Origin of the sequence: Acetatifactor aquisgranensis (assembly GCF_943193215.1) — a bacterium.
In the GTDB taxonomy this organism is placed as follows: domain Bacteria; phylum Bacillota; class Clostridia; order Lachnospirales; family Lachnospiraceae; genus Acetatifactor; species Acetatifactor aquisgranensis.
In genome coordinates, this window is sequence record NZ_CALPDH010000003.1 from 173,014 (window position 1) to 285,480 (window position 112,467).

Annotated in this window: 118 protein-coding genes and 1 pseudogene (1 of these 119 only partly in view); 106 read left to right on the forward strand and 13 right to left on the reverse strand. The window is 51.8% G+C overall.

From position 1 onward, the window contains the following. The 7 genes from NFS35_RS03790 to NFS35_RS03820 all read left to right on the forward strand — a co-directional run. Nucleotides 1-45: the 3' end of a chemotaxis protein CheW gene (locus NFS35_RS03790; RefSeq protein ID WP_330639993.1), read on the forward strand. The gene continues 495 nt to the left of window position 1, outside the view; the window shows 45 of its 540 coding nt (coding positions 496-540); the start codon falls outside the window, past its left edge; its stop codon occupies nt 43-45. A gap of 14 nt (nt 46-59) precedes the next feature. After that, a complete protein-coding gene (locus NFS35_RS03795; protein WP_251205817.1) occupies nt 60-1,412 on the forward strand; it encodes a methyl-accepting chemotaxis protein in 1,353 nt (450 codons plus the stop codon). 20 nt (nt 1,413-1,432) lie between these two features. Next, entirely contained in the window at nt 1,433-1,786 is a 354-nt protein-coding gene (locus NFS35_RS03800) for an Hpt domain-containing protein (RefSeq protein WP_251205818.1), read from the forward strand. A gap of 170 nt (nt 1,787-1,956) precedes the next feature. After that, nucleotides 1,957-4,068 carry a glycogen debranching protein gene (locus NFS35_RS03805; protein WP_251205819.1) on the forward strand — a complete coding sequence of 704 codons (2,112 nt, stop codon included), beginning with the start codon at nt 1,957-1,959 and terminating at the stop codon, nt 4,066-4,068. 99 nt (nt 4,069-4,167) lie between these two features. Further along, nucleotides 4,168-5,871, forward strand: coding sequence for a S8 family peptidase (locus NFS35_RS03810; protein ID WP_251205820.1), 1,704 nt, complete (start codon nt 4,168-4,170; stop codon nt 5,869-5,871). Between the two features lie 236 nt (nt 5,872-6,107). Continuing rightward, nucleotides 6,108-7,154, forward strand: coding sequence for an alpha/beta hydrolase (locus NFS35_RS03815; protein WP_251205821.1), 1,047 nt, complete (start codon nt 6,108-6,110; stop codon nt 7,152-7,154). A gap of 90 nt (nt 7,155-7,244) precedes the next feature. Then, nucleotides 7,245-8,525 (forward strand): SH3 domain-containing protein, encoded by a 1,281-nt coding sequence (locus tag NFS35_RS03820; RefSeq protein ID WP_251205822.1) that lies wholly within the window; start codon nt 7,245-7,247, stop codon nt 8,523-8,525. Nucleotides 8,526-8,532: 7 nt separating this feature from the next. On the opposite strand, the gene NFS35_RS03825 is transcribed toward NFS35_RS03820, so the two are convergent. Continuing rightward, nucleotides 8,533-9,756 (reverse strand): ROK family protein, encoded by a 1,224-nt coding sequence (locus tag NFS35_RS03825; RefSeq protein WP_251205823.1) that lies wholly within the window; start codon nt 9,754-9,756, stop codon nt 8,533-8,535. A gap of 327 nt (nt 9,757-10,083) precedes the next feature. On the opposite strand from NFS35_RS03825, the gene NFS35_RS03830 reads away from it, so the two are divergent. Beyond that, complete coding sequence (locus tag NFS35_RS03830; RefSeq protein ID WP_251205824.1) at nt 10,084-11,085, forward strand: ROK family protein; 1,002 nt, start codon at nt 10,084-10,086, stop codon at nt 11,083-11,085. A gap of 3 nt (nt 11,086-11,088) precedes the next feature. Beyond that, entirely contained in the window at nt 11,089-11,727 is a 639-nt protein-coding gene (locus tag NFS35_RS03835) for a D-sedoheptulose-7-phosphate isomerase (protein WP_251205825.1), read from the forward strand. Nucleotides 11,728-11,808: 81 nt separating this feature from the next. Here NFS35_RS03835 and NFS35_RS03840 read toward each other — a convergent pair whose 3' ends face one another. Then, the gene (locus tag NFS35_RS03840) at nt 11,809-12,675 is read right to left on the reverse strand and encodes an EamA family transporter (protein ID WP_251205826.1); all 867 of its coding nucleotides are present in this window, start codon (nt 12,673-12,675) and stop codon (nt 11,809-11,811) included. 119 nt (nt 12,676-12,794) lie between these two features. On the opposite strand from NFS35_RS03840, the gene NFS35_RS03845 reads away from it, so the two are divergent. The 6 genes from NFS35_RS03845 to guaA all read left to right on the forward strand — a co-directional run bounded on the left by NFS35_RS03845 (nt 12,795) and on the right by guaA (nt 20,088). Then, nucleotides 12,795-13,565, forward strand: coding sequence for an extracellular solute-binding protein (locus NFS35_RS03845; protein WP_251205827.1), 771 nt, complete (start codon nt 12,795-12,797; stop codon nt 13,563-13,565). A 44-nt stretch (nt 13,566-13,609) separates the two neighbouring features. After that, a complete protein-coding gene (locus tag NFS35_RS03850) occupies nt 13,610-13,999 on the forward strand; it encodes a type 2 periplasmic-binding domain-containing protein (protein WP_251205828.1) in 390 nt (129 codons plus the stop codon). 116 nt (nt 14,000-14,115) lie between these two features. Beyond that, the gene (locus tag NFS35_RS03855) at nt 14,116-16,125 is read left to right on the forward strand and encodes a beta-galactosidase (protein ID WP_251205829.1); all 2,010 of its coding nucleotides are present in this window, start codon (nt 14,116-14,118) and stop codon (nt 16,123-16,125) included. Between the two features lie 20 nt (nt 16,126-16,145). Beyond that, on the forward strand, nt 16,146-17,078 hold the full coding sequence (locus tag NFS35_RS03860) for a glycoside hydrolase family 43 protein (RefSeq protein ID WP_251205830.1): 933 nt from the start codon (nt 16,146-16,148) through the stop codon (nt 17,076-17,078). 127 nt (nt 17,079-17,205) lie between these two features. Then, complete coding sequence (locus tag NFS35_RS03865) at nt 17,206-18,063, forward strand: polysaccharide deacetylase family protein (RefSeq protein ID WP_251205831.1); 858 nt, start codon at nt 17,206-17,208, stop codon at nt 18,061-18,063. Nucleotides 18,064-18,543: 480 nt separating this feature from the next. Beyond that, the gene (guaA, locus tag NFS35_RS03870) at nt 18,544-20,088 is read left to right on the forward strand and encodes a glutamine-hydrolyzing GMP synthase (RefSeq protein ID WP_251205832.1); all 1,545 of its coding nucleotides are present in this window, start codon (nt 18,544-18,546) and stop codon (nt 20,086-20,088) included. Between the two features lie 497 nt (nt 20,089-20,585). Here the strand turns inward: guaA and NFS35_RS03875 are convergent, their stop codons facing one another. The 7 genes from NFS35_RS03875 to NFS35_RS03905 all read right to left on the reverse strand — a co-directional run bounded on the left by NFS35_RS03875 (nt 20,586) and on the right by NFS35_RS03905 (nt 26,305). After that, on the reverse strand, nt 20,586-21,692 hold the full coding sequence (locus tag NFS35_RS03875) for a site-specific integrase (RefSeq protein WP_251205833.1): 1,107 nt from the start codon (nt 21,690-21,692) through the stop codon (nt 20,586-20,588). A gap of 179 nt (nt 21,693-21,871) precedes the next feature. After that, nucleotides 21,872-22,471 (reverse strand): hypothetical protein, encoded by a 600-nt coding sequence (locus NFS35_RS03880; protein WP_330639999.1) that lies wholly within the window; start codon nt 22,469-22,471, stop codon nt 21,872-21,874. Next, the gene (locus tag NFS35_RS03885) at nt 22,468-22,821 is read right to left on the reverse strand and encodes an STAS-like domain-containing protein (protein WP_251205834.1); all 354 of its coding nucleotides are present in this window, start codon (nt 22,819-22,821) and stop codon (nt 22,468-22,470) included. The genes NFS35_RS03880 and NFS35_RS03885 overlap by 4 nt, the downstream gene beginning before the upstream one ends. Beyond that, complete coding sequence (locus NFS35_RS03890; RefSeq protein WP_251205835.1) at nt 22,818-23,678, reverse strand: ATP-binding protein; 861 nt, start codon at nt 23,676-23,678, stop codon at nt 22,818-22,820. The genes NFS35_RS03885 and NFS35_RS03890 overlap by 4 nt, the downstream gene beginning before the upstream one ends. A 214-nt stretch (nt 23,679-23,892) precedes the next feature. Beyond that, a complete protein-coding gene (locus NFS35_RS03895) occupies nt 23,893-25,221 on the reverse strand; it encodes a DUF4041 domain-containing protein (RefSeq protein WP_251205836.1) in 1,329 nt (442 codons plus the stop codon). Between the two features lie 53 nt (nt 25,222-25,274). Next, nucleotides 25,275-25,652 carry a helix-turn-helix domain-containing protein gene (locus NFS35_RS03900; RefSeq protein WP_251205837.1) on the reverse strand — a complete coding sequence of 126 codons (378 nt, stop codon included), beginning with the start codon at nt 25,650-25,652 and terminating at the stop codon, nt 25,275-25,277. Between the two features lie 185 nt (nt 25,653-25,837). Further along, nucleotides 25,838-26,305 carry a helix-turn-helix domain-containing protein gene (locus NFS35_RS03905; protein ID WP_251205838.1) on the reverse strand — a complete coding sequence of 156 codons (468 nt, stop codon included), beginning with the start codon at nt 26,303-26,305 and terminating at the stop codon, nt 25,838-25,840. A 257-nt stretch (nt 26,306-26,562) separates the two neighbouring features. On the opposite strand from NFS35_RS03905, the gene NFS35_RS03910 reads away from it, so the two are divergent. The 58 genes from NFS35_RS03910 to NFS35_RS04195 all read left to right on the forward strand — a co-directional run bounded on the left by NFS35_RS03910 (nt 26,563) and on the right by NFS35_RS04195 (nt 75,257). Further along, nucleotides 26,563-26,715, forward strand: a complete 153-nt coding sequence (locus NFS35_RS03910; protein WP_251205839.1) for a helix-turn-helix domain-containing protein — start codon at nt 26,563-26,565, stop codon at nt 26,713-26,715. Between the two features lie 50 nt (nt 26,716-26,765). Beyond that, a complete protein-coding gene (locus NFS35_RS03915; protein WP_251205840.1) occupies nt 26,766-27,251 on the forward strand; it encodes a helix-turn-helix domain-containing protein in 486 nt (161 codons plus the stop codon). Then, on the forward strand, nt 27,178-27,657 hold the full coding sequence (locus NFS35_RS03920) for a helix-turn-helix domain-containing protein (RefSeq protein ID WP_251205841.1): 480 nt from the start codon (nt 27,178-27,180) through the stop codon (nt 27,655-27,657). The genes NFS35_RS03915 and NFS35_RS03920 overlap by 74 nt, the downstream gene beginning before the upstream one ends. Before the next feature lie 10 nt (nt 27,658-27,667). Further along, nucleotides 27,668-27,931 (forward strand): hypothetical protein, encoded by a 264-nt coding sequence (locus NFS35_RS03925; RefSeq protein ID WP_251205842.1) that lies wholly within the window; start codon nt 27,668-27,670, stop codon nt 27,929-27,931. A 1-nt stretch (nt 27,932) separates the two neighbouring features. After that, a complete protein-coding gene (locus tag NFS35_RS03930) occupies nt 27,933-28,109 on the forward strand; it encodes a hypothetical protein (protein ID WP_251205843.1) in 177 nt (58 codons plus the stop codon). Continuing rightward, nucleotides 28,106-28,528, forward strand: a complete 423-nt coding sequence (locus tag NFS35_RS03935) for a hypothetical protein (protein ID WP_251205844.1) — start codon at nt 28,106-28,108, stop codon at nt 28,526-28,528. Before NFS35_RS03930 ends, NFS35_RS03935 begins: the two co-directional genes overlap by 4 nt. A 139-nt stretch (nt 28,529-28,667) precedes the next feature. Further along, nucleotides 28,668-29,675 (forward strand): hypothetical protein, encoded by a 1,008-nt coding sequence (locus NFS35_RS03940; protein WP_251205845.1) that lies wholly within the window; start codon nt 28,668-28,670, stop codon nt 29,673-29,675. After that, complete coding sequence (locus tag NFS35_RS03945; protein WP_251205846.1) at nt 29,672-30,124, forward strand: DUF3846 domain-containing protein; 453 nt, start codon at nt 29,672-29,674, stop codon at nt 30,122-30,124. The genes NFS35_RS03940 and NFS35_RS03945 overlap by 4 nt, the downstream gene beginning before the upstream one ends. Continuing rightward, the gene (locus tag NFS35_RS03950; protein WP_251205847.1) at nt 30,096-33,953 is read left to right on the forward strand and encodes an AAA family ATPase; all 3,858 of its coding nucleotides are present in this window, start codon (nt 30,096-30,098) and stop codon (nt 33,951-33,953) included. The genes NFS35_RS03945 and NFS35_RS03950 overlap by 29 nt, the downstream gene beginning before the upstream one ends. A 28-nt stretch (nt 33,954-33,981) precedes the next feature. Beyond that, nucleotides 33,982-34,956 carry a phage replisome organizer N-terminal domain-containing protein gene (locus NFS35_RS03955; protein ID WP_251205848.1) on the forward strand — a complete coding sequence of 325 codons (975 nt, stop codon included), beginning with the start codon at nt 33,982-33,984 and terminating at the stop codon, nt 34,954-34,956. Nucleotides 34,957-35,045: 89 nt separating this feature from the next. Beyond that, nucleotides 35,046-35,966 (forward strand): PcfK-like family protein, encoded by a 921-nt coding sequence (locus tag NFS35_RS03960; protein WP_251205849.1) that lies wholly within the window; start codon nt 35,046-35,048, stop codon nt 35,964-35,966. Nucleotides 35,967-35,979: 13 nt separating this feature from the next. Further along, nucleotides 35,980-38,067: a PcfJ domain-containing protein gene (locus tag NFS35_RS03965; RefSeq protein ID WP_251205850.1), complete on the forward strand. Its 2,088-nt coding sequence runs from the start codon at nt 35,980-35,982 to the stop codon at nt 38,065-38,067. Further along, entirely contained in the window at nt 38,064-38,255 is a 192-nt protein-coding gene (locus NFS35_RS03970) for a hypothetical protein (protein ID WP_251205851.1), read from the forward strand. Before NFS35_RS03965 ends, NFS35_RS03970 begins: the two co-directional genes overlap by 4 nt. Further along, nucleotides 38,248-38,505, forward strand: a complete 258-nt coding sequence (locus NFS35_RS03975; protein ID WP_251205852.1) for a hypothetical protein — start codon at nt 38,248-38,250, stop codon at nt 38,503-38,505. The genes NFS35_RS03970 and NFS35_RS03975 overlap by 8 nt, the downstream gene beginning before the upstream one ends. Beyond that, nucleotides 38,477-39,502, forward strand: a complete 1,026-nt coding sequence (locus NFS35_RS03980; protein ID WP_251205853.1) for a DUF5131 family protein — start codon at nt 38,477-38,479, stop codon at nt 39,500-39,502. Before NFS35_RS03975 ends, NFS35_RS03980 begins: the two co-directional genes overlap by 29 nt. Further along, nucleotides 39,477-39,881 carry a hypothetical protein gene (locus NFS35_RS03985; protein ID WP_251205854.1) on the forward strand — a complete coding sequence of 135 codons (405 nt, stop codon included), beginning with the start codon at nt 39,477-39,479 and terminating at the stop codon, nt 39,879-39,881. Before NFS35_RS03980 ends, NFS35_RS03985 begins: the two co-directional genes overlap by 26 nt. After that, nucleotides 39,874-40,434 (forward strand): Holliday junction resolvase RecU, encoded by a 561-nt coding sequence (locus NFS35_RS03990; protein WP_251205855.1) that lies wholly within the window; start codon nt 39,874-39,876, stop codon nt 40,432-40,434. The genes NFS35_RS03985 and NFS35_RS03990 overlap by 8 nt, the downstream gene beginning before the upstream one ends. Continuing rightward, on the forward strand, nt 40,388-41,437 hold the full coding sequence (locus tag NFS35_RS03995; RefSeq protein WP_251205856.1) for a DNA polymerase III subunit beta: 1,050 nt from the start codon (nt 40,388-40,390) through the stop codon (nt 41,435-41,437). Before NFS35_RS03990 ends, NFS35_RS03995 begins: the two co-directional genes overlap by 47 nt. 88 nt (nt 41,438-41,525) lie before the next feature. Further along, the gene (locus NFS35_RS04000) at nt 41,526-42,380 is read left to right on the forward strand and encodes a DNA adenine methylase (protein WP_251205857.1); all 855 of its coding nucleotides are present in this window, start codon (nt 41,526-41,528) and stop codon (nt 42,378-42,380) included. 48 nt (nt 42,381-42,428) lie between these two features. Beyond that, nucleotides 42,429-42,629, forward strand: coding sequence for a hypothetical protein (locus NFS35_RS04005; RefSeq protein WP_251205858.1), 201 nt, complete (start codon nt 42,429-42,431; stop codon nt 42,627-42,629). Nucleotides 42,630-42,639: 10 nt separating this feature from the next. Beyond that, nucleotides 42,640-43,866, forward strand: a complete 1,227-nt coding sequence (locus NFS35_RS04010) for a hypothetical protein (RefSeq protein WP_251205859.1) — start codon at nt 42,640-42,642, stop codon at nt 43,864-43,866. Between the two features lie 392 nt (nt 43,867-44,258). Continuing rightward, nucleotides 44,259-44,558, forward strand: coding sequence for a hypothetical protein (locus tag NFS35_RS04015; RefSeq protein ID WP_251205860.1), 300 nt, complete (start codon nt 44,259-44,261; stop codon nt 44,556-44,558). Next, nucleotides 44,551-45,306 (forward strand): hypothetical protein, encoded by a 756-nt coding sequence (locus NFS35_RS04020; protein WP_251205861.1) that lies wholly within the window; start codon nt 44,551-44,553, stop codon nt 45,304-45,306. The genes NFS35_RS04015 and NFS35_RS04020 overlap by 8 nt, the downstream gene beginning before the upstream one ends. After that, nucleotides 45,303-45,668: an HNH endonuclease gene (locus tag NFS35_RS04025; RefSeq protein WP_251205862.1), complete on the forward strand. Its 366-nt coding sequence runs from the start codon at nt 45,303-45,305 to the stop codon at nt 45,666-45,668. Before NFS35_RS04020 ends, NFS35_RS04025 begins: the two co-directional genes overlap by 4 nt. A 1-nt stretch (nt 45,669) precedes the next feature. Next, nucleotides 45,670-46,101, forward strand: a complete 432-nt coding sequence (locus NFS35_RS04030) for a hypothetical protein (RefSeq protein WP_251205863.1) — start codon at nt 45,670-45,672, stop codon at nt 46,099-46,101. A 42-nt stretch (nt 46,102-46,143) separates the two neighbouring features. Continuing rightward, nucleotides 46,144-46,524, forward strand: a complete 381-nt coding sequence (locus tag NFS35_RS04035) for a hypothetical protein (RefSeq protein ID WP_251205864.1) — start codon at nt 46,144-46,146, stop codon at nt 46,522-46,524. Between the two features lie 223 nt (nt 46,525-46,747). Further along, entirely contained in the window at nt 46,748-46,957 is a 210-nt protein-coding gene (locus NFS35_RS04040; protein ID WP_251205865.1) for a DUF6011 domain-containing protein, read from the forward strand. Between the two features lie 91 nt (nt 46,958-47,048). Further along, nucleotides 47,049-47,789, forward strand: a complete 741-nt coding sequence (locus NFS35_RS04045; protein ID WP_251205866.1) for a hypothetical protein — start codon at nt 47,049-47,051, stop codon at nt 47,787-47,789. 198 nt (nt 47,790-47,987) lie between these two features. Continuing rightward, complete coding sequence (locus tag NFS35_RS04050; RefSeq protein WP_251205867.1) at nt 47,988-49,373, forward strand: sodium:solute symporter family transporter; 1,386 nt, start codon at nt 47,988-47,990, stop codon at nt 49,371-49,373. Next, a complete protein-coding gene (locus tag NFS35_RS04055; RefSeq protein ID WP_251205868.1) occupies nt 49,366-50,151 on the forward strand; it encodes a phosphoadenosine phosphosulfate reductase domain-containing protein in 786 nt (261 codons plus the stop codon). Before NFS35_RS04050 ends, NFS35_RS04055 begins: the two co-directional genes overlap by 8 nt. A gap of 125 nt (nt 50,152-50,276) precedes the next feature. Beyond that, nucleotides 50,277-50,903 (forward strand): ParB/Srx family N-terminal domain-containing protein, encoded by a 627-nt coding sequence (locus tag NFS35_RS04060; RefSeq protein WP_251205869.1) that lies wholly within the window; start codon nt 50,277-50,279, stop codon nt 50,901-50,903. Continuing rightward, entirely contained in the window at nt 50,894-52,042 is a 1,149-nt protein-coding gene (locus NFS35_RS04065) for a phosphoadenosine phosphosulfate reductase domain-containing protein (RefSeq protein ID WP_251205870.1), read from the forward strand. The genes NFS35_RS04060 and NFS35_RS04065 overlap by 10 nt, the downstream gene beginning before the upstream one ends. Continuing rightward, nucleotides 52,035-52,556, forward strand: a complete 522-nt coding sequence (locus NFS35_RS04070; protein ID WP_251205871.1) for a ParB N-terminal domain-containing protein — start codon at nt 52,035-52,037, stop codon at nt 52,554-52,556. Before NFS35_RS04065 ends, NFS35_RS04070 begins: the two co-directional genes overlap by 8 nt. 97 nt (nt 52,557-52,653) lie before the next feature. Continuing rightward, complete coding sequence (locus NFS35_RS04075; RefSeq protein WP_251205872.1) at nt 52,654-53,001, forward strand: phage terminase small subunit-related protein; 348 nt, start codon at nt 52,654-52,656, stop codon at nt 52,999-53,001. Then, nucleotides 52,998-53,441 carry a hypothetical protein gene (locus NFS35_RS04080; RefSeq protein WP_251205873.1) on the forward strand — a complete coding sequence of 148 codons (444 nt, stop codon included), beginning with the start codon at nt 52,998-53,000 and terminating at the stop codon, nt 53,439-53,441. Before NFS35_RS04075 ends, NFS35_RS04080 begins: the two co-directional genes overlap by 4 nt. Further along, on the forward strand, nt 53,431-54,909 hold the full coding sequence (locus NFS35_RS04085) for a terminase B (RefSeq protein WP_251205874.1): 1,479 nt from the start codon (nt 53,431-53,433) through the stop codon (nt 54,907-54,909). The genes NFS35_RS04080 and NFS35_RS04085 overlap by 11 nt, the downstream gene beginning before the upstream one ends. After that, nucleotides 54,909-56,603, forward strand: coding sequence for a phage portal protein (locus tag NFS35_RS04090; protein ID WP_251205875.1), 1,695 nt, complete (start codon nt 54,909-54,911; stop codon nt 56,601-56,603). Before NFS35_RS04085 ends, NFS35_RS04090 begins: the two co-directional genes overlap by 1 nt. Continuing rightward, on the forward strand, nt 56,575-58,272 hold the full coding sequence (locus NFS35_RS04095; RefSeq protein WP_251205876.1) for an EndoU domain-containing protein: 1,698 nt from the start codon (nt 56,575-56,577) through the stop codon (nt 58,270-58,272). Before NFS35_RS04090 ends, NFS35_RS04095 begins: the two co-directional genes overlap by 29 nt. Further along, the gene (locus NFS35_RS04100) at nt 58,259-58,594 is read left to right on the forward strand and encodes a hypothetical protein (RefSeq protein ID WP_251205877.1); all 336 of its coding nucleotides are present in this window, start codon (nt 58,259-58,261) and stop codon (nt 58,592-58,594) included. The genes NFS35_RS04095 and NFS35_RS04100 overlap by 14 nt, the downstream gene beginning before the upstream one ends. A gap of 90 nt (nt 58,595-58,684) precedes the next feature. Further along, nucleotides 58,685-59,992 (forward strand): XkdF-like putative serine protease domain-containing protein, encoded by a 1,308-nt coding sequence (locus tag NFS35_RS04105; protein WP_251205878.1) that lies wholly within the window; start codon nt 58,685-58,687, stop codon nt 59,990-59,992. Between the two features lie 23 nt (nt 59,993-60,015). Next, nucleotides 60,016-61,080: a hypothetical protein gene (locus NFS35_RS04110; RefSeq protein ID WP_251205879.1), complete on the forward strand. Its 1,065-nt coding sequence runs from the start codon at nt 60,016-60,018 to the stop codon at nt 61,078-61,080. Between the two features lie 13 nt (nt 61,081-61,093). Continuing rightward, on the forward strand, nt 61,094-61,429 hold the full coding sequence (locus NFS35_RS04115; RefSeq protein WP_251205880.1) for a hypothetical protein: 336 nt from the start codon (nt 61,094-61,096) through the stop codon (nt 61,427-61,429). 8 nt (nt 61,430-61,437) lie between these two features. Then, nucleotides 61,438-61,830: a DUF3199 family protein gene (locus NFS35_RS04120; RefSeq protein ID WP_251205881.1), complete on the forward strand. Its 393-nt coding sequence runs from the start codon at nt 61,438-61,440 to the stop codon at nt 61,828-61,830. A gap of 10 nt (nt 61,831-61,840) precedes the next feature. Next, nucleotides 61,841-62,203: a DUF3599 family protein gene (locus NFS35_RS04125; RefSeq protein ID WP_251205882.1), complete on the forward strand. Its 363-nt coding sequence runs from the start codon at nt 61,841-61,843 to the stop codon at nt 62,201-62,203. Further along, complete coding sequence (locus NFS35_RS04130; RefSeq protein ID WP_251205883.1) at nt 62,203-62,733, forward strand: HK97 gp10 family phage protein; 531 nt, start codon at nt 62,203-62,205, stop codon at nt 62,731-62,733. Before NFS35_RS04125 ends, NFS35_RS04130 begins: the two co-directional genes overlap by 1 nt. Nucleotides 62,734-62,749: 16 nt before the next feature. Further along, a complete protein-coding gene (locus NFS35_RS04135; protein ID WP_251205884.1) occupies nt 62,750-63,205 on the forward strand; it encodes a hypothetical protein in 456 nt (151 codons plus the stop codon). A 1-nt stretch (nt 63,206) separates the two neighbouring features. After that, nucleotides 63,207-63,446: a hypothetical protein gene (locus tag NFS35_RS04140; protein ID WP_251205885.1), complete on the forward strand. Its 240-nt coding sequence runs from the start codon at nt 63,207-63,209 to the stop codon at nt 63,444-63,446. Beyond that, a complete protein-coding gene (locus NFS35_RS04145) occupies nt 63,446-64,819 on the forward strand; it encodes a phage tail sheath subtilisin-like domain-containing protein (RefSeq protein WP_251205886.1) in 1,374 nt (457 codons plus the stop codon). The genes NFS35_RS04140 and NFS35_RS04145 overlap by 1 nt, the downstream gene beginning before the upstream one ends. Nucleotides 64,820-64,837: 18 nt before the next feature. Continuing rightward, complete coding sequence (locus NFS35_RS04150) at nt 64,838-65,266, forward strand: phage tail tube protein (protein ID WP_103241045.1); 429 nt, start codon at nt 64,838-64,840, stop codon at nt 65,264-65,266. A gap of 139 nt (nt 65,267-65,405) precedes the next feature. Next, nucleotides 65,406-65,879 carry a phage tail assembly chaperone gene (locus tag NFS35_RS04155; RefSeq protein WP_251205887.1) on the forward strand — a complete coding sequence of 158 codons (474 nt, stop codon included), beginning with the start codon at nt 65,406-65,408 and terminating at the stop codon, nt 65,877-65,879. Between the two features lie 187 nt (nt 65,880-66,066). Continuing rightward, entirely contained in the window at nt 66,067-69,633 is a 3,567-nt protein-coding gene (locus NFS35_RS04160; RefSeq protein WP_251205888.1) for a phage tail tape measure protein, read from the forward strand. Further along, nucleotides 69,623-70,288, forward strand: coding sequence for a LysM peptidoglycan-binding domain-containing protein (locus NFS35_RS04165; RefSeq protein WP_103241042.1), 666 nt, complete (start codon nt 69,623-69,625; stop codon nt 70,286-70,288). The genes NFS35_RS04160 and NFS35_RS04165 overlap by 11 nt, the downstream gene beginning before the upstream one ends. 13 nt (nt 70,289-70,301) lie before the next feature. Further along, the gene (locus NFS35_RS04170; protein ID WP_251205889.1) at nt 70,302-71,282 is read left to right on the forward strand and encodes an XkdQ/YqbQ family protein; all 981 of its coding nucleotides are present in this window, start codon (nt 70,302-70,304) and stop codon (nt 71,280-71,282) included. 8 nt (nt 71,283-71,290) lie between these two features. Beyond that, complete coding sequence (locus tag NFS35_RS04175; protein WP_251205890.1) at nt 71,291-71,710, forward strand: DUF2577 family protein; 420 nt, start codon at nt 71,291-71,293, stop codon at nt 71,708-71,710. After that, the gene (locus tag NFS35_RS04180; protein WP_251205891.1) at nt 71,707-72,135 is read left to right on the forward strand and encodes a DUF2634 domain-containing protein; all 429 of its coding nucleotides are present in this window, start codon (nt 71,707-71,709) and stop codon (nt 72,133-72,135) included. Before NFS35_RS04175 ends, NFS35_RS04180 begins: the two co-directional genes overlap by 4 nt. Further along, entirely contained in the window at nt 72,136-73,224 is a 1,089-nt protein-coding gene (locus NFS35_RS04185; protein ID WP_251205892.1) for a baseplate J/gp47 family protein, read from the forward strand. A gap of 11 nt (nt 73,225-73,235) precedes the next feature. Beyond that, nucleotides 73,236-73,796, forward strand: coding sequence for a putative phage tail protein (locus NFS35_RS04190; RefSeq protein ID WP_251205893.1), 561 nt, complete (start codon nt 73,236-73,238; stop codon nt 73,794-73,796). A gap of 9 nt (nt 73,797-73,805) precedes the next feature. Then, nucleotides 73,806-75,257, forward strand: a complete 1,452-nt coding sequence (locus NFS35_RS04195) for a hypothetical protein (protein WP_251205894.1) — start codon at nt 73,806-73,808, stop codon at nt 75,255-75,257. Here NFS35_RS04195 and NFS35_RS04200 read toward each other — a convergent pair. After that, nucleotides 75,254-75,667 (reverse strand): hypothetical protein, encoded by a 414-nt coding sequence (locus NFS35_RS04200; RefSeq protein WP_251205895.1) that lies wholly within the window; start codon nt 75,665-75,667, stop codon nt 75,254-75,256. The two genes, NFS35_RS04195 and NFS35_RS04200, sit on opposite strands and share 4 nt — an antisense overlap. Nucleotides 75,668-75,729: 62 nt before the next feature. Here NFS35_RS04200 and NFS35_RS29595 point away from each other — a divergent pair, with 62 nt between their 5' ends. The 7 genes from NFS35_RS29595 (at nt 75,730) to NFS35_RS04235 (ending at nt 80,982) form a co-directional block, all read left to right on the forward strand. Continuing rightward, nucleotides 75,730-75,822 carry a putative holin-like toxin gene (locus NFS35_RS29595; RefSeq protein ID WP_300773042.1) on the forward strand — a complete coding sequence of 31 codons (93 nt, stop codon included), beginning with the start codon at nt 75,730-75,732 and terminating at the stop codon, nt 75,820-75,822. A gap of 158 nt (nt 75,823-75,980) precedes the next feature. Further along, nucleotides 75,981-76,970 carry a site-specific tyrosine recombinase/integron integrase gene (gene xerA, locus NFS35_RS04205; protein WP_251205896.1) on the forward strand — a complete coding sequence of 330 codons (990 nt, stop codon included), beginning with the start codon at nt 75,981-75,983 and terminating at the stop codon, nt 76,968-76,970. Between the two features lie 869 nt (nt 76,971-77,839). Then, nucleotides 77,840-78,070 carry a hypothetical protein gene (locus NFS35_RS04210; protein WP_251205897.1) on the forward strand — a complete coding sequence of 77 codons (231 nt, stop codon included), beginning with the start codon at nt 77,840-77,842 and terminating at the stop codon, nt 78,068-78,070. 43 nt (nt 78,071-78,113) lie between these two features. Beyond that, the gene (locus tag NFS35_RS04215) at nt 78,114-78,434 is read left to right on the forward strand and encodes a serine/threonine protein kinase (RefSeq protein WP_103241029.1); all 321 of its coding nucleotides are present in this window, start codon (nt 78,114-78,116) and stop codon (nt 78,432-78,434) included. A gap of 22 nt (nt 78,435-78,456) precedes the next feature. Continuing rightward, on the forward strand, nt 78,457-78,780 hold the full coding sequence (locus NFS35_RS04220) for a hypothetical protein (protein ID WP_251205898.1): 324 nt from the start codon (nt 78,457-78,459) through the stop codon (nt 78,778-78,780). 59 nt (nt 78,781-78,839) lie between these two features. Then, nucleotides 78,840-80,600: a glucosaminidase domain-containing protein gene (locus NFS35_RS04230; RefSeq protein ID WP_330640012.1), complete on the forward strand. Its 1,761-nt coding sequence runs from the start codon at nt 78,840-78,842 to the stop codon at nt 80,598-80,600. Nucleotides 80,601-80,718: 118 nt separating this feature from the next. Then, complete coding sequence (locus NFS35_RS04235) at nt 80,719-80,982, forward strand: helix-turn-helix domain-containing protein (RefSeq protein WP_103241027.1); 264 nt, start codon at nt 80,719-80,721, stop codon at nt 80,980-80,982. 67 nt (nt 80,983-81,049) lie between these two features. Here the strand turns inward: NFS35_RS04235 and NFS35_RS04240 are convergent, their stop codons facing one another. Both NFS35_RS04240 and NFS35_RS04245 read right to left on the reverse strand, forming a co-directional pair. Further along, a complete protein-coding gene (locus tag NFS35_RS04240; protein ID WP_251205899.1) occupies nt 81,050-81,493 on the reverse strand; it encodes a gamma-glutamylcyclotransferase family protein in 444 nt (147 codons plus the stop codon). A gap of 44 nt (nt 81,494-81,537) precedes the next feature. Next, the gene (locus NFS35_RS04245; RefSeq protein ID WP_251205900.1) at nt 81,538-82,461 is read right to left on the reverse strand and encodes an amidoligase family protein; all 924 of its coding nucleotides are present in this window, start codon (nt 82,459-82,461) and stop codon (nt 81,538-81,540) included. A gap of 176 nt (nt 82,462-82,637) precedes the next feature. Here NFS35_RS04245 and NFS35_RS04250 point away from each other — a divergent pair, with 176 nt between their 5' ends. The 3 genes from NFS35_RS04250 (at nt 82,638) to NFS35_RS04260 (ending at nt 86,936) form a co-directional block, all read left to right on the forward strand. Beyond that, nucleotides 82,638-82,844, forward strand: a complete 207-nt coding sequence (locus NFS35_RS04250; protein ID WP_242982529.1) for a helix-turn-helix domain-containing protein — start codon at nt 82,638-82,640, stop codon at nt 82,842-82,844. Then, nucleotides 82,828-83,301: a GIY-YIG nuclease family protein gene (locus NFS35_RS04255; protein ID WP_251205901.1), complete on the forward strand. Its 474-nt coding sequence runs from the start codon at nt 82,828-82,830 to the stop codon at nt 83,299-83,301. Before NFS35_RS04250 ends, NFS35_RS04255 begins: the two co-directional genes overlap by 17 nt. 407 nt (nt 83,302-83,708) lie before the next feature. Further along, entirely contained in the window at nt 83,709-86,936 is a 3,228-nt protein-coding gene (locus NFS35_RS04260) for a type 1 glutamine amidotransferase family protein (protein ID WP_251205902.1), read from the forward strand. A 62-nt stretch (nt 86,937-86,998) separates the two neighbouring features. On the opposite strand, the gene NFS35_RS04265 is transcribed toward NFS35_RS04260, so the two are convergent. Then, nucleotides 86,999-87,811, reverse strand: coding sequence for a ThuA domain-containing protein (locus tag NFS35_RS04265; RefSeq protein WP_251205903.1), 813 nt, complete (start codon nt 87,809-87,811; stop codon nt 86,999-87,001). 279 nt (nt 87,812-88,090) lie between these two features. Between NFS35_RS04265 and NFS35_RS04270 the strand changes: the two genes are divergently transcribed. From NFS35_RS04270 to NFS35_RS29600, 23 genes and pseudogenes are all read left to right on the forward strand, one after another. Continuing rightward, nucleotides 88,091-88,543 carry a GNAT family N-acetyltransferase gene (locus NFS35_RS04270; RefSeq protein ID WP_251205904.1) on the forward strand — a complete coding sequence of 151 codons (453 nt, stop codon included), beginning with the start codon at nt 88,091-88,093 and terminating at the stop codon, nt 88,541-88,543. A 57-nt stretch (nt 88,544-88,600) separates the two neighbouring features. After that, nucleotides 88,601-89,311: an FAD-dependent thymidylate synthase gene (locus NFS35_RS04275; RefSeq protein ID WP_251205905.1), complete on the forward strand. Its 711-nt coding sequence runs from the start codon at nt 88,601-88,603 to the stop codon at nt 89,309-89,311. 66 nt (nt 89,312-89,377) lie between these two features. Beyond that, nucleotides 89,378-89,674 carry a flagellar biosynthesis anti-sigma factor FlgM gene (flgM, locus tag NFS35_RS04280; protein WP_251205906.1) on the forward strand — a complete coding sequence of 99 codons (297 nt, stop codon included), beginning with the start codon at nt 89,378-89,380 and terminating at the stop codon, nt 89,672-89,674. Between the two features lie 8 nt (nt 89,675-89,682). Further along, nucleotides 89,683-90,201 (forward strand): flagellar protein FlgN, encoded by a 519-nt coding sequence (locus tag NFS35_RS04285; RefSeq protein ID WP_251205907.1) that lies wholly within the window; start codon nt 89,683-89,685, stop codon nt 90,199-90,201. 39 nt (nt 90,202-90,240) lie between these two features. Further along, nucleotides 90,241-92,052 carry a flagellar hook-associated protein FlgK gene (gene flgK / locus NFS35_RS04290; protein ID WP_251205908.1) on the forward strand — a complete coding sequence of 604 codons (1,812 nt, stop codon included), beginning with the start codon at nt 90,241-90,243 and terminating at the stop codon, nt 92,050-92,052. Between the two features lie 33 nt (nt 92,053-92,085). Next, a complete protein-coding gene (gene flgK, locus NFS35_RS04295) occupies nt 92,086-94,095 on the forward strand; it encodes a flagellar hook-associated protein FlgK (protein WP_251205909.1) in 2,010 nt (669 codons plus the stop codon). A 56-nt stretch (nt 94,096-94,151) separates the two neighbouring features. Beyond that, complete coding sequence (locus tag NFS35_RS04300; protein ID WP_251205910.1) at nt 94,152-95,822, forward strand: flagellin N-terminal helical domain-containing protein; 1,671 nt, start codon at nt 94,152-94,154, stop codon at nt 95,820-95,822. Between the two features lie 143 nt (nt 95,823-95,965). Then, entirely contained in the window at nt 95,966-96,424 is a 459-nt protein-coding gene (fliW, locus tag NFS35_RS04305; protein ID WP_251205911.1) for a flagellar assembly protein FliW, read from the forward strand. Nucleotide 96,425: 1 nt separating this feature from the next. After that, the gene (gene csrA / locus NFS35_RS04310) at nt 96,426-96,644 is read left to right on the forward strand and encodes a carbon storage regulator CsrA (protein WP_251205912.1); all 219 of its coding nucleotides are present in this window, start codon (nt 96,426-96,428) and stop codon (nt 96,642-96,644) included. 296 nt (nt 96,645-96,940) lie between these two features. Then, on the forward strand, nt 96,941-97,375 hold the full coding sequence (locus NFS35_RS04315) for a flagellar protein FlaG (RefSeq protein ID WP_251205913.1): 435 nt from the start codon (nt 96,941-96,943) through the stop codon (nt 97,373-97,375). Between the two features lie 197 nt (nt 97,376-97,572). Further along, nucleotides 97,573-99,759 carry a flagellar filament capping protein FliD gene (gene fliD, locus NFS35_RS04320; RefSeq protein WP_251205914.1) on the forward strand — a complete coding sequence of 729 codons (2,187 nt, stop codon included), beginning with the start codon at nt 97,573-97,575 and terminating at the stop codon, nt 99,757-99,759. Between the two features lie 133 nt (nt 99,760-99,892). Then, nucleotides 99,893-100,267 carry a flagellar export chaperone FliS gene (fliS, locus tag NFS35_RS04325; protein ID WP_251205915.1) on the forward strand — a complete coding sequence of 125 codons (375 nt, stop codon included), beginning with the start codon at nt 99,893-99,895 and terminating at the stop codon, nt 100,265-100,267. A gap of 5 nt (nt 100,268-100,272) precedes the next feature. Continuing rightward, nucleotides 100,273-100,749 (forward strand): flagellar export chaperone FlgN, encoded by a 477-nt coding sequence (gene flgN, locus NFS35_RS04330; protein WP_251205916.1) that lies wholly within the window; start codon nt 100,273-100,275, stop codon nt 100,747-100,749. A gap of 106 nt (nt 100,750-100,855) precedes the next feature. Continuing rightward, nucleotides 100,856-101,128, forward strand: coding sequence for a hypothetical protein (locus NFS35_RS04335; protein WP_251205917.1), 273 nt, complete (start codon nt 100,856-100,858; stop codon nt 101,126-101,128). Between the two features lie 125 nt (nt 101,129-101,253). Beyond that, the gene (locus NFS35_RS04340; protein WP_251205934.1) at nt 101,254-102,498 is read left to right on the forward strand and encodes a flagellin N-terminal helical domain-containing protein; all 1,245 of its coding nucleotides are present in this window, start codon (nt 101,254-101,256) and stop codon (nt 102,496-102,498) included. A 1,094-nt stretch (nt 102,499-103,592) separates the two neighbouring features. Next, nucleotides 103,593-104,876: a flagellin N-terminal helical domain-containing protein gene (locus NFS35_RS04345; protein ID WP_251205918.1), complete on the forward strand. Its 1,284-nt coding sequence runs from the start codon at nt 103,593-103,595 to the stop codon at nt 104,874-104,876. Nucleotides 104,877-105,401: 525 nt separating this feature from the next. Beyond that, nucleotides 105,402-106,322, forward strand: a complete 921-nt coding sequence (locus NFS35_RS04350) for a hypothetical protein (protein WP_251205919.1) — start codon at nt 105,402-105,404, stop codon at nt 106,320-106,322. 110 nt (nt 106,323-106,432) lie between these two features. Further along, entirely contained in the window at nt 106,433-106,726 is a 294-nt protein-coding gene (locus tag NFS35_RS04355) for a hypothetical protein (protein ID WP_251205920.1), read from the forward strand. A 43-nt stretch (nt 106,727-106,769) separates the two neighbouring features. Continuing rightward, a complete protein-coding gene (locus tag NFS35_RS04360) occupies nt 106,770-107,063 on the forward strand; it encodes a hypothetical protein (RefSeq protein WP_251205921.1) in 294 nt (97 codons plus the stop codon). Between the two features lie 237 nt (nt 107,064-107,300). Further along, on the forward strand, nt 107,301-108,545 hold the full coding sequence (locus NFS35_RS04365) for a flagellin N-terminal helical domain-containing protein (protein WP_251205922.1): 1,245 nt from the start codon (nt 107,301-107,303) through the stop codon (nt 108,543-108,545). Between the two features lie 514 nt (nt 108,546-109,059). Next, nucleotides 109,060-110,280, forward strand: coding sequence for a flagellin N-terminal helical domain-containing protein (locus NFS35_RS04370; protein WP_251205923.1), 1,221 nt, complete (start codon nt 109,060-109,062; stop codon nt 110,278-110,280). A gap of 93 nt (nt 110,281-110,373) precedes the next feature. After that, nucleotides 110,374-111,261, forward strand: a complete 888-nt coding sequence (locus tag NFS35_RS04375) for an alpha-1,2-fucosyltransferase (protein WP_251205924.1) — start codon at nt 110,374-110,376, stop codon at nt 111,259-111,261. A gap of 301 nt (nt 111,262-111,562) precedes the next feature. Next, nucleotides 111,563-111,979 (forward strand): annotated as a pseudogene (locus NFS35_RS29600) (flagellin N-terminal helical domain-containing protein); the annotation flags it as partial. Nucleotides 111,980-112,467 lie beyond the last annotated feature (488 nt).

A 112,467-nucleotide genomic window follows, 5' to 3' on the forward strand; every position in this document is an offset into this window, starting at 1 on the left:
GATTCATCGGATGCAGAACAGAATAAGAAAATTGAGGAAGAGTGAAAGGAGTGAATGACATGAAGAACTTGAAAATGAAGACAAAATTAATTATAGGGTTTCTTATCCCTATCATCCTTACTTTGCTGAACATCATCATCGGTGACCTGTCCACCAAGGCGGCGGTGCGGATTACGGATCCTGTAGCACAGGAGCGTTATGTGACCAACGCGGCTATCTTCACCGCAGCCATCGCAGTGGTGTCCGTGGGAATCACGGTGTTCGTAGCGCTGGCGCTGATTAAGGTCATCGAGAAGTCTGTGGCGCAGCTGTCCGATGCGGCGAAGGAGATCGCCAAGGGCCGCGTGGATATCAAGATGGTCAAATACAACAACGATGAGTTCGGCGAGCTGGTAGACGAGTATACCAAGGTAATCGACAATATCAAGTATCAGGCCCAGGTGGCTGAGGAAGTGGCCGGCGGAAATTTGACCATCACGGTCAATCCCAGTTCCGCAGAGGATGTGCTGGGACACTCCCTGAAGAAGCTGGTGGAGGACAACCATAATGCCCTGAGCAATATCAGCGACGCGGGATCCCAGGTCACGATCAGCTCCTCCCAGGTGGCAAGCGCCAGCCAGGCACTGGCCCAGGGCTCCACGGAGCAGGCAAGCGCCATTGAAGAGATTACGGCTTCTATCGACGAAATCGCGGAGAAGACGAAACAGAACGCGGAGCAGGCGAATTCCGCAGCGACTCTGGTGGTGCACGCGATAGAGGATGTAAAGCGGGGCAATGTGCAGATGCAGGATACCATAGCGGCCATGCAGGATATCAACAGGTCTTCCGAGAATATCTCTAAGATTATCAAGACCATTGAGGATATCGCGTTCCAGACCAACATCCTTGCGCTGAACGCGGCTGTTGAGGCGGCAAGGGCAGGCGAGGCCGGCAAGGGCTTTGCGGTAGTGGCAGAAGAGGTCAGAAGCCTTGCGGCCAAGAGCGCCGAGGCTGCCAGCGAGACATCGGCTCTGATTGAGGATTCCATCGAGAAGGTGAACTCCGGATCCAAAATCGTGGATGAGACTGCCAAGGCAATGGAAGAAATCACAAAGGTGGTTCAGGAGAGCGAAATCATCATCAATGGCATCGCGGAATCTTCCAATTACCAGGCGACGGCAGTTGCGCAGATTGAACAGGCTATCACGCAGGTATCCCAGGTGGTGCAGACCAACTCCGCTACCAGCGAGGAATGTGCGGCGGCCAGCGAAGAATTGTCCAACCAGGCTTCCAGGATGCGCGAGATGCTTTCCATGTACCATCTGAGCAATGAAAGCGTAAGCAATCCTTCCTTTAAGAGCTCTGCTTCCTATGCTTCTTCTGCATCCAATGAGCAGGTGATTTCTCTGGGCGACGACTTTGGAAAGTATTAATAGAAAATGAGGTGCATTGAATGAATCTGTTAGAAGAGCTGAGGGCTTTGGGAGTGGACGTGGATGACGGGCTGAAGCGTCTGATGGGGAATGAAAAGCTTTACAGAAGGCTGTTGGGTTCTTTCGTGAAGATGATCGGAACCCAGGCAGTGGATCCGGATTTTGATGAGAATGATTACACGGAGGCTCTGGAGAAAGCCCATTCCATCAAGGGGACAGCCGGAAACCTGTCGCTTACCCCTATTTATGAGTCTTACAGCGAAATTTTGAATCTGCTGCGGTCCGGCAAACCGGCGGAAGCGAAAGCTGTCCTTGCAAAGGTATTGCCCATTCAGCAGGAAATCATTTCCTGTATTGAGAACAATATGGAATAGGAATGAATGTGAGAGCAGTGCTGCGGGAATCATTTCTGCAGCACTGTTTTTCACCTCGCAGTGAAAGGCATGGCATGGGAATCATCGATAGATTACGCGGCAGGATAAATCCTGCCGCAAAAGAGAAAATACGGATAGAGGTAAAAGAGGAAGGATTGGAAGGAGATAGTATGGAAGCTGTGCATCAAAAGCCCCAGCGAGGCATGAAGCTGCAGCCCCTGGATGAAATCAATGGATTCATGGTCCGGCCGGGATTCTACAACAGGGACGGCGCCACGGCAGCGTCAAACGGCGTCAGTTTTACGATTCATTCCCGGGGAGCGACGAAGTGTACTTTGCTGCTATTCCGCCCCCAGGAGGCAGAACCCTATGCAAGGCTGGAGTATCCGGAGTCCTATCATATCGGGAATACCTACTCGATGCTGGTATTTGGGATTAACATCGAGGAATTTGAATATGCGTTCCAGCTGGACGGCCCCTATGACAAGGCAAAGGGAAAACTTTTTGATAAGGAAAAGGTGCTGCTGGATCCTTATGCCAGAGCTGTGACCGGTCAGCGGAAATGGGGAGAGCGTCCGGAGAACGGAAAGAATTTTGAATACCATGCCAGGGTGGTGGAGAACAACTTTGACTGGGGAAAAATCATGCATCTGGAGACACCCCTGGAAGACCTGGTCATCTATGAGATGCATGTGAGGGGATTTACAAAGGATTCCTCCTCGGGGGTAACGGCGCCGGGGACCTATGAGGGGCTGCGCCAGAAGATTCCCTATCTGAAGAATCTGGGCGTGAATGCCGTGGAGCTGATGCCCATCTTTGAGTTTGATGAGATGGAGGATGCCAGGGTGGTGGACGGCGTACAGCTCTACAATTACTGGGGCTATAACACGGTCTGTTTTTTTGCGCCGAATACGAGTTATACCTCGGAGGTGGAGCACAATCATGAGGGGGACGAGCTGAAACAGCTGATTTATGAGCTGAAAGAAAACGGAATCGAAGTCATTCTGGATGTGGTGTTCAACCACACGGCGGAGGGAAATGACGACGGCCCCTGCTTCTCCTTTAAGGGAATCGACAATGATGTATACTATATCCTGACGCCGGACGGACATTACTATAATTTCAGCGGTTGCGGAAACGCGCTGAACAGCAACCACCCCATGACCAGGAGATTTATTATCGATTGCCTGAGGTATTGGGTGACGGAATACCGTGTAGACGGATTCCGCTTCGATTTGGCTTCTATACTGACCCGCGACCAGAAAGGCGAGCCCATGGCAGAGCCGCCGATCATCCAGGAGATTGCCTATGATTCCATTCTGGGCAAGGTGAAGCTCATAGCGGAGGCCTGGGACGCGGTGGGCCTCTATCAGGTAGGGAGCTTCCCGGCTTTCCGCAGATGGTCGGAATGGAACGGCAGATACAGGGATGATATGCGGAGATTCCTGAAAGGAGACGGCGGCATGGCCGGAACGGCAATCACGCGGATTACCGGTTCCCGGGATATGTACGATCCCATGAAGCGGGGGGAGAGCGCGTCGGTGAATTTCCTGACCTGCCATGATGGCTTTACCCTGTATGATTTATATTCCTACAATGTCAAGCACAATGAGAAGAACGGCTGGGACAATACGGACGGGGACAACAACGGGAACAGCTGGAACTGCGGCGTGGAGGGTGAGACAGACGATCCGGAGATAGAGTCGCTTCGCCGCCGGATGGTGAAGAATGCTTTCGCCACACTGATGTGCAGCAGAGGCCCGGCCATGTTCTATGCCGGGGATGAGTTCTGCAATACCCAGTTCGGGAACAATAATGCATACTGTCAGGACAACCGTATTTCCTGGCTGGACTGGAACAGGCTGGAGGAATATGGGGAGATACATGACTTCTTTCGATATATGATAGCGTTCCGAAAGGAGCATGCCGTGGTGCGGAAGTCCATGGGGAATGCGGCCTGCGGTTTCCCGGAAATCAGCCTCCACAATGGCTATCCATGGAACGGAAGGACGGATTACAACTGCAGGCTGATCGGGATCATGTATGCGGGCAGGGACGAGACAGATTCGAAAGACGACATCGTCTTCTATGGGATGAACGCTTACTGGGATCCGCTGGACATGCAGCTGCCGAATCTGCCCGAGGGGATGCGCTGGAAAATCTGCGTCAATACTTTCGCGGAATACGCGGACGGAAAAGATATTGGGGCTGAGACGAATTTACAGTACGACAGCATGCTGAAAATCCCGCCCCGGACAGTGGTGGTGCTGGTGGCCGAATAGAACAGAGATTCCGCAGCCTGCATCTGCAGGGGCAAATATCCGCAGACCGCATAGAATATAGGGAACGATATTGCCCCTTGCGCGGAGGAGAACCCGGGTATGGACTGTAGAGACAGGATTCTCTCTAATAACTACTATGATGTCATCATTGATTTCCCGATAGATGAACTGCAGTATGACTATTTTGATCTGTGCAGTGTCAATGTAGATGAGCTCTATAACATTGTATACATCAATCAGGAGAATATCCGAAATGTCAGCAATTACATTTTCGACTATAAAAGCGTGCCGAAGCTGTATGGCCTGATGCAGGAGGAGTTTAACGGTCAGGATTTCGACCCCAACAGCCTGATTGTCAGCGGGATCACGCAGGCCCAGAGGGCGCCTCTGAGCCTGACGGGCCGGGGTACCGTGGTCTGTGTCATCGACACGGGGATAGACTATACCAATGAGGTGTTCCGGGACAGCCAGGGGAACAGCCGGATTCTGGCGATTTGGGACCAGACGGATCAGAGCGGTGCGCCGCCGGAGGGCTTTTACTACGGTTCCGTGTATACGAGAGAGGACATCAACCGGGCACTGCAGTCGGAAGACCCGTACAGCATTGTGCCCAGCCGGGATGAAATCGGGCATGGAAGCGCGCTGGCGAGTGTGGCGGCGGGCAGCAGGCTGGGGAACGGGCTGGGCTATATCGGGGCCGCACCGGATGCGGACATAGTTGTAGTGAAACTGAAGCAGGCCAAGCGGTATCTCAGGGATTTCTATATGATACCGGCCGGGGTACCGGCCTATGAGGAGACGGATATCATGCTGGGGGCCCGGTATGCGGACAGCTTCGTGGAACAGTTCAGCCGGCCCGTGGTAATCTGCCTGGGGCTGGGCACCAGCTACGGCGACCATGAGGGCAATGGGCCTCTGCCGCGCTATCTGGATGCCATAGCGGCAAAGCGCAGCCGGGCGGTGGTGGTCTGCGGCGGGAACGAAGGGAATGCGGGGCACCATTTTCAAGGAAAGCTGGATTCCCGGATGAAGACAGTGCCGGTGGAAATCAGGGTATCGGACAATGCGGAGGGGTTTGTCATGGAGCTGTGGGGGAATGTGCCGGACATCTTCACCATATCCGTGCGCTCTCCCGGCGGGGAGACCATTCCCGCCATCCGGCTGGGAATCCAGGGCAGCATCACGTACAGCTTTATCTATGAGAGGACCCGGATTACGATTGCCGGTTTCCTGGTGGAACCCGGCTCCGGGGAGGAACTGGTGCTGCTGCGGGTAGCGCTGCCCACGCCCGGCATCTGGACGTTCCAGGTGGAGGCAGTGGGAAATACCTATAACGGAAGCTTTCATCTGTGGCTGCCTATTACACAGTTCATGAATTCATCGGCCTATTTTCTGGAGGCATCGCCCTATGTCACCCTGACAGAGCCTGCCATGGCGGGCTTTTGTATCGGCGTGTCCGCCTACAATGCTGCCAACAACAGCTTTTTCATTGAATCCGGACGGGGCTTTACCAGGAATAATACGGTGAAGCCTGATTTCGCCGCGCCCGGAGTGAACGTATCCACTATTCGGGGCAGGGAGACGGGCAGCAGCTTTGCCGCCGCTATCACAGCCGGCGCGGTGGCGCAGTTTTTGCAGTGGGCTGTGGTGGAGGGGAATGATCCTATTGTGTCCAGCAGGGAGATTAAGAACTACTTTATCAGGGGGGCTTCGAGGAGCCCTGATTTGACTTATCCCAACAGGGAATGGGGGTATGGGCGGCTGAACGTTGTGGGGACTTTTGACGCGTTGATTGGGGTGTGAGCGGAAACAATTAGATAATGTTCATTTCTGGAATGAGATCCATATCTAAAATCGGAAAACTCTTTACTATTTAAAGATTTTTGTGATTTAGATATGGATTTTTTGCATACCATGTTATAATTTTATCAAACCTATATTACGTTGAATCTGGCGATACGGCCATATTGAAAAACAGCGATGGAAATGATAAAATAAAGATAATTAATTGATGGATTTTTGAAAGAGGAGGAGATTGCATGAACAAAGAAGTGGTTATACTGAATGAGGAGCGGAATGTTTCCCTGACAGTCTATTTGCTGGAGGAGAGCGAGGCAATCTCTGCGATTAGGAAGCGTCCCCTGGTGCTGGTGCTGCCCGGCGGGAGCTATCAGTTCTGTTCGGACAGAGAGGCGGATCCGGTGGCTTTTCCGTATCTAAAGGCAGGCTACCACGCGGCGATTCTGCGCTATTCGGTGTCGGAGCATGCCGGTTGGCCCAATCCGCTGGAGGACTATGAGCAGTCCATGGAGTTCCTGAAAGCAAAGGCTCAGGAATGGAATATCTACGCGGATAAGATTGCCGTAATCGGTTTTTCGGCAGGCGGGCATCTGGCGGCAGCGGCGGCTACCATGGCGAAGAACCGCCCGGCGGCAGCGATTCTGGGCTACGCGGTGGCCGGAGAGGTGGTAAAGGGCTGTTCCCCCACGGCGCCGGATACCATCAGCGAAGTGGATGAGCAGACCCCGCCATGTTTCCTGTTCCACACCAGGAATGACAATGTGGTGCCTGTGATGAATTCCATCAAGTTCATGGAGGCTCTGGCAGAGCACGACATCACCTTTGAGAGCCACATCTACGCCTATGGCCCCCATGGCTTCAGCACATGCGACACCAGCGTCCAGGGGGTGTCCACCCATATCAGCAAAAGGGTGCCGAACTGGGTGGCGGATTCCATCGGATGGCTCAGGGAAGTGTTTGGGGAGTTCGACGACAGGCAGGACGGGCTTCTGGAGCCGGAGGTGAAGCCCAGACTTTCCGCGGATGGGGAGCCTTTTCTCTCCCTTGACTGCACTATGGGCCGCATTCAGAGGAATCCGGAGAGCGCGGGGATTCGGGAGGCAGTGATGGCGCTGGTGAGGGATGCCGCGCCGGATAATCCCACGCTCCGGGAAGGCGGGATGCCTGCTGAGATGGAGAAGATGGTGAATATGATGCGCATCCGGGACGTGCTGGAATTCGTGCAGACAGGTGAGGAGGCGCTGAGGGAGCTGGACGCGCGGCTGAGACAGATTCCCAATATCTGAAGCGGCAGGGATGCTTGTTGACGCCGGAAAGCAGGTATGTGGACCGGCAGTGTTGGTGCCGCTCAATGGGCGGTGGAATGGAGTTTCATCATGAAATTAAAGGACTGGGATGACGAGGAAGAAAAAGCGGTGAAGCCGGAAAAAGGCAGAGGCGGGAAAGAGAAACAGGATTTCGGAGATTCGGACTCTGAAGATATGGATTTCGGGAAACCGGACACAGGGGCGGGACAGGGGCTCCGCAGGCGTTCCGGCGGATCGGAGGAGGGCAGAGGCCGGAGCGACAGGAACCAGGAGGACAGCGATACAGAGGAGCTGGCTCCGCTGCCCGGCTGGGCGAAAGCGCTGATTTTTACAGGCCTGGCGGTGCTGGCCGCCATCATCTGCGCCGCTCTGTGGCATTTCGTCCATCCGGACAAGCCGGAGGAAGGGAACCAGGGCATGATGGCGGATGCGCAGGAATCATCGGGGGAGGGCCAAAACCCGGATTCGGCGGCTAAAACGGAAAGGGGAAGCAGGGCCGGCGCATCGTCAGAAGCTGCAGCGGAACCCACGGCAGAGCCGGCGGGGAGTCCCGCATCAAAGGCTCCCAGAGAATCTGAGAAAGAGCCGGACGCGGAAAACCAGACAGCATCCGGCCCGAATGCCGGGCAGACGGAGCCCTCCGGCACACAGTCGCCGCAGACACCAGAGGCACCAGAGGCATCAGGGACACCAGAGGCACCACAGGTACCAGAGGCACCACAGGTACCACAGGTACCACAGGCACCACAGGTGCCTGGACAATCTGAAACTCCCGAAAGCCAGCCTTCTTCCACGGCACAGCCCCAGGGCGAGAGGCAGGAGCCGCACGCTGGAAATACGAATATGACATTTGTGTCAGTACAGGAGTCCGTGACGCCGAAAGACGCGGTCAACCTGCGCACGGCGCCTGACACCACAGACGATGGAAATATCGCAGTAAAGATTCAGAACGGAGAGGCCCTTGCCAGAATCGGCATCAACAACGACACGGGCTGGTCCCGCATTGACTACAATGGTCAGACACTGTACGCGGTAAGCCAGTATCTGACCACTGATCTGAATTATAAACCGCCGGTTGTGCCCGCTGACCCTGACAGAGTCATCACCGCAGGGGGCAGTGTCATCATCTTCGAGAACTGTGACGACTGGATCACGCCCAAGGAATATGTGAACCTGAGGACGGAACCCAGCACGGTCCAGGAGGACGCCACGGTCAGCTGCCAGCTGAACTATGGAGAGAAAGCGCACCGCACCGGCTACAGCGCAGATTTCGGCTGGTCCAGGGTAGAATACAATGGGCAGGTCCTCTATGTTGTCACCAGTTTTGTAAACGTGATTCCGGCGGAATGAAGCCCCTTTAAGAATTCACGATGTTCAGCTCCCCGTTGAAAATCTTGTCCGTCACTACGGCGATTGAGCCGATCAGGGGAGCCTGACCGCCAAAGGAGGACTTCACGATTTCGATGATGTGTCCGGTGTTGGACTGGGGGCCGCTGTTGAGCTTGGTGGTAAGGGTATCTTCTACCACGGTGGTCTCCACGGGGGAGTCATAACCCACGATGATATGGCTTACATCCAGAAGATGGATGGCATTGCGCACCGCGTAAGCGAGATAGCCGCAGAACTCATCCAATGCTGCCATGGCCAGGAAGTCCATGGCGGAGGCGGCGGTTATGATATCGCTCCAGCTGTAGAAATCCCGTTCCCCGGACAGCAGGGTAGGCCCCTTGTATATCATGCGCAGTTCCTGGATATGCCGGTTCATGTTCTCGATATTGGCATAGAGCTCCAGGCATCCGCGGTTGCCGCAGTTGCAGGAAGGCCCGGCGAAATTGATGGAAGTATGGCCCAGTTCGCCGCTCTGCCCGAAATCTCCGTCATAGATATTTCCCTGGAAGATATATCCGGCGCCTACGCCGTTCATGATATGCAGATAAAGCAGGTTGTCTGAATAGGTGTGAGAGCCGTAGATTTTTTCCGCCAGCGCGCCGGCGCTGCTGTCGTGGATGATGTAGGCGGGCAATCCTGTGCGCTCCCGGATGATTTCCGGGAGGGGCAGGTTTTGGATGCCCCAGAAATTCACCGGCGTGGTGAGCTTCTGGGCCTTGGTGTCCACAGGGCCGATAGAGGAGATGCCGATGGCGATGATCTTTCTGGACTGGCCTTTGCGCAGCTGCTCAAAAAGCTGCACAAGTGTCTCGATTAAGGTGTCCTTGTCCATGGAATCGTATTTGAAATCTTTCTGGTCGATGATTCGTCCTTTCAAATCGGCCAGAATGCCGCTGAGCAGATTTCTTTTGATCAGCATCCCCATGATGAGCGGAGAATTAGGGGACAGATCAAGGATGATGGGCTTTCTTCCAAGGGAGGAGTCCGCTTCGCTGGAAGAATAGGTGTACTCCTTGATGATGTCGCTGGCAATCAAATCGGATACAATGTTGCCAAGGGTGGTTTTCGTCAGATGCATGCTTCTGGCAAGATTTGCCCTGGAGACAGACTGACCTGTGCTGATGAGGCGTAGAGCTAATGCGCGATTCTTTTCCTTTACGTTTGTGAGGTTGGTTCCGTGCAATGTCGGCATAATTCATTGTCCTTTCTCTTGCGGAGACATTCGGGCAATCCCCTTATTTTCTGTGATGGTTTTAATACTATTATACATGAATTGTCTTAAAAATCAATAAAAACAGTCCGAAAAGTAAAACAATGTTACTAAGAACCAGAATAATGATAACACAAACGGCTATTAAAATGGTACAAAGAATAAAAATAAATTACATAATAAAAAACCTTGAAAATTAGTAAAGAGCATTGATTTAATAGAGGAAAAATGGTATTATCAGTTTGAAAAGTACTAAAAAGGGTACCGGGAAACGATACATCATTAAAAATGATGGGAAGGGGAAGTGATATGAAGCATAGCATAGGGATAGACATCGGCGGGACCAAATGCGCAGTTCTGCTGGGAGACCCGCAAGGAAGCGAAAGTCCGGAAAAATTCATATTACATAAGGAAGTCTTTGAGACGAAAAAAGCCGGAGGCCCTCTGGAGGTTATCCAGAAGATGAAGGAACTGATTCATGGTATAATAGGGGAGAGGGGGCTTGCCGCAGAGGATATCGTAGGGATAGGCATCAGCTGCGGAGGGCCTTTGGACAGCAGGCGGGGAATCATCATGAGCCCGCCCAACCTGCCGGGCTGGGATAATATCCCGATCAGGCAGATGCTGGAGGAGGAATTCGGCCTCCCCGTGGCGTTGGAGAATGACGCCAATGCCTGCGCGGTGGCGGAGTGGAAGTACGGCGCGGGTCGGGGCTACGACAATGTCATTTTCCTGACTTTCGGGACAGGGCTGGGGGCCGGCCTGATTCTGGACGGGAGGCTTTACCGGGGCAGCAGCGACATGGCGGGAGAAGTGGGCCATGTGCGGATGGAGAGATGGGGGCCGGTGGGCTACGGCAAGATGGGCTCCTTTGAGGGATTCTGCAGCGGGGCGGGCATCAGTCAGATGGCCAGGATGAAAGTGCTGGAGAGGATTGAGAACGGCATGAGCCAGGATCTGTGCCAGGGGATGGAGGATTTGGACCAGCTCAATGCGAAAGACATCGCGATTGCGGCGGACAGGGGAGACGAACTGGCGATAGAAATCTATCGGCTCTGCGGTGAGCAGCTGGGCAGAGGACTGGCCATGCTGGTGGATATCCTGAACCCGGAAATCATCATCATCGGCAGTATTTTCCAGAGATGCCGGCATCTGCTCTGGCCCTACGCGGAGCGGGTGATGAAGCGCGAGGCGCTGGAGGCCTCCGCGGCGATCTGTGTGGTGGTGCCGGCACAGCTGGGAGAGCATATAGGCGATTATGCCGCGCTTGCCCTGGCGACTTACAATTTTGGAGAGAAAGAGAGGCCTTAGAAAATGGAAGTGATTGTAGAAATCCGGACGCAGCTCATGGAGCGGTATCCCCTTCTGCAGAATTGTGAAAAGGAAATCATGGAAGGCTTTTATGAAATGAAAAAAAGCTTCGAGCAGGGCGGGAAATTGCTGATTTGCGGTAACGGCGGCAGCAGTGCGGATGCGCAGCACATCGTGGGGGAACTGATGAAAGAATTCAGGCTGCACAGGCAGGTGCCGGAGACTTTTGCACAGGAGTGCCGCAGGCTGTATCCCGGCGAGGGGCTGGAGGCGCGGGTACAGGGAGCGCTCCCGGCCATCGCCATTGGGGGGAATCAGGCTCTTGCGTCCGCATATGCCAATGATGCCGATCCGGAGATGGCATATGCACAGGAGGTCTTTGGCTATGGAAGACGGGGAGATGTGCTCTTGGGCCTGAGCACATCCGGGAACTCGCGGAATGTGGTAAACGCCATGAAAGTGGCGAAAGCGGCAGGCCTGTGCTGCATCGGCCTGGGCGGCCGGGGAGGAGGCAGGCTCCGGGAGCTTTGCGATGTCTACGTGGCATTGCCGGAGCAGGAGACCTATCTGGTACAGGAACTGACGCTGCCGGTATACCACGCGTGGTGCCGCATGCTGGAATGCGCTTTCTGGGGAGACTGACAGGAGTTGGGTTTGGCAGGGATAATTAATGAAATAAAGTTACTAATTATCCCTGTGAGGTTCAGGGCAGCCTCCGGCAAACTACGCCCAGACAGTCATCGCCAGGGTGCCCAGAACCATGAGCGCGAGCCCCGCAAGGGCTTTTCCGTTCAAACGCTCTTTTAAGAAAAGACAGGAAAATGCAACCGTGACAATGATGCTCAGCTTATCGATGGGCACCACCACGCTGACGACACCGTTCTGGATGGCGTAGTAATAGCACAGCCAGGAAGCCCCGGTGGCAAGCCCGGACAGGGCGATAAAGATAAGTTCTTTTCTGTCGATTTCTTTGATCTCTCTCTGCTTTCCTTTCATGAAGACCACCAGCCATGCCATTGCCAGCACTACGCCTGTGCGGATGGCAGTGCCCAGATTGGACTCCACGCCGGTGATTCCCGCCTTTGCCAGGATAGAGGTAAGGGCGGCGAACACTGCGGAGAGGACGGCATAGCCCATCCAGCCTTTTCCTTCTATATCATCCTGCGCCTCTTTGCGCTCGATCATCAGAAAAATGCCCACAGCTAAAACCAGCGTGCCGCCCAGCCTCACGGCCAGGTGATTGGTCTCGCCGAAGAGAACCATGGCCAGCAGCACCGACAGAATGGTGCTGGATTTGTCGATGGGCACCACCTTGTTGACATCGCCCAGGGACAGCGCCTTGAAGTAGCAGATCCAGGAGGCCCCGGTGGCGATTCCGGAAAGTATCAGAAAGAGCAGCGACATGCCGCTGATATCCCTTATAGTGCCTGCGGAACCCACTACAAAGACCATGATCCACGAAAATAACAATACGACAATCGTCCGCAGCGCCGTTGCCACGTCGGAATCCGTTTTCCTGATGCCGCACTTTGCAAGGATAGAGGTAAGGCCCGCAAAAAGGGCGGACAGAACAGCCATCGCCAGCCACATGATTTTCACTCTCCTGAATGCATTCGTATTTGAAATAATCATATCACTAAACATACTGTTTTTCAACATTTCAGAATACCGGCAGATATGCTGACGGCGATGATATCAACAATAATCCCATGACCAGGCTGGCGGAGGAAAAGCTGGGCCTGAAGATGGAGACGACGCTGCTGGGCGGCGATGCGGGCAACTATGACACAAAGCTGCGTCTGGCGCTGACCGGCTCCGAGGATCTGCCGGATGTGTTCCCGGTATACGGAACACAGATGATTGCGGACATGATCGAGTCAGGCCGCGTAAAGGATATCACGGATGATATCGAGCAGTATATGCCGGACCGGATTAAGGAGATTTATGAAAAATACCCTGAGACCTATTATCCGCTGACCAAGGACGGCAGGACTTATGGAATCGCCTGCTGCCCGGCGCTGACGGAGGGGCAGGTCATGATAATCCGCCAGGACTGGCTGGATAAGCCAGAGCTGGAAGCGCCCGCCAATATGGACGAGTTCGAGGCGGTCATCAGGGCCTTTACAGAGGACAATCCCGACGGAAACGGAGAGAATGATACCTACGGCTTCACCTATGCCGGCGACAGCATCTACAATACAGGCTGGGTGGCAGACCCTGTAAGCCTGTTCTCGGCCAACTCCGGAAAGAACATCCCCGGCGCATGGTATGAGGATGAGAACGGAGACCTGATGTACGGCTCCATCCATGAGGGCAACAGGAAGACCCTGGAGCGCATGGCAGAGTGGCACAAGAACGGCTGGATTTTCCAGGAGGCCGCCGCGACAGGCGCATGGGACGCCATGATGCAGTTCACAGAGGGCAAGGCCGGTAATATCTGCAGGATCTGGACTATGACATCCTGTCAGACGGAACCGTAGTATTTGATTCCGCTCTGTTCGATCCCCCTGTAACGGATCCGTTCATGCCGGGCAAATCCACCGTTCTGAAGAATTCTCCCGGCCTGGATTCCATGCAGGCATACATGAACGTGGCAAACGGAAACGAGCCTGCCTCCGGAGCGGAAATCAGGGCAAAAGCCGACTTCGGCACAGTGCCGGATATGGCGGAGGGCTACGCGCTGGCCGGCGAGCACAAGGATGAGCTGCTGTCGAACATGTTCAACGCAGCGCCTACCGAGACCATGGCAAAGAGCTGGGAGCAGCTGCAGACCATGGAGAAGCAGGTGTACACCAATATCATCTACGGAAATGAGTCCATCGAAGCCTTTGACAAGTTCGTTGAGGACTGGAAAGCGCAGGGCGGAGACCAGATTACCCAGGAAGTAAATGCCTGGTATCAGACTGTGAAATAAGTTTTTGACAAAGAGGCCGCTGCATCTGAAAGGGTGTGGCGGTCTTTTGGGGCTTGTGGTAAAATGAGAGAATCATTTGAAATATTGATTACGGCGTGCTGAAAGGAGAATGAGAAATGCGGCAAATTACAATGGACAGGGAGAACCTGATGAAAGGATCTGTCATGCTGGCGAAAGAGCAGGCCTCGGCTTCATGCACTCTGCAGCTTTCCAAAGAGGGATCGGGAATTTTGCTTCCGCAGCTGATTGACTGCAAAGAGCATCTGCTGACCTTTTATGTGGAGGTGCTGGAAGAGCACAGTCTTCCCATGCATCTGCTTTTTTACGTACATGGAGAGAAAGAACCGGCGCTGGAAATCAGGTTCGGACTGCTGCCTAAGGTGCGGAGCATGGTCTGCATCGACCTGGGCTGGCTGGACGGCAGGGAACTGTTCCCGGAGGCCATGCCGGGCACCCTGAAGATAGTCTGCCACGGCAGGCGGGTGTTCAGGGAGGAAATTGAAAAGGCTGTCCTGTCCTCCATGGCCTGTTTCCATGATGTGAAGATAAAGATAGAAGAGATGGCCCTGAGGGACGAATACCCTGTAAACCCTGAACTTCCCGATGAAAAGCTGGTGGACTGCTTCGGGCAGGATAAGCGGAAAAGCTGGAAAGACAAGACAGGGGACCTGGAAAGCCTGAAAGCCAGGCTGCAGAAGCAGTATGATGAGAGGGACGCGGCCTATCCCTTTGAGGACTGGACAGAGTACGGCGGCTGGAAGAAGAAAAAACTGAAAGAGGGCACAGGATATTTCTCAAGCTGCAAAGAGGGAGAGAAGTGGTGGCTTGCAGACCCTTTAGGCTACGCCTATTTCAGCATGGGGCCGGACTGCGTGGGGCCCGGGAGCGACTGCAGGGTGGACGGCGTGGAGAAGTGGCTGGACTGGCTGCCGGACAGACAGGATGCGGCGTATAAGGACATGTTCTTCGAGTCCGGCCGCAGGGAGGCCCACCGCACGCCGCTGATATTTTCCTATGCCAAGGCGAACCTGTATAAGGTCTTCGGGGAAAACTGGTATGATAAATGGAAAGATATGATGGGCGGGCAGCTTAAGAAATACGGCATGAATACTCTGGGGAACTGGAGCGACAGGCGGCTTCTGGGCACTATCGGCATTCCCTATGTGACCTCGCTGCCGGAATTCCCGGCCACGAAACAGTGCATTTTCCGGGACTTCCCCGATGTGTTCAGCGAGGAGTACGCCGCACAGGCAAGGCGCTGCGCGCAGGCTTTGGAGGAGAAAAAGGAAGATCCGCTGATGATCGGATATTTCCTGCGGAACGAACCGGCCTGGGCGTTCGTGGACAATCTGATGCTGGCTGACGAGGTGCTGTACAATCCTGAAAAGACGGCCTGCAAAGAAAAACTTATCGCTTTTCTGACAGAACGCTATCAGAGCATTGAAAAGCTGAATGCGTCCTGGGGCAGCAGCTTTGAGGGATTTGAGAGCCTGTACCGGCAGCAGAAAGATGCGTCGAAGCATTCAGAGGCGGCGAAAGAGGATATGCGGGAATTCTCCAGGCGTTTGATGCGGGCCTATGTGGAGATTCCTGTCAGAGAGTGCAGGAAAGTGGATCCCAACCACATGATTCTGGGGATGCGCTGGGCCTGGATTTCCAATCCGGATCTGGCCACCGGCTGGGAGAATTTTGACGTATTCTCCATCAACTGCTACGCAGTGGATCCTACGGATCAGATACAGGGAATCGTGGATCTGGGCGTGGACCTGCCTGTGATGATCGGGGAATTCCATTTCGGGGCGCTGGACGCCGGACTGCCTGCCACCGGGCTGGAGGGTGTGGAGAGCCAGGAAGACAGAGGCGTAGCATACCGCTATTACTGCGAGAGCGTGGCGGCCCATCCCAATGGCGTGGGATGCCATTATTTCCAGTGCTATGACCAGTTCGTGCTGGGGCGGTTCGACGGGGAGAATTATAATATCGGATTGTTCGATGTCTGCTCCTGCGCTTATCCGGAGATGATGGAGCATATCAGGGAGTGCAGCGGCGGAATCTATGAGGTGGCAGACGGAAAGGCGAAGCGCAGCAGGCAGAAGCCGAAATCGATTCCCATGATTGCGTATTAGGCTTGGAGGAGAGACGAAATATGGCATATTTGTTTGTACATTTCAGGGAAAAGACGACGCCTGACGGAGAGCAGGTGTACTTTGGGCTCAGCAAAGACGGTTTTGGCTGGGAGGCAGTAAATCATGGGCAGCCCATACTATGGGCTTATTACGGGGATAAGGGCGTCCGTGATTTTACCATTATAAAATGCGGGGCCACAGGAAAGTACCATATCATCGCCACGGATCTGAGCCTGGCCTACGGCATGAGGAATCAGTATCATCATTCCTGGGATGAAATCGGGAGAAAGGGCAGCAAATGTTTTTCCGTCTGGGAATCAACGGATTTAGTATCATGGTCAGAGCAGCGGCTGGTGCAGTTCGGGGACAAGGATTTCGGCTGTCTCTGGGCGCCGGACATTATCTTTGACAGGGAGCGGGGCGACTATGTGGTTCACTGGTCCTCGTCCCACAGATGCAATGACTATGGGCAGAAAGCAATCTACTACAGCAGGACGAAGGATTTCGGGACATTTTCAAAGCCGGAAGTGCTGTACAGGAAGGAAGGCTCCGGGGTGATCGACTCAGCCATGTATGAGGAGGAGGGGAAGTATTATCTTTTTGTGAAAAGCGAGGGCAATCCCCACAGAATCATCCTGTTGGAGTCGGAGCATGTGACAGGGCCGTTTGCGCGGGTGGAAGCCTTTGACGAGAGCATGGCGGCGATTGAGGCCGGACAGTATGAAGCCCCCACGGCGGTGCGGCTGGAGGATGGGAGATGGTGCCTTTTTCTGGACTATTACGGCGTGCCGGGAGAGGGGCAGGGATATGTCCCCTTTGTGGCTGACAGCCTGGCCTCCGGCAGATTTGTGCGCTCTGATGAAAAATTCCATTTCCCCTATGGATTCAAGCATGGCACCATCATAAAAATCAGCGAAGAAGAGTATGGGCGGGTGCGGGATTTTTACCATTGACATGTAATTTGAAAAAGCTCTCTCCACATACATTATAGCAAGACTATAAAAGAGCCATGCAAAGGCCGGCGGGCTGGAGCGGCGCCGCTTGCATGGCTGACTGCGGAAATGAAACGGAGAGAGAAAAATGAAGACGATTTATGTAAAAAATGTGGCGCGAAAGCTGCTGCAGACGGAACGGATAAACTGGAAAAAGGCTGTTCCCGCCCTGGCGCTGTTCGCCGCCATGTTCTTCCTGGGCAGAGAGGCTGCCCAAATCCGGGCAGAGGCACGCCAGGCCTCCGGGAGGCTGCTGCAGGAGACGGAGGACTGGGGACTGGGATTCGGCAGCGAGGGCGAGAAGCCCACAGGGAACGCAACGGCGGCGGAGCTTGCCGGGTACGATGCCTATTATTGCGGACAGGGGGAGGAGAAAGTGATTTACCTGACCTTTGACTGCGGCTATGAGAATGGGAACACGGAGCCGATCCTGGACGCGCTGAAGAAGCACAATGCACAGGCGACTTTTTTCGTGGTAGGGCATTTTCTGGAGTCGGCCCCGGAAATCGTAAAGCGCATGGTGGCCGACGGACACACTGTGGGCAATCATACATACCACCATCCGGACATGTCCAAAATCTCCGGCATGTCGGCTTTTCGGAAGGAAATGGACGATGTGGCGTCTCTTTTTAAAGAAGTGACAGGGACGGAACTGGCCATGTACTACCGGCCGCCTCAGGGGAAGTACAGCACCGAAAACCTGCAGATGGCCAAAGAATTAGGGTATTCCACTTTCTTCTGGAGCCTGGCCTATGTGGACTGGAACCAGGACAGCCAGCCCAGCCACGAGGAGGCTTTCGCGAAGCTCACCAGCCGCATCCATCCCGGAGCCATCGTGCTGCTGCACAGCACTTCCAGGACCAATGGGGAGATTATGGATGAACTGCTGACCAAGTGGGAGGAGATGGGGTATACTTTCAGGCCGCTGGCGGATTTGATTGATTAGATATAGAGCCAGGGGGTGAATCTCCTTGGCTTCTTTTTTGGTTCAGTGCATAAATATATAAACGGCATTTAATTCTTGCCAGTCACATAGCACAGCAAGTCATGCCGTTTATCCGTTTTTTGGCAAGATTTAATCGCTACATATATAGATTATAGTTGAAAAGATTTAATTGAATGGTTATACTAAAAAGGGGCGTAATAGAAAGAAAAATGCTGAAATAACACCGGCTGTCGCGTGTTCTACGGGATATCGTCAATGGTTGCACCTAGACACCGACAATACGGCCAAAAGCCGCACTCTTCCCAGAACCGATGTTACTCTCATTATAGTATAGCCGCATAGAGAATGCAAGAGAAATGTCGCCGGGCCTGACTTGCAAAAAGACCTATTCTTATGATAGAATCCAAAAGAGGATTCTATCATCAAAGGGCTATGCTGGAATCCAGTGACAGAAGTGGTCTTTTGGACAGAGGAGGAAACATGGAGAAGGAACTGGTAGTGGTAATTGACTTTGGCGGTCAATACAATCAATTGGTGGCCAGACGGGTCAGGGAATGCAATGTGTACTGCGAAATTTATTCCTACAAGACAGATTTAGCAAAAATCATGGAGAAGAAGCCGAAGGGCATCATCCTCACCGGCGGCCCCAGCAGCTGTTACGAGGAGGGCGCGGCTGCCTGTTCCCCGGAGCTGTTCAGGCTGGGCATCCCCGTGCTGGGACTGTGCTATGGCGCGCAGCTGATGATGCATGTGCTGGGCGGAGAGGTGGCCCGGGCGGCGGTGCGGGAGTACGGCAAGACAGAGGTGGACGTGGATACCACATCCCGATTATTTGCAGACGTGACGCCGAATACCGTCTGCTGGATGAGCCATTTTGACTATATCGCCCGGTTGGCGCCCGGATTCCGGACAGTGGCGGTGACTGCCAACTGCCCCGTGGCGGCGGCAGAGTGGGAGGAGAAGAAGCTGTATGCCATCCAGTTCCACCCTGAGGTGCTCCACACGGCGGAGGGCTCCAGGATGCTTTACAATTTCGTCCGGGATATCTGCGGCTGCACCGGCGACTGGAGGATGGATTCTTTTGTGGAGGAGAATGTCAGGGCCATCCGGGAAAAGGTGGGAAACGGCAGAGTGCTCTGTGCCCTTTCCGGCGGGGTGGATTCCTCCGTGGCAGCGGTGCTGCTGTCCAGGGCAGTGGGGGGACAGCTGACCTGCGTGTTCGTAGATCACGGGCTGCTGCGCAAGGACGAGGGCGATGAGGTTGAAAAGGTCTTCGGCCCTGAGGGAAATTACGAGCTGAACTTCATCCGGGTCAACGCCCGGGAGCGGTTTTACGAAAAGCTGGCCGGGGTGACCGAGCCGGAGCAGAAACGCAAGATCATCGGAGAAGAATTCATCCGCGTCTTTGAGGAAGAGGCGAAGAAAATCGGCAGGGTGGACTTCCTGGTGCAGGGCACGATTTACCCGGACGTGGTGGAGAGCGGCCTGGGCGGGGAATCCGCTGTCATCAAGTCCCACCACAATGTAGGCGGACTGCCTGACTATGTGGATTTCAGGGAAATCCTGGAGCCCCTGCGCAGCCTGTTCAAGGACGAGGTCCGCAAGGTGGGGCTGGAGCTGGGGATTCCGGAGCATCTGGTGTACCGGCAGCCTTTCCCGGGGCCGGGCCTGGGTGTCCGCATCATCGGGGAGGTGACCGCGGAGAAAGTGAAAATCGTCCAGGACGCGGATGCCATCTACCGGGAAGAAATCGCCGATGCGGGGCTGGCAAGGTCGATTGGACAGTACTTTGCGGCACTGACCAACATGCGCAGCGTGGGAGTCATGGGGGACGAGAGGACCTATGATTACGCGGTGGCGCTGCGGGCGGTGAACACGGTAGACTTCATGACCGCGGAGTGCGCGCAGATTCCCTACGAGGTTCTGCAGCGGGTCAGCAGCAGGATTATCAATGAAGTGACGCATGTAAATAGAGTTTTATACGACATTACGTCAAAACCTCCTGGAACCATTGAACTTGAATAGTGGACATTTGGACTGAAAACCTGATAAAATAAGGGTTTTCAGTCCTTTTTATATCTCTGTGATGTTAATATGATGTTGAAAATAGAGCCAGCTACTTTTCCTACTCCAAAATGGATGCGGTTGAAATCCCTGTCGAAATGTGGTAATATCTCTTTGGGACTACCAGGATGGTAGGCGGTTAGCCCTCCCCGGAGGGACTGTGACCCTCCGTTTACATAGAAACCTGAAAGGGAATCTGGGAAAGGAGGGCTGAGCCATATGGATATTTTGGGACTTATTGCGGTGTTAAGTTTTGGCTTGACCTGCTTTGGTATCGGATATACATTCGGTAAAGATAGTAACAAGCCACAGAAATAGCCGCCCTCCCGTGACAAGGTAAGCGGCTATAGCTGTTAACTTATGAATCGGGCTAACCGTCTATCGGTAGCTCCCGTGGGGCGTCTGTTACCAGCAGGCGCCTCTCTTTATCTAAAGAATAGCACAATCTGCGGGAAAGTTCAAGAATTTTCTTCTGTCGGCGGCGCCGCTCGCCGGAACTGATTGAGCCGATTTGCCAGCTGCTGATCCTTGTCCGGGTAAAGGTGGGAATAGGTATCCAGTGTGGTCTTCACGGATTCATGCCCCAGGCGGTCAGCAATCTCCAATGGGGCAAAGCCCATCTCAATCAGCATACTGGCGTGGGAATGCCTGAGATCGTGGACCCTGATGGGAGGGAGGCCGGCTTTAGCGGCATTGGCCTTTATCTCCTTGTCCAGGGCGGACTTCGTGAAATAAAATATCCTGTCCCCTTTCCCGATTCCGTAGAGCTTTGACACATATCCCATGATGTCGTCATAAAGGAATTCTGGGATGGATATGCACCGTTTGGCCTTTGGCGTCTTTGGCTCCAGGAAAAGCTCCTCTCCGTTTATCTTGGCATAGTTCTTGTTGATGTCTATCCGCCTTGATGGGAGGATGTCCGCAGGCGTTAGGGCCAGCAGCTCCCCGGAGCGCATCCCGGTATAGAACAGGATGTCGAAGGCCAGCTTCACAGAGGACTTCTGGATGGCAGCGGAGAACTGCTCATACTGGGCCTGCGTCCAGATGTTCATCTCTTCGGCCTTGCTCCTCCCCATGCTCCCGGCGACCCGGCATGGATTTGCTGGCAGCCGGTAGTGGGCCGTGGCATAGTTCATGATGGCAGACAGCTGGTTGTTGATCGTCTTGAGATACGTCTGGGAAAATGGATTCCCATCATCGTCCCGATAGGACATCAGCTCGTTCTGCCATTTGCGGATCTTTATGGTGTCGATGTCGCACACCTTCTGGCTACCGAAGTAGGGGAGCAGCTTCGTCTCTATGATGTTCCGCTTGTTGGCCATCGTGGTAGGCTTCAGGCGGTGGGACATGTCCTCCAGATAGTTCTCCACCAGGGAGGAGAAGAGGATGTCGCTGGCATTGCCCTGCTGGTCCAGGAACGACCGCTCATACTCCTTGGCCTCCCGCTGCGTCTTGAAGCCGCGCTTGCAGACATGCTTCTTTGCACCGGTCCAATCTGTGAAGTAGAAGTTGGCATACCAGCGGGTGGTCTTTCCGTCCTTCAAGGTGTATTTGTAAGCCGGCATGGCATCCCATCCTCCTCGGCATCGTGCGAAAGGAGCTCCCTGGTTGCTTAAAATTTGCGCGCCCATTTTACATTTTTTCAATAAAAATGTCAACCAGTTTTCTGGAGCGATTATTTTCTGTAGCTTATTGAGTCCACATAATTTGACGCTTCCTCTTTTGAGAAGCGTGGAGTCGTTGTCTATAAAGGAGCTGGCTTCGCCAACACAGTAACATTCGCGGTATAAAGATGAATCTTCTCCATAGTAGAAAAGTCGCTGTCATCTGAAATGACATTAAGCTTGCCCTCTTTTATGCAGTTCCGCAGGATGGCATAGTCAAACGTATCACAGCGATGCTCTTCAAGCTCCTGGATGAATTGATTCAGAGTGCTATATGTAAAATTAAAGTCCAGAATGGTACATACATTCTTCACATTGGATAATGCCGTAGCAAGGTTCCTTTTTAGCTGGTTTCTTTCCTTTGGCATCTTGCGAAAGTCCTTTATGGACCAATCTACGCCTGGGTGGTTCAGCTCATATAAAGAAAACTCGTTTTTTTCGATTACATGCAGCATTTCCGTAATATTGTAAATGGACGTGAAAAGTGGATTGCCATTGGAGACCAGCTTGTCCACGAAGTCAAAATATGGGGCCGCTCTCAGCTTATCGTGAGGCTTTGACACATTTGTGAACCGCGGATATGTGAACCAATATAACACATTGGTATCCAAAAAGAATTCCTTTCGGTTGTCCATTGGCATAAAAGTAGTCAAATCCGTAGTAGCTGCACATTGCATCACAGTATCACCTTCTTTGGCGTGTTATCGATAATCTGGTTGATTTCTTCAATATGCTCCGGATGCCGCGATACCATTTCTGCATTCTCCATCGAAGTCTGGTAGGTTTCGGAGCCAACCTGGCTGAGATTTCTGATTTGGATGGCATGTATTGTATCAAATCCATAAACTAATGCCAGTGCTGCAAAGCTATAATTAAAGAAAGGAGACGCAAAGCGGGTAATCCCGTTGAAATCAACGATTATACTGTCTGCGTTGGAAGCCAGCAGCTTTTCTAGCTGTTCTTTTAATACAAGTCCTTTTGTCTTTGATGCGGCCTCGTTAGTGATGTCTGAAATGATTATGGTGTTCAAGATTGCTCCTCCTTTAGAAGATAAATGTGCTCATAGTCTGCGTTGATTACGACTGTGATTAACGTGCCGACTATGTCGTATGGTAAACTGACTCCTTTTCCGTCTCTGGAACAGTCATAGTATACATCATTGGAAAAAATTATTAAAGCACCATCGTTCAATTCGGTAAAGTCTTTCAGGTCTGCCATGCCAAGCCCGCGGGGGGTGCCGTCTGTTAATTGCTTCGTGGAATTTCCCCGCTGGAGGGCCCACTTCACAGCATCAATGGAGGCCATGCCTGGGTTCTGCTGTTTTACTAACCTGGGTATTCCTGTACCTGTATCACATACTGAAAAAATCAATTGATTCTTATTTGGCATCCAATGTCCACATGCAAACACGCCACAGGAGGATTTGGAATGGTCAGTGGCATTATCGAATATCTCATATATATTTTTAAAGAGTGAGCCTCGACATGCATCGCTCAGGGTGATAGGAGCAAGCTCTATGATTTTGTCTATATAATTCATGATAGTCCAATCGTCAAGGCTGACTTTTGCAAACGGAACTGAATTCTGGTTCACATGACTGACAGTAGTGTCATAAAAATAGTCATAAAGGCCAGACCGTTTAAAATAGCGCATCACTTCTGGATTGCCTGACGCACATATCCGAACACTTTTCTTCCACTTCTGGGCAATAGCGACTAAGGCTCCATAATATGCTGTAAAGGCAGGGGCTGTGAATCGGCATTTGTTAAAGTCCAGTATAATAGAATCTTCCTCACATGCATATATGTCATATTGTAACTTTGCCAGGAACTGATAAGAGACTTCATCTATATTCAATTTATTCGGTATGGTAATTATCTTTTCCATAATTTTAGATATTTATCACTTGTCGTAGTTTTAAATAAAATATTCTTTACTTATTGCGGTAATGGAACGCCCTTTCCATGGCCTCCAGAGTAAGCCTATCCAAATCTTTAGATGAAAGAGCGCTTGTTTTGTTTTCTCTGGTTGCCCGTACTCGGTAAAATGCCTCTCTGGAGATTTCATCCAGCTTGGAGAGCCTTTCTTCTATCTCCTTTTCCTATTCGGGGCAGGTACGCATTTTTTCGCTGATGCGGTATTGTTCAGCATCAGGGACATCGACAAATTCTACGGTTTTGTCATAATTCTGCTTTATTACTTCTTTGATTTCATCTAGGGTTACATGGAAAAACTCACGGCGGTGGTTGACCATGTTCAGCTTCTTATCTTCGAACGCATGGTGCAGGGCCGTTTCGAGAGCAGGCGCATCATCTGAGAATATCATGGCATGCACATCAAAATTAAAGGGTACAGAGGCATCGCCTAATTCGTCTACACGTTCCTGGGGATCCAAGCGTCTTGTCATCCCGATTTTGTATACATCTTTACCGAAAGAGCCGATGTTTGAAATGACGTATACATATCCAGCACGTTGATTCGCCTCTCGATAATCGATGTCTTTCAAGGAAATCTCGATATCGCCCAATTCCTTTTCAAGTTCCTCCCGTTTGGCTAAGAGGTCGACTTTCTCGTTTTCGGGTGCGGACTCTAACTGCTTTAAGACAGTGAGCAGTGCTTTTTGATAATGTGCCTGTTCTTTTTCTATTTTTCTGCGCTGCTCCTCGATTTCCTTTTGCAGCTTGGCTGCTTCCCGCATTTGTGCGCGAGCTTCTTTGGCCTCCTCCTTTTCCTGCTGCTTTCTCAGCTGGTATTCCAGGGCAAGATAGGCCTCCTGAATTTTCAAATTCAAGTAGTTTTCGGTGATTGCGATTTTCATAATAGTGCCTAATTTGGAAATGGCCTCTGCAGAAGAATTTATTTTCTTTATTGATGCATCAATATTGTTATATTTTATTTTGCTGATAGTATCATCACACTCACTATTGAATGCACGTAGTAACAGTTTTTGCATATCTTTTACCATTTTTTTGCCTTTTGCAGCACTGTCGTTTACTGTCCAGTTTGCATTTCCTGAAAGGGCCAGGTCTTTTTTGATACATTCTTTTTGGAGATTTCGAATTTGGGTAAGCTTTTCCCTATATTCATCAGAACTAGTAAAATCATAACGTGGTGAATAGAGTCCGAATTCTTGCACAAGAATAGTATCGTCAAAAGTGATGATTAGCTGTTTCTTTTTTTCTATTTCTGAATCGAGCTTATTTATTACATCTTGATGTCCGGTAACCACTCGCTGATATGTATCATTTAATTCCTTGAGTTGGGTTTCACAATCAGCTTTTTGGGCTTCTAATTCTGAAATAAATTCTTGAAGCCTAAAGGCATCTTTCATTTCAGGGGTCATCAAGGATGCAAGATTGTCATACTTCGCTTGTAGAGCTTCAAGTTCAGTTTTGTATTGCTTGCCTTTAAATGTGTCTAAGAACCCCATATAATCATTCCCCTTTGTATATTATTTTCCCCTCCGGTACCATTCGAAGGGAATTATTTTCCCAATTTATCGGTTCCAGTCTTTTTCAATGAGGAGTCCGCTGCAACGGACTCCTCATTGAGGCGCTTTAAATAGCCTTTTAGTTCTCCCCTAAACTCATATTGGGCCTCTGGAGGAAGCTGATGGATAAGTGATAGCCATTCAGCATCACTATTGGTTAGAAAAGAAAAACTATTGTCGGCTTCTCCGGTCATTAAAAAATCCATTGTTGTATTGAGCAAATTTGCGACTCTAAGCAATTTGTCAGCAGCAGGGCAATTGGCATCCCATTTCCTAATAGTTCCTCTGCCAATACCGACATCGCGTTCAATGCTGGCAAATGTCATATGCAATGGATCGGCCAGAGACTTAATTCTTTCCGTGAGTAGCAAAAAAGACACCTCCAAATAAAATAATCGAAAATATTACACAAAATATATTGACAAGTGTCAAATTTGCGATTATTATAAACATACACAACAACAAGTTACAGCAAACCAACACAATCACCGGTGCCAGCCGGGGAAAGGAGGTCAAATGGCGGATAAGGCTTCTAATGAAAATAACCAAAACAAAATCATTCAACAGTGGTGCCGCGCGGTTGAAGAGTTTTGCTTAATTCATCGTGATAAGCCTGTAGCGCGGAAAGACACACAGCTTTCGCAATTGCCGCAACACGGTCAATCTCGTTGATATTGGCTTCTGGATTTTCCGCAAGTATGGCCTGGTTGGCGCTGTCGATGGCATTTTGAACCTCGGAGGATATTTTGTCAAAATCAATGTTTAAGCTGTCCAGCATAAGAAAAATTCTCCTTTCCGGGTTGTCGGTCCTGCCCAGCAGGTAGTCCACGGAGCAGTCCAGGTAGTCGGCGATGCGGGCGAGGCTGTCAGAAGCAATAGCGCGACCGTGCCTCATGTGGGACATCGTATTGGAGCCAAGCTGCAAGCTTTCCAGCATATCCTTTATGGCTATGCCTTTGGATTTTGAGCGGACTTTAATCATTTCAGCTATATTTGGCGAATCATACGAAATTTGGGCATCCATTTTGTACACATCTCCTAAATCGCCAAAAATGGAGAAAATCATCTTGATTATCGCCATATATGGTGATAATATGTAATTGCAACAGGTTACAGTAACAAAAAGCAATAAGGTCTCTCTCAGCGGCAACTGACAGGGATAGCATCTACAGCCTAGTTTAACACATTATTGCAACTTTTTAAAGTAAAAAGTGCGAAAGGGGTGAAGCAATGAAGAGGGAATTATCGCCGTGGGGGAGGCAGTGCAAGGTTCAGATGGTCGTGCTTGATAAGAACTTGGCAAGCCTGAGCCAGGAGACGAACCTGTCCAGGTCCTATATCTCGGCCATCATAAACGGCAGGATAGTCGTGCCTGACGAGACGATACAGGCCATCAGCAGGGCGCTGGAGGTGGACGTCGCGCTGGCGCGGTAGGGAACCATGGTCTATTGGTTCCATTATACGGAGTGGAGGTAAGAAGAAAAATGGCATCTAAAGCAGTGAAAAGGCCAGCATACGATGGGACTACCTGCCTGTTATACGACTATATGGTCGCGCAGGGCCTGACTGAGGAAGAAGTCGCCCAGCGGATGGGGGTCGATAAGCAGCAGATAGCGCTCATGGGGGAGGAACTCTATAGCCGGGCCCCATGGCAGCCGGTGGCCCGCTGGTTTATGCGTCCCGACAGCATCCCCAACAACATGATTACCAAATTGTGCGAGGTGCTCCATGCACCGATGGATGCTTGCTTCATAAGGTCAAGAATCCTGAACGGACAGGAGTTCCATATGGGACATATGTATAAGGCCAGAAAGGAGATATTGGCGGAAGCTACATCAGAGGAGCTGGTTCAGGAAATGGAGGGCCGCGGGTACAGGGTGATTAAGGAGGGATATGATGGGACGGAGACCAACGAAAGCAGCGGACAACCGATTCTGCCAGGCGAGGCTGGCAGCTGCCCAATTCAATGAAAGGCTATATTCAAAAGAAGGAGCGGCAGAACTCCTGGGGGTATCGGTATCGACGTTATCGGATTATGAGCTGGGCCTGACGAAAATCGTCCCGCCGGACATGGTGATGAAGATGGCGGATTTGTACAATGCGCCGGAGCTGCGGAACTACTACTGCCGGGAGATGTGCCCCCTTGGGAACGACGTCCCCGTGCTGGAGCTGGAGGACTTGGACCGCATAACCGTGAGGGCCATGGCAAGCCTCCGGAAGGTCGCGGAGACCAAGGAGAGTCTGCTGGACATCACCGCGGATGGCATCATTACAGACGATGAGAAGCCGGCATTGCGTAAGATTCTGGCTACACTGGATGAAATCTCGGTCATCGCCCAGAGCCTGAAGGTGTGGACGGAGAAGAACCTGGAATAGGAGGGATTGCATGGGAGCATTGGCGACTGCACCGGGAGTTCTGAGGGCGGCGACGACCACTTATGTCAATGTACAGAACGTGATGAAGCTCCTCGGGTGCAAAGAGAACAAGGCGTATCAGACAATCAGGGCAATCAACCGCCAGGCAAAGGAGGCCGGCATGATGGCATATGGACAGGGGAAGGCGAGCAAATACATATTTGCGGAGCGGTTCGGGATTCCTATGGACGTGGTCGATGCCGTCATTGAGAAGCTTGGCGATGAGGAGGTGTGAAATGGCATATTACAGAACCTGTCCGTACTGTGGAGCCGCACTGGACCCCGGAGAGACGTGCGACTGCCGGGAAACGGCGGAGAGGGAGCGGGCGGAGGCCGAGGGACTCTTTGAAAGGGAGGAGACAGGCCAGATGTCGTTTATTTTGGGGAATTTAAATGAAAGGAGGAGGGCATGAAGCTTGGGATAATGAAGTGGACAGGGAGGGACAGGCAGAGGGTATGGATTGTGGTGGAGTGCCGGCGCGTCCCCGGATGCCCTGGGGAAAGGATTCGCCTGGCCAGGGAGCGGCGGAGGCGATGGGCGGTAGCCAGGCGGCTGGCAGGGAAGGCAGCCTGGGTGATGTTCAGGGGGCTGGCGGCAGCCATGGTGACGTATCTGTATACGGCACGGGCCATGGAGCAGGCGTTCCTACAGAGAGGGTACAGGGCCTACGGTGGGGAATGCCTGGTCATCCCTTTCGTGTTCTATGGGGCCTTTAAGGCAATCGGGCTTGCGGAAAGGGCTGCCCGCGCGGCTAGACAGTGGACAGCGGAAAGGAAGGGGATGACATGCGGGGAAAGGGGCATCCCGGATGCGGCGTATCCGCAGGAGTAAGAAATGGATTCATCAGGAAGGTCTACAGGATGGAAAAAGAGCACTCGGCCAGAAGCCAGAGCGCCCTACAGGATGACCATATTGTAAACCATCCTGCTGCAAAAATCAAGCAAAAAATACGATATGGAGGTAAATTTCTATGGATTCTATGTATGAGCTGTCTATTCCTAAGAATTATCCGGCATCCAAGTACAACCTGATGGGAAACACCGACGTGATGGTGCAGGTGCCGGACATCAAGTCTCCGGTGATTCAGGTCGTGCGCCTGGACACCGACCCCCAGAAGAAGGATGTCTATATCCAGCAGAAGGCGAGCAAGGAATACAGGGACAAGAACGGGAATGTCCATCCTGCGACGCCAAATCTGTACGCAATCGCGAAGAACGGGCTGAAGAAGCTGGCGGACGGCGCGGGCATCAAGATGGTCTCCAGCGAGCACGTCATACCGACTACCTGCCAGAAGTGCGTGGCGGTGAACCAGCACAGCGGGAAGGTGGTGCAGTGCGGGAGCTGTCGGAACAAGGACGTCGCGTTCCGCATCACCATCTCCGTCCCCCAGCTTACAGGGGAGGTGCTGATGGTGGAGGACACGCATGAAATCATCGTTGACAACGTGGTTCCCGGCATGTCGGACAAGCAGAGGACGGAGTTTATGAAGCACCTGCCGCAGATATGCGAGGCCAAGGCCCTGAATGGAGCCATAAGGACCGCCCTGCACATCAAGGGCACCTACACGCTGGAGGAGATTAGCAAGCCTTTCGTGGTGGCCTACCTGGTGCCCAACCTGAATCATGAGGCAGTGAAGCAGGCGGCCATCGAAAGCATGTTCCAGTCCTCCCAGAGGCTTTTCGGGAACATCCCCAGCATCCATCAGGTGGAGGCTAAGGTACCGGAAAGCGCTTCCATCGAGGCCTCGGACGGGGAGGAGTATGAGGAGTACGTCGATGGCACCTACCGGGAGGCTCCTGGCGCGGAAGAGCCAATCCAGGAGCAGGAGGACAGGACGATGGACTTCCGCTGCGACAAGTGCAATGAGGTGATTCCCAAGAAGGTATGGGAATATTCCATAGAGCATTATGACCGCCCGCTGTGCTACAAGTGCCAGAAAATCGTCAGGGGAGAGCAGAGGGGAGGGAGGCGGCAATGAAGATTATCAGGATAGGCACGGATAATGAGGTCTCAGCGCACGATTTCCCGGAAGGGACGCTCCAGGCACAGAACCAATGGCTCAAGGCGCTGATTGGGCCGCGCTGCGAGATATATGAGCATGTCCTCCCGAAGCGCCTGTATACGGAATTTGGAGTCCCGAACGGCATCATGAGGGAAAGAGGGAGCTTCGTGAGCATGCTGGTCGATGAGGATGGCATCAGCCATGGCCTTGAGCCGAACCTGGTGGGCAGCTACCTGTATGGGACGGATGAACACGGGCAACCGATTGTCGGGAACATACTGCTCATTGGAGAGAAGATTGCAGATGGAGGCATAGAGTTCTGCGGGATATCGGACAGACGGTTCGAGCTGCTGTACCCGCAGATGGAAGAGATAACGAGGAAAGCGAGGGAAGTATATGGGAATCACAATCATTCATGCAGCTGACTGGCACATAGGTGACTTCAAGGGGCCGGAGAGGGATGGGGTGAACCTCCGCTCCCTGGACACGAGGCGGTGCCTCGAATTCATGGCGGCGCGGGCGGAACAGGAGAGGCCGGATCTGGCCCTGGTGCCCGGGGACATATTCCACGCAGGGAAGACATGGAGCGAGCGGTGCTGCGACGAGGTGGTCGTGGCGATTGGCATCATCTCCCGGCTGGCCGACGCTGCGGGGCAGGTGGTGGTGATGCGGGGGACGCCGAACCATGACGGGGCGGGCCCGTTCAAGGTCCTTGCGAAATATTTCGCGGGCTGGCCGAATGTACATATCGTCACCACGCCGCAGGTGGTCAGGACGGAGTGGGCCGACATCGCCGCCATGCCAGGGTTCGAGGCCGGCGTGTACCGGGCACAGTTCCCGGGGCTGGGGCGGGAGGAGGAGAACGAGTCCATCTCCCGGGAGCTGGGCAGCATGGCCCTGGGACTCAGGGCGGAGTGCCGGGCCGATCGTCCGGCCATCCTGATGGCGCATTACACCGTGCCGGGGTGCAACATGGAGGGCGGCCAGTCCCAGTCCCTGACGCAGTTCGAGCCCATCATCCCATCGGAATCCCTGTCCGCTGCGGGCTATGGGCTGGTGGCCCTGGGGCACATACACCGCCCCCAGATGGTTCCCGGGTTCGACAACGTATATTATTCCGGCTCCATCAATGCCAATAACTTCAACGATGAGGGACAGGAGAGGGGCTTCTGGATTCACCACATGGAGCAGTCGGCCGTCAGCTCTGAATTCGTGGAGACGCCGTACAGGGAATTCATCACGTTCAATATGACGGACACCGACATCACGGCAATCAACCTTGGCTGCATGGACGACGTGGCACAGGAATTCTGGCGCTGGAACGGGGCTGTGCAGGACAGGATAGTTAGAGTCCGTTACAGCTGCTCTGCGGAGAACGCCAAAGGGTTCAACAGGGCGGCCCTGGAGAGGGCGCTGCTGGAGGACGGCGCGTTCATGGTGGCGGAGATACTGCCAGAGGATGTCGGGGGATTCGCGAACCGTACAGAGCTTGCCGGGACGATGGATTCAGAGGCGAACCTTGTCAGGTACCTGGAGGAGAAGCAGGTGTCGCCGGACAAGATTCAGGAGCTGGTGGCGAAGGCGAGACCTGTCATCGAGGAGGCTGAGGCTGGCATGCCTACGGCGGCCAGTACCGGGACGTTCGTGCCGGTAGAGATTTCCGTGAAGAACTACAGGAACTATGAAGACGAGACATTCCGCTTCGATGACGTGACGTTCTGCACCATCAACGGGCAGAACGGGGCAGGGAAGAGTAGCCTGTTCATGGACGCCATCATTGACTGCCTGTATGAGCAGCCCCGGGAGGGCATCATCAAGGACGAGGCAGGGAAGTCGCCCTGGCTGCGCAACGATGACTCCGTTCGCTCTGGCTCCATCATGTTCACCTTCCGCATCGGGGAGAGGGAGTACCGGGTGACGAGGACGAGGGCCAGGTCCGGAAAGGGGACGCTGAACATATCGTGCCTTGCCGAGGGGGACTGGGTGGACTGCTCGGAGGAGCGGTACAACGACACCCAGCAGAAGATACTGGACATCATCGGCATGGACAGCTTCACGCTCAAATCCTGCGCGCTCATCATGCAGGACCAGTATGGCCTGTTCTTACAAGCGAAACCAGAGGATAGGGTTGAAGTCCTCGGGACGCTCCTTGGCCTGGGAGTCTACCAGGGCATGGAGAGGATAGCACAGGACAAGGCGAAGGCGTATGGAACAAGGAACCGTGAGCTGAAGCAGAAGGCCGAGGTTCACCATGGCACCATCTCCAGCCTGGGGAATCCGGACAGGGAGCTGGAGGGCTGCCAGGCGGAGCTGGAGGGGTACGAAGAAGCCCTGCAGGTGAAGGCCGCAGAGCGGGACAGGAACAAGCTGCTGCTGGCGAACTGCCAGGAAGCCGCAGAAAGGCGCAGAAAGCTGCTGTCAGCCGTTTCCATGCTGGAAGCGAAGAAGGCTGCCGCAGGCCAAAATAGGGCCACTCAGCAGGCCATCATAGACAGCTGTGCAGCCATCCTTGACAGCAGACAGGAAATCGAAGCGAAGGTCGAGGAGCACAGGATCCTGATGGAACGTGAAAGGCAGCTGGCGGGAGAATCCGCACTGTATTCCGAGAAGAGGCGGGAAGCGGAAGGGCTTGCCAGCCAGGCGGCATCGGAACAGTCGGGCATCTATATCCTTAAGGCGAAGCTTGTACAGAAGGAGACCGAGCTGTCTTCATGCCAGCCTACGGAGCAGGATGCGGAAATCAAAGAGAATGCCGCGGAGCATGAACGACAGAAGAAGCTGCTGGATGAACTATATGAGCAGGAAAGGGTGCACTGGGCGGTCGAGCAGAAATTGGTGTTGGAAAAGAACAGCCTGCAGCAGATTGCTGAGCGATATGATTCGGACGTAAAGCGCCTGCGGCTCGAAGAGGATGGAATGAAAAAGAAAGCGGAGCTGCTCTCCAATGTGGAATGCGTGGATATGGCCCATGCCAGGTGCGGGTTCCTGGCTGACGCGATTGCAGCAAAACAGGCCCTTGAAGGGTATCCCGAGCGATATGCGGCTTTGGAGAAAGCCTATAGGGAGCAGGCGGCTCCTCTCGGCCAGCGGGTTGCCGAGCTGGAGGAGCAGCTGGCTGGGCTGCCCTTTGATGCAGATAGAGTGAATGCGGTATCGGAGCGGCTAGCCGAACTGGAGCCTTATGTGGCGAAGCTCGAGGAAATCAACCAGAGGGAGGGGAGGATTGCCCTGCTGGAGGCCGAAATGGAGCACCTGCGGTCAAATATATCCGAAGCGGAAAGGCGGCATGCGGAGGCCGAGATGAAGGCCATAGCGGCGGCGCAGGAGCGTGACCGTTACTCTAAGGCATCTGAGGAGCATGGGCAGGTCCTTGGTGCTATTGCAGCGCTGGCCCCCTGGCTCGAAAAGGAGAGGCAGTTGCCTGTGGCAGAGGAAAGAAGGGCCACGGCCATGGGCAGGATTCTGGAGCTGGCCGCCGAGATGGCGGACATTGAAGCGGAGATTGACGAGAGGCAGGCAGAGGCGGACAGGGAGGCCCTGGCTATGGCCGGCATGGAAGGGCTGGCGGGAACCGTTTCCCGGCTGGATGCGGAGGTGGATGCCGTCAGCGCGTTGGCCAAGGGGAAACAGATGGAGCTGGGGGCGCTGCGGCAGAAAGCGGAGCAGCTGGTCAGGCTGAAGGAGGAGGCCGCCGCGCTACAGGGCCAGGCCATGGAATACGCGAAGGGGGCTGCGGACTATGAGGCCCTGAAGGCGGCGTTCAGCCAGAGCGGCATCCCTCACCAGATTGTCCGTTCCGTCATCCCCCAGCTGACGGCCACGTCCAATGCGATTCTCGGCCAGATGACCGGGGGGAAGATGGGGGTGGATCTCCATCTGGAGAAGCTGCAGAAGAACGGGAAGGAAAAGGAGTCCCTTGGCATCTTCATCGAGGAATATGGGAAGCCGGCCCTCCCCTACCTGTCCAAGTCCGGCGGCGAGAAGGTGAAGTCGTCCCTCTCCGTGATACTGGCCCTGTCGGAGGTCAAGGCGTCCACGGCGGGGATACAGCTTGGGTTCCTCCTGATAGACGAGCCGCCTTTCCTGGATTCTGACGGCACCCAGGCCTACGTGGACGCGCTGGAGGCGATACGGCAGAGGTACCCTGGCCTGAAGGTCATGGCCATCACGCATGACCAGGAGTTCAAGGCGAGGTTCCCCCAGAGCGTCACCGTGCACAAGGACGGCAGGGGAAGCCATGTGAGGTGGGACTGATGAATATTGGTGAAAAGGAAGTGGTCGCTTGGCAAAGAAATTCTACTGGATGAAACTGAGGGAGGACTTTTTCGATGATGACGCCATGGAATGGCTGGAGGAGCAGCCGAAAGGGAAGGAATACGCCCTGTTCTACCTGAAGCTCTGCCTCAAGTCCCTGAAGACGAACGGACTGCTGATCCGCACTGTCGGGACGCTGCTCGTGCCATATGACACCGTGAAGCTTGCGGAGATAACGAAGACGGATTTCGATACCGTGGTGGTGGCGATGGAGCTGCTGAAGAACATCGGTCTGGTGGAGATCCTGGAGGGCGGGGAGATATGCATCCCCCGCATGGAGGAGATGATAGGTTCGGAGACGGACAAGGCTTCCATCATGCGCCGCATCCGGGAGCAGAAAAGGATGCTGGAAGGTAACAATATTACCGAGATGTTACCGGAGCGTTACCTACATAATGGAGGTAACAATGTTACCGGAGAGTTACCGGACTGTTACCAAAACGTTACACAGAGATTAGAGATTAGAGATAGAGAAAGAGAGAAAGAATTAATCGTTGCTCCTCCGGGCAACGGTTCCTCCACCGACCCTTCCGGCGCATCGGAGAAGAACCCTGTCGGCGACTTTGAGTACCAGTGCGTGGACATGCTGGTCCGGTCGTGTGTGGCCGTGTTCCCCAACTCCAAAGTCCCCAAGACCGAGGCGGACAAGCGGAAATGGGCGGTGGAGATTGAGCGGATGAAGCGGCTGGACGGGAGGGCGGAGGCGGACATCATAGAGGCCCTGACCTTCGCGACCACGGACGGGTTCTGGAAGTCCAACATCCGCAGCACGAAGAAGTTCCGGGAGAAGTTCGAGACGCTGATCGTCCAGAGCAGGGCGAAGCAGGGGCGGAACGCCAGACAGGGATATGGGAACCAGTTCAACCAGTTCCAGCGGCAGGATTATGACATCGCCGAGCTGGAGAGGAGCTTGGTCGAGAATGTGAGGAAAGAAGGCAGCTAGATGGCGGAAAGCTCATGGCATGCCGGACGATATGGGTGGAACCGTAACCACCGGAAAAACAGTGGGAAAAGAGCATAAGGAGGAGCGGTATGAAGGCAAAAAAAGAAGTCGTGCATTTTACGGCTGAAAGAACCGAGGACTATGCCTACGGGTGCATTTGGCACCAGGTGGTGAATGAGTACTTGAGAACCGGCTACAAGGAGGAGGGGAGCAATCCTGATGTCGTAGTGATGGGCGAGACCTATAGGACATTGAAACGCCCAAAGGTGACCGTCTTTTATGATGCGGCCGGGGATACGCTCTTTGACGTGACGAATGAGAGGCTTGAAAAGGAATATGAGTGGCTGATGAACAGCGATGTCGGGGATGAGGCGGAGAATGCGGACACCAGGGGGGAAATAGATGCAGAGGATGATGTGATTCCTATGGGGACAGCATCTTTGAGGGAAATTGTTGCAGGATTGCCTGCACCGACCGCAGAGGAAATTGCAGTTGCCAAAGAGGAGAGTGCCAAGCCTGTCAAGCAAAGGGCTAAGGAAAAGCTGAAAAGGGAGATGGAGGCGGCAAAAGACAGAGCGTTTGCGGAGCCAGTCATAGGCTATCTCCTTGGGCGCTGCAAGGAGGATCAAGGCCTGGCCGAGGACGTGGTACAAGAGCATAAGACATGGCAGAAGTGCTTTGATTATATCTACAGCCAGGCCAGGAAGCAGGTGAAAGGGAATTGTGCCGCCGTCCGCGATGAAGTGGTGTACGAATGGGCCGAGGACTATTACCACAAGGATGACCGGGCCGAGGAAGAGAAGAAGGCCAAGGAAGCTGCCGAACGCAAGATAAAAGAGGAAGCGCGCAGAAAGGAGGCGGCTGGACAGAAAAAGGGAGACAGGAAGGGTACGGAACCGGCTGAGAAGAAAGCGGACAAGGCAGGAAGGAAGCCCGCAGAACCGCCGAAACCCAAGAAGCCGAAAGAGATGGACGGTCAGATGGATCTGTTCTCGATGATGGGCATGTGAGGGGGCGGAAGGGATGGATAAAAGGGCTTTATCCGCTATGCCAAGGCCGAAAGCGGAAAAGCGGTACCAGGTACTGCGCAAAACGGCTTCCGGAATGAGGGGCATAGTCGCAGCAGAGAGGACTGAAATAAACGGTGAGGACACGCTGATAATCAACTGCTTCAAGCCAAAGGGGAAGACGGTCATCCCCTGGTTCCGCACCTTCTGCCAAGAGGCGGGATATATCACCCAGGATATGACGGAAAAGAAGACGAAGTGGAGGACGGCAGCATTTAACCATATCGTCGGATTCTGCATAAGCGATTGTTATCGGACAGAAAGCAGGCTGGCGCTCGCATCGCCGCATGACGGAGAAACGATAGTGGGATTCATGCGGGAGTGGAGGGAGCGCAACCGCTCGAACCGATGCGATGCAGGTTTTGGGTTTGAAGATTATATCTATGCCTACCAGGCAGACATCCGGGACAGGAAGCTGGCCGAGAAGCATCGGAAGATATGCGAAGGGATAGATGCGCGCATGGAGCTGTTCGGAGGGTTGCCGGAGGGTTACCAGCGGTTTGTCGAGGAGACAGTGTTCGATGAGTACAATTACTTTTTCTACTCGAAGAAAGCAAGACGGGCATATTGCACCAGGTGCGGGCATGAGTACGAGATTGGAAAAGACGGCATCTATTACAGGGGAATCGCTTTGCGTAGCAGCGCCGGACATTTAAAGCACAATACAGGCTATGCCTGTCCGTACTGTAGTAAGCCGATTGTGGCGAAAAGCGAGGGGTATGGCAGGGAATCGCTGTTAGAAGTCAATTGGAGTGTCCTGGTACAGCCGAGCGGAGACGATGTCCTGGTCCGTTATTTCTGCCATAGCAAAGATTTCCGCAGAGACTTTAGGCATCCGAAAATCGAGAGCAGGGAAATGTTCCGCAGCATACACACCTCGACAAGCGTGGAGTATTACGAATGGGAGACATACACATACAGCAAGGAAGTACGCTGGTGCTACCCCAAAAGTCATAGCCGTTGGTGGAACCCATCAGAATTCCAAGCACCGAGACAGACGGTTCTCTACAATACGGACTTCGATTTCCTGAGGAGTACCTGTATGAGATATAGCTGCATCGGAATGTTCTTTGAAAAGGTCGTGCCGTCTATGAGGGACACATCGGTATGGATTGTGGACAACTACTTCAACTTCTACCGCAGGCATCCTTTTGTGGAGCAGATGATAAAGATTGGATGGTACACGCTCGTCAGGGAGCTTTTCGAGAATGCCGGCATGGCAGGAAGGGAAGGCTTCAGGAACGGAAGGGGCATACTGGAGACCTGTGGAATCACAATGCAGCAGTTCCTGCTCCTGAGGGATGCCACTTGCGGCAATCCGGAGGCGCGGGACTTGAGGATCGTCAAGCATGCAGAGCAAAGGGGCATAAGGCTGACGGTGGAGGATCTGAAGGCGCTCCGGACAATACGTGATGAAGGCAGATATGACTACTTCGATGAATTCCTGGACGCTATGAGATACACGACGCTCCATAAGCTGAAAGGCTATCTTGAAAAACAGAAGATCCGCCACACGATGGACTACTTCGACTATATAGGGTGGCTTCTGGAGATGGGGTATGACATGCGGAACGGATTCAACCTTTATCCAAAGAACTTCGTGGAAAAGCACGATGAGATGGCGAAGGCCTATCAGAGGTTCAAGGATAAGGAGCATCGAGCGAACGTGATGAGGTTCAACCGCCTGCTGGAGCAGATGCGGAAGGAGCTGAGAGAGGGCGATCCGACCAACCTACAGATGCAAGGGCTGTTCATCCGGCTCCCATATCAGGCAGAGGAGCTGAAGGCCGAGGGAGAGGCCCTTCACCATTGCGTGGGGGCTTACATCGATAGGGTGATGAAAGGCGAGACGACCATATTCTTTGTCAGGCGGATCGAGAGTCCGGAAGTGCCGTTCTACACCCTTGAATGGAGGAACAATCGAATCGTCCAGTGCAGAGGAGCCCATAATTGCGATATGACGCCAGAGGTGGAAGCGTTCACGGCATTGTTCGCGGAACAGATGAGAACATATAGATTAAAGAAGGAGGCGGCTTCGGCATGAGCGATGTAAAAACAGGCAGGCATAGGATCAGGAACCTGCTCATGAAGCTGAACGATGAGGACAGGAACGCACTGTGCTGCCTTTTGATCAAGGCGGGCTATGCGGCAAGGATTGGAAAGGAGAGGCCGGGCGGTAAAGGGCAGACGATGTATTTCGTGGAGTTCTGGGAGGAGGGATTGGATGTTTAGGAACATGGCAAGGAAGCCTATAGCAAGGACGTATACCTATCTGAAATATGGGTTCGTGGTTACGGAAAGCGAGAAGCAGCTGTGCCCGAGGTGCGGTAGCACCCTGAATGCAGGGCCGGACTACCAGCCGAGGCGCTGCGGCCAATGCGGGCAGAGGATTGATTACAGCAGGGTTGAATGGAAGGGAGAAAGGACATTGGGCTTTGCGGAAGGAGGAGGCCATGAACCGATCAAAGATAGGGTGGTGTGACCATACATGGAACCCGATTACTGGCTGCCGTCATGACTGCCCTTACTGCTATGCGCATAGGATGACGTCCAGGTTCTCGGGAGATGTGCGATTGAACCTGATGGCGAATGAGGACTATTCCGTGGTGCCGGCCGCTGATGGAGGGGAGGGGCTGTACGTACTCGATGCCCCCATGATGAATGAGACCGGCAGCCCCCTTGTATATCCTTTCGGATTCGCTCCTACATTGCATAGGTACCGGATGGACGTCCCTAGGAAACTGAAGATGGGGAGCATCATCTTCGTAGGGGCCATGTCGGATATGTTCGGGGAATGGGTACCGGATGGATGGATAAAGGAGGTCTTTGGCATCTGCCGGGAGCGCCCCATCCACAATTACTTGTTCCTTACGAAGAATCCAGAGCGGTACGAACGCTGCGATGCCGCCGGGATGCTGCCGATGTGGGAAAACATGTGGTATGGTTCGACGCTCACCAGGCCGGAGGACAGATGCTTCACGTCCAATGTGCACCACACATTCTGGAGCATTGAGCCGATGCACGCACCGTTCCCGACCCAGGATATGGATGGCCTATCGACCGATTGGGTGATCATCGGCGCTGAGACAGGACATAGGAAAGGGAAGATTGTCCCTGCCAGGGAATGGATCGATGGCATTGTCGGATGGTGCGACAGGCGCGGAATTCCTGTGTTCATGAAGGACAGCCTGATTCCCATCGTAGGAGGAGGCGATATGCGGAGGGAGTTCCCGGAGCAGCTCAGGCATCCGAAGATGAGCCCGAAGATGGAGAGGAAGCTGATTGCCGCATGTGGCGGGTGCAAGGCGCGGATGAGGAAGAAAGACATGGTCGCCCTGCTTGTGAGATGCAGGCGGGGGGAGACAGGGAAACAGATAGGGTTCCTGTGCAGGAGCTGCCTTGAGCGGTGCTGCAGAGACTTCGGGCTGGATGCCGCTCGGGTGGATGCCCCGATTGGCCATGGTGATGCAGATGGCTGAATGGGGCAGGAATATTGAGGGCTATGCTGACTGGACTGCCAGCATAGCCATAGATAGGGCGTCAAGAGAGGAGAGGATGGCTGCTATGGCGAAGAAAAGGAGCTGTAGGCGCACGACAGATGAGAACATCATCCATGACAAGGCCGTGAAGATGCGGAAGATGACAGACGAACAGCTGGTGCATTACGTAGAGGACAGGGTGGAGAAGGCAAGGAGCGAGGGCTTTAATCGGAGGAAGGAGCAAAAGAAAGAGGTTCTGCAGCTTAGTGCAGTGGAATTTGTCGAGGAAATCGGGCGGATAAAAGGTATCGGAACAGCAACAATGTCCAAGATAAGAGAATTGCTTGATAAGAGATTGGAGGGGGATGCAGATGCCTGATTTAAGGCAGCAGATTATCGGGAGACGAAACAAGGCTGCCGGAGAGACATTTGAACGCTGGATATCGGATGCCTGTGAATTCTATCTGCACAAAGGGCTGGCATACATAGAAAAGACCCCGGAGCCTTTCCATATCACTGGCAAGGACAGGAATGGGGTCGTCAGGGGATATTACGAGAAGAAAGGGCAGCCGGACTATAAAGGGATTTTATGCGATGGCACTGGCATCATGTTCGAAGCGAAGCATACGGATTCCGACAGGATAAGCCAGACCGTCATTACAGATGCCCAGTGGAAGGGCCTGGACATATATGAGGGGTTCGGCGCCCACTGCTATGTGATGGTCTCGATGGGACTGACAAGGTTCTATAGGGTTCCTTGGAGCGTCTGGAAGGGGATGAAGGAGCTGTTCGGCCATAAATTCATGACAGCACAGGAATTGGAGCCTTATAGGCTACAGGAGAGACGATGCACGATACTAATTTTGGAAGGGGTGGAGCTGAGGAATGAGGATACAGAAAGAGGAACTCGCACAGAAGCTGAACAAGATTAAGGGGGCAGTGCCGAAGAAGGCTGCCAATCCGGCCTTGCAGGGCATTCTGGTCAGGGATGGTTATTTGATAGCCAGCAACACAGAAATGACCATCAAGGCGAAGATAGAGGGCATAGAGGGGGAACCGTTCATCATTCCGGAAAGGGCGTTCGACCTAATCAACAACCTGCCGGATGGGGAGATGGAGATTTCTGCCGCATCCAATAATATCATCACCATCAAGGCAGACAGGATCAGGAACAAGTACCAGACGATGGATCCGGAGCAGTTCCCCATGACGGTCTCCCAGGAGGAGGGGAGCGAGATGACGATTCAGGCAGGGACGCTTCTGGGATCCATGAGACGTGTGTCCTATGCCGTGCCCGCACAGGGCAGCAACCCCTTGATGTCTTCCCTGTGCCTACAGGCAGGTGGCGGCCAGTTGAATTTCGTCGGACTGGATGGGCATGTGCTGGCATGGGACAGGGTGGACTATGACGGGGAGTTCGAGCTGCTGATACCTAAGAACACGGTAGATAAGCTGAAATCCCTTGGAATGTCCGGGGACGTGCAGATCAGGCACAGCAAGACAGGAGCCGTATTCATCACGGAGGATTTTGAGGTATACACCAGGCTGGTTGAAGGGGAGTATTTCACATACCGGACATTGTTCAAGGATCTCCCGCTACATACGACTGTATCCAGGATGGCCCTGTTAGATGCCGTGACGAGGGCGAAGATGTGCGCTGAGGAAAGGTGCCCGGTCAGGTTTGGTCTGGAGGGCTGTTCCCTGGATCTGAGCATCAAGGACAAGACGACAGACTACCATGAGACGGTAGGGCTCCAGACGGATATCGCGGAGGCCCTGACGATAGGGTTCGATGCCCGCCTGGTATCGGAAACATTGAAGGCCTTTGACTGTGAGAACATCAGGATATCCTTTGGGAGTCCGAAGATGCCGATGACCGTAGAGTCCGAGGACAGCGATTTCAAGGCGATTGTCCTTCCGGTGGCGATAAAATAGCACTGTTTGGCCACGTAGGGAAAACAAGCTACAAAAATAAGCTAGGGCGGCATATGCTGCCGCCCGGAAGGGGGAATAAGAAGCAGGGATGAAGGCGGTATTCAAGTATCCGGGCAGTAAATGGTCATTGGCAGGCTGGATCATCAGCTTCTTCCCAGCCCATCACAGCTACCTGGAGCCGTTCTTTGGGAGCGGGGCAGTCCTGTTCAATAAGCCCAGGTCCAATATCGAGACGGTGAACGATCTGGACGGAAACGTCGTGAACCTGTTCAGGTGTATAAGGGAAGATCCTAAGAAACTGGCCGACATGATCTATATGACGCCATATGCCAGGGAAGTGAATGAAAGGGCATACAGGGCGGTGCCGGAAGACAGCTTCGAGGCAGCTTATGACTTCATCGTCAGGCTCAATATGGGGCACGGCTTCCGCACTACGGGCGAGAGGGTAGGATGGAAGAACGATGTGTCGGCCCGGGAGCGCTCCTATGCATCGCAGGACTGGAGTAGCCTGCCTGGAAGGATTATGCAGGCTGCCGAAAGGCTCCGTGGAGTGCAGATTGAGAGTAGGCCGGCAATCGATGTCATAAGGAGGTTCAACTTTAAGAACGTGCTGATATACTGTGACCCTCCATATATGATGGAGACCAAGCATGGCAGGCTTTATCGATATGAAATGAGCGATGCGGAACATGAAGAGCTGCTGAGGGCCTTGCTCCAGCATAAAGGGCCGGTGCTGTTGAGCGGGTATGATACGGATTTATACCGGGATATGCTATGCAAATGGGAATGCCGGGAGAAAACGTCATATTCCCAGGTCTGCTCCTTGAAGAAGGAAGTGCTGTGGATGAACTTTGAACCGATAGGCATGCAGATGGAAATCGAGGATTGGAGGCAGATGGTTGAAAACGGAAGCGGCGATTGGAATCATTATGAAGATACGTAATAATGTGGAGGAAAGGAGCTGGAGTCTTCCAAGGACAAGGATTTGGCAATGAAATTAAGGTGGCTGGACGAGGATTGCAATATCTGTGGCCAGAAACTGAACAGCTGGGATGCCCGGCTGTCGAAGACACTGGCCTATAAGAACAAGGTATGCGAGAAATGCATCGCAAATGAATATGACATGGACGTGGATGCGCTGCGGGAGCGCATGGAGGATTACTTCGGGATGCGGCCATGCCAGGGGATATGAGGTGGCAGCTATGGAAAAAGGATATAACCTCTTGACCCAGAAGCTCCTGGCGGAGGGATATACAGCGGATGAACATCCTGACTATGTATACGTTGGGACCAGCTGCAGGGACAAGGATGACCCATTGCGTAACCTTAACGGCGGGTTTGAATATTACGGCTGGTATGTCAATGGCAAGACGTACAGAACCCCATGCGGGCTACAGTGCAAGGGATCGAGCTGCATGGCAGGCCCGTACAGAGGGGACATAGAATTCTCTTTCGAGAACGACATGGCGACGGTCAAATGTCCATACAACGATAAGGAGTGCGTGAAGAAGCATCCTTCGTTGCGTGACGCAGGGGTAGGGAGCATAAGCTCGCGGTGCAACGTGCACATGACCGATGAGGAATACTGCTATGAGGGCAGCGTGGAAGGGATACTGAAGCTGGAAGATGACCGGATGCAGAGGGAGAAGATAAGCTTCAACCTGATGCACCAGGGGCGCACTTGTGACAGGCATATGTTTTATGACGAAGAAAGAAAGACATGGCAGATGCGCTACAACCCATGCGAGTGCGCGAGGCTGGAATGTACAGGCAATTTCGGGAAGGTATTCGATGGCGGCCAGAACGTATGCCCTATCCTAGGGAGGCCTTTGGACAAAAAGAAAGGGAACGTATTCTACGACATCAAGGTCACTTCCCAATGCAGGGAGCTTGATGGGACGCTGTTCGAAGGCCAGGTATACACCCAGATAGAGAAAGGAGTGAGATTCCTCAAGCATGCTGTGAGCATGGACATCTGCCGGAACATAGTGAAGCTCTGCCGGGATAGGATAGAGAGCTACGTAAGGCTCAGCAGATACCATACGGAACTGTTCTTCGCAGAATACTATGGCAGGGTCTTTACAGTGGAGATAATGAACATCCGGGCAGAGCAGAGGGAGAGCCGGGACTTGATGCAGGATCTTCAGGACATCCGTGATGGGATTCAGATATTCCATGCTTCGGATGTAGAAAAACGGAAGAAGGAACATAAAAAGGAGAGGAGGGAGGAAGCGAAAGAAAAAAGGAAAAAGGCAATCGAGAAGAAGATATTGGAAACCGGATTCGGGAACCTGGAGCGGATAGACCAGAACAGGGCATATAAGCTCCTGGATCTTGACCGGATAGATGAGCTGGAAGCCATGAGGGAAGAGAACCTAAAAAAAGAACAGGAAAAGCCTGTGCAGATGAACATTTTCGACATGATGTGAGGGTACAAGGTGGAATATAGAAAGCAGAGAGGATGGGAAGGGGACATGATGCTACAGGGACAGATGAATCTGTTTGATTTTTCAGGAGGAATACAGGAATCGGAAATGCGACAGAAGAGTACTATAGACTTTTCTTGTTTTTCTACATTCCGAAGTGAAGCAGGGGGCGTGAGATACAGTGAGTGTACCGGAGACCATTGTTGTGAAGCATGCGAAGTATATCGAGTATTCTACGGAAAGTCAGATGAGTATCAGAGAGCGGGGAACAGATGGGGGAAATCGGTGGCGCTTGCAAAAGAACATTTTGGGGTGCCGACAGTACCAGAATATAGCGTGGCGGCATACTGATAAAATCTGACAGATGGTGGCTTACGGAGAAAGGGTGAAGAGAAATGAGATTGATTAATGCAGATGCTTTAATAGGGATACTTAGGCATGATATTGATTGCTACGATACCGGAAAACCGGATAATGAAATCTATATCAATGCGAAAGACGTGGAGAATATGATTAACGGACAGGCTACTGCCTTTGACGTGGATAAAGTTATGGAACAGATGGAGGAAAAGGTAAAATCTTATGATAATCCTGTAAGCTCTGACAGCAAATTCAGGAAATTTTGCCACGGGATTGCGACAGGATTCAGGTATGCAATAGAAATCGTGGAAGGAGGCTGGCTGGGTGATGAGTAGGGTATTACCGATTCTTTTTAACGGTGAGATGGTACAAGCTATCCTGGAGGGCAGGAAAACGGTTACACGGCAGAAGATTGATATCGACACCGCAAATCAATTTGATGTGGAGCATGGAGGAAAGTCTGTTGTAGCTTATATCAACCAGGAAACAGGGGACAGTTACGACCCGAAAGAAATTTGCAGGTATCAGCCTGGAGATATCCTGTATGTCCGGGAGACGTTCTGCTTTTGCCCTTGCTGGGACTGCGGGCTGAGCATGGAGGATGGGGCGTGCGCAGAGAGCGAAGCCTATGGCAAAGTCTATAACGCCAAACGCGCGGAATGGGGATGCTGGTGCTATAGGGCATCCTGTGACGTTGGGGAGGAGCCGTCCGTGGACACATGGCATCCGTCCATCCACATGCCGAAAGAGATAGCCCGCATCTGGCTCAAAGTCACGGACGTAAGGGTAGAGCGGCTGCACAAAATGGAGATAGGCGATTACAAGGCGGAAGGGATTCTGCCAGTCAGGCCAGAAGGCCTGAAAGGCTCCGGCTGCGACTGTGCATGGAAAAACGATGGATGCGAAGACCGTCCATGCAGTAACCGGGATGCCTATAATAATATGTGCTATCAACATGTATTTATTGATTTATGGGACAGTACTATAAAGTCCGCTGAACACGAGCTTTATGGCTGGCAGGCCAATCCCTGGGTATGGGTGATAGAGTTCGAGCGGTGCAGGAAGCCGGAGGTGGAAGAATGAGGAGAAAGCTGAGTAAGGCAGAGCGGCAGCAGGTGTACAAGAAATGTGCTGGACATTGCGCATACTGTGGGTGCGGGCTGGAATATAAGGCCATGCAGGTAGACCACATGAAGCCGCTGCACATCGGAGGGTTAGATGCCATGTCGAACATGCTGCCTGCCTGTAGGAGCTGCAACCATTATAAGGGCACCTTGGACGTGGAGGGATATAGGCGGTATCTTGCAGGGATATCACACAGGCTCATGAGGGACAGCATCCAATTCCGGACGGCCGTGAGGTTCGGGCTTGTACGGCATATGGGAGACGATGTGACATTCTATTTTGAGCGATGCGGAGAGGGAGAGCAGGAAAGCGAGGGATGATATGGCAATATTGAATTACACGACAACTGTGGACAGCTTCAAGACAGTATCGGAAATCGAATACATATTGATGAAACATAATGCGAAATCCATTATGAAGAATTACGATGGGGGAACCATCACAGGACTTTCCTTTCTCATAGACACAGGGCTGCAGCAGGTTCCTGTCCGTCTGCCAGTAAAGGTGGATGAATGTCTGAGGGTGCTGAAGAAGGAGAAGAGGGAGAACCCCAGGAAACAGATTAAGGATACCATGGATCAGGCGGAACGGGTGGCATGGCGTATCCTGAAAGACTGGGTGGAAGCACAGATGGCATTGCTGGACATCGAGATGGTAAAGTTCGAAGAGATATTTCTGCCATATATTGAGACGGGCAATGGCAGGACAATCTATGAACAATTGGAGGAACAGAGATTTTTGCTTGAGAGCTGAACAGATAGTAAAAATAGGAGGTATCTAAGGAGATTTTTTCATATGGTAGAGTTATATGCAATCCACTTACGCACAGGGAGCGCCATGCCGACTGGCGCATATGAAATCACCAGGAGGGGGAACAGGAGGCCGGTCACGAAGTTCTCGGAAGTCTATACGACTGATGCGGGAGAGCTTTCGCCAGAGCGATGGAGGATGGAACTGTCCAGAGCGATTGAGGCCGATAGAGAGTCGGATGTGCTGGAGGTAATCAAGGGGCATTGCAGAGAGCATTGTGCGTGGCTGCACAAGGAATCTGACATTCTGGATTATGCCATGGAAATTTTGGCGAGCAGGTCGTTCCTATGCGGGAAGGAATGCTGGAAGGATGTAGCGGACAAGGTAAAGGATAAGTATTTCTTTTTTGCATTTAAGGAGGGATAAGAGTGGAAGCGAGGATATGGCCGAGAGGGCCAAAGGAAAAAGGTGGATATGCCATGATGCCCATGAGAAAGAACATTCCAGTCGGCCGGGCTGGATGGGAACTTACACAATGCCCGGCATGTGGGTGTGAATGTTGGAAGACACCGCTTCTTTCGGTAGTGCTTCAGCAAGGAGCTGCTGCTCTATGTTCGGAATGTGCCCTGCGGAAAGGGGTAGAGGGCGGATGATGCGGTGCTCAATCTGTGGCAGGAGATTAAAGGACGCGAGGAGCAGGGAGCTTGGATATGGGCCGGTCTGCTATAAAAGGAAATTCGGAACCAACATGCATGCCAGCCGCAAAGCGGTCGAAGCACCCGTAGAGGAGAAGGACGACCAAGATTTGCCTGGGCAGATGTCCATGGATGACTATCTGCAGGTGCTGTCCAGACAATAGGAAAAGGAGAGCGCTTTCGCAACCCTCCAATGGACAGATAAGATTATATCATGATCCGGAAGGATTTTGAATAGGAAAAGGAGGGCCAAGCATGGAAAAAGTGGATGTCGGAAAGATCATGGCACTGCGGAGCGCAGGATGGGGGACGGATAGGATTACAGACATGCATGTGGAGCGGGAGGTGGTGGAAAAGGCAGCCGCCAGCTGTGCGGACGATGCTGGGATGGAGCTGGTGGAAGAAGGGGCAGATGCAGGCGGCGTAGGCCTGGCCATAATCGCCCTCACTCCGGAACAGCTGAAGGAAATCTATGAAAAGGCCGCCGATATCGGGGCGAAGGAGGCCCTGAGGAAGCTCGAACAGGAGCGGAAGAGGGAACGTGTGGACAGGACCGACCGTCGGCTTCGGAACACGAAGCTGCTCCTGCGGAACTACCATATGCTGAAGGAGCATGCGGAGAATTCCGTCTTCGGCCGGACGCAGATGGAGGAGTCCGCCCTGGACATCCTGGAGTCCATGATGTCGATGTACGATGATGATGTGGTCGTGGAGAGCATAAGGCGCAGCGCCACCAGGACGGCGGTCATAGTGTCCCATATAGAGACCATGTTCGCGCTGTATGAGGCATATTGCGACAAATCCCCTAACAGGGAGGCCGATATGAGGAGGTATGAGGTCATGTGGGATATGTACATGGCAGAGGACATCCTGTCAGCGAAGGAGATTGCACAGAAGCATCACATATCGGTCAGGAGCGTCTATGGGGATTTAAAAGTGGCAACGGAAAGGCTCTCAGCACTCATTTTCGGGGTGGACGGACTGAAGGTACGTTAGATCCTCCATTTGCAAAAAGTTTTCCTTGACTTTGCACTATAGATGTGAGAGAATGATATCTGCAAAATTCTGAATCAAACGTTCGAGGAAGTCTGGAGATGCTCCAGGCTTCCTTTTTTCATGCAGATTTTCCGAGAAAGGGGGACTGAAAGAGGAAGGCATGAAAGGCTCCTCCAGAAGAGAAAGGAGGAATGCTATATGAATTATGCTTTGGCAGTGCTGTTGGCCTATGCAGCGGTGATGATAGGCTCAACGGCAATCATGACAAAAAGGGAGGATAGTGTCGAAGGGTTCTGTGTCGGGAACAGGGATGCCGGATGGGGGCTTTCGGCGCTGAGCATAGCGGCGACATGGATCTGGGCACCGGCCCTGTTCACGTCCACAGAGAACGCCTACACGAAGGGCTTTGCAGGGCTCTTCTGGTTCCTGGTACCCAATGTCCTCTGCCTGGTCTTGTTCATTCCCTTTGCAAAGAGGATAAGGGAAGAGATGCCGGAGGGCATGACGCTGTCCGGCTACATGTATGGGAAATACCGCTCCAGGGCTGTGAGGAACGTCTATCTGTGCCAGCTGGGGGCGCTGTCGGCATTGTCCACCGGGGTGCAGCTGCTGGCAGGCAGCAAAATTTTGAGCATGCTTACCGGGATTCCGTTTGCCGCTATGACGGTGGTCATGGCAGTGATTGCGTTTTCCTATTCCCAGTTTTCCGGAATAAGGGCATCGATGCTGACGGATGCCATCCAGATGGCCTTCATGCTGGCCGCCAGCATCGGGTTCGCAGCTTTTGGCATGAAGAATGGCGGAGGGCTGGAAACGCTGCTCACGGGTCTAGGAGGGTCCACAGGGGATGCAGGACACCTGTTTTCGGAGAAAGGCCTAGAGATATTCCTCGGTTTTGGACTGCCGACCACGATTGGGCTCATATCAGGGCCCTTCGGAGACCAATGCTTCTGGCAGAGGGCTTTCTGTGTCAGAAAGGAGGGAATCGGCAGGGCATTCCTGATAGGGGCGCTGCTGTTCGGCATCGTCCCGCTGTCCATGGGAATCATTGGGTTCATTGGAGCTGGCATGGGATATGCCGCGGAGGATGTAGGGATAATCAATTTCGAGCTGATATGCGCTTTGTTCCCGTCATGGGCGATGATTCCATTTCTGGCCATGGTAATTTCAGGCCTGCTGTCCACTGTAGACAGCAACCTATGTGCGGCATCATCCCTTGCCACGGATATCTTTCAGGAAAAGACATTGGGAAAGACGAAGCTCTCCATGCTGTTCCTTCTGGCAGCCGGCATTGCCATAGCGAATATCCCAGGGCTGACGGTGACGCACCTGTTCCTGATGTATGGGACGCTCAGGGCGTCCACGCTGCTGCCGACGGTTCTTACCCTCAAAGGAGTAAGGCTGGCACCGCAGGGCATAGTGGCAGGAGTCATCTCTGCCATGCTGATTGGCCTGCCAGTGTTCGGATACGGGAATATAAAAGGGATTGCCATTTATAAAACGGTAGGCAGTCTCCTGACAGCCATCCTCTCGGGAACCGTGGCCCTTGCATTGAGCAGGAAGCGGGAGGTGGATTATGGATAACATGCTTGGAAGAAAGCAGCGGATTAAAAACTCAGACTGGATTGAGGCGCTGGAGAGGATTGAACAGGCAGTGAGCCGGAAAGAGCTGGAGCGGCTTGTGGACAAGACGGTGAAGGAGATTAAAAAGAAGACCAAAGGAAAGAAGGCCGCATACGCATGGAGCGGAGGAAAGGATTCCCTGGTTCTGGGGGAAATCTGCCGTATGGCGGGGATAGCCTCCTGTGTGCTCGTTATCTGCAATTTGGAGTACAAAGCGTTTATAGAATGGGTGGATGCTCATAAGCCTCCGGAATTGTCCATAATCAACACAGGACAGGACATGAAATGGTTGGCCGCCCATCCGCAGATGCTTTTCCCACAGGACAGCAAATATGCGTCTATGTGGTTCCAGATCGTTCAGCATAGAGGGCAGGCGAAATATTACAAAGAGAACCAGCTGGATATGATGCTTTTGGGACGCCGGCGGGCAGATGGGAACTATGTGGGAAGGGGAGACAATATCTATACCAACAATCAGGGCGTGACGAGATACAGCCCGCTCTCCGACTGGACACATGAACAGATGCTGGCATATATCCATTATCACAATCTGGAGATGCCGCCGATCTATGACTGGAAAAATGGGTATCTCTGCGGCACGCATCCATGGCCGGCAAGGCAGTGGACCGGAAGCGTGGAAAATGCCTGGGCAGAGATCTATGAGATAGACGGCTCTATCGTAACGGAGGCGGCAGAACATATACAGAGCGCAAAAGACTTTCTGGATAGTCTGAAATAAAATGTTTTCACTTGACAGCACTTGCAGGCAAATGTCCGCAATGGCTGTCAATTTTGCTATTTGCAGATGGCATATAGATCATGCGTTGCAGACGCTCCTACCAAATCAGTTTGGAGGATGCGGACATGAAAGTGGTAAAAATGAAATTGGCTGATCTGGTAAAGCCTGAGAAGAATGTCAGGATCCATACAGAGCAGCAGATCAAAGAATTTCGCCGGAGCGTGGAAATGTTCGGGCAGATCAGGCCGATTGTCGTGGATGAAAAGAATATCATTCTGGCAGGGAACGGCCTGTATGATACCCTCGTTGCGATGGGGAAGGACACAGCAGACGTGTACCGGTATGACAAACTCACTGAAAATCAGAAAAAGAAGCTGATGATCGCCGACAATAAGATTTTCAGCCTGGGGATTGAGAACCTGGAGACGTTGAACAGCTTTTTGGAGGACCTGCAGGGCGATCTGGATATTCCCGGATTTGATGAAGAAATACTGAAACAGATGGTATCAGAGGCTGAGGATATTACAAGCAAGCTTTCTGAATATGGAACCCTTGATGAAGATGAGATCCGGAGCATTAAGGAAGCGGCAGAGAAAAGGGACCAGCAGATGCAGGCCAGCCAGGGAGAGCAGCAGGCAGAACAGGCTCCGGCCGCAGTAGTGCAGCAGGAGCCAACGGCAGACAATGAAGATCCCACCGAGATAAGAAAATTTGTTATCTGCCCGAAATGTGGAGAAAAGATATGGCTATAAAAAGATGCCCGGCCAGCATCGATGTGGTGGAAGCTGCAAAAATCAGGATTCGGAATGTTTTCCGAAATGGTCTCCCGGTTTATATGTCTTTCAGCGGTGGGAAAGACAGCCTTTGTATGTCGCAGCTGGTGATGAACCTGATACAGATGGGCGAAATCAACCCGGCGCAGCTCATTGTGCAATTCATTGATGAAGAAGCTATTTTCCCGTGCATGGAGGAAAAGGTACGGGAATGGCGAAAAAAATTTATGTTAGTTGGAGCAAAGTTTGAGTGGTTCTGCCTTGAGGTGAAACACTACAACTGCTTTAATGAACTGTCCAACGATGAAACCTTTATCTGCTGGGACAGATATAAAAAGGATGTATGGGTAAGGCAGCCCCCATCATTCGCAATCCGGGATCATCCGCTCTTGCGGCCCCGCATAGATGCGTATCAGGATTTCCTGCCGCGACTATGCACAGCGGGGATTACCATAACCGGAATCCGTACGGCGGAATCCGTACAGCGCCTGCAAAATATCGCAGTAATGTTGAGAGCCGGAAAGTCCATGACGAATAAGCACCAGGTATTCCCAATCTATGACTGGACCAACAATGATGTATGGCTCTATCTACTGCGGGAAAAAGTGGATATTCCGGAGATATACCTGTTTTTGTGGCAGTCCGGGACAAAGAAGGGCCAGCTGAGGGTATCGCAGTTTTTCTCCATCGACACGGCCAAGAGCCTTGTGAAAATGAATGAGTATTATCCGGATCTGATGGAGCGGATCATCCGTAGGGAACCAAACGCTTATCTCGCTGCCCTCTATTGGGACAGTGAGATGTTCGGGAGAAATACCACAGCCAGAAAGCAGAATGAAAAGGGAAGTGCTGAAAAGGATTACAAAGCGGCACTTTTGGAGCTGTTCTCTGATATGGATGGCAATTTCCGGACGGAGCACAAGCGATATGTGGCAAATCGGTACCGCAACTTTTTTATGAGCGTCTCTGCTATTGCGGACAATAAGGATTGCAAGGCAATTTACGAAGGGCTTATATCGGGCGATCCGAAGCTACGTTCGTTCCGGGCGCTATACCAGAGGATTTACGGGAAATACATTACAGAAGCTAAGAAAAAGGAGGGGCTGCCGAATGGATAATAAGATTGCTGGTCCTCTGTCAACGCTCCGATGGGTAGACAGGGGGAATGTGAAACCGAATGACTACAACCCAAACAAAGTATCAAAACAGAACCTGGAACTGCTGAAGCAATCTATACTTGCCAATGGCTGGACCCTGCCGATTGTGGTAAGACCGGATTTTACGATTATTGACGGATTCCACAGATGGACGGTTGCCGGGGAAGAGCCTCTGGTTTCCATGCTGGACGGGAAAGTGCCGGTGGTAATTGTGGATCATAAGGATAAGGCAGGGAATATCTATGGAACTGTTACCCATAACCGGGCGAGAGGTACGCATCTGCTGGGGCCCATGAAAGCAATTGTTAAGGAGTTGATGGCAGAGGGGAAATCCGTGGAAGAGATTGGAAAGCAGCTGGGAATGAGGCCGGAGGAAATTTTCCGGCTTTCAGAGTTTTCCAAAGAAGACTTTCTGAAAATGATGATCAAGACGGATCAGGGGTTCTCGAAAGCGGAGTTTATAACGAAGATTTAATGTTAAATCAATTGGTATCCGTATGACGCAACAACGAGGGAGTGCATTGCCTCCCTCTGTTTTTATGAAAACAAAACAAATAGCGAGGTGGTGATGAATGGCAAGAGCAAGAAGCCCAAGCAGTATTGAAGCAGAAAAGCTATACCAGGATGGGATGAAACTGGTTGATATTGCGAAGAAAATCGGCGTACCGGACAGCACTGTCCGCAGGTGGAAATCTACCCAAAGATGGGATGAAAATAAAAGCAAACAGAGTAAAAAAAAGAAACCGAACGCTCGGATAAAAAGAAACCGAACGCTCGGAAACCAAAAGGAGCGCCGAGAGGGAATAAGAATGCTGCTGGCCACGCCCCATCTACCCCTAAAAGAAATAAAAATGCAGAAACACATGGATCCTATTCCAAGGTATACTGGGATACCCTGGACGATGAAGAACTGGGCATGATTGAAAGTATGGGGGATTCCGAGGAAGAACACCTGCTTATGCAGCTGCAAATGTTCTCCATACGGGAACGCCGTCTGATGCAGAGGATCAAGCACTACCGAGAGCTGGAAGCGGAGAACCATGGGCTATCCGTAAAAGCGGCATCCAAGACCAAAAAGGTGGAGGATGTGACAGATTTTGACGGGGAGAGTGTTGGTGCCGGAAAATATAAGAAGGTAACAGAAACCAGTGTTACCCATACGGAAGCTGTCATGAACAGCATAATGGCCCTGGAGGCTGAATTAACCAAAGTGCAGAGGGCAAAGACGAAGGCTATAGAGGCGTTGTCGAGACTCAGGACGGAGAGCCAAAAGCTGGAGAATGAAGAGGCCGGCAATGATATTGTGAAGACCTGGGCCCAAAAAGTTTTAGAGGCAAGGAGGCAGCGGGATGAAAAATGAAAAATGGCTTGAAGAATTCCTTGATGAAAGCATCCCGCTGTGGCGAGGCAATCCGGTTTTATTTATGCGCGAGGTATTGCTGTTTGAACCGGATGATTGGCAGATCGAGGTGGCCTATGATTTGAGGGATTATCCGAGAGTGTCAGTCAAATCAGGGCAAGGTGTCGGGAAAACCGGTGAGGAAGCGGCACTGCTTCTTTGGTTCCTGGTCTGCTTCCCATATCCGCGCATCGTCGCCACGGCTCCCACAAAGCAGCAGCTCCACGACGTGCTGTGGTCGGAGGTGGACAAGTGGATGAACAACTCCCCGCTGCTCCCCATGCTGCTCAAATGGACGAAGACATATGTCTACATGATTGGATATGAGAAGCGCTGGTTCGCGGTGGCTAGGACGGCGACGAAGCCGGAGAACATGCAGGGGTTCCACGAGGACAACATGCTCTTCATCGTAGACGAGGCATCCGGCGTGGCGGATCCGATCATGGAGGCAATCACCGGCACGCTGGCCGGAGCCAACAACAAGCTCCTGCTGATGGGCAATCCTACGAAGACCAGCGGCACCTTCTATGAGAGCCATACGGTGGACCATGCGCTGTACCGGTGCCATACCGTGAACGCGGAGACCAGCGGGCGCACCAATAAAGAGAACATAGCGGCCATGAAGCGGAAGTATGGGGAGAACAGCAATGTGGTCCGCGTCCGCGTATACGGCGAGTTCCCGGAGCAGGAGGACGATGTGTTCATCCCAATCGCGTTCCTGGAGCAGAGCACCAGGACGGAGATGTCGGATGCTACAGCCAAGGCGTTCGGGATGTTCCGGGACAGCGCAGGAAACCTCCAGCCGGTGGATGTGAGCGGCGTGGAGCGGATAGAGATAGGCTGCGATGTGGCCCGCTATGGCGATGACAAGACCTGCATCGGATACCGGGTGAACGAGGTCGTCCGGTTCTATAAGAAGTACAATGGCAAGGCCACGACCTGGACGGCCAGCATGATAGCAAAGCTTTATAAGGAATTGAAGCAGCGGTTCCGGTTCCAGGGGCAGATTGGCATCAAGGTGGATGACGGAGGCGTCGGCGGCGGTGTCGTTGACCAGTTGAGGAACTGGAAGCGGTCCGACCCAGCGGCGTTCGGGGACATGGCCATCCTGGCCGTAAATTTCGGGGTGCCAATCAAGCATCGCCATTATGCGGATTCGACCACCTACATGATGGGGGTGGTAAGGGACTTGATTGCGCCTTATGACGACTATGGGCGGCCCCATGCTCCGGAGGTCATACTGCCGGATGACGGAGACCTTATCGGCCAATTGTCATGTCGGAAATTCGAGTTCTGCAGCAATGGCAAGCAGAAGGTGGAGAGCAAGCAGGAGATGAAGGACAGGGGGCTGTCCTCCCCTGACGAAGGGGACTGTATTCTGCTGGTGTGCCTGCCAATGAGCTATAAAAAGAAAGGAGGCAAGGGCTGATGGGCGAAGGGAAGAAGCCTACGGCGAAGATAGATGTAAAGATAGTGAAATCGTCCTGCATGGACGCGACGACCGTATTCTATGAACAGAGAGTGGCGAAGTCAGATAAGGGAGAGCAGATGGATCCATCCATGCAGACATCCGCTTCCGACTGGATACCCCATCCGGTGGACATGCGGGGCTTGAAAGCTTTGGTGGACAATTCCACCATCCTCCCACAGTGCATCAGAGCCTATAAGAGCAATATTGCGGGCTTCGGCATCTCCGTGAGGTATATGGAAGACTACGATGCGGAGACGGCGGAGATGAAAGCGGAGTGGGACGCGCTACAGAAAATCATCGCCCTGCTCAATATGGACATGCAGACCAAGGAAGTGTTCGAGAACGTCATCCGTGACAGGGAGACCTATGGGATAGCCTACTGCGAGGTCATCAGGAACCAGATGCAGGAGGTGGCGGAGCTGCAGTTCATCGTTGATACGCCCTCCATCGACATGACCTATCCGCTCCAGCCTTATGTGGACATCCAGTATTTCTATAAAGGGGAGGTGATCCCCCGGAAGAAGAAGTTCCGTAAGTTCCGGCAGAACGTAGGCGGCAAGACGGTGTATTTCAAGGAGTTCGGGGATCCCCGCATCATGGACAAGCGGGACGGGAAGTACATGGGCGAGTCGGACGAAGCCATAGGGATAGATGACCAGGCCAACGAGATCATCGAGTTCCGGATTGGAAGCATGCCTTACGGCGAGGTCCGCTGGATAGGCCAGGTGCTGACCGTGGACGGGAACCGGCGGGCAGAGGTGCTGAACAACAGCTATTTCCGGCATGGGCGGCACACGCCTCTCATGATTCTGGTCAAAGGCGGCACGTTGTCGGATTCGGCGTTCTCCAAGCTGAAGGAGTACATGGCGGGCATCGAGGGGGAGAGCGGCCAGCATTCCTTTCTTGTTCTGGAGACGGATACGCTGGAGACGACGGCGGCATTCACGAGTCAAGAGAAGCCGGAGGTGGAAATCAAAGACCTTGCCACAATCCTACAGAAGGACGAGCTGTTCCAGGAGTATCAGGAGAACGGCAGGAAGAAGACCCAGTCCGCATTCCTGCTCCCGGATTTGTATGTGGGATATACCACGGACTTCAACCGGGCGACGGCGCAGACGGCCATGGAGGTCACCGAGAAGCAGGTGTTCCAGCCGGAGAGGGCGTCTCTGGCCTGGGCGGTGAACCAGAAGCTGCTGAATGGCTACGGCTTCCATTATGTGGAGGTGCGGTTCGATGAACCGGACATCACCAACCCTGACGACATCCAGAAGATGCTGAACATCACGGAGCGGGCCGGAGGCCTGACGCCCAACACGGCGAAGGAGCTCACGTATAAAGTGCTTGGGAAGGACGGCTGTGAGGACTATGATGGAGGCTGGGGCGACATCCCGCTAGCATGTTCGAGGACGCTCTCACAGGGGCAGCAGGCAAATTCTGGGTTCGGGACAATGGTCGAACCGCCATCGCAGAAAAACGCGCCTACAGGCCAAGATAGCGGGCCTCAGAAAGCAGCCAGAGGAGTCTCGGATGAAGAGATGGAGCAGCTTGACGGCCAGATTCAGAAGGCGGCTTCATTTGATGAGGACATCGTGCCGGTCATGCTGGAGATACGGAAGGCGCTGAATGGGTACCGGGAAAAGGCAGGTGGGTGACATGCTGGAACAGCCGTTATATTATAAGATGATTGCGGAAGCCGTCATATCCAATGCAGACGGCATCCTGGGAGCGATAGACAGGTACCTTGCCAAGGCGGATGAGGACATGGCGGATACGCTGGCAGACGAGGGCTTTGCTGAGGCGGAGGAGACTGTCGAGGCAATCAATTCCCTTCAGGAGGATGTGGCGGAAGCGCTCCAGAACCAGACAGAAGAATTCGTGGCAGCGCTGGAGGACGCACCAGAGGGCGACTGGGAGAAAGCGCAAGAGAATGTCGCTGGGATGTTGGAGGATGACGACATCGCCGAACGCATCGAGGAGGTTGCCATGGTGATGCTCGAGTCTGAGGTTCCCAAACTGGCCACGGTCTACATAAAGGAGACCGATGGGGAGCTGGTGGTCGATGCCATACGGAAGAGGACAGAAAGCTGGTTTGCATCCTGGAGCGCGGAGCTTGGGAGGCTGATGCGCATCAGCACCCATAAGGAAATTACTGACGTCATCAAGAGGACCATAGACGAAGGTGAGAGCATGCAGGAGCTGACGCGGAAGATTATGGATGGGGGCTGGCGTAACGAATATTATAAGGCCAGGAGGGTGGCCGTTACCGAAGTGCTCCGGGCCCATTCGGTGGCCAGGGAAGAGGCGGTTCAGCAGAGCCCGTCCACCGACCGGAAGGAGTGGAGGCACACTGGGGCGCATAAGAACAAGCCGCGTCCCAACCATGTGGACATGGATGGCCAGATTGTCCCAAAGAATCAGCCATTCGTACTGAAAGGGAAGGATGGCAAGACATATTATCCTGAGTATCCAAGAGACCGCTGTCTTCCACCAGGCGAGAGCGTGAACTGCCATTGCATCCACAGAGGGGTAGCCGCCGATGATGCCATAGGCATGAGCCTGGAAGAGCGCAGGCGGCTGCAGCAGAAATACATAGAGGAGGACGATGCCGCATGGAAGAAGGAGATGGATGAGCAGAATAAGGCGAAGGCCGGAATCACCCCTTATTCCACCCTTGAGAACTTCAAGGGGAAGACGCGGGAGGAACAGGTCAAGTACTTGGGGAAGACCAAGATGGCCCTTTATGATGCCGGATTGATTGACAGCGATGAAGTGCTGTCGAAAGTCAAGAAGACCTCATTGCAGAAACTGCGGGAAGATGGTATATTTACTGTAAGCAGTTCCGCTTTGAAGCATTCCACGGTGGGGGATTTCACCAACCTAAGAAATCCCAAGAAGCCCGCTGGGGGAAACAACGGTGGTAGGATGAAGGGCGGCGGCCATTCACAGGCAAATCTCGATGAACTTGCGAGTCGTGGGACTGCGTACAGTATTGAAAAGACATATGATAATGGTGTCCGCATAGGCGGGGTGGCAAACCATAAGGAACCTGAGAAACGACTGGATCAGTCAGGGCAGTCATGGTTCCCTGAAAGCTGGGATTCCGAAAAGATAACCGTGGCAGGAACGTATACCGCAAACAGGCCAGCAAAGACAAAGAAGCTTTATGGTGAAGCTGGAGAAGTCATAGGGTATAATTTTTACCAGGAATACGATGGGGTGACGGTCGGAGTCTTCACTGATGGCGAGCGCAATATCAGTACAGTATTTCCTGATGGACTGCAGCGGGATATTGAAGGAGATGGATGGGATGGATACGAATAGGATTGAAGCTCTTGTTGAATCACTTCGGACAGGTGATGGCTGGATGCTATATGAAATCGATAGTGACAAGTACTTTGTAAATCCCCTTATGGAAGCGTTCGGGGATGATGTGGATGAAATCCTTGTTTATCTGAATGAAATGGATGTAGATGACCTGGATGAGATTGAGGGGATTTTTGAGGACATCTACGGAAAATTCATGACAGAGGAAGTATGGGAAGCCCTTGAAAAGCTGGAAGAGAAAATCGACAGGGAGTCCACAAGGATGAAGGAGTTCAGAAAAAGGGAGAGCGAGAGAAAGGCCGGGGCGCTGGCCGAATGAACTGCGGGGATTGAAATAGCATAGGGGACAGAGAGAGGCATCCGGAAAGGGTGCCTTTTTGCTGCGCATTTTGGAAGGAGGTAAGGGATTATGCCGCGGATTGCGAAAGCATACGCAATTACAGACGCAAAGATCAGCTTTGTGTCCCTGGTGGGCAAGGCTGCGAACAAGAAGCAGTTCCTGATCACCAAATCGGAGGATGGGGCCGCAAATTTCGCAACATTTGGCCGGATTCTGAAGGCCGATGCGGACAGCCACTTTGTGACGGGAATCGTGTATGAGCCTATGGTGGAGGACAGCCAGGGGAACTACATGACCGAGGAGGAAATCACGAAGGCGGCCTATTGGTTCGCCAAGAACGGCAACCAGGTGGACCTGCAGCACTGCTTTGAGAAATGTGACGGCGCTGCTGTGGTGGAGTCCTATGTGGCGAAGTGCGACATGGAGATTGATGGGGAGGCCATCAAAAAGGGGACATGGTTGATGACCATGGAAATCAGCGATGCCGGTGTCTGGGAGTCCATCCAGAAAGGGGAGATTACAGGCTTCTCCATGGGAGGGGTGGGCGTGTACTCGGAGGAGGACGTGGCGCTGCCGGTAGAGAAACAGGAGGAGCCGAAGGGCCTGTTCCGGCGGCTGGCCAAGGCCATGGGATTTGACGTGGTGGAGAAAGGGGCCGTGAAGACCAACTTCCAGCGCAGGGTCAAGGAAGACAACTTCTATTCCGCCTGGTATGCGCTCAGGAGCACGCTGGAAGGGAACTTCTATAATCCGGACACAGGCATGTGGGAGTGGGGCTACAACTCCGATGAAGGCGCCATCCGGGAGGCATTGGAGGATTTCAACGATATCGTCACGCAGCTCCTCACATCGGACGGAAGCATCGTGAAGTCCCTGGAAAAGGCAGCAGAGGCAGCCCCCGCGACCGTCCTTAAGCAGGGAAAGAGCCTCAGCGCAAAGAATCTAAGTGCTATCAAAGGCATTTATGATACGCTCGGTTCATTCCTGGCAGATTTCCAGGAGGAACCAACGGAAACAAATAATGTTCAGAAGGAGGATGTTGACATGACAAGTGATGAAGTAAAGGCAGTGGTGGCTGAAGAAGTGAAAAAGGCCATGGATCCCGTTGTGGAGCAGCTGAAAGCGATCGCCCCGGTAACTAAGGGGGATGGGGAGGGCGGAAGCGAACCTCCGACACCTGAAAGTGCAGCGCCCGCCGGAGATATGTCGGCAGATACGGTCGCAAAGATGGTAGGGGAAGAGGTCAAGAAGGCTCTGGAACCTGTGATGAAAGCTCTGGAACCTGTGATGAAGAGCAGGGCGATCCCCGGCAATCTCAATGATGCGGCGGGGGCTGTTGAAAAGCAGGAAGAGCATTTCCTGCATGGCATTGTTTAAAGAGAAAAGGAGGAGAGAACACTATGCCTACTAATGCACAGATTATTAAGAACACAATAACAACTGATTCGGTCTCACACGGCCTGCTTACCCCGTATCAGGCTAAGAAGTTTTTGGTGCAGACCTTTGAGGCCACGCCTTTCCAGCAGGCTATCCGGCATGTGACACGGACGGAAAAGTCAGGCGAGATTGACAAGATCGGTATCGGTCACAGACTGCTCCGCCCGAAGGTTGAGAATACATTTGACGGCGTGACCGCAAGCCCCACATTCGGAGTAGTCAAATATGCCTGCGAAGCGACAAGGCTTGACTGGGACATTACCAACGAAACTCTGCGGCAGAATATCGAGGGCGAAAACATGGACGATGTCGTGACCAATCTCATGACAAAGCAGGTCGGTGTTGATTCGGAAGATCTTCTGCTCAATGGAGAGGAAAACGCAGCTGAGGCAGAAGCCTTTTCCGCCAGTGCGGCTTATAAGGCGGGGGACTGCGTAACAGAGGCCGGTGGCTTATACCGCTTTCGGGTAAATCACGCTGCTGGGGCATGGAACGCATCAGAGGTTGAGCGGATCGGGGATGCTACAGACAAGGTATTTCTTGGTCAGAATGACGGCATCATTAAGGCTCTCGGCAATGGACACATCATTGATGTCTCTGGAGCCACAGAAATGGATCTCGAAATGTTCTATAAGGCAGTGGCCTCCATGCCCACCAGGTTCAATGACGGAACGCTTCGCTGGATGATGAGTCCGACCAGGGCACAGCAGTGGGAACTGTTTCTGCTCAACAAGATTATTGATGCCGGAGGCGCCGTTCCTGAGAGCTTGTATAAAAGCCCTGTTGGCATTCCTTCTATGGGCGTTCCGATGATGCCGGATAATACGGTCATTCTTTCCAATCCGAAGAATTTTGTCCAGGTTAACACCTACGCAATGAAGATTCGGAAAGATGAATCCTCTGTAGAGGCAATCCGGAAGGATAAGAAATTTTATGTGATCCACTTCGACTTCGATGCGATCATTGAGGAAATCGAGGCCACGGCAATGATTACAAACCTTCCAGCACTTCTTACGGAACTTTCATAAGGGAGGTAGCACTATGAAAAAAGTATGTTTGAAGACAGGGCTTTCCTATGTCGCCAAAGGCATTTCATGCACGAAAGGAAAAATTGTGGATGTCGAGGATGATGTCGCTGAAAGGCTTATGAAAACCGGCAGATTTGAGATCGTAGATGCGGCGCCCATGGATCCCGAATCTGTGGCTCCGGAGGGTAAATCCGCCAATATAACTTCGATGAAGAAAGATGAGCTGATTGCATTTGCAGAGGCTCAGGGTATCGATGTTTCGGACTGCAAGAACAATGAAGAGCGGATCCAGCGGATTCAGAGTGAAATGGACATAAATGCTTTTGCGCGGCTGGCTTCCGAAGAATAGGAGGGAGCATGAAAAGACCTTGGATAGAACCCCAACAGATTCGGGATTACACGTCATCTCCAAAGGTCGAGGCCAGAACTGACACCCAGCTCGCTTATGATATAGCCAGAGCAGAAAAATATGTAATTTTCCATACACACAACAATTTTGATTCAAAGGAATATGAGAGCGGGCTGCCATCGGATGTGACGATGGCAGTCATCCTTCTTGCAGAGGCCTATGCGAAGCAGGCGATAGTGCAGAGAGAGGGAGCACTGAGTTCAGAGACATTTGACGATTATTCATATACCGTTGATGTGGGAGCGGATATTGCAGACAGCCTGGGGCTTGGCGCAATGCTGGAGGAATATGTTCTGCCGGAAGATCATGGTAAAGTGGTTATGAAACTGCGGAAGCTGTAGGAGGTGCCGGATGTCGTTTGAAAATTTGCTGGATCACAAGTGCGCTATTTACCATATGAAAAAAGATGGGAAGAATCTTGGATACGGGATAGCCGGGGAGGCGTTTTCCTATCCTGTGGAACCGGATGTGACTGATGTGCCATGCCATTTTAATGTATCTGACACAGGTACTATGGAGCAGACAGAGGATGCCAACGAATATATCGTGGTTGGAAAGCTGAATCTGCCGTATGGGACAGACGTCCGGGTAAATGATAAAATTATCGATTTGGGCAGCGGGATTTCCTATTATGCGGAAATTCCGAGGAATATCCGGGATCATCATATAATTGTGCAGATCCAGCGGAAAGGGAAGGTCAAGGGGGCGATGTAGTGGCAGGAAAGTATGTGAGAATAGATGCCACAGAACTGAGGCGGTTTGTAGAAAGGTTGAATCAGGCTGGGCGTGGCAAAGAATTTGAAAAGGAACTCTCCCGATTTTTGGATGCTATTGCGGTGGAGTTCCTTTCTTATGTGCAGGATTTCATCATACAGGCCGGTTCGGTAGATACTCGGCTGCTTTTGAATAGCTTTCAGAAAAACGGCGAGGGAAGCGTTTTTATCGCCCAAGAAGGCGGTCTGCAGATAGAAGTAGGCACCAATGTGGAGTATGCGTCTTTTGTGAATGACGGGCACTGGCTGAATCCGAAAGGTGTTGATATGCGGTGGGTGCCCGGGGAGTGGCAGGGAGAGAGGTTTATATATCAACCTGGAGCCAAAACCGGTATGCTGTTAAAGCAGAAATGGATAGAGGGCAGCCATTACTTTGATGATGCCATAAGGCTCATGGAGAGGATGGCCCCGCAGTTCATGGAGCGGAAGATGCAGCAATGGTTAGAGCAATATTTTTCGGATTTTGTATAGTTTGTGAGGTGAGGATATGCTGGAATATGAGGTTGCGGCCATTTACTATTTTGTGGCCGGTATCATCACGGCGCAGCCATATTTTGAGGAAGTGCCGTTGGATATGCTACTCCCCTGCGTGTTCTATCCTACTCCGGCCCCGGCGGCATCAGGGTTTTCAGTAAACGCTTTTATGACCGAGTTTGCCATGTATATCAAATTTATGGATCATTCTACAATGGCAGCTTATGAAATGGGTGAAAAGGTATTGCAGGCGATTATGGGAAACCGAAGGAAAGTGCCGCTGGTGGATGAAGCTGGAAAACTGACCGGCAAGAATTTCCGTGTAAATATGCCGAAACTCAAAAAAATTGAGAATGGCGTGTATCAGCTGGAATTATCATGGAACCGCCACACTCGGTATAATGCGAAGGAAGTTACTCTTGCCAGAGATATATTTATGAATGGGTTACCAATAGGGAAGGAGGATTGACATGCCTAAAGGGAAAATCGCCGATGAAACTGCGGCGAATCAGGCAGTAGAAGAGTCTGAAAAAGTTTCTGATCAAAGAAAATTCCCGTATGAAGTGCTGAAAGAAAGCTGTATGAAACTGTTTCGTGTAACATCCAGCACCTTCATCGGGGCAACTGTCGGTAGGGAAAATGGATCATATTCCATCGCAGAGATGCGGATTATTATCGATGAATGGTTAAAGAAGGAGGTAAAAAAATAATGGCTGGTGGAAATTTTGACATCAACGTGGGAAAAACCAGACCGGGAACCTACGTCAATGTAAAGTCCAAAAGGCAGCAGAAAGCAAAGGGTTCTACCCGTGGCATTGCGGTAATCCCCTTTGTTGGATATGACTGGGGGCCGAATGGGGAGTTTATCAAGCTGTCGGTGGATTCCCCGGATGCGTACCTGCATAAGCTTGGCAGAAGCGTTTATGATGCAAACGATTTTATGCTGATGGTGCGCGAGATCTTTAAGAATGCGGTTACCTGTTATGTCTATATTGTCAATACCGGTATCGCAGCGAAAGCAACCACAGAGGACGGCTTGACGGTAACAGCGGCATATCCTGGTGCCAGAGGGAATGATATTTCCGTTGTATCCACAGAGAATGTGCTGGGAGGGTTTGATGTAACTGTTTATATGGGCACGGAGAAGGTGGAGATTTATGAGGGAGTGAAAACCTTTGGGGATTTGGTTGCGGCATCCGTGGGTAAGTATGTTACTTTTAAGGCGACTACCGGAGAAACCGATTTGAAAGCAATCGCATCTTTGCGGCTGGCGGGTGGAGACAATGGGACAACGGAGAACTCTGCCGTTACCAGTTTCCTGGATAAGGTGGAAAAAATCCGGTGGAATACCATGTGCTTCCCGATCACGGAAACTACTTTGCAGACAGTGTGTATCGCCAAAATCAAAATGCTGCGTAATAGTGTCGGCAAATATGTGCAGGCGGTTCTTCCGAACTGCAAAGCCGATTTCGAGGGCATTATCAATGTGACAAATTCTGTGATCCTGGATGACGGGACAGAAAGCGGCAAGCAGCTCACGGTTGCCCAGGCGTGTGCATGGGTGGCAGGAGCAACGGCGGGAGCCTCCAAGACACAGTCCAACACTTATGTGGAGTACACAGGGGCGATTGACATTGTTGGCGTGAAGTCCAACGAGGAGGCAATCGAGGCGATCAAAAATGGAGAGTTCTTCTTTTCCCGTTCTGACGAAGATAAAATTGTTGTCGAATATGATATCAATTCTCTTCACAACTTTACCACGGATCGGACTTCCGATTATGCGAAAAACCGTGTTATCCGTGTGTATGATTCCTTTGCGGAGGATCTGCGCCTGAACTTCCCGCCGAACAAATTCAATAATGATCCGGATGGGTGGCTCATTATGGAGGGGTTGGGCCGGGAGCTGCTTAATTCCTATGGCCCGGTATCCGATGGAGGGGACGGCTCGATCATGAATATCAATCTGGAGGAAGATTTTTATGTGGACCAGAGCCGCAGCCAGGGGGATGAAACTTTTTTCAATGTCGGCCTGCATGCGGTAGATTCCGCCGAGAAACTGTATTTTTCTGTTTCCACACGATAGAAGGAGGTGTAATAAGATATGTCAGAAAATATCAAGCCGCTTAGCGCCGTGGAAGGCAAGGCATATATCAATGGCATAGAGGTAATGGATTCTGTAAAAATGACAATCCGCTTCGTACCAAAGGTGGCGAATTACCGTATTGTCGGGAAGAAGGGAACACACCGGCGCTGGGTAGGCTACGACATAACCGGCACGCTGGATGAATACAAGACCACTGCCCGGTATGAACGGATTGTAAAGGAATACATTTCCAACGGGAAGACGCCGGAGTTTACGTTCCAGGGAATCCGCACGGATCCGGATTCGGACTACTATGAAACGGTAGGAAGCGAATCTGTAACCGTAACCGGCGCCGTGATCACTGGCGAGATTCCGTTATTGGATATCGATACCGATGGAGAGTTGGTTAAGGAATCCATTGCTTTCGGAGCGCGGAATGTGGTGTAAGTAAAAAAGGCAGGGGAGGCTTTGTATGTGCCTTTTCCTGCCTGCTTTTTTGCAAAACAGTGGTTAACCCGTCGATAGGCTTTAAATCATGCTACAGGTCAAGATAGAGGCCCGTAGCAATAAATCAGGAGGATGCACTATGGCAAACAAGAACTTGAAGTATTTTATGAGAGAAGAATCCAGACAGGAGCAGATCTTTCAGGTCCCGGCGCCGGCCCGATTTGTGGATGAAAATGGCAAGGTCGTGCAGATGGAGGTCAAAAAGCTGCATAATGACACCATCGCCAAGATCAACGACATGTATAAGTCCCGTACCCCCATGAAAGATAAAAAAGGGAATTATATCGTACAGAATGGCGAGGTGGTGTTCAAGACCGAGAAAGACAGCGTGAAAGCAACCCGCCACATCATCGTGGAGGCGCTGGTCTATCCGGATTTGAAGGATCCGGAACTTATGAAGTATTATGACTGTGTTGACATTACCGATATGCCGCTGAAGGTCTTCCCGGATAATGACGAGCTTGGGTATGTAACCAGAAAGGTCCTGGAGGTTCTGGGACTGACGGATGCGGCAGAGAGCAACGAGCAGGAGGTAGAGGACGCAAAAAACTGATAAAGAGCAGGGGGACGGACGGTTACTGGGCACATCGGCTGTGGCAAAGGCATAATCTCCGCCCGGAGGAATTTGATGCCATGCCACAGAAAACGAAGTGCTTTTTTATTGCATCTGAAATAATTGAGGATGAATCCCCCTGCCGTAGAGATTCACTATATCGCAGAATGGAAAGGAGGCGGTAGATATGGCTGGATTATCTGTAATTTTCAGGGCTGTTGATGAAATCAGTTCAAGGTTTGATGCTATGGTCAGTGCCGGTACCAGGGCGCTGGATTCCTTTGACCGGATTGGAGCTGCCGCCGATTCTTCCTATGATGTGATTTCGGAAGGAGCTGCCGGCGCTGCGGATGCCATGGAGCGGGCAGCATCTGCTACAGATTACTGGACCGACAGGATAGGCAATTATGACCGGGAAGCAATGCAGGCCATCTATTCTATAGAGGAACTTGTGGAAATGGGCTATATGTCGGAGGAAGCATTAAACCATTTGGGGGATGCCTTGGACGATGCAGCGGATGACCTGGAAGACTTTGGGGATGAAGCCGAGGACGCAGGGGATGATGCAGAAGATTTTGGGGAACGTTCGCAAAGTGCAGTAGAAGGGCTGGATAAACTATTGGCTACTGTCGGGATTGTTGCGGCATTAACAGCAATCGGCAACGCTTTTATGGGCTGCTCCCAGGCGGCGGCAGAGTTTGAAACGAATGTGGCCATGGTATCCACGGTTGCTGACACAACAGTATTGTCTGCCGGTGAGTTATCTGCGCAAATATCAGATCTTTCCATGGATACGGCGAGGAATGTGAATGAATTGGCAGATGCGTCCTATAATGCCATATCCGCAGGTGTAGCAACGGAAGCCGCAGTGGCAACCGTGGGGGAGGCTTCAAAGCTGGCAACTGCCGGCTTTACATCCTCTTCATCGGCTTTATCCGTGCTGACAACCACGTTGAACGCATACGGGCTGGAGGCCTCCGAAGTTACTAATATTTCCGACAGTCTGGTTACATCCCAAAACCTGGGTGTCCTGACAATAGATCAAATGGCAAGCAGTATGGGAAAGGCAATCAGTACCGCATCGGCTTACTCGGTGGATCTTTACAATTTGGAATCAGGATATATCAGCCTGACGAAAGCCGGTATCAGTGTGGAGGAATCCACAACCTATATATCCAGCATGTTTAATGAGCTGGGCAGCGCCGGCTCCAATGTGGCTACTATCATCACGGAAGAAACTGGTATGTCTTTTGGGCAGCTGATGAATGCAGGGTATAGTTTGGCAGATGTGCTTGATATTGTGTATGAGAGCGCCGGGCGGGACGGTGAGGCAATGATGAACCTTTGGGGCAGCGCCGAGGCTGGAAAGGCGGCAAATGCTATTATCAACCAGGGGCTGGATACTTTTAATTCCAACCTGGAGAAGCTGGCGAATTCTGCCGGGACTACCCAGGCAGCATACGAGGCAATGACGAATACCACTGCTTTCAGCACGGAGAGGATGGAGAACAGCTTCAATAATCTGTCTATTGCCATCGGGGATGACCTGAATCCGGTAATAAGCCAATTTCAGAATGGGATTGCGGATGTTACAGACGGATTTACAAAGCTGATCAATGAACATCCGGCAATTACTGCTGTCCTGACCGGCATTGTTGTTGGTGTGGGAGCCGTTACGCTGGCGATAACTGCATATATCGCTGTTACGAAGATTGCAGCGGTGGCAAGAGCGGCCCTCGGGACTACCATGACAGTCGCGCTCGGTCCTATTATGCTTGTTGTGGCTGCGATAGCTGCCGTAACCGCTGCCGTTATATACATGGCAAATGCCGAGGATGAAGCGGAAAAAGCACAGGCTTCCCTGACAGCATCTTCCCAGGAGATGGCTGACGAACTAGAAAATTTGCAAGAGCAGTATGATGCGCTTGCGGAGGCCGGAGCGGCTGATACGGTGGAGGCATATCAGCTGAAAAACCAGATTGATGAACTGTCTGAAGCGTTCGAGAATAATAAACAAACCATAGGGGACTTGATTGCATATAATGAGCAGCTCAAGACCACGCTGGATGAAATAGCGAATACCTATGATGAAACCGTGGATTCGATAGACCAGAGTGAATCGGATTCCAAATCACTGATTGCGCAGCTGGTGGCCATGTCGGAGAGTACGGATCTGTCGGGCGGCCAGCTGGAAATCATGCAGAACATCGTGGACCGACTGAATGGTTCCTATGAGGGACTGAACCTGACGCTTGATGAAACTAATGGGAAACTGAATATGTCCGTGGAGGATTTGTGGGCTGTAGTTTCGGAATCAGCAGAGCAGGAACGGGCGCAGGCTAATATGGATAAACTGATTGGCTATCTCGAACAATATCAGGAGGCTCAGACCAAGTATGATGAAGCTATGAAAAGCCAGGTGGCGGCAAAAGCAGAGTATGAACGGGCACTGGAGGAGGACTGGGCTGAGGAACATCCGATTTTAGCATGGACCGGCTGGGCCGATGGCGCTGAAATGAACTGGAGTGGTTCAGTGAAAGATGCTTACCATGTATGGGATCAGGCAAAGGAGGCAACAAACGGAGCAAAAGAAGGTTTTGATACCCTGACAGAAAGTATAGAAGGTTGCTATGCGCAGATGGGATATTCCGAGGATGAAATAGAGGAAATGATGGCAGAGCTTGCCCTGGCCAGTGCTTCTGCTACCGAGATGGCTGAAAAACTCGAACAGGAGAAGGAGGCTGTCGAAAACACATCTGACGGATACGCAGAGGCGCAGAACGCTTTGAGCCAGTATTCCGAGGCATTACAATCCCTTTGCGAAGAATATGATGCTGCCTATGAGGCGGCGCTGCAGAGCATCCAGGGGCAGTATAGCCTATGGGATGAGGTGGAGGATGTAGCTGCTATGTCCTCTCAGAGCATTCAGGACGCCCTTCAATCGCAGATTGATTACTGGAATTCCTACAATGAGAATATGGCCAGCCTTACCGAGAGGGCGAGTGACATTGAGGGATTGAGCGATATGCTGGCAAGCCTGGCAGATGGAAGCGAGGAATCCGCCGCAATGCTGGCCGGCATGGAGAGTATGAACGATGCGGATCTGTCTGCGGTGGTCCAGCAGTACACCGATCTGCAGACAGCCCAAAGTGAAACGGCCACAAGTGTGGCAGAACTGGAAACGGAATTCTCTGAAACGCTGGAAAAAATGCAGACAGAGATGGACAGTATGGTTGAAAAGATGGATTTGTCTGCTGAAGCTGCGGCCAATGCGAAAGCCACGATGGATGCCTATGTGAGCGAGATTCAGGACGGGGTGGCGAGGGCGCAGACAGCCATTGATTCACTGAATTTTGCCAATAACACTTTGGGCAGTGGCGGATACCATGGATATGCCACGGGAACGCTTGATGCGGAACCAGGCCTTGCCATTGTGGGCGAGGAAGGACCTGAGCTTGTTAACTTTGGCGGCGGCGAGGTGGTTTATACCGCTGCTGAAACATCGAATATTTTGGCGCGGGGTAATGAAAACAGAGACTTTTACGTTTCCCCGCCAGAGGAAACAGGGAGCGGAGATGATTCTGGTGATAAGACCATTACTCTTAGAATTGAGGGTGCCGGGGAAATGAAAGTCAGTGGCGGTGCCAACAAAGAGGATATCGTAAACGTACTTGTTGAGAATATGAGGGGTGTCCTGATGGATATTCTTCGACAGGAAATTATGGAGGAGGGGGAAATGTCGTATGAGTTCTAGTTGTCAGATGTATCTTGCACAGCAGTACACTAAATTCCGCCTCCCCGTCCTTCCAGAAAAAGTTGAAATAGCCTATGGGAGCAACAATGACAAAATGAGGGTATGCGGTGTTGGAGAAGTGACAGTGATTCAGGACAGCGAAGCGGCCAGCATTAAGTTTTCCAGTTTCTTTCCAAAGCACTATTTCAGTGGGTGTGATTATAAGCATATTCCGGATCCCCTTTCTGCAGTCAATACGATTCTGGAATTGAAAAACAGCGGAAAACCGGTAAGGTTTACTATTACTGGTGGCATGAATGTATCTATGTATGTCACGATAGAAAAATTTGATACGGAGGAGCAGGGCGGAGATCTGGAAACGATTCACTATTCCATTACCTTAAAGGAATATAGAGAAGTAACCATACGGCAGATTAAGGTGGAGATTTCCACGAAAAAGGCCACAATCTCAGCACCTGTATCCAGAACTGACAATTCTTCGTCAGGAGGTCAGACATATACAGTGGTAAAAGGGGACTGCCTGTGGAATATTTCCAAGAAATTTTATGGAAGTGGAGCTAAATATACGATTATTTATAATGCCAATAAATCGGTGATTGGTGGGAATCCGAATCTCATTTATCCGGGGCAGGTCCTGACCATTCCGGCTGCGTAGGAGGGAGGTGCTTATGATCCAGTTTATTATTATCAAAGGAACTGTGGGATATGATGTTTCAGAATGCTTTGAAACAATTACCTGGGGAGGCAGGAAAGGAGCCGCACCAAGGAATGTTAAAATCACGCTGATGGATGATGATGGGGACAGCCATAAACGGGTATCTGTAGACTGCGAGGATGGGGACCAGTGTGTTATGTATGAGGACGGATCTGAATTGTTCCGGGGAATCATCGTGTCCCACACGCAGAGCAATAAGAAAAAACTTGTAATCACCGCCTATGATAATATGTACTATCTGGCGAATAATAAGGATTCTTTTTGCTATACCAATAAAACGGCAACGGAAATCTTCAATGACTGCATGGCTCGGATTGGGATGACGGGAGGCGGAGCCGTGGATACTGTGTATGTTATTCCGGAGCTGCCGAAAGCAAAAACCACATATTATGATGTTTTACTGGATGCCCTGAGCAGTACCTATAAAGCGACGGGCATCCGTTATTATATTTCTTCAGAGAAAGGAAATATCCATTTGAAGCGGAGGGCTGAATCCGCCCTGCAGTGGGTGCTGGAAGTTGGCGCCAACATTACAGACTATAACTATACAAAAAGTATCGTGGGAATAAAGACGAGAGTGCGGCTTTTATCAAAAGAGGATGCGGTTGTCTATGAGGAAGTGAATACCGCCTTAGAGGGAAAGATAGGGGTGTTCATGGAGGTCAAATCTGTGGATGACAGCTATAACGATGCACAGATGAAAGAACTGGTCCAGTCGGTATTTTCCGAAAAGGGCATGCCGACAAAATCCCTGAAGGTATCTGGCATTGGGATATCGGAGGCCGTGTCTGGAGGCTGTGTGTATGTGATAATCTCCCATTTGGGGATTAAAAGGACATTTTATATTGACGAGGATGTCCATACGTTCACGAGGAATTCGCACAAAATGACTTTGAAGCTGAATTTTGCAGATGACATCGATTCTGCCGGATAGGAGGAGCCATGGAAGACCAGACAAGCTTAAAGCAGCTGATACAGAGTCTTATGCCGGATGGCCCGGGGGTGGTCGAGGGGACAGTGACGAATGCCTCTCCGCTGGAAATAACCCTCACCAACGATGACAAGATGACGCTTTCCGCCAATTCCCTGATTGTCCCAGAACATCTGACAGACCGGGAGATAGAGGCAGATGTTATGGTGGATGGCGGGGTTCTATATGCGCCGACAGGGGCTGAGGACGAAAAGGGGGAGCATGAACATCCTGCAATCAAGAAGAGTGGAAAGCATGGGCATGAGCTTGAAAGCTTCCAGCTTACAGGGGGGAAGCTGATTCTGCATACGGGGCTGAAAGCAGGAGAGATAGTATATCTGCTTTCTTATAACCAAGGGAAAAAATACTATGTCCTGGACAGAAGGGGGTGATTCATACGGCGCTGGAGATTCCTATTCCATTTGAAACAATCGAAAACGAGCAGGAAAAGACCTCCCGGACCTATAGAATCGATTGGGATAATGGAAGAATCATAGGTTTTGTCGATGGGCAGGAGGCCATGAACCAATATATCAAAAAGGCGATACTCACACCGCGGTTCCGCTGCCTGATTTACTCTAATCAGTATGGGAGCGAAATCATAGATGCATTGTTGGACAAAAACGTCACGAGGGAGTATATAGAAACAGAGATATCCTTCCTGGTAACAGATACGCTGATCCATGATCCAAGAGTGCTCAGGGTATACAATGTTGGGATTGAGTTCGGGGACACCTATCCCATGCAGGACAGCTGCATCATTACCTTTGATGTCGATACGATATATGGGGAAACAGCAATAAAGGAGGTGGTCTGAGTGTTCGAGCAGTACACTGAAGATTATTTTATGGAACAGGCAAGAGAGATGGGAGATGCACTGGGGGTTGATACCAGAGAAGGGAGCGTCTACATGGATGCGGCAGCCGGCCATTGCCTTAGAGCCGCAAAGTTCTATGAGGATCTCCGGTCCGTGTTTGATTTGCTGTTTGCGGATACATGCACGGGTGATGTGCTGGATGAATGGGCGGCGCAGAAGCAGGTTTACCGCAAGGCGGCCACATCATCTTATTATGTGCCGGTATTTGACGGCGTGGCACCAGCAGATCTGGTGGGAGACAGGTTCATGGCCGGTGGTTATTATTTTGTGGTGGTGCAGGAGGGGGAAGATTTTTGTTTGCAGTCTGAACTTACTGGAACGAAAACAAACTATCTGCTCAAAGGGGAACGGCTGATTCCGGTACGCAATACTATGGGGCTTAAATCTGCCATGCTTGGAGATATGTATGCGGCTGGCACAGACGCAGAAAGCGATGAAGACCTGCGGCAGCGGTGGAAAGAAGCTCTTTCGGAGCCTGCTGAAAACTGGAATAAGCAGCAGTACAAGACCAGCTGTGAAGCGTATGATGGGGTTGGTAGGGCAATCATTGCGCCGCTGGCATATGGGCCATGTACGGTAAAAGCACTTATCATCAGTTCGGAGGGAACGGCACCCCCGGATTCGCTGATTGGGCAGATTCAGGAGGAAATGGATCCCGGTTCTGAAGGGTTAGGGATGGGGAAAGTGCTTCTTGGATGCAAGTTCTATGCAGTGGCAGCAGGGCAGGAAACGGTCAATATCTCTTTCGATGTGGTCATTGCATCTGGATATTCGCTGGAGAGTACGAAAGAAGCAGTTCGTCAGGAGTTGATTCGCTATATGAAAGACATTGCCCTGGATACTCCAGATGAAGAGGCGATGGTGGCACAGTATATGAAGGTGATTGGTATTCTGGCTAATACGGCAGGGATTAAGGATTTGGCAAATCTTACGCTGAATGGTCAGGATGAAAATGTGAGTATCAGTGAGGATAATGTCCCCATACTTGGTGAATTGACAATGAACGAAGCGGCGGTTTTGAAGAGATAAGGAGGATGCGTATGCTTGTATTTAATAACCAGCAGCGGAGCGGGTATGAAGAAATTGCCTCCTACAGTCCGCGCTATTACAGGAGCATAAAAGAAATGGATGCGGTGTTTCGGCTGGCCGGCTGGATTATCGATCTTATGGCCCAGGATATGGAAGATATGGTGGCGTTTCAGTTCTTGAAATATATGGATGATGAAGCGCTTACCAGATATGAGGCGTTTCTGGGTATTGCAAGTGATGTGGACAAACCAAGCGATGAAAGGAAAGCCTATATCAGTGCTTTATTGATAGGCTCTGGGAAGCTTTCTGCGGACAAGATAGTTGAAATAGTGAACCAGTTTAGAGGATGTGACTGTGAAGGCGTGACGCTGGAGGGGAGCATCCTGCATATCAGCATAATTGTGGATGAGGATTTCACGCAAATGAGTAGCAATAGCATGTGTGAATTGATTAAGGAGAAAGTGCCGGCGCATATTACTATGGACACGGTCTTTTATAATTCGATATCCGGAAAGATATTTTTTGGCAACATCATGTGCGAAGCGGACATCATTGAGATAATGCAAAGGTAGGTGAGATATATGGCATGGACAGGACTTACATTGACAGTTGATGGGCGAAACGCCCTGAACCAATCGCAGCTATCGAACAGAATGAATATCAAGTCAATTGCTGTGGGTGATGGAAATGCTCCGGGAAACTTCAGCATTCTGAAAGGATTGGTGCATCAGCTGTATGAGATAACCAACTTGAAAATCGACGTGGTGGATGGGAAGTGTACTTTGACAGCGGATTTTCCTAAGGTGGACTATGATTATTATTTCCGCGAAGTTGGAGTCGTTGTTGCTACAGATACTGGAGATAAGCTTTATGTATATGACAACTGTGGTGATGACGCGCAGCATATGGTCTACACTACTGGGGTAGAATCCACGCAGAAGAGGATACGGCTATCGCTATATATAGATGATGTAGCGCAGATAACGGTATCCAATCCCAGCATACTATATGTGGGATATGATGACTATGAAAAGACTGTAGGGCGCCTGGAGGAGGCTATAGATGCGGCAAAGGAGCAGGCAGCAGAAGACTTGGACGGCCACGTCCAAGACACGAATAATCCGCATAAGATTACAGCAAAGCAATTAGGCCTTGACCCCACATCCGACATGGATAAGCCGGTGTCCATAGCGCAGCAGGCGGCGCTGGATGCCCTATATCAGCAGATGACGGCCTATACACAGCAGAAGATTGCGGATTTGATAAACGGAGCACCTACATCGTTGGATACCCTGAAAGAGGTGGCTGACGCAATTGCAGCGCATAAGACTATCATGGACGCGCTGGATGCAGCCATAGGGAAAAAGGCATCTGTAGCGGAATTTGACAGCCATGTAAAGGATACTACGAAGCACATAATGCCAAATGAGAGGACGGCGTGGAATGATAAGATGGAGACTACTGGGGACTCTGCAAATAACACTACGACTTTTACCAGTGGTGATGAGGCAAATCCTACAGGATGGGCTGATATCGGGCTGGCAGCATCGGGGGAAAAGCATAGCAGCCTGATGCGGAAGTTTTCTCTGTCTATTAAGAATGTGCGGTATCTTTGGAAATTATTGGGGAGCACTAGCCTTTCTGGGATTGGGGATGGGACTGTAACAGGGGCGATTAATGCACTAAACACGGGTTTACAGGTGAAGACAATATCGGTTACACCAAATACTGATTATTTATCAGTTATCACCGGAAAAAGAATTGGCAGTGTAATAATCATTAATTTTATATCCGAGTGGAAACAATGGAATCCTGGGCGTATCACAGTTGGAAATACTAACGTTGAGTCGATTGCATTTATGAGCCGGGAGGCAATGTTAATCGAAGGGCAATCGGGATCCATTTTCGCCATGTGTAATATTAATGTCTATGGAAGAGGCAACATTGAAGTTGTGATTCCAGATGAATGGCAAGCTGGAAAATTTGCCCATTTATGCGGTACTATAGTATTTTTAAGTCAAACTAAAGCTTAGAAAAACACCCCACAGCCGTAATACCAGGCGATGCTGCTTACTTCGCCATGAGTAGACACTGTGATTTCTCCGTTTTGGTTGACCGACAGCATAAACGTGCCGGCGTTGCCACTTAAAGAGGAGACGACAATACCACCGATTCCCCCATCCCAGTCATTGATTTGAGCAACTATCGCACTTGACCAGCGAGGAAAAGCCGCATTAAGAGAAAACTGTACCTCTATAAAATATATTCCGAAAATTTTACATATGCTGAGCCCAAAGCTTACAACATATGGGTTATCGACACGGGTATATGTAAAAATTTTCTTTACCATTCCCGTGTTTAGTTCAGGAACGGTGGCTGGAAAGGGCATTGCAATGGGTTTTGGAATATGGTATGATGTGGACGTGGGAAACCATGGAGCCATGGCGGCTTTACCCTCCTTACGGAGGGGCGACCCTCCAGACGAAAGAAAGGAGGGCGATGCCGATGAATGTTACATATTCGGATTTATTCCAATTCTGTATCTTCATCGTTGCCCTGATAAGTTTGTGCTATGCAATCTTTCAGGGCAGAAAATAGCCGCCACTACTGCAATAGTGACGGCTGACCGCTTTTAGCGGAAAAGCTTAGCAATTTGTGGGTAGAGCCGCTGTCATGGCTTCCCTCTTTGCTTATCATAGCATATAGAAGAGACCTTTGCAAGAATTTTTGGTATGATTGCCATGGAGGTGATGCATATGGACATCAGGTCAGATATTGTGCAAAGGGTGACAGAGGCCCTGCAAGGGCGGGTGGATGAGGATACAGTGAACATTGTGCAGGACACGCTCATCATGCAGCTCAATAAATATGAGGTACAGGAGCGCTGTACAGAAGTGGCTGTAAGGGATGACAGTGCAGAGGGGCTGCTCAAAAAGTTCCTGGCCACAAAGAGGGTGGAGGGGACAGCGGACTCTACTCTGCGGCGGTACGCGGAGATCAACCGGGCATTGCTTAATTATCTGGGCAAGCCTTTGGCAGAGATTACTACATATGACATACGCTTTTATCTGTCGGTCAGGCGGCAGACCGGCAAGGTCAGCAACAGGAGCCTGGATGGGATGCGGCGCTGCTACTCCAGCTTCTTCAGCTGGCTGGCGGCGGAGGGGCTGATCAGCTGGAACCCATGTGCTGCCCTGGCACAGATAAAGAGCAAGAAAGTGGTCAAAAAGCCTTATTCTGCGGCGGAGATGGAGAAGATACGCAAGGCTTGTGGGAATGTCAGGAACCTGGCGCTGGTGGATTTTCTTTACGCTACTGGATGCCGTGTGTCGGAAGTGGCCAGGCTGGATATATCAGACGTGGATTTTGAGAGAATGGAATGTGTTGTGCTGGGAAAAGGAAATAAGGAGAGGAAAGTATATCTGACAGAGGTGGCTGCTATGCACCTGCAGGAGTATCTCAATACCCGGACGGATGCCTGTGAAGCTCTGTTCGCGGGGAGGGGTAAGCGACTGGGAAAGAATGGGATAGAGTCCATCGTCAAAAAACTTGGTATGCGAGCCGGAGTGGAGAACGCGCATCCTCACAGATACCGCCGGACGTTGGCAACGAACCTCCTGGATCGGGGGATGAACATACAGGACGTGGCTGCCATCCTTGGCCATGCTGATCTGAAGACTACACAGATTTACTGTTACATCAGCCAGGCCAACGTCAAGACGGCGTACCGCAAATATGCAGCTTAAAGGTTGATGTTTCATAAGATGATTTGACTCCGGTTATAAGCCGGAGCTTTTGGTATGCGCAGATTTTCCGGCCTGGCCACACTGATGCAGCTACCGGAAAATATGTGGGCATCCATTAAACACGGGAATAAAAAGCAACTCCTGGTATGATATATCCACCCCCATCACCAACACTGCCGGATACCCTGTCAAGTCAGCCGATGGGCAGATCCTGACAGCGGATGGTGCAAATGGATGCTATAAGATTACGATAGTCACGGCACATGCTGATAGGACCGGAATCACGTCAACCTATATCGCGACTGCATATCAGGGGGTATGGTGCATAGTCGATGAAATCACCGTGGGCACGGACAGTCGCGCCCCAAGGCTTAAGGTTGTGGCAGGAGGCACCCAGATTGCGATATACCTGGCGAATACCGCATCATCTGACGATGTACACGTATTTTACCGAGTTGACACGATTTACCGTGTAGGTTAAAGGCCTAATATACCACATGATACAGTCCGCTGCTCTGTCTGCGTATTGAGCCTTAACACACCGCTGAGGGTAATGCGTGGGGCATTCTCATTGCCGCCCTCTATAATAGGCGATATTAAATATACTGCATTTACATAACGTATTAAATACGCTGAGCCAGCGTTGTTGTTGTTTGTGTGAGTCTGTAAAAATACTATATAATTGCCGCTGGATGTTATTATGCCAATCTCTGTAAGCGTTCTGGTGCTTGCCGCCGATGCGGTTGCGAACTTTATCTTTATGATTCCCGTGTTTAGTAAAGAAAAATGGACACATATGACCATCGGATACCATCTGGTGATGATATGTGTTTATTTTTGCACAAATTTTTACAAGGAGGCGAGTGACTATGATTAAAATCAGAGCAGAGCCCATACTTCTGGATTTCTATATGGATATGGTGGAAAAGCAGGATGAAATCATATACCGACTGGGGAAAATTGTTGCCAGGCAGGCGACGGACTTGAAACTCTTACAGAATGACCAGGCGTTTACAGATAAAAAGCTGGAAGAGGATATGGCAATCGTCCGGGAGGTTATGGAGCAGTATAAAGAAACCAGTGCTGAATTAGAGCCGTAAGGCTCTTTTTTAATGCAATTTTTATATAGGGGAGGTGAGGATAATGGATCCGATGGCCTTGATTGTGGCCATGAGTATTCCGTCAGCGTTTACAGGTTTTTGCTTTTGGATGCTGCAAAAACATTTAGAGAAGCGGGAAAAAAGGCAGGATGAAAAGGAGGCTGCCAGAGAAAAGAACGAAATACTCATGGTAAAAAGCATTGGGGCGGCAATCGCTCTGGGGGAAGCGACAGCAGAAGCCGTATCCAGGATTCCAGATGCGCATTGCAATGGCGATATGCATGCGGCTCTGGAATATGCCCGGAAAATCAAGCATGAGCAGAAGGACTTTTTTGTAGAGCAAAGCGTACATGAAATCTATTAACTTATCAAACAGGAGGATATTTATGAACATGGAATTTATTATCTCGAATGCATCGGTGATTTTGGTTATGGTGGCGGTCATCTGCACCCTTATCTCTGTGATCACGGAATTTACAAAGGAGATCGGAATCCTTAACAAGATTCCTACGTCTCTCCAGGTGCTGGCCCTGTCGATTATCATCTGCACAATCGCATTCTTTGCATATATCTCATATGCGGGGATTGCGTTTGTCTGGTATTACCTTGTGGCGGTTGTTTTTGCCGCCTTCCTGGTGGCGATTATCTGCTGTAAGGGATGGGATTACCTGATTGATATCTGGATACGCTTCTACAGAACAAAGGGATAGGTGAAAATATGTCAGAACAGGAATTTATTCAGGCAGTAAGTGAATGTGCTGTAAAAGATATGGGGGCGAGCGGAATACTCGCCTCCGTTTCTATTGCGCAGGCAATTTTGGAATCAGGATATGGAACCACTGAACTTGCTTTGAATGCCAATAATTTTTTTGGCATGAAGTGTTCTTTGAGCGGGAACACCTGGGACAGTGCGTGGGACGGCGTCTCCAAATATACCAAGCAGACAAAGGAACAGGATCCCGATGGAAAAGAATATACCGTCACGGCAGATTTCAGAAGGTACCCGGATATGGAATCAAGCGTAAGGGATCATTCCTGCTATTTGAACGGTGCTATGAATGGAAATACGCTACGATATGCCGGCCTGAAAGGGGAAAAGGACTATAAGACGGCTATCCAGATAATTAAGGATGGCGGCTATGCCACGGATGTATCGTATGTGTCCAAGGTATGCGGCATCATCGAGAGGTTTTGCCTTACCAAGTTTGATGCAGTGGTCGAATCCGCAGAAAGTGAGGAAAAAATGAGCATTACTATTATCGAAAAAATGGCAACACAGAATCCGTGCTATAAAGCAGGCGTTGGCATTACGCCGAAAGGAGGAATGCTTCACAGCGTTGGGTGTCCACAGCCGGATCCTCTGGTTTTTGTAAAGAACTGGCAGCGCAGCAGTGCTTCGGTTTGTGTTCATGCAGTGGTGGGGAAAGATGCTGTTGTGTACCAGCTGCTTCCTTGGAACATGAAAGGATGGCACTGCGGAAGCGGCCGTAATGGCAGCGGAAACAATAGCCTGATCAGTATCGAGATGACCGAGCCGGCCTCGATTAAATATACTGGCGGCGCCACCTGGATCGAAACGGGAAATGGAGCGAACACAAAATCCCATGTGTTGGCCACATATGCCAATGCAGTACAGTTCTTTGCGCATATCTGCAAGAAGTTTGGATTCAATCCGGAGGACAGCAATGTGTTGATGAGCCACCACGAGGGGAATGTGAAGGGGATTGCCTCCAACCATGGTGATGTGGAGCATATCTGGAGCAGATATGGCCTTTCTATGGATCAGTTCCGAAAAGATGTTAAAAAGGCAATGGCCGGCGGAGATATCACAACCGTACCCTGGGTACCTGTGGATATTGCGAGTGATGATACCAGCGGGCAGAAGATCAATGCCTTGAATGGCTCCGTGACAGTCGTCTATAAGGGCGTCGATGGACTGAATATCAGAAAGGCGCCGAGCATCACTGCAGAGGTGGATCAGATTGTGCATGAGGGAACTTTTGTTGTTGCCGGCATTTCTGCAGACGAGAAGTGGTATAAGCTGGAAAGCGGTCTGTTTATCACAGCTATTCCCGATTATGTCTCTTTTAAGGCAACGGAAGAACAGAAAGCAAGTACGGCCGGGACGGGGTATTATCGTGTCCGCACGAATTGGGTAGATTCCGGGAGCCAGATTGGCGCATTTAAAGATCAGAATAACGCCATTGAACTCTGCAAGCAGAATAGCGGGTATAAAGTATTTGATGATTCTGGAAATGAAGTATACCCGTGCATATCTTCCGCCGTAACAAATCGGGAGTTTAAGTTCCAGGTAACCATTTCTGATTTACGAATTCGGAAAGGGGCGGGAACCACTTTTGATTATCACAAGAAGAATGGCCAGGCTGTCTATACCGGCAAAGGTACCTTCACTATCGTAAAGACCAAAGATGGGGCCGGGGCGAAACTCTGGGGATTGCTGAAGTCCTACGAGGCTAAGGAAGACGGATGGATTGCCCTTGATGAAGAATATGGGAAGATATTGAACTAATCGGATGCCGCTCCGCTTATCGGTATATGATAGGATATAACTCAAACCGCTATAAAATAACAAAAGGCACATGAGCGTGTCGAAAAATGATATTTTATAGCGGAAGGAGCGGCGACGTATGATAAGAATTTTGCTATCTACTAAGCTCGGTGAACTCAGGTGGACGCAAGCAGACTTGGCAAGGGCTACTGGCATCCGGCCAAACACAATCAATGAATTGTACCATGAGTTGGTTGACAGGGTTAATTTGGAACATTTAGATCTCATTTGTGAAGCCCTGGACTGCAAACTCGATGAATTGATTGTGCGGGTGCCGGATGAAAGCCCCAAAGTCCTACATACAAAGAACGGCTCTCTGATTTCATCATCATCTGACAGGTAGTGCTGCAACACTGCCGTCATAAAGAAAGGCGTTCATGGAGCAAACGTCTTTTTTTATACCACAAATCTTATGCACATTCAATGGAATTTACTTCCAAAGACTTTTTGAGAACGCTGATATCCATATCATTATCTACATATCCTTGGAGGACAGTTTTGACATATTGGGAAGAAGGTCGGCCGGGCAGCTGCTCTTCATCCATGATATAAACCATGGCTTTCTTTTTTCTCCCGGCAATAGTTACCATGATATCTTTCTTGAAATAGTAGCGAGGATATCCCTCATATATGTCGAGGCGGTATTCATCTAGTGGCTGAATCTCCCATACAAGGACCGGTACGGTGGATTCCCGCTTTCTTATGATTGTGGCGTGTGAGTTCGCCTTACGGCCTCTGTAGACCAGCTCCCAGTTATTTAATACTCCCTTTGCATAAACGCTCGCAGAGGGACATCTAGCGGCCATCTGAGCCAGGTTGAGATTGCTTCCATATGCGATATATAATTTTCCCACGATGTCTCCCTTCTCCCCGTCATGCCGATAGGTCAGCATATATATTAAGCTGCCCTGCAGGTCATGCCAGCGGCTTTTTTCAAAGGTGTCATAAGGTGCAGCCGGCAAGTCTTGAATTCGTCTCCATACAGGCCGAGCCGGTGGGTGAGGATGTTTCTCATAATGGTAACTTTCTTCTCAGGTGTATATCCGGCCATAGAACGGAATACGATTTTTTCCTGCGATGTGATGGCCCATGCAGATACAGCTAAACAAAACTGAATGTAAGCCTTAATTTTTCCAGCATGGAGAGTGCTGTTGAAAAGTCTGAATTCTACAGTTCCTTTGGAGAAGTAGCTGTGGAGATTGACACCGTGATAGCGGGTGCTGTTATAGTGCTCATGGTTAACGCCGCCGCAATATCCGTCATTTGCGCTGCTGTACCAAATCTGCTCGGCTTTTTCTTTTGAAAGGTTTTTCTCCTTTTTCATTTCAATAAGGAGGGCGCAATTTAACTTGTGACACCAGCGGTCTGCACGATTTCCAATTTCAAGTGCTTCATAAATCAGATCCTGCCGGGAAGTCATAAAGTTTACCAGCCTCCGAAGAGAATTTGCATTATGATTTGCTCCGTCTACATGGATATGGATGCCGCAGCTACTATGAGATTTTGCCCCATTTTCACGTAATTTTCTGATGATTCTCTGCAAAAGATCTATGTCCTCATATCCCAGAGGTGGCGTTACAAATTCTACCTTATATTCATCCATCGGGGCATCACTGCCATCATTCCTGATTGAAGTAATTGAGGAATCTCTCATAACTTTCCATTTGCGCGCCGCCTGGTCTGCGATAATGCGTGTGTGGTAACAGGTGCTGTCTGGACAGGAAGGTGTGGTTCCGAGAACTTCTGCGACAATGGCAGCTGCCTTTTCTCTTGTGATACCTGTCATTTCTACTTCTACTCCGAATTTCTGATTTTTCAACATGTGTTTGCCCTCCTAAAAGTTTTGATATATTAGAATTTTATTCTGCGTTCTTGCTATATACATATTACCATATGCACAGCGAGTGTCAATAGTTTATAGAAAAAAATTTCAAGAAATTAGAACTTTTTCTTGACGTTGAGAATGAACTTTGATAAGATATAAAAGAGGTGATGATTATGATTACATACAAACCACTTTGGAAGACTTTGATTGATAAGGATATGAAGAAAATGGATTTAGTTGAGGACGGAACGGTCAGCAGAGGTACACTTGCGAAGATGGGAAAAAATCAGAAGGTAAGTCTTGATGTGGTGGAACGGATATGCAAACGCCTACAGTGCAAGGTGGAAGAGGTGATCGTTTACGATGAAGATTTCGAATAAGGTGAATGAAATCAGGATTGAAGATATATCTACCGATATAGAACCTTCATGCGTTTATTTAATACGGAATCTGCATAATGGAAAAGCGTATGTTGGCATGGCTTCTGATGCGGTTCGTAGAATAGCGGGCCATTACTATTCTTTGCGTAAAGGAAATCATGATATTAGAGAGTTACAGATGGACTATGATGCTGGCAATGAGTTTGAAATTAAAACGCTGTGCTTTTTCGATAAGAAGGATCACACCAGAAAGGCAAAAGCACTGGAAACGTTCTTCATATTGCAGTGTGATGGAGTAAAGAATGGATATAACACAACATACAATTACCCTTCTGTGGAGAGAGCCTATGAGATTGTGGAGAACAATGCGGAATATATCATTGGTTGCCTAAGAAAAAACCGGATAAGGTTCAAGCTGCAATGCGGAATAGAGGATGTGGTGGAGATTACCCCGTGATGTTTTCGTGATGTTAAGAGCAAATCAAGACAGAAGTACAGAGAGTAGGGAACAACAAAATGAGTGGTAGAATAAATTTTTTTAACAATGAAAGTTCTGAAAAACGCCATTACGAAATCGAACTTGAATAGACGGGAGAATACCGAAAAGACGCAAAGACACTGTCCGGCGGATGGGATGCGGCTTTTTGCTTCCCGGGGAAAGGCGCCGGCGAATCCCGAGGCCCTTTCCGGTCTGCCGGATATCGATGCGGTGTGCCGGCCCTGGCTGGAATTACGGCTATAATTTTTTGCTTACCCCGATTCGCAAGGAGGATGCCGGCGGGCAGGGGACTCATGGCATTTGGCGGGATGAAATGGGAAAAAGCACACAAACGCCCCGGCGGCAGCCGGAAGGAGACAGATTCTATGTTATATGAAAAAAATCAATCGGAACACATCTCACAGGAGCAATTCAGGAACCCGTCCTGCGAGTACAGAGGCACCCCTTTCTGGGCATGGAACGGCAGACTCGACAAAGACCGCCTCACGGAGCAGATTCGGATTTTTAAGAAGATGGGTCTGGGCGGCTTCCACATGCATGTGAGGACGGGAATGGAGAGCCCCTATCTGGAGGAAGAGTTCATGGACTCCGTCCGCCACTGCATCGGCAAAGCCGAAGAACTGGGCATGCTGGCCTGGCTCTACGATGAAGACCGCTGGCCCTCCGGCACCGCAGGCGGGCGCGTGACCGCGGGCAAGCCTGAGAATGCCAGGAAATCTCTGCTTTTCACCGTCCGGCCATATGAAGAGTGCGGTTTCCCCGTGCCTGCCGCCCCCGAACCGGGCAGAGGGCAGGAGAACATCCGCCAGGAAAACGGAAAGCTTCTGGCCGTCTATGACATCCTGCTGGACAAAGACTGCAGACTGGAATGTGCCTGGCGGGTCCGGAAGGAGGAGCCTGTCCACGAACGCGCAGTCCGCTGGTATGCCTACATGGAATACGCCTCCGCGGATCCCTGGTTCAATAACCAGGCCTATGTGGACACCCTGAACCCGGAGGCAATCGCGGAATTCATCCGGATAACGCACGAGGCTTACTACCAAAATGCGGGAGAGCATTTCGGCAGGCTGGTGCCTGCCATTTTTACGGACGAGCCTCAGTTCACGCCCAGGGGATGCCTGGACTTCGCAGGGGAGCCGAAAGACGTCTTCCTGCCCTGGACTGCCCGGCTGCCGGAAGCTTACCGGGAGGCTTTCGGAGAGGAGCTTCTGGACGTATTGCCGGAGCTGTTCTGGGAGAGGGCGGACGGGAAGCTTTCGTCGGTGCGCTGGAGTTTCCAGAACCTGGTCACAGACCTTTTCGTGGAAAGCTACTGTGAGCAGATCGGAAAATGGTGCAGAGAGCACGGCCTCTACCTCACCGGCCATGTGATGGGCGAGGGCTCCCTCTATGACCAGACCCAGGCGGTGGGGGACGCCATGCGCTGCTATCCCTCCTTTGGCCTGCCGGGTATCGACATGCTCTGCGATTTCCACGAATACACTACGGCCAAGCAGGCCCAGTCCATGGTCCGCCAGACTGGGGCCGAGGGCATGCTCAGCGAGCTTTACGGCGTCACGGGATGGGATTATGATTTCCGGGGATACAAGCTTCAGGGCGACTGGCAGGCGGCCCTGGGGGTCACCGTGAGGGTGCCCCATCTGGCCTGGTATACCATGAAAGGCGAGGCCAAGCGGGACTATCCGGCGTCCATCAATTATCAGTCTCCCTGGTGGGAGGAATTCTCCCTGGTGGAGAATCATTTTGCCCGCCTGAACACGGCGCTTACCAGAGGCAGGGCTGTCGTCAAGGTGGCCGTGCTGCACCCTGTCGAGACTTACTGGCTCTATTTCGGCCCCGGCAACCAGACCGCGGCGCTGCGGGAACAGATGGACTCCCAGTTCGCCCGCCTGGCCCGGGTACTGCTGTTCGGCGGCATTGATTTTGACTATCTTTGCGAAGCCAGGCTGCCGCAGCAGTGCTCTGGCAGCGCTTATCCTCTGCAGGTAGGGGAGATGGCATATGAGACGATTATCGTCCCGCCGATTAGGACGATACGGTCTGCCACATTGAAGCTGCTCACGGACTTTGCCGAAAAGGGCGGAAAGCTGATCTTCCTGGGGGACTGCCCGGACTATGTGGACGCCAGGCCCTCCGATGCGGCGGGAGCGCTGTATGAGAAAGGGATCCGCTGCGGCCTTTTGGACTCGGCTGTGCTGTCCTTGCTGGAAAGTGAGCGTTTCCTGGATATACAGCAGCAGGACGGGCGCAGGGCGGACGGGCTGCTCTATCAGCTGCGCCGGGAAGAAAGCGGCGATATGTGGCTGTTCCTCTGTAACGGCAGGAACCCTGTCAGCCCGGATGTCGACCCGGGCAGCAGCCTGCGCTTCACCCTGAACGGCGATTTCACAGTGACCTTGTATGATACCATGACGGGGGATATCTCCCCCTTGCCTGTGCGCCATGAGGATGGAAAGACCATTCTGGAGCGTCCCTGGTATATTCATGAGAGCATGCTGCTGCTTTTGCGGGAAAGGGAATCTTCAGCCAGTTTGACGGCAGAGGCCGGGAAAACGGTTTCGGCCGGACGGACGGCAGAAGCCGGGAATCCGGTTTCACCTTGCCTGGCAGCAGAGGCGGACATCCTGCCCGGAGAAGTGCCGATTTCCCTCCAGGAGCCTAACATGCTGCTCCTGGATATGGCGGAATACGCGCTGGACGATGGGGACTATTATTCCGAGGACGAACTACTGCGGATAGACAACCATGCCCGCAGAGAGCTGGGAATCCCACTGCGCCGCAAGGAAGTGGTACAGCCCTATCTGGTGAAAGCCGGAGAGACGGAGCATGTGCTGCGCCTGCGTTTCCGCATTCCAAGCGAGACCGTGGCACAAGGCTTGAAACTGGCCCTGGAATGCCCGGAATCGGCCCGAATTCAGTTAAATGGCGCAAAGGTCCCTAACCAAAGCGACGGCTGGTACGTTGACAGGGACATAGAGACCATACCCCTGCCGGACTTCGCCGCCGGAGAGAATATCCTGGAAATCACCGTACCCATCGGCCCCAGGACGAATCTGGAGAATTTCTACCTGCTGGGCGATTTCGGCGTCCGCGTTAACGGCACCGCAAAGACATTGACCAAAACGGTCAAAAGAATCGGCTGGGGCGACATCGCCGTACAGGGACTTCCTTTCTACACAGGGAACCTGACATACCGCACCCAAGTGCTTTCCCGGGGAGACTTTACCGTCCGGGTTCCCCAGTACCGGGGCGGCCTGGTGAAAATCCTGGTAGACGGCAGAGACTGCGGCAACATCGCTTTCTCCCCCTACACGCTCACAGTGCGTGCGGAGCCGGGAAAGCACATCTTAGAGTGGAAACTATACGGAACCCGCCAGAACGGCTTCGCCCAGCTGCATCACACCCAGGGGGTTTATTTCTACCAGAGCCCCAATTCCTGGAGAAGCGCCGGAGACCTCTGGAGCTATGAGTATCGTCTGAAGCCCGCGGGTATCCTGAAATCCCCGGAAATCACAGGCGCGGTCTTCCTGGACGGGGCCGGACGCAGCCGGAAGAAGAATGCAGGCGCCATGCATTTCACGGACAGGAGCTGACGACTGGCTGAAATCGTAAAGTCTCCCGCTGTGAGATTCTGCTGTCATGAAACCGCTCTTTTTTAAACGTCTTTCCGGACAATGCTCTCCGGCGACTCTGCCGCGTGAGGGCAGTCCAGGTTCTCGCGCCACATGACAGGAGCCGCCCACCTTACCGCGTTCTCGATAATCTTCAGAATCAGCGGATTGTGGTAGGAGGGGCTGGTCTCGTGGCCCGGCTGGAAATAGAAGATTTTGCCATATCCCCGGGTCCAGGTACAGCCGCTGCGGAATACCTCCCCGCCCCTAAACCACCCCAGGAACAGGATATCGTCCGGCTTCGGGATATCGAAAGGCTCTCCGTACATCTCCTCCTCGGACAGTTCGAAACTCTCCGGAATCCCCTGGGCAATCGGATGGGTGGGATTGATGTTCCAGACCCGGCAGAAATCGCCCTCCCGCCACTTCAGGCTGCCGGAAGTGCCGAGCAAAGCCTGCATGGGCTTGGAGGGATGGGCGGAGTGCAGGGGAATGAAGCCCATCCCTTTCAGGACACGGTCCCTGATTTTCCGCACCAGTTCGTCCGGCACGGCGTCATGGGCGATATGGGCCCACCAGATCAGGACATCCGTGTGCTCCAGCAGCTCGTCGGTCAGGCCGTATTCCGGCATGAACAGATTGACGCTGGTCACCTGCATGTCCTCGCAGCCGGACAGATGCTCCGCCACAGTCCCCATCACGCCCTTGGGGTACACCTTCTTGATTGCCGCCGCGGAATTTGCGATGAATTTCCGGAAATTCTCCCGATGCTCCTCCGGCGTCCCGGCAGGCAGGAAACTTTCCGGCAGCTCCCCGGATTCCTGTACATATTCATACCAGATTGTCACTCGTATCATAGATTTGTCCTCCTTGTCAGGTTTTGTATTTCTGGAATGCTTTTCTTCTGGAATGCTCTTCTTCTGGAATGCTCTTCTTCCATATTAACACAATAAAACAAAGATTTCCAGATATTTGCTTTTTCGGGCGGGAATTCCAGGCGGAAACATCCGGGTGGAAACATTCAGACATTCAGGCGTTCGGGCGAAACGGACGGTTTCCGCTTTACTTTCATACTGCGGTATGCTATCATGGACACAAATTTCCGAAAGCGGATACCAGTATGGAGAGACTCAGAGATGATTAAAATATGGAAGATAAGAGAACAACCCCGAATGGCGGAAGAAGCCGCAAGGTGGTTCCACGAGAAATGGCACATCCCTCTGGAAGCCTATCAGGAAAGCATCCGGCAATGCCTGAGGAACGAAAGCGTCGTCCCCCAATGGTATCTGGCCATGGATGACGGGAAAATCGTCGGCGGCCTGGGCGTGATTGAAAATGACTTTCACAACCGAAAAGATCTGACGCCCAATGTATGCGCCGTCTATGTGGAGGAGGCCTGCCGCTGCCGGGGCATAGCGGGAGAACTGCTGAAAGCCGTATGCGACGATATGGCCGCCAAGGGGATTTCCACCCTGTACCTGCTTACGGACCATACTTCTTTTTACGAGCGCTACGGCTGGGAGTTCCTGTGCATGGTACAGGGGGACGGAGAGCCGGAGATGTCCAGGATGTATGTGCACAGACAGTGATTCCTGCCGGACGGCGGACCTGAGGCAGAGACGGAATGGAAAAGGAGAAAAGGACAGATGATCACAATTCTGGAAGAAACCCCCAAGAACCCCATCACTCTTATGGGCCAACGCGCCGGGGTCTGCTGGGGAGCGGACATTCATGATAAGGAAAAGAACTACAGACGCGGCCTGGACTGTATCCGGTCCGGCCATCACCGGGTGATGGAATATGTCAATGTGGAGATGATCATAGACGGCTATTCCGCCCGGGTCATCAGGGAGTGGTACACCCACATCGGCGGCGCGCCCACCAGGCTCCAGGCCAGCACACGCTACATCAACTACAAAGATTTCTCCTACACCACGCCGCCTTTGATAGAAAAAAACCAGGAAGCGGCAGAAATTTATCATCAGACTATGAATACAATTGCGGAGGCCTGCAGCCGCCTGGAGAGCGAATGCGGCATTCCCAGGGAGGACGCCGCCATGCTCCTGCCCTTAGGGATGACCACCAGGATTGTGGACAAGCGCAATGTCCGCAATCTGATCGAGATGTCCCACCAGCGTCTCTGCACCAGGGCCTACTGGGAATACCGTCTCCTGATGCAGGATATCGGCAAGGCGCTTGGGGAATACTCAGAGGAGTGGAGTTATCTGGTGAATCATTATTTTGTGCCCAAATGTGAAGTTGCCGGATACTGCACAGAAAAAAAGAGTTGCGGAAAGGCTAAAGTATTTTCCGCCGTAGCCGATATTCTTAATAAGCAGCCAGCCATGCAGGAATGAAAAGGCATGGCGGCAGATGCGGAAAAAATGGAAGAATAATATTCCATTGGGAGGGAGGAATCCGACATGCGTGTTGAAGCATACAATCAAGTCCAGCAGTTATACCAGACCAAAAAGGTGAATAAGACACGTCAGGCCGGTAGCGCGTCCCGCTCCGATCAACTGCAGTTCAGCAGCCTTGGCAAGGACATTCGTGCGGCGCAGAAAGCGGTTGCAGGAGCTCCTGCTATCCGGGAAGAGCTGACGGCTTCCATCAAGGCGCGGGTGCAGAACGGCACATACAAAGTGGACAATGGGTCCTTTGCGGATAAGCTTTTGCAGAAGAGGGCCGAGATGGATGCTGCATATGAGGAAATGAGGTAAGGAGTCCCGTGGCGAGTTTAATGGAGAACCTGATTGAAGTGCTCAGTCAGGAAAGCGAGGAATACAAGGGACTTCTGGCCTTGTCCCAGAAGAAGATGCGGATTATCGCGAGTGCGAACCTAGAAGATTTACAGAGAATCACGGATGATGAACAGGAGGTGGTGGGCAGGCTCAGCCGTCTGGAGAAGAGGCGGATTGAGGTGACTGCGGATATCGCCAATGTTTTGAACAAGGATGTTGAGACAATGAAACTGACCAACCTGATTGAAATGATGTCAGCCAGGCCTGAAGATAAGGCGAAGCTGGAGGAGATTCATGGCAGGTTGAGGGATGTCGTCCGGGAAGTACAGCGGACGAACGAGCAGAACAGGGAACTGCTGGAGGAAGCACTGGAATTGGTGAACTTCGAGATGAACATGCTGCAGGCTTACAAGGCAGCGCCGGAGACTGCCAATTACACCAAAGGCGCCTACAATTCCGGAGCTCAGATGGGTGTGGACAGCGGAAGTTTTGATGCAAAGCAATAACATTCTTATAGAAACGTTGAGGTGATTATTATGCCACTAATGGGTAGTTTATATGTTGGTTCATCAGGATTACAGACCAGTCAGAATGCGCTGAACACCACAGCGCATAATCTTACTAACACGGAGACCACCGGCTTTGTCAGACAGCAGGTGCAGCAGTCTTCCAGAAGTTATCTGAAGCTTTCCGTAGACGTTAAGTCCGTCAACAACAAGCAGGTGGGCTTGGGCGTCACTTATTCCAGAGTAAAACATGTAAGGGATTATTTCCTTGACAAAATATACCGCAGGGAATCCGGGCGCAGTATGTTCTATGAAGTGTCCACCGAAGTCATGGAAGAGGTGGAGGGGCAGCTGGGCGAGATGCACGGCGAGGCTTTCCAGACTTCCATCGAGGACTTCTGGACGGCTATCCAGGAGCTGGCCAAGGATCCTGCCAGTTCGGTGACCCAGGGGCTCCTGGTCCAGAGGGGCACACAGCTGATTCAGCGCGCCCAGGCGGTCTATTCAGGCCTTTCCGCCTATCAGGACAATCTGAACATGCAGATTAGGGATCAGGTGGACAAAATCAATTCCTATGGGAAGAGGATACTGGAGCTGAACGATGCCATCCGGAAAATCGAGGCTGGCGGCGTAGAACAGGCCAACGACCTGAGGGATACCAGGGATCTGCTGCTGGATGAACTGTCCGAGATGGCGAACATCAACTACGGCGAGTCCGTGAACGGGGATGTCTGGGTGCAGATAGAGGGCGTGGACTTCGTGAAAGGGCCCAGATGCTTCGAGATGGGTGTTTTTGCGAATGAGGAGACCGGGTTCTATACGCCGTTCTGGCCTCAGAACGCATCCTATACAGAAGATGCCGACGGCAACAAAATCTATACCGAAGAGAGCATCAGCAACGCCCATGTGTTCAAGTTCAACAGGGAAATTTCCTCGGATCTGAACACGGATATCGGCGGCCTGAAAGCCATGATTCTGGCCAGAGGCGACCACAGGGCGAATTATACGGATGTGGCCACCAAAGAGGCCTACAACAGCAATCAGAGCATCGTCTCCCAGTCCGTTATCATGAATGTACAGGCGGAGTTCGATCAGCTGATTCACAATATCGCCACGAAGATAAATGAGATTCTGGGCACGGCGGCCGGAGTCACCACAGGGAACGTGACTTATAAGGACGAGAATGGCCAGAATGTGACCCTTAATAATGCACAATATTGTCTGGCAGATTCAAATGGATATATGCGCAAGGATGACGGAAGCCCCATTCAGATGTTCGTCACAAACTCCGGCAGCGGATATAAGAAAGTGACGCTGACAGGGCCCCTGACGGATGCGGCAGGCAATCCTGTTCTGGATGCGGACGGCAATCCGATTCAGAGCGGCGATGTCTGGGTATATGTCCCGGAAGATGCGAATGACCCCAGCAGCCTCCTCACCATCTCGAACCTTCAGATAGATCAGGAACTGAAGCAGAAGCCATCCATGCTGGGCTTCAGGCTGGAGGACGGCTCCGAGGACAAGGCTACGGCCAACGCCCTGGTGGATGCTTTTAAGGATGAGAGCTATACTCTGAACCCGAACATATCAAAGCGTTCCTCTTTCGTCAGCTACTATACGGATCTGGTATCCCAGATAGCGAATACCGGCTATGTGAGCAGGAGCATATACACGGATCAGCAGAGCATCATGGAGTCCATCAATGGCGCAAGAGAACAGGTAATAGGCGTCTCCTCCGATGAGGAGCTGTCTAATATGGTAAAATTCCAGAATGCCTACAACGCTTCCAGCCGTTACATAAACGTCATAGACGAGATGCTGGAGCATCTGCTGAGCACACTGGGAGTATAGTAGATTGATTCTCCAAAAAGGAGGTAGGGATAAATGCCATCACAATTTTTCGGATTGAATATAGCATATACGGGACTGCTGGCCAGCAACGCAGCGCTGAACACCACGTCCAACAATATCGCCAACGTACAGACAGAAGGCTTCAGCAGACAGCAGGTGACCACCCAGGCCGCCAATGCCCTGCGGGTGTTCCAGACCTACGGCTGCGCCGGCGCCGGCGTGGAGACCCTTGCCATTGAGCGCGTCCGCGATGAATTCTATGACTTCAGATACTGGAACAACAATGAAAAAGTAGGCGAATACGGACAGAAGATATATTACATGGAACAGATAGAGACCTATTTCCATGATAACGGCACCAATGCCGGCTTCAAGACAGTCTTTGACCAGCTGATGATCACAGGCCTGCAGGAACTGATGAAGAATCCGTCCAGCCTGGCTTCCAAGGAGCAGTTCGTGGGCTACGCGGGCGCCCTGACGGAATACTTCAATAACGTGGCGGGCAACCTGGAGAAGCTGCAGAAAGACGTGAACGAGGAAATCAAGGTAAAGGTGGATGAAATCAATGCCATCGCCAGTGAGATTGCCGTCCTGAACAAACAGATCAACACCATCGAGCTCAAGGGCGTGAACGCCAATGAACTCCGCGACAGGCGTACGCTCCTGATAGACCAGCTCTCCGAAATCGTGGACGTAGAGATAAAAGAGACGAAGATCGAGGATACCAACAGGCCGGGCACCAGCACAGGCGGCAGCAGGTTCATCGTGAAAATTGCCGGCGGTCAGGTACTGGTGGACAATTATGAGTACAACAGCCTGAAATGCGTGTCCAGGACGGAAGACGAGAAAGTGAACCAGACGGATGTGGACGGCCTGTACAATGTGGTATGGGATGACGGGAACAACACCAAGTTCAACCTGTACGGCGGCGCCATAGGCGGGGCCCTTAAGGGTCTGGTGGATTTGAGGGACGGAAACAACGGAGAGAGCTTTTCGGGGCAGATTGTCGGCATAAATAATCAGAATCCCGGCGCTGCCGACCCCACTACCGTCACCGTGAAAGTAGATAAGCATTACCTGACGGACTTGAATAAATGCAACCTCTCAGACAACGGCGGCGTCATCAAGCTGGGGAACAAGGAATATTACTACGATTCCTGGACGTACAGCGTCAGTTATAATGCCACCACACATGAGCCGGAATATACTTTTACTTTCAAGATGTCGAAACAGGCGGTTGGAAATGGGCCAATGGAAAATGTACAGGTCAATGCCTCGGCGGGTTCGACGGCATCCGTGGGCCAGAGCGTCGCTTATCAGGGCGTTCCCTATTACATGGCCCAGATGAACGAATGGATTCGGACATTCTCCCAGAAGTTCAACGATATCCTGACCAGCGGCTATGCGGGGGATCAGAAAGGAATCGAGATGTTCACCGCCAATATGTTGACGGAGAACAAACAGTATGTCTTCGGCGATAAGCATAGATATGACACGGAGTCCTATGAGGCCTATAAGGCCCGGGTAGATGCTCTGGTTGCCGGAGGAATGGCTCAGGCAGATGCAGAGGAAGCCGCCAAATTACAGATTGAAGTAGGCAAGGGTGTGACGAATCAGGACAATTATTACCTGATGACCGCCAAGTATTTTGATATCTCCTCCACCCTGGAGAACGATCCCAGCCTTTTGGCCACCAAGAAAAATGCGAGCGACGGCCCGGAGCAGAAAGACCTGCTTGAGGACATCGGCAAGCTGGCCACCGACAAGGGCAGCATGAGCTTCCGTGGCTGCTCCGCATCGGAATTCCTGCAGTGCATCCTTGGAGATGTGGCGCTGAACGCCAGCAGGGCCGAGACATTCTACAGCAGTTATGTGGATATTGCCGTCACCATCGATACCCAGAGGATATCCATCTCCGGCGTGGATGAGGACGAAGAGGCGGTGAACCTGGTGAAATACCAGAACGGATACAATCTGGCGTCCAAGATGATACAGACACTGACAGAAGTGTATGACAGGCTCATACTGCAGACAGGCGTCTGAGCCGCATTCTTTCAGATGCAGAGTTGCTTTTGACTGGCAGGAAGAGGAGATTTTCTATGAGAATAACAAATAAAATCATGCAGCGCAATAACTTGTCGAATATCAATACCAACAAGATATATAAGGATAAACTGAGCACCCAGATGTCCACCCAGAAGAAGATAAACCGTCCTTCCGAGGATCCGGTGGTGGCCATCCGCTCCCTGCGGCTGCGCAGCAATGTGACGGAGATAACCCAGTACTACAGCAAGAATATTCCCGATGCAGAGAGCTGGCTGAAGATTACAGAGGACGCGCTGTCCAAGCTGTCCGATGTCATCTCCAACATGGCGGCCCAGTGCACCAGGGGCACCAACTCCGACTTCACCAGCACTGACAGGGGGACGATTCTGGAGCAGCTCAAGCTCCTGTCCGATGAAGTCTATGCTACCGGGGACGCGGACTTCGCGGGAAGATACGTGTTCACCGGATATCGGACGGATACGCCGCTGAGCTTTCTGGCGGAGCAGGAGAGGAATTATACCATCACGGAGCAGCTGGATAAGAATGCGCTGGATTTGTTTACCAGTGTGAATACTGGGAAAGTGCTTGACATCAATTCGGCAAATTATAATGATCCGAATTATAGTGGTATTAATGAGAATGATATTACGTCCGTGGATGTCCATCGTATCAGGCTGGCATATAATAACTGTGTGGATGGCAAGACTGCAGGCGGCGATGATATAGTACCTGTGATTTCCTTTGTGACAGGGGCCAATTCGGATGGGACTGTCAATACAAAGGTGTGGGCGGATGGAGATCCGCTGACGACAGATAATACTACTACGCCCCCATTTACGAAATATCAGATTAAAAAAGTGAATTATGCTGACGATCCCTATTCTCAGGTTGCCGGCGATGCTGACGCTGTCATATATGTCCCTGAGACCGGAGAACTGCTTTTCGGAGATAATGCCTACAAAGCTTTGATGGAGACGAAGGACGATGCGGCGACATCCAACGTAAACGAGGGTGAAATCCGCATCACATATCAAAAGAGCCACTGGGATAAGGGTGATTTGCGGCCTGAACATTATTTCGCCTGCGAGGCTGACAAAGTAGATGATGCCGGAGCGGTAGTGACGGATGAGAATGGCGTTGCCCTCAGGGTCAACTACAACGACACCTACCTGACCACCAACAGCGAGCGCCAGGCCATCGAATATGACGTAGGATTCAACCAGACTATCCGCATCAATTCCAGAGCGGACGAGTGCTTCAACCACGGCATCGGCAGAGAGGTGGACGATGTCATCAATGCCATGCAGCAGGTCGTTGATTTGGAGAAAGCCCAGGCGGATCTCAAGGCCATCAAGGAAAAACTGAGTGATGGAGACCCGGGCCATGCTATTTTGCAGAAGCAGCTGGACGCAGTGGAGAAAGCCCTGGGCTATGCCAAGGACAAAGAGCAGAAAATGTTCGAGAGCGGCATCACCGCTTTCCAGAAATACCTGAATGAAGCCAATGTGTGCGTCACCGCCTGCGGTTCCAGAGGCAGCAAGCTGGATCTGATCAAGAACAGATCCCAGAACCAGAAGACCACCTATGAGACATTGAAGAGCGAGAACGAGGACATCGACATCACTGAGGTGGCGATAAAGCTCACCAGCGCGGAACTGACCTATGACGCGGCTTTGATGGCGGCAGGAAAGGTCATGAAGACCACATTGTTGGATTTCATCTGATTTGTGCAGACTGATTTTCCGGAATCCGGGTCTCTGGCAGGGATCAGATGAAAGGAGTTTTCCGGTTCAAAAGGAATGGAACCGGAAAACGTGGAGTCAGATTGCACACAGCGGCAGATTGACGCAGATAGGAGCAGATTACCATGAAGATTCAGACTAAGATTTTCGGTGAGATAGAGATTTCGGAAGACAAGATAGTGATATTCCAGGACGGCATCATCGGCTTTCCGGAGCTGAAGCGCTTTGCCCTCCTCCATGACGAGGAAAGAGGCGCGGGAGCGGGCATCCGTTTCCTGCAGTCCCTGGATGAGCCGGGCTTCGCCATGCCCGTGATGGATCCTCTGGCAGTGAAGCCGGACTATGACCCGGAGGTGGACGATGAGCTGCTGGCCAGCGCCGGAAATATCAGCGAGGACAATCTGCTGGTGCTTGTGACGGTGTCCATTCCCGGCGACCTGACCAAGATGAGCGTGAATCTCCAGGGGCCTATCATCATCAATATCGATGAGCACAAGGCCTGCCAGCTTATCGTGGAGAACGGAAATTATCCTGTCAAATTCCCCGTCTATGACATACTGCAGGCGAGAAAGGCAGGTGTGTAGGATGCTGGCTCTGTCTAGGAAGAAGAACGAGGCGATTATTATCAGCAATAACGTGGAGGTCACCATCCTGGAGGTAAAAGGCGACCAGGTCAAGATAGGCATCACTGCCCCCAAGGATGTGCCCATCTACCGTAAGGAAGTGTACCAGCAGATTCAGGATGCCAACAAGGATGCCGTCAGCGCGGATGGCATGGAGGCGCTGAAGACCTTTTTAGGATAGATGCGGAAGAAGCGCAGTGTTCCTCATGGTGCGATTTGTGCATGGCTGTGCGGTTCGCAAAACAGCTGTATAGGATGATGCCCTGCGGCAGCGGCTCCCGGACAATGGGAACCCCCCGCAGGGCATTTGCATATCAATGGGCGATTGTCATGAACAGAAGCCGGAATGTAACCAATTTTTCGGACTTTTGGTTAATTTTTCGGAGAAAGACTCCGATAAAACAAATAGACGCAAAGGAATATCGGAAACAGGATGTTTCCGGTGTGCGGATGTAAAAATACAAGGAGGTGTGGAACGTGGCAATAGAACCTATTTCAAGTGTAATGACAATTCAGGCACAGGGAAGTGTAGTGCAGAAGCCACAGGCTCCCGCTGAGGCGGAGAAGCCGGAAAGCAGCAGCGCCAGCACCACGGCGGCTGTGGAGTACGTAGACAAGACGACCAGCGTGGTGGAGAACGCCCAAGAGAAAGGCCAGTCCAACAACGGCGAGCAGAGCCAGGACCAGCAGGCCTATCACGAGAAAATTCGCAAGGCCGTGGAGACCCTGAACAAGAAGATGCCCAATTCCGAGGCGGTGTTCGGCATCCATGAGGACACCAACCGCGTCACCATCAAAATCGTGGACAAGAGCACCAAGGAGGTCATCAAAGAACTGCCTCCCGAGAAGACTCTCGACATGATTGCCAGAGTCTGGGAGATGGCGGGCATCCTGATTGACGAGAGAATGTGACATCGGGGAGGGGCGATTCCCCCGGAGGCAGCAAGCTGAGAGATTCCGGATATCATTGGCGCTGTCGCTGAATCATCAAAAACCACGACTCACGCAGCCTGTGCGGCATTGCACGAGCCCGGGGGCGAATGTCTCCGGAGGCGAGGGGGACAGCCAGTTCCGAAATAAAGACAGAGTGTAGAAAGGATGGATGGAATATGCCCATGAGATTGAGCGGCCTGATGTCCGGCATGGATACGGAAAGCATTATCCAGCAGCTGGTAGAGGCCAAGAAGACAAAAGTAACGAAAGCGGTCAAGGCACAGAAATCGCTGAAGTATAAGCAGGACGCGTGGAAGAGCCTGAACACGCAGGTTCTGAATCTGTACAACAAGTCCCTGAACAACATGCGTTTTCAGAGCTCTTTCATCAAGAAGACCACCAAAGTGTCCAACAGCAGCGTGGTGTCCGTCATCACTGGCGATGGCGCTATGAACAGCGTGCAGAGCCTGAAAGTGAATAACCTGGCGAAGACAGGATATCTGACTGGAGGAGAACTGAAACTGAAGACGGACGCAGATGGGAATCCGGCGGCGGAAGGCGCTACAGTCACGAGCAAAACGAAACTCAGCCAGCTGGGATTTAATATTCCTGATGGCGAAAATGGCGCGATAGAGGTAACTGTTGGCGGCGAAACTACAAGAATTACCGTGGATGGGAACAGCACCGTAGAGAATTTTGTGAGCGCATTGCGCTCAGCGGGCCTTAATGCGAATTTTGACGAAACCAATCAAAGATTCTTTGTCTCCGCCAAGTCCTCAGGCTCAAAGAATGATTTCTCTATTACAGCAACGAACAAGGCTGGTTTTGAAGCGCTTGAGAGTCTGCGGCTGAGTTATGGGTATGGCGATACGAATTTGATAAAACAGTATCAAGATATTATTGACGGTTACAATAATGGCACAACATTTCAAAATCGGGTGAAAGATCGTCAGGATTCTCTTACAAATTACTGGACATCGCTGAAGAATAACCGTACCGGGATTTTGCAGGGGCTGAGTGAAGATGCTGTTAACGAAATCAATAGTCAGTTGACGAGCGCTGGCGCTGGCTTCTCCCTTGAAATAGACGAAAGCGGCGATGAACCGAAGCTTGTAAAGAAGTACAGCGATGGGACGATGGCCGATTTAGCGAATGCGACAGACGCAGAGTGGGAGACGATTGATAATGCAATAAATGCGGCACATGATGCGCTTGAAGCTAAATCGGAGAATGGGACTTTATCTGATGAGGATAAAAAAGCTGCCCTCGATTTGGCGAATTCCTTCAACAGATGGATTACAAACCAGAAGGAACTGACAGCGGTAGAGGTCAATTTTGTCGGGAGCTCCACCAGTGCAGGCGGAGGGGTTCAACTTGACACGAACGGAAAGCCGAAGCTTACGTCAAATGTGGAACAAAGCATAGCGGATGAAGTAAAGAAAGAGGCAGACGATGCCCAGGCTGTAATAAATAAGCTGACTGCCACATTGACGGATGAACAGAAAAACGCAATGGGGCAGAAGACAAGTGGCGAGGATGCCAGGATTACTTTGAATGGTGTGGATTATACCTCTGAAAAAAACACCTTTGTAGTCAACGGCCTGACCCTTACTGTCAGTGCGACAACGAAGGAAAATGAGGAAGTCACCATCACCACCGAAGACGACACCGATGGCATCTACGACATGATTAAGAACTTCTTCAAGGAGTACAATACCTTAATCAACCAGATGGATAAGCTGTACAACGCGGATTCCGCCAAAGGCTATGAACCCCTCACCGATGAGGAGAAGGATGCCATGTCCGACAGCGCCATCGAGGAGTGGGAGAACAAAATCAAGGACTCCATCCTCCGCAAGGACAGCACTCTGGGCACGTTCTCCGGCGTCCTGAAGCAGATTATGATGGAGGGCGTGGAAGTCAACGGAAAGATGATGTACCTTTCCAACTTCGGCATCAATACGCTGAACTACTTCTCCGCCGCCGACAACGAGAGGAATGCCTACCATATCGATGGCGACCCCGATGATTCGGAGACTTCCGGCAATGCCGACAAGCTGAAGACTATGATTGCCAACGACCCTGATACAGTTGTGTCTTTCTTCACGCAGCTGTCCAAGAAGATGTACAACGAGATGTTCGAACAGATGAAAGGCAGGGAAGGGTATAGTTCCGCGATGACCGTCTATGACGACAAGAAGATGCAGTCCGATTACGACGATTATACCACAAAAATCAAAGAATTGGAAAAGAAGCTTGCAGATTATGAAGATAAGTGGTATGCTAAATTTGCGGCAATGGAGACAGCTCTGGCCAAAATGCAGAACAATGCCAGCGCTGTGACATCCCTGCTGGGTGGCTGACAATAAGAATGCCTTTGAATCATAGGCCCGTTTCCCGGAGGGATTATGTCCCATCGGGGAGCGGCTGGCAATTTCAGATAATTGGCGGCGCCCGGTGCATGGATGGCTGAATTGAGGAAAGGCGAGGTGCAATATGGCATTACCCAATGCGTACGGACAGTATAACAACAGTAAGATTCTGACTGCTTCCCCGGCGGAGCTGACATTGATGCTTTACGAGGGCGCAATCAAATTCTGCAATATAGCCATCCTGGCGGTTGAAGAGAAGAATGTCGAGAAAGCGCACACGAACATACGAAAAGTCGAGAAAATTATCGACTATCTGCGCCAGACCCTGGATATGAAGTATCCGGTGGCGGAGCATTTCGAGAGGATATATACCTATCTGAGCCAGAGGCTGATAGAAGCCAATCTGAAGAAAGAAAAGGAAATCCTGGAGGAAATCAACGGGCATCTGCGCACCTTGCGGGATACCTGGAAAGAAGTCATGAAGAAGGGTAAGGAATAGGACGCATGACAGAGAATTATCTGGCTCTTTTGGAAGAAAGCCTCAAAAGGAAGCTTCAGGTCATGGCCGAGATTCGGAGGTACAATCAGCGCCAGCAGGAAATCTTCCAGTCTGATTCTGTGGATATGGATAAGTTCGATGACTATGTGGAAGAGAAAGGCATCTTGATTGACAAACTGAACAGCCTGGACAGCGGCTTTGAAAAGCTCTACGCCAAAGTGGCGGAGCAGCTTCAGGGCAACCGGCAGCAATATGCCGCACAGATTAAGACGCTGCAGGCACTGGTCACGGAAGTCACCGACACCAGCGTGGAGATTCAGGCCCAGGAGGCCCGCAACAAGAAGCTGATTGAGGACTATTTCCGCAAAGAGAAAGAGGGCATCCGCATAGGCCGGAAGAGCTCGAAAGCGGCCATTGGCTATTACAAGACCATGAATAAGTCGAACATAGTGCCGCCCCACTTTATGGACAGCAAGAAGTAATGTGGATTCCAAAGATATTGCAGAAAGAAAAGGGATGCCGCGCCGATGGGGTGCGGCATCTTTTCTTCCATCCGTCAGCTGATTCCGGACAATGGCTCCGACTGCTTTGAACGAATTCACATCCATCTTGTATCCGCTTTGGATTAAATGTCTATGGATTTTCGGAAAGGATTGTGACAGGATAGAAAAGGGAAGGTGCGAAAGGCCGGAGGACAAGCCGGAGCAGCTGCAGCCCGAGGTAAATGCCTGCAAGCTGGAGAGGGAGTCCGTCAGCATACTGATTAGGAGTATGGACAGCCTGGAGGCGCGGATTGACGGCTGCGAAAGCCGGATTACGAAATGGGAGCGAAATCAGGATAAAAATTCAAGCCTAGTCTAAATTTTTTGAAAAGACCAACCGATATAATTACCATGGAAGCGTCAGTTTCAGACTGATTCAATAAAAAGCAAGAGGCGAGCCGTCTTCAGGGCGGTAGTTATTCAAGGAGGAATAGAACTATGGGAATGATAGTAAAACACAACCTTACGGCAATGAACTCCAACAGAATGTTGGGTTTGACCACCGCTTCTCAGGCGAAGGCTACAGAGAAGCTGTCATCCGGCTACAAGATCAACCGTGCGGCTGACGATGCGGCAGGCCTTGCCATCAGTGAGAAGATGCGCAAGCAGATCCGCGGTCTTACCCAGGCATCCCTGAACGCCCAGGACGGCATCAGCGCGGTTCAGACCGCAGACGGCGCCCTGAACGAGGTGCACGACATGATTCAGAGACTGACAGAGCTGTCCGTGAAGGCTGCGAACGGTACTCTGTCCGAGACTGACAGAGATGCTGTGCAGAATGAGGTCGATCAGCTGGTAGCTGAGATTGACCGTGTGTCTACGACGACGAAGTTTAATGAGACGCATCTGCTGAGGGGTACCAATGCGAATGGGTCGGCTGGGGTGTTGACGTATTCAGATGCGAAGACGGCTATAGATTCTGACTTTCAGAATGCAACTCCTAATTATGTCACATTTAATGATACCACAGGTACGGTAGGAGTTAAGGTGGTTAGTCCGTCAGGAAAGAATTTGACTACTACTGGTGCCACATTTACTGGTAAGGACGTAGGTCCGATTGGTAGTACCACATATGTCCTTGTTGATAGCGCAAGTGGTGTGAGCGTAAAGGAAGCTATTAAGGATCTTGAAGCACAGGGGGGCATCAAAGCTTTCAGTAGCATGAGTGAACTGACTTCCGCAATAAAAGCTGCCTATGGCGAGAACATTAGGGCTGTCACTACTTATCTGGATGGAAAGGATTTGTATATAAAAGCCGAAACCTTTGCCAACTTGAACAGTCCCATTGACTTAAGTCTGCATGTAGGTGCCGACTCCACTGATGACAACAAGATATATATGAATATCTCTCAGCTTAGTGCAAGGGGATTAGGCTTGAACGGCTTGACAGTAAGCGGCGACAACGCAGATGCTGCCACAGCTGCAATTGACGTAGTTGCCGATGCCCTCCAGAGAGTATCCAACCAGAGAGCGTCCCTGGGTGCCATCCAGAACCGTCTGGAGCACACCATCGCCAACCTGGACAACATCGTGGAGAATACCACTTCCGCAGAAGCGTCCATCCGCGACACGGATATGGCGACCCAGATGGTCGAGTATTCCAACAACCAGATTCTGGCTCAGGCAGGCCAGGCTATGCTGGCTCAGGCCAACCAGGCTACTTCCGGCGTAATGTCCCTGCTTCAGTAAAGGGGAAACAGCCTGTCATATTGTTGATGACGAAATGCCGTATCCATGCGATAAGTGTGGATGCGGCATTTTTGCGTTTCCCGCCCAAGCCGGCGGTGGCTGTACGTTCCGGCAGGGCGCAGGATAAAGGAGCAGGTGGGTAGCCTGGGCACGGTTTTCTGAAATTTATTGCTTGGAGTGGTGTGAAAGATGGATTAGTGTCCTTATATTGGTTAATATCGCACGGTACACGGCGATAACGATGTCAATGCCGCCGCAGCCATCGATACCATAGCAGATGCCCTAAGGAAGGAAAATCGTCAGCCGCGTGAATGGCAGAAATATCGGAGGGAGAAGCGGTATGGCATAACACGTGCCATACGTATCACCGTAAATTCATTCATAAAGCAAGCAGACTTCCGTTAGAAAGTCGGGACTGGCTGCTGATGACGGCAAAGTCTATGTGTGATACACGGGATGGTATGGTTAGGAAAAACAAAGCAGAGTCTCTAGTACACCGGTGCATGAATTCCCGCGTAATCAGTGCTCGCTGTCCGCACCAGGACAAGGCGGAGGAAGGAGGCGATGCGGGGGCATCGTCGACTGACGACAACGCAGTACTGGTGCGGACAGCGAGTGCTGATTGCTCAAGGATTTATGCATTGGGGTACTAATAACCAGCCATAGGCGGTAGCCATGAACGAAACCCCAATTTAGCACAGTTGAGATGACGAGGTTGCGGCGGAAGAAAAACAGATGGACGGCAGCCTGAATCAGGTGATTCTGGAGAGAGCTATAAAATTGTTTGTGGCAGCAATCAGGTGAGGGCGATTCCTGTATGGCTCATGGAGCCATAGGATAAAATGAACGGGCGATGACACGAATACGCTAAAGTATATGGGAAACTGTCCGATATAATAATTAGTCGGAGCAAATCCGGGGGGGCAGCTATGCCTCCCCCGGATCTCTCGTACAGGGATACCCGGCGATTCGCACGATTGCCGGAAGAATCCCGCAGCTGGCTGACGGACCCCCCGAGCGTGCGACCCGGGCGGGAAGTGGGCCTGACAGCCTCAGGGAAGAGGCATACAATCCAATTCAAGGAGGAATATACTATGGTAGTACAGCACAACTTAACAGCTATGAACTCCAACAGAATGTTGGGCATCACCACAAAGACACAGGCGAAGGCGACTGAGAAGCTGTCTTCCGGCTACAAGATCAACCGTGCGGCTGACGATGCGGCAGGGCTGGCCATCTCCGAGAAGATGCGCAAGCAGATCCGCGGCCTGACACAGGCTTCCGCCAACGCCCAGGACGGCATCAGCGCGGTGCAGACCGCTGAAGGCGCTCTGACAGAAGTGCACGACATGCTCCAGAGAATGAACGAGCTGGCAGTGAAGGCGGCCAACGGCACCATGTCCGAGAGCGACAGGAATGCTATCCAGAATGAGGTGGATCAGCTGGTGACCGAGATTGACCGTGTGGCTACCACCACCAAGTTCAATGAGACCTATCTGTTGAAGGGGAGCAATGGTGGTGTGGCTGGTTCCTTGAAGTATACTACAGCAAATACTAATTTAGGAAGTACAGTTACTGGCGATATTAACTTCAATGCAACGACTGGGACGGGATCTGTAGCGGTTACCAAGCGACAGGGAGCAGTAATTACTGGCACTACTACAAAGGCTGATACGCAACAGTTTGAGGTGGGCAACACTACCTATGTTTTGGTAGAAAGCACAGCACTCAGTGGTACGACGGGTGATAAGTTGAGTGTAAAGGAAGCGGCAGAAAAGATTACGAATTCAACAGGTGGTGTTCTAGCTGGTGTTACTGGTGGAACAAAAGGTTTCACCAGCATGGATGCATTAATGGCGGCCATCAAGCGTGACCATAGCGAAGACATTAAGAATGTAAGTTCTTATGTCGATGCGAATAATGGCAATAAGGTTACGTTGAAGGTCGAGGCTTTCGCCAACCTGAACGATGCCATCGACTTCAGTCTCCACGTAGGTGCGGACTCCTCCGATGACAACAAGATTAACCTGAACATCTCCTCCATGGGAGCAAGAGGTCTCGGCATCAACGGTCTCACCATCACCGGCGACAATGATGACAACGCTACAGGGGCGATTGACGTAGTAGCCGACGCTCTGGAGAGAGTATCCGCTCAGCGCGCAACCCTCGGTGCAGTCCAGAACCGTCTGGAGCACACCATCGCTAACCTGGACAACGTAGTAGAGAACACCACTTCCGCAGAGTCCGCAATCCGCGACACGGATATGGCTACCCAGATGGTGACCTACTCCAACAACCAGATCCTGGCGCAGGCCGGCCAGGCAATGCTGGCACAGTCCAACCAGGCGAACCAGGGTGTATTGTCCCTGCTGGGCTAATCCCTGGCTGTAGGTTCAGTACAAAAGAAAAAGACATAAGAAAACCGGAAGGCACGGCACAGGAGAGACACTGTGCCGTGCCTTTTCCACAGATAGAGGATAACATCCCGCTCAACCATCCCCCTTCCAAACGCCCTCCCCTGCCATTTCCTACAATTCCATAAAGAACGGAGAGCGCCCTGCAACTGCCCGGACGGCCGTCCCCAGAGAGACGAACCGCACGGGAAATGCTTGCACGTGCACGATGCACGAAAAATAGCTGCACGTGCGTGGTGTACGAAAAATAGCACGCAAAACACGAAAAAAACACGAAAAATAGCAGAAAAAGCACTTGCGCAAAGCCATAGGGTATGGTACACTCATCTGTAAGCAGATTTCCTCTAAGGGACATTCGACAGATCTATCTTCAGTTCGGCAAATCGGAAAAATCCTGCTTGATTCTCGTAGAAGACAACAGTATAAAAAGAGGGCGGGAGAGCCGTAGAGCCGCAGCAGCCTCCCGCCTGATTCGGAACGGGGGGTGCCATGGCGGAGAAAGACATATTGGAGAAGAGCCTGCTGTCATATGAGGACGTGTTCACGGACTGCATCAACACGCTGGTGTACGGCGGCAGGAGGCGGCTGGAGGAAGGGCGCACCCAGCCTGCGCCCACGGAGAGCTTCTACCAGGGTGCGGAGGGGCTCCGCAACCAGCTCTGCGACACCAGCAGGTACCTGTTGGAGGAGGGGCGCATCGTAGCCCAGTACCTGATAGAGAACGAGACGGGGCTGCGCAGGAAGCAGATCCTGCGGAAGGCATCCTACCAGGGCGGCGCCTACAGGCAGCAGCTGGGGAATGGCCGCCCGGCCTATGCGGTGATCGGCATCGTGATGGCCTGGAGCGGGAAGGGGAGCCGCATCCCCCGCAGCCTGCACCAGCTGCTGGAGGAGGACGGCGTGCCTGCAGACCTGCTGGAGCAGGTGGACGAGGCCCGGATGGAGGTGATCCACATGAACAGCCTCCCGGCAGAGACCCGAAGGAAGTTCACGGGCGACATGGGCTTCGTGGCGGACTTCCTGAACGAGGGGAGCTTCCAGGGTCGAAGCGGCCAGAGGATACGGCACCCGTCAGCGCTGTGCAGGATGATGGAGACGCTCACCGGGGACAGCAGGTTCACGGGGCAGATAGGGGAGCTCATGGAAAAGGAGAGTAAGGGGGAGGACGTCATGATGTGCGAGTATATTGATATGCTGGAGGCCAGGGGAGAGGCCAGGGGAGAGGCCAGGGGAGAGGCCAGAGGAGTGACGATAGGAGAGGCGCGGGGAGAGACGAAGCTGTCCTCGCTGCTGGAGCGTCTATATGAGCAGGGCAGGGACGAGGAAGCGAAGCAGGCAGTGCTGGACACTACGGCGCGCGCAAGGCTGTACCAGGAGCTGCGTATCCCGAATTTCAGCACCAATCCTTAAACGATAACTAAGGCCAAGCGGCGATTGCAGCCGGCATGATGGATGGGAAAGCACAGGCCGCTAAGTGCTCTACTGAGAGGATTTACCTCCTACAAGGAGGCTTGTTATCATTGCGGCGCTACCGGATGCCTACCCGGGGCAGCCGCAGGGGGCTGGAGAGTAAGGAGGAGGACGTCATGATGTGCGAGTATATTGATATGCTGGAGGCCAGGGGGGAAGCCAGGGGAGAGGCCAGAGGAGTGACGATAGGAGAGGCGCGGGGAGAGACGAAGCTGTCCTCGCTGCTGGAGCGTCTATATGAGCAGGGCAGGGACGAGGAAGCGAAGCAGGCAGTGCTGGACACTACGGCGCGCGCAAGGCTGTACCAGGAGCTGCGTATCCCGAATTTCAGCACCAACCCTTGACTATGGCTAAGACTCGAACCGCGACTGCAGTTCAGCATGATAGATGAGAAAGCACAGGTGGTTAAGGGCTGCACTGCGAGGATTTGCCTCCTACAAGGAGGCCGGCTGCCATTGTGGATTTAACGGATGCCTGCCCGGGGCAGCCGCAGGGTGGAGGTGGGAAAAACTCCGGGGCACCATCCCCTCACAGCCCTGCAGCGGGGAGATTTCTTCCAAAAACTTAGCCAGCGACATGGGCTTCGTGGCGGACTTCCTGAACGAGGGGAACTTCCTTCCGGGAATCATGCAACCGCAGGACGCAAACCCCAGGCTGCAGAATAAAATGAGCGGGCGATGACACGAATACGCTAAAGTATATGGGAAACCGTCCGATATAATAAATAGTCGGAGCAAATCCGGGGGGCAGTTATGCCTCCCCCGGATTTCTCGTCCAGGGATACCCGGCGATTCGCACGATTGCCGGAAGAGTCCCGGCAACTGGCTGACGGAACCCCCGGGCGTGCGACCCGGGCGGGAAGTGAGCCTGACAGCCTCAGGGAAGAGGCATACAATCCAATTCAAGGAGGAATATACCATGGTAGTACAACACAACTTAACAGCTATGAACTCCAACAGAATGTTGGGCATCACCACAAAGACACAGGCGAAGGCAACCGAGAAGCTGTCTTCCGGCTACAAGATCAACCGCGCGGCAGACGATGCGGCAGGGCTGGCCATCTCCGAGAAGATGCGCAAGCAGATTCGCGGCCTGACCCAGGCTTCCGCAAACGCCCAGGACGGCATCAGCGCAGTGCAGACGGCTGAAGGTGCGCTTACCGAAGTGCACGACATGCTCCAGAGAATGAACGAGCTGGCAGTGAAAGCCGCCAACGGTACCATGTCCGAGAGCGACAGGAACGCCATCCAGAACGAAGTAGACCAGCTGGTGACGGAGATTGACCGTGTCGCCACCACCACCAAGTTCAATGAGACCTATCTGCTGAAAGGATCTAAGAATGGCGTGGCAGGTTCCCTGACATATGCAACAGCAAAGGCATATACTGCCAACAGCGCTTTGGGAGGACTCAGCGCTTCAGGCACTGTGAGTGTCGCGGTAAGTACCACAGCTGCCGGAACAACTATAACTGGTGATAACAATACAACGTATAGCGGTAAAAACGTGACGGTAGGTAATACCACCTATGTCTTGGTTGAGGCAACTGCGAAAGCGGCAGGTGCTACAGGCGATAAGAGCAGTGTAAAGGAAGCCGCTGAAAAACTTACAAGTGGCACCACGAAGGCCTTTACCAGCATGGATGCCCTGATGTCCGCTATCAAGCGCGATACCAGCGAGCACATCAAGACTGTGACCTCTTATACTGAGGGCACTGCAATAAAGCTTAAGATAGAAGCCTTTGCCGACCTGAACGATGCCATCGACTTCAGCCTCCACGTAGGTGCGGACTCTACCGATGACAACAAGATCAACCTGAACATCTCCTCCATGGGAGCCAGGGGACTTGGCGTCAACGGCCTCACCATCACCGGCGACAACGATGACAACGCTACAGCGGCAATCGATGTGGTAGCCGATGCTCTGGAGAGAGTATCCGCACAGCGCGCGACCTTGGGTGCTGTCCAGAACCGTCTGGAGCACACCATCGCCAACCTGGACAACGTAGTGGAGAACACCACATCCGCCGAGTCCGCAATCCGCGACACGGATATGGCTACCCAGATGGTGACCTACTCCAACAACCAGATTCTGGCGCAGGCCGGTCAGGCAATGCTGGCACAGTCCAACCAGGCGAACCAGGGCGTATTGTCTCTGCTTGGCTAATCCCTGGCTGTAGGTTCAGTACAAAAGAGAAAGACATAAGGAAAACGGAGGGCGCGGCACAGGAGAAAAACCTGTGCCGCGCCGCTTTCATAAATGGAGGACAGCTATAATGCAATATGCGCCTGCACAGAACCATATAAGGCCTCTGTCAGGGAGCGGAGCCGGCTGTGCAGTCATTTCTGCTTGCAGGCAGATATCCGGAGGAGGAGTGTGTCTGGGGATTTGCCGGAGCAGGGATCAATGAACCACAGGATGCAGGAAAAATAAACAGATGATGACGCGGAAACACTAAAGTAAATCCATAACTGTCCGATATAATATTTAGTCGGAGCAAATCCGGGGGCGGCCATGCCCCTCCCGGATTTCTCGTCCGGGAGTTTCCGGCGATTCGCACGATCGCTGAGGAATTACTCATAGGCGGCCGACGGAATGCCCGAACGTGCGATTCGGGCGGAAAATCGGCCAGACTGCCTCAGGGAAGAGGCATACAATCCAATTCAAGGAGGAATATATTATGGTAGTACAGCACAATTTAACAGCTATGAACTCCAACAGAATGTTGGGCATCACTACGAAGACACAGGCGAAGGCCACCGAGAAGCTGTCTTCTGGCTACAAGATTAACCGCGCGGCTGACGATGCGGCAGGTTTGGCTATTTCCGAGAAGATGCGTAAGCAGATTCGCGGACTGACCCAGGCTTCCGCCAACGCCCAGGACGGCATCAGTTCAGTACAGACCGCTGAGGGCGCACTGACTGAAGTGCACGACATGCTGCAGAGAATGAACGAGCTGGCAGTGAAAGCGGCCAACGGCACCATGTCCGAGAGCGACAGGAACGCTATCCAGAACGAGGTCGACCAGCTGGTGACGGAGATTGACCGTGTGGCTACCACCACCAAGTTCAACGAGACATATCTGTTGAAGGGAAGCAATGGCGGTGTGGCCGGATCTTTGAAGTATTCGGTGGCAAATGGTAATATAGGCGTAAGCACAACTACTGGTACCACATCTATAACAGTAGGAACGGCGCAGGGTTCTGCAGTAGCTAATACAACCGTTACCTCTAAATCTTTTAGGTTTAAGGGCACGGACTATATTTTGGTCGAGAGCGCTACGGCTACTGATAGCTCAAAGGCATCTTCAAGTGTAAAGGAAGTTGCTGAGAAATGGTCTGGCGAAGCCGGTAAAAAAGCTTTTACCAGTATGGATGCTCTGATGTCGGCTATTAAGCGTGACCACAGCGAAGATATCAAGATGGTGTCGTCGTTTATCAATGATTCCAAGAAAGTGGAGTTAAAGGTAGAAGCTTTCGCCGACCTGAACGATGCCATCGATTTCAGTCTGCACGTAGGTGCCGACTCCTCCGATGACAACAAGATTAACCTGAACATCTCCTCCATGGGAGCCAGGGGACTTGGCATCAACGGTCTCACCATCACCGGCGACAATGATGACAACGCTACTGCCGCTATTGATGTAGTAGCCGACGCTCTGGAGAGAGTATCCGCCCAGCGCGCGACTTTGGGTGCTGTTCAGAACCGTCTGGAGCACACCATCGCCAACCTGGACAACGTAGTGGAGAATACCACTTCCGCAGAGTCCGCTATCCGCGATACCGACATGGCTACCCAGATGGTGACCTACTCCAACAACCAGATTCTGGCGCAGGCCGGTCAGGCAATGCTGGCTCAGTCCAACCAGGCAAATCAGGGTGTACTGTCCCTGCTTGGCTAATTACAGAAATCTTAATAGCAAGACAAGGGAAAGGAACCGGTGCAGGCTGGTTCCTTTCTTTGCGAGGATATCTTTCGGAAGGGGATTGCGGATATGAAGATACAATTTCTCAATGGCGGACTTGCCAATCAGGCGTTCCAGTATATTTTTACAAAGTGTTATGAACTGGCGCATCCCGGGGAAGTGATGTACATGGACGACTCTTATTTTGCCCTGAATACTGTGCATAATGGCTATGAACTGGAGAAAGTGTTCGGGATCCAGCCCCATATGCTGAGCGGCTGCTTTGATGATGAGGTGTGGGGATTTATCCTGGACGAACGCAGAAGGGGAAAGAGCGTGCCCCAGATACTGTGTGAAAATGGCATTGAGACCTATATGATATCCGAAGTGGGAGAGGCCTGTCAGACATTCAATCCCTTTGACGGAAAAGTGGTCGCGACGCCCTGCAATGAGTACCATCCGGAGATTCTGGACGCAGAGGGGGATGTCTACTACCATGGATACTGGATCAATAAGAAATGGTTCGCCGGGTTCATGCAGGAGATTCGGGAGGAGTTCCGTTTTCCCGAGATAACTGACCAAAAGAATCAGGAGTATTTGAAAAGAATCCGGAATACCAACTCCGTATCGATTCATATCCGGAGAGGTGACTATGTATCATTGGGGTGGGATCTGGGAGCGGACTTTTTCAAAAGAAATGCGGAACTGTTCCTTGATACTGCCCCCGGAAGGTGGAATCTTTTTGTATTCTCGGATGATATTCCCTGGTGCAGAACACATAGGGAAGAACTGGGGTTTGGCCGGTTCCGGAATGTCACTTTCGTAGAGGGGAACAAGCACGGCAGGAGTTATATCGACATGCAGCTCATGAGCCAGTGCAAGGGAATGATCATATCCAACAGCGCGTTCTGCTATCTGGCAGCGCTGCTGAATACGGGGATGGAGTATTGTGTAAACCCGACTATCAGAGAAGTGTGATTCTGGTGGGAAATCACGAAAGTGGATGCAGGCCCCAGGCTGCAGGATAAAATGAGCGGCGATGACGCGAATACGCTAAAGTATATGGGAAACTGTCCGATATAATAATTAGTCGGAGCAAATCCGGGAGGCAGCTATGCCTTCTCCGGATTTCTCGTCCAGGGATACCCGGCGATTCGCACGATTGCCGGAAGAATCCCGCAACTGGCTGACGGAAAGTTCGGACGTGCGACCCGGGTGGGAAGTGGGCCTGACAGCCTCAGGGAAGAGGCATACAATCCAATTCAAGGAGGAATATACTATGGTAGTACAGCACAACTTAACAGCTATGAACTCCAACAGAATGTTGGGAATCACCACAAAGACACAGGCGAAGGCAACCGAGAAGCTGTCTTCCGGCTACAAGATTAACCGCGCGGCTGACGATGCGGCAGGACTGGCCATCTCCGAGAAGATGCGCAAGCAGATTCGCGGCCTGACCCAGGCATCCGCCAACGCCCAGGACGGCATCAGCGCAGTGCAGACTGCTGAAGGTGCGCTTACCGAAGTGCACGACATGCTCCAGAGAATGAACGAGCTGGCAGTGAAGGCCGCCAACGGTACCATGTCCGAGAGCGACAGGAACGCCATCCAGAACGAAGTAGACCAGCTGGTGACGGAGATTGACCGTGTCGCCACCACTACCAAGTTCAATGAGACTTATCTGTTGAAGGGAAGCAAGAACGGTGTGGCAGGTTCTTTGACGTATACTACGGCTCAGAACGCCAATATAGCAAATGTGTCCACTGCTATTAATACAGCAACTGGTACAGCAAATGTTAGTGTAACATCAGTGACTACAGCCACAGCAGTAGGTGATGGCAATACTAATTATACAGGTAAAAGTGTTAGTGTAGGTGGAACGACATATATTTTGGTGGAAACCACATCTAAAATAGGTACAGCTGATAAGTTAAGTGTAAAAGAAGCTGCGGAAAAGCTTTCAGAGACGGCAAATCAGAAGGGATTCACCAGCATGGATGCTCTGATGTCGGCAATAAAGCGGGATAATAGTGAAAATATAAAGACAGTTACTTCTTACATTAACAGTAATAAGGCTGTTGCGCTGAAAGTGGAAGTATTTGCCGACCAATGTCATTAAGTTAATAGCGAACTGTCTGAAATGGTTAGAGTCTTATTATGAGGTCTAAACCATTTTTTGTGTCT

Excerpts from the sequence above, each read along its gene's own strand:
- NFS35_RS03795 (WP_251205817.1), top strand. The coding sequence starts at position 60 with ATGAAGAACTTGAAAATGAAGACAAAATTAATTATAGGGTTTCTTATC.
- NFS35_RS03800 (WP_251205818.1), top strand. The coding sequence starts at position 1,433 with ATGAATCTGTTAGAAGAGCTGAGGGCTTTGGGAGTGGACGTGGATGAC.
- NFS35_RS03805 (WP_251205819.1), top strand. The coding sequence starts at position 1,957 with ATGGAAGCTGTGCATCAAAAGCCCCAGCGAGGCATGAAGCTGCAGCCC.
- NFS35_RS03810 (WP_251205820.1), top strand. The coding sequence starts at position 4,168 with ATGGACTGTAGAGACAGGATTCTCTCTAATAACTACTATGATGTCATC.
- NFS35_RS03815 (WP_251205821.1), top strand. The coding sequence starts at position 6,108 with ATGAACAAAGAAGTGGTTATACTGAATGAGGAGCGGAATGTTTCCCTG.
- NFS35_RS03820 (WP_251205822.1), top strand. The coding sequence starts at position 7,245 with ATGAAATTAAAGGACTGGGATGACGAGGAAGAAAAAGCGGTGAAGCCG.
- NFS35_RS03825 (WP_251205823.1), bottom strand. The coding sequence starts at position 9,756 with ATGCCGACATTGCACGGAACCAACCTCACAAACGTAAAGGAAAAGAAT.
- NFS35_RS03830 (WP_251205824.1), top strand. The coding sequence starts at position 10,084 with ATGAAGCATAGCATAGGGATAGACATCGGCGGGACCAAATGCGCAGTT.
- NFS35_RS03835 (WP_251205825.1), top strand. The coding sequence starts at position 11,089 with ATGGAAGTGATTGTAGAAATCCGGACGCAGCTCATGGAGCGGTATCCC.
- NFS35_RS03840 (WP_251205826.1), bottom strand. The coding sequence starts at position 12,675 with ATGTGGCTGGCGATGGCTGTTCTGTCCGCCCTTTTTGCGGGCCTTACC.
- NFS35_RS03845 (WP_251205827.1), top strand. The coding sequence starts at position 12,795 with ATGACCAGGCTGGCGGAGGAAAAGCTGGGCCTGAAGATGGAGACGACG.
- NFS35_RS03850 (WP_251205828.1), top strand. The coding sequence starts at position 13,610 with ATGCCGGGCAAATCCACCGTTCTGAAGAATTCTCCCGGCCTGGATTCC.
- NFS35_RS03855 (WP_251205829.1), top strand. The coding sequence starts at position 14,116 with ATGCGGCAAATTACAATGGACAGGGAGAACCTGATGAAAGGATCTGTC.
- NFS35_RS03860 (WP_251205830.1), top strand. The coding sequence starts at position 16,146 with ATGGCATATTTGTTTGTACATTTCAGGGAAAAGACGACGCCTGACGGA.
- NFS35_RS03865 (WP_251205831.1), top strand. The coding sequence starts at position 17,206 with ATGAAGACGATTTATGTAAAAAATGTGGCGCGAAAGCTGCTGCAGACG.
- guaA (WP_251205832.1), top strand. The coding sequence starts at position 18,544 with ATGGAGAAGGAACTGGTAGTGGTAATTGACTTTGGCGGTCAATACAAT.
- NFS35_RS03875 (WP_251205833.1), bottom strand. The coding sequence starts at position 21,692 with ATGCCGGCTTACAAATACACCTTGAAGGACGGAAAGACCACCCGCTGG.
- NFS35_RS03890 (WP_251205835.1), bottom strand. The coding sequence starts at position 23,678 with ATGGAAAAGATAATTACCATACCGAATAAATTGAATATAGATGAAGTC.
- NFS35_RS03895 (WP_251205836.1), bottom strand. The coding sequence starts at position 25,221 with ATGGGGTTCTTAGACACATTTAAAGGCAAGCAATACAAAACTGAACTT.
- NFS35_RS03905 (WP_251205838.1), bottom strand. The coding sequence starts at position 26,305 with ATGGATGCCCAAATTTCGTATGATTCGCCAAATATAGCTGAAATGATT.
- NFS35_RS03915 (WP_251205840.1), top strand. The coding sequence starts at position 26,766 with ATGGCATCTAAAGCAGTGAAAAGGCCAGCATACGATGGGACTACCTGC.
- NFS35_RS03920 (WP_251205841.1), top strand. The coding sequence starts at position 27,178 with ATGGGACGGAGACCAACGAAAGCAGCGGACAACCGATTCTGCCAGGCG.
- NFS35_RS03925 (WP_251205842.1), top strand. The coding sequence starts at position 27,668 with ATGGGAGCATTGGCGACTGCACCGGGAGTTCTGAGGGCGGCGACGACC.
- NFS35_RS03930 (WP_251205843.1), top strand. The coding sequence starts at position 27,933 with ATGGCATATTACAGAACCTGTCCGTACTGTGGAGCCGCACTGGACCCC.
- NFS35_RS03935 (WP_251205844.1), top strand. The coding sequence starts at position 28,106 with ATGAAGCTTGGGATAATGAAGTGGACAGGGAGGGACAGGCAGAGGGTA.
- NFS35_RS03940 (WP_251205845.1), top strand. The coding sequence starts at position 28,668 with ATGGATTCTATGTATGAGCTGTCTATTCCTAAGAATTATCCGGCATCC.
- NFS35_RS03945 (WP_251205846.1), top strand. The coding sequence starts at position 29,672 with ATGAAGATTATCAGGATAGGCACGGATAATGAGGTCTCAGCGCACGAT.
- NFS35_RS03950 (WP_251205847.1), top strand. The coding sequence starts at position 30,096 with ATGGGAATCACAATCATTCATGCAGCTGACTGGCACATAGGTGACTTC.
- NFS35_RS03960 (WP_251205849.1), top strand. The coding sequence starts at position 35,046 with ATGAAGGCAAAAAAAGAAGTCGTGCATTTTACGGCTGAAAGAACCGAG.
- NFS35_RS03965 (WP_251205850.1), top strand. The coding sequence starts at position 35,980 with ATGGATAAAAGGGCTTTATCCGCTATGCCAAGGCCGAAAGCGGAAAAG.
- NFS35_RS03970 (WP_251205851.1), top strand. The coding sequence starts at position 38,064 with ATGAGCGATGTAAAAACAGGCAGGCATAGGATCAGGAACCTGCTCATG.
- NFS35_RS03975 (WP_251205852.1), top strand. The coding sequence starts at position 38,248 with ATGTTTAGGAACATGGCAAGGAAGCCTATAGCAAGGACGTATACCTAT.
- NFS35_RS03980 (WP_251205853.1), top strand. The coding sequence starts at position 38,477 with ATGAACCGATCAAAGATAGGGTGGTGTGACCATACATGGAACCCGATT.
- NFS35_RS03990 (WP_251205855.1), top strand. The coding sequence starts at position 39,874 with ATGCCTGATTTAAGGCAGCAGATTATCGGGAGACGAAACAAGGCTGCC.
- NFS35_RS03995 (WP_251205856.1), top strand. The coding sequence starts at position 40,388 with ATGAGGATACAGAAAGAGGAACTCGCACAGAAGCTGAACAAGATTAAG.
- NFS35_RS04000 (WP_251205857.1), top strand. The coding sequence starts at position 41,526 with ATGAAGGCGGTATTCAAGTATCCGGGCAGTAAATGGTCATTGGCAGGC.
- NFS35_RS04005 (WP_251205858.1), top strand. The coding sequence starts at position 42,429 with ATGAAATTAAGGTGGCTGGACGAGGATTGCAATATCTGTGGCCAGAAA.
- NFS35_RS04010 (WP_251205859.1), top strand. The coding sequence starts at position 42,640 with ATGGAAAAAGGATATAACCTCTTGACCCAGAAGCTCCTGGCGGAGGGA.
- NFS35_RS04015 (WP_251205860.1), top strand. The coding sequence starts at position 44,259 with ATGAGATTGATTAATGCAGATGCTTTAATAGGGATACTTAGGCATGAT.
- NFS35_RS04020 (WP_251205861.1), top strand. The coding sequence starts at position 44,551 with ATGAGTAGGGTATTACCGATTCTTTTTAACGGTGAGATGGTACAAGCT.
- NFS35_RS04025 (WP_251205862.1), top strand. The coding sequence starts at position 45,303 with ATGAGGAGAAAGCTGAGTAAGGCAGAGCGGCAGCAGGTGTACAAGAAA.
- NFS35_RS04030 (WP_251205863.1), top strand. The coding sequence starts at position 45,670 with ATGGCAATATTGAATTACACGACAACTGTGGACAGCTTCAAGACAGTA.
- NFS35_RS04035 (WP_251205864.1), top strand. The coding sequence starts at position 46,144 with ATGGTAGAGTTATATGCAATCCACTTACGCACAGGGAGCGCCATGCCG.
- NFS35_RS04040 (WP_251205865.1), top strand. The coding sequence starts at position 46,748 with ATGATGCGGTGCTCAATCTGTGGCAGGAGATTAAAGGACGCGAGGAGC.
- NFS35_RS04045 (WP_251205866.1), top strand. The coding sequence starts at position 47,049 with ATGGAAAAAGTGGATGTCGGAAAGATCATGGCACTGCGGAGCGCAGGA.
- NFS35_RS04050 (WP_251205867.1), top strand. The coding sequence starts at position 47,988 with ATGAATTATGCTTTGGCAGTGCTGTTGGCCTATGCAGCGGTGATGATA.
- NFS35_RS04055 (WP_251205868.1), top strand. The coding sequence starts at position 49,366 with ATGGATAACATGCTTGGAAGAAAGCAGCGGATTAAAAACTCAGACTGG.
- NFS35_RS04060 (WP_251205869.1), top strand. The coding sequence starts at position 50,277 with ATGAAAGTGGTAAAAATGAAATTGGCTGATCTGGTAAAGCCTGAGAAG.
- NFS35_RS04065 (WP_251205870.1), top strand. The coding sequence starts at position 50,894 with ATGGCTATAAAAAGATGCCCGGCCAGCATCGATGTGGTGGAAGCTGCA.
- NFS35_RS04070 (WP_251205871.1), top strand. The coding sequence starts at position 52,035 with ATGGATAATAAGATTGCTGGTCCTCTGTCAACGCTCCGATGGGTAGAC.
- NFS35_RS04075 (WP_251205872.1), top strand. The coding sequence starts at position 52,654 with ATGGCAAGAGCAAGAAGCCCAAGCAGTATTGAAGCAGAAAAGCTATAC.
- NFS35_RS04080 (WP_251205873.1), top strand. The coding sequence starts at position 52,998 with ATGATTGAAAGTATGGGGGATTCCGAGGAAGAACACCTGCTTATGCAG.
- NFS35_RS04085 (WP_251205874.1), top strand. The coding sequence starts at position 53,431 with ATGAAAAATGAAAAATGGCTTGAAGAATTCCTTGATGAAAGCATCCCG.
- NFS35_RS04090 (WP_251205875.1), top strand. The coding sequence starts at position 54,909 with ATGGGCGAAGGGAAGAAGCCTACGGCGAAGATAGATGTAAAGATAGTG.
- NFS35_RS04095 (WP_251205876.1), top strand. The coding sequence starts at position 56,575 with ATGGGTACCGGGAAAAGGCAGGTGGGTGACATGCTGGAACAGCCGTTA.
- NFS35_RS04100 (WP_251205877.1), top strand. The coding sequence starts at position 58,259 with ATGGATACGAATAGGATTGAAGCTCTTGTTGAATCACTTCGGACAGGT.
- NFS35_RS04105 (WP_251205878.1), top strand. The coding sequence starts at position 58,685 with ATGCCGCGGATTGCGAAAGCATACGCAATTACAGACGCAAAGATCAGC.
- NFS35_RS04110 (WP_251205879.1), top strand. The coding sequence starts at position 60,016 with ATGCCTACTAATGCACAGATTATTAAGAACACAATAACAACTGATTCG.
- NFS35_RS04115 (WP_251205880.1), top strand. The coding sequence starts at position 61,094 with ATGAAAAAAGTATGTTTGAAGACAGGGCTTTCCTATGTCGCCAAAGGC.
- NFS35_RS04120 (WP_251205881.1), top strand. The coding sequence starts at position 61,438 with ATGAAAAGACCTTGGATAGAACCCCAACAGATTCGGGATTACACGTCA.
- NFS35_RS04125 (WP_251205882.1), top strand. The coding sequence starts at position 61,841 with ATGTCGTTTGAAAATTTGCTGGATCACAAGTGCGCTATTTACCATATG.
- NFS35_RS04135 (WP_251205884.1), top strand. The coding sequence starts at position 62,750 with ATGCTGGAATATGAGGTTGCGGCCATTTACTATTTTGTGGCCGGTATC.
- NFS35_RS04140 (WP_251205885.1), top strand. The coding sequence starts at position 63,207 with ATGCCTAAAGGGAAAATCGCCGATGAAACTGCGGCGAATCAGGCAGTA.
- NFS35_RS04145 (WP_251205886.1), top strand. The coding sequence starts at position 63,446 with ATGGCTGGTGGAAATTTTGACATCAACGTGGGAAAAACCAGACCGGGA.
- NFS35_RS04150 (WP_103241045.1), top strand. The coding sequence starts at position 64,838 with ATGTCAGAAAATATCAAGCCGCTTAGCGCCGTGGAAGGCAAGGCATAT.
- NFS35_RS04155 (WP_251205887.1), top strand. The coding sequence starts at position 65,406 with ATGGCAAACAAGAACTTGAAGTATTTTATGAGAGAAGAATCCAGACAG.
- NFS35_RS04160 (WP_251205888.1), top strand. The coding sequence starts at position 66,067 with ATGGCTGGATTATCTGTAATTTTCAGGGCTGTTGATGAAATCAGTTCA.
- NFS35_RS04165 (WP_103241042.1), top strand. The coding sequence starts at position 69,623 with ATGAGTTCTAGTTGTCAGATGTATCTTGCACAGCAGTACACTAAATTC.
- NFS35_RS04170 (WP_251205889.1), top strand. The coding sequence starts at position 70,302 with ATGATCCAGTTTATTATTATCAAAGGAACTGTGGGATATGATGTTTCA.
- NFS35_RS04175 (WP_251205890.1), top strand. The coding sequence starts at position 71,291 with ATGGAAGACCAGACAAGCTTAAAGCAGCTGATACAGAGTCTTATGCCG.
- NFS35_RS04190 (WP_251205893.1), top strand. The coding sequence starts at position 73,236 with ATGCTTGTATTTAATAACCAGCAGCGGAGCGGGTATGAAGAAATTGCC.
- NFS35_RS04195 (WP_251205894.1), top strand. The coding sequence starts at position 73,806 with ATGGCATGGACAGGACTTACATTGACAGTTGATGGGCGAAACGCCCTG.
- NFS35_RS04200 (WP_251205895.1), bottom strand. The coding sequence starts at position 75,667 with ATGGCTCCATGGTTTCCCACGTCCACATCATACCATATTCCAAAACCC.
- NFS35_RS29595 (WP_300773042.1), top strand. The coding sequence starts at position 75,730 with ATGAATGTTACATATTCGGATTTATTCCAATTCTGTATCTTCATCGTT.
- xerA (WP_251205896.1), top strand. The coding sequence starts at position 75,981 with ATGGACATCAGGTCAGATATTGTGCAAAGGGTGACAGAGGCCCTGCAA.
- NFS35_RS04210 (WP_251205897.1), top strand. The coding sequence starts at position 77,840 with ATGATTAAAATCAGAGCAGAGCCCATACTTCTGGATTTCTATATGGAT.
- NFS35_RS04215 (WP_103241029.1), top strand. The coding sequence starts at position 78,114 with ATGGATCCGATGGCCTTGATTGTGGCCATGAGTATTCCGTCAGCGTTT.
- NFS35_RS04220 (WP_251205898.1), top strand. The coding sequence starts at position 78,457 with ATGAACATGGAATTTATTATCTCGAATGCATCGGTGATTTTGGTTATG.
- NFS35_RS04230 (WP_330640012.1), top strand. The coding sequence starts at position 78,840 with ATGGGGGCGAGCGGAATACTCGCCTCCGTTTCTATTGCGCAGGCAATT.
- NFS35_RS04235 (WP_103241027.1), top strand. The coding sequence starts at position 80,719 with ATGATAAGAATTTTGCTATCTACTAAGCTCGGTGAACTCAGGTGGACG.
- NFS35_RS04245 (WP_251205900.1), bottom strand. The coding sequence starts at position 82,461 with ATGTTGAAAAATCAGAAATTCGGAGTAGAAGTAGAAATGACAGGTATC.
- NFS35_RS04250 (WP_242982529.1), top strand. The coding sequence starts at position 82,638 with ATGATTACATACAAACCACTTTGGAAGACTTTGATTGATAAGGATATG.
- NFS35_RS04255 (WP_251205901.1), top strand. The coding sequence starts at position 82,828 with ATGAAGATTTCGAATAAGGTGAATGAAATCAGGATTGAAGATATATCT.
- NFS35_RS04260 (WP_251205902.1), top strand. The coding sequence starts at position 83,709 with ATGTTATATGAAAAAAATCAATCGGAACACATCTCACAGGAGCAATTC.
- NFS35_RS04265 (WP_251205903.1), bottom strand. The coding sequence starts at position 87,811 with ATGATACGAGTGACAATCTGGTATGAATATGTACAGGAATCCGGGGAG.
- NFS35_RS04270 (WP_251205904.1), top strand. The coding sequence starts at position 88,091 with ATGATTAAAATATGGAAGATAAGAGAACAACCCCGAATGGCGGAAGAA.
- NFS35_RS04275 (WP_251205905.1), top strand. The coding sequence starts at position 88,601 with ATGATCACAATTCTGGAAGAAACCCCCAAGAACCCCATCACTCTTATG.
- flgM (WP_251205906.1), top strand. The coding sequence starts at position 89,378 with ATGCGTGTTGAAGCATACAATCAAGTCCAGCAGTTATACCAGACCAAA.
- flgK (WP_251205908.1), top strand. The coding sequence starts at position 90,241 with ATGGGTAGTTTATATGTTGGTTCATCAGGATTACAGACCAGTCAGAAT.
- flgK (WP_251205909.1), top strand. The coding sequence starts at position 92,086 with ATGCCATCACAATTTTTCGGATTGAATATAGCATATACGGGACTGCTG.
- NFS35_RS04300 (WP_251205910.1), top strand. The coding sequence starts at position 94,152 with ATGAGAATAACAAATAAAATCATGCAGCGCAATAACTTGTCGAATATC.
- fliW (WP_251205911.1), top strand. The coding sequence starts at position 95,966 with ATGAAGATTCAGACTAAGATTTTCGGTGAGATAGAGATTTCGGAAGAC.
- csrA (WP_251205912.1), top strand. The coding sequence starts at position 96,426 with ATGCTGGCTCTGTCTAGGAAGAAGAACGAGGCGATTATTATCAGCAAT.
- fliD (WP_251205914.1), top strand. The coding sequence starts at position 97,573 with ATGCCCATGAGATTGAGCGGCCTGATGTCCGGCATGGATACGGAAAGC.
- fliS (WP_251205915.1), top strand. The coding sequence starts at position 99,893 with ATGGCATTACCCAATGCGTACGGACAGTATAACAACAGTAAGATTCTG.
- flgN (WP_251205916.1), top strand. The coding sequence starts at position 100,273 with ATGACAGAGAATTATCTGGCTCTTTTGGAAGAAAGCCTCAAAAGGAAG.
- NFS35_RS04340 (WP_251205934.1), top strand. The coding sequence starts at position 101,254 with ATGATAGTAAAACACAACCTTACGGCAATGAACTCCAACAGAATGTTG.
- NFS35_RS04345 (WP_251205918.1), top strand. The coding sequence starts at position 103,593 with ATGGTAGTACAGCACAACTTAACAGCTATGAACTCCAACAGAATGTTG.
- NFS35_RS04350 (WP_251205919.1), top strand. The coding sequence starts at position 105,402 with ATGGCGGAGAAAGACATATTGGAGAAGAGCCTGCTGTCATATGAGGAC.
- NFS35_RS04360 (WP_251205921.1), top strand. The coding sequence starts at position 106,770 with ATGAGAAAGCACAGGTGGTTAAGGGCTGCACTGCGAGGATTTGCCTCC.
- NFS35_RS04365 (WP_251205922.1), top strand. The coding sequence starts at position 107,301 with ATGGTAGTACAACACAACTTAACAGCTATGAACTCCAACAGAATGTTG.
- NFS35_RS04370 (WP_251205923.1), top strand. The coding sequence starts at position 109,060 with ATGGTAGTACAGCACAATTTAACAGCTATGAACTCCAACAGAATGTTG.
- NFS35_RS04375 (WP_251205924.1), top strand. The coding sequence starts at position 110,374 with ATGAAGATACAATTTCTCAATGGCGGACTTGCCAATCAGGCGTTCCAG.